Origin of the sequence: Amycolatopsis minnesotensis, from assembly GCF_039529815.1 — a bacterium.
In the GTDB taxonomy this organism is placed as follows: domain Bacteria; phylum Actinomycetota; class Actinomycetes; order Mycobacteriales; family Pseudonocardiaceae; genus Amycolatopsis; species Amycolatopsis minnesotensis.
On sequence record NZ_BAAANN010000021.1, the window covers coordinates 57,672 to 170,349 of the forward strand.

A 112,678-nucleotide genomic window follows, 5' to 3' on the forward strand; every position below is an offset into this window, starting at 1 on the left:
GCGCCTGCTCGCCGACGGCGCGACCATCGCCGACATCAGCGCGCGGATGACGGTCGCGCGGAACACCGCGCGCAACCACGTCCAGCGGATCCTCACGAAGCTGGGCGCGCATTCCCAGCTCGAAGCGGTGGCGATCGCCCGCCGCGAGGGACTCGTCGACTGATGCAACTGCACCAGTCGAAGTCGGGGCCGTTGCGTCTCGAACGGAGATCGCGTTACGGGAACGATGGGATGGGCCATGACTACGCCTTCATCCCGCTTGTCCTCCTCCGGTGTCGCGTCCTTCGAGGTGCCCGCCACCGTTACCGGTGCGAGTGACGCACGCCGGTTCACCAGCGCCGCACTGGCCGCATGGGGCTGTCACGGCCATTCCGTCGACGACGTGCAGCTCGCGGTCTACGAGCTGGTGGCGAACGCCCTGCTGCACACCGACAGCGCCCCGGAACTCACCTTGCGGCTCACCGGCTCTCGGTTGCGCATCGAGGTTTCCGACGAGAGCGCGGAGCCGCCGTCGAAGCGGGACGGCGGTCGTGACGGTGGCTGGGGGCTGAGACTCGTGGAATCCCTCGCGGTGAGCTGGGGGACCGAACGCGACGGTGCGGGCAAGCGGGTGTGGTGCGAGCTCGAGCTGGGCAGAACGGACGAGAGTGCACGGGCCGTGGCAGGCTGACCTCCCTCCCCAGGCCGGTGGGCGCGAACGCGGCCACGCGGCCCTTGCCCTGGATGCCGACGGCGTGGTGACCTCGTGCAACGCCGGTGCCGAACGGGTGACCGGCTACCGGCGGGCCGATCTGCTCGGCAAGTCCGTGAGCTTCCTGGACACCGGCGAGGGGCTGCTCGACTCGGCCGCCGCGGACGGTGCGGTCGAAGGCCAGTGCCTGCTCCGGCGCGGCGACGGCAGTTCGGTGCGCGCGGGCGTGCTGATCACCGCGGTGCGGGACGGGCTCGCGCTGCGCGGGTTCGGCATGGTGCTGCGGACCCTTTCCGGCGGCGGGGCGGCCGCGATCGTCGGCGCCTACGAACGGGACCGCGCCCGGCTGGCCGCCGAGGTGCACGACGACTCCATCCAGGCCATGGTCGCGGCCGGGATGCGGCTGCAACTGCTCGAAGGCAGGCTCGACGGCCGTGACCAGGCACTCGTCGTCGGCCTGCACGGCGCGGTGGATGCCGCGATCTCCCGGCTGCGCGACCTCCTGCGGTGGCTTCGCCCGCCGGAGCTGCGCCACGGCCTGGCCGGGGCGCTGGCCGACTGGGCGGAGCGCAGCGGGTACCTGCTCGTCGTGGAGCTCGACGAGGAACCGGCCGTGGCCGTGGCGACGGTCGTCTACCGCACGCTGCAGGACCTGCCGCGCGGCAACGGCGGAACGGTCCGCGTCCGCTCCGCCGAGGACGGGCTGCTGGTCGACTGCGGTGGTGGACCGGTGGACGACGCGGGCAGGGTGGCGGCGATCGGCGGCCGGTGGGCCGAGGACGGGTCCCGGTTCTGGGTCCCCGGCACCCTCGGCTGAGTTCCCGGCGAGGCGACCAGTCCGTCCACAGTGGTCAGTTGACGCAGTGCGGTGGTGCGTTCTTCGTTGCGGTGGCGAGGGTTCAGCTCTTGGTTGCCCGCAGCAGCGGAACCTCGGGGGAGTCCGTGTCGAGTGGTACCGCGCCCGACCTGACCAGTCCCAGCTGGACGGTCTGGCGCGAGGTGACGGCTTCCAGCGCCCAGTCGGCCGCCGTGCGGAGCCGGTTCCCCGGCATCGCCGCGAGGTGGTACCCGCGCGTGACGGCCTTCGCCGCCCGCCCCGACAGCGGAACGTGCAACGGGTTCGCCGCGGCCCTGCCCGCGCCGAGATCGACGACGAACCCGAGATCGTGGTGCTTGTAGCTGCGCTGCCTGCCGTGCCTGAGCGAGGCGATCACGTTGTGCCCGGCGAGTTTTCCTTGCCGCGTCGCGTGTTGCGCGGTCATCGCGGTCAGCTCGCCCGGGCGGGTCAGGTCGGGGACCGCCGCCGCGTCGCCGCACGCGAACACGTCCGGCTGACCGGGCACGCCGAGCCGCGCGTCGACGACGAGCCTGCCCTTCGCGGTCTCCAGCCCGATGGCGTCGACGAGCGGATCCGGCCGCACCCCGACGCACCACACCAGCGAACGCGTCGGCACCGCTTCGCCGGAGGTGAGCCGGACACCGTCGGCGTCCGCCTCGTCGACCGAGGTCTTCATCAGGACCTCGACGTCGCGCTCGCGCAGCACTTGGCCGGCGGTACGGGAAAGCCGTTGGTCCAGCTCGGGAAGCACGCGGTCCGCGACGTCGAGCAGCATCCAGCGGATGCGCTGCCCCCGCAGCTCCGGGTGGCGCGCCGCGAGCGCGTCGGTGAAGTCCGGCCCCTGCGCGGCGATCTCGGTACCGGTGTACCCCGCGCCGACCACCACGAAGGTGCACCGCGCGTCCCGTTCGGCGGGGTCGGCCGACGCCGCCGCCAGCTCGATCTGCCGGGTGATGTGATCGCGCAGGTAGAGCGCCTCCGGGATGCCGCGGAAACCGTGCGCGTGCTCGGCCACGCCCGGGATCGGCAGCAGCTTGTTGACGCTGCCGGTGGCGAGCACGAGCCGGTCGTAGTCCAGCCGGTGCTCGGTGTCCTCGGGATCGGTGTAGGTCACGTGCTTGCGGGTGAGGTCGACCGCGGTCACCTCGCCGAGTGCGAGCCTGACCTCGGGCAGGGTGCCCGGCAGCGACACCGAAATCCGGCGCGGGTCGAGGATCCCGGCGGCGACTTCGGGCAGCAGGGGCAGGTACAGGAAGTAGTCGGTCGGGTTGACGAGGACGATCTCCGCCTCGTCGCGGGAAAGGCGGTCGGCGACGGTCTTCGCGGCCTGGTACCCGGCGAACCCGCCGCCGACGATCACGACTCGCTTGCGCTGCATTGCTCGACCTCCGGACGGCGGACATAGGGGCGCTGCCCGTGGCCTACCCGGCCGGGGCCTCCCGGAAACGGTCCGGTTTCACCGCGCGCGGTGGCGGCCGGGCCGCTGGTCACCGCGCACCGCAGCCGGGATCACCCGGACTTCGTGCCCGCGGGCTCACTTCGGCTGCGGGGCGCGTACTCCCGACCTACCCGTTTGGACGGTTGGTGAAACGGGCGCTAACCGGCGACGGCGAGGCTCCGGCCGAGCACGCGCGCCCCGTCGGGGAAGGCGCCGGGGCGCGGACCCGCGTAGTTGAGCCGGATGAACTGACCGGTCGGCTCCGCGGGAAACCACTCGTCACCGGAGCCGATGACCACGCCCGCCGCCGCGCATTCCCGGACGACCCGCCCGAGGTCGATCGCGTCGGGCAGCCGCGCCCAGAGGTTCAGCCCGCCCTGCGGCACGGCTTCCACCCGTGCGCCGGGTGCGTGTTCGCGAAGGCTTTCGACGAGGAGGTCCCGGCGGGTCCTGAGCTGGTGGCGGAGCCTGCGCAGGTAGGCCCGCCAGCCGGGGTGCGTGACGACGTCGAGCGCGACCGCCTGCAGGACACCGCTGACGTACATCGATTCCGCCTGCGTGTCGGCGAGGATCCGGTTGCGCGCGGGGCCGCGCGCGATCAGCCCGGCGACGCGGACCGCGGGCGAGACGCTCTTGCTCAACGACCGGACGTAGACGACGTGCCCGCCGTCGTCGTGGGCGGCGACCGGGCGCGGGTCCGCGGTGATGCCGAAGTCGTGCGCCGAGTCGTCCTCGATGAGGAACGCCCCGTGGCGCCGGACCGTGTCCAGTACCCGCTCGGCCAGCGCCGGTGTCCACAGTGCTCCGGTCGGGCTGGCGAAGGTCGGCTGTGCGTAGAAGGCGCGCGCCCCGGTCTGTTCGAACGCGCGTGAGAGCGCCTCGGGGTCGGGACCGGCAGATCCACTGGGCACCGGGACGATCTCCACGCCGACCTGGGCCGCCGCCAGGATCGCGCCCCAGTAGGTCGGCGATTCCACCAGCAACGGCCTGCCCGCGCCGACGAGGGACCGGAACGCGGTGAGCAGCCCACCCTGGCTCCCCGGGATGATCACGACGTCACTGGGCGCGGCAGGCGTGATCCCGGCCGGGGTCGCCGATGCCAGCTCGGCCGCGAACCAGGACTGCAGATCGGGTAGTCCCGCGGTCGGGGGCCGGTCGATCAGGGCGTCGGTCCTGGCCGCTCGGGTGAACGCCGCGCGGACGAGGCGCTCCGGCAGCAGCTCTCGCTCCGGGTAGCCCGAGTGCAGCGCGACCACGTCGTTCGGGACGGACTGCAACGCCGCGGGCAGCTGCGGGATCCGCTGGTTGGGCGAGCCGAGCGCCCCGGTCTGCCATCCGTAGTCGTTCGGGCGGGCGGCGCGGACCGCGCGGACGAACGTCCCCACGCCGGGGCGGCTCTCCACCACTCCTTGGATGGCGAGGCCCCGCAACGCCTTCTGCACGGTGACCGGGCTCGCCCCGTGCTCGGCGACCAGGGAACGCGTCGAAGGCAGCTTCGCTCCCGGCGGTGCGGTGGCGATCCACCGCTTCAGCGCCGCGGCGATCCGCGTCGGACTGCTATCCTCGGACATGAGAAATGACAGTAGCGCTACTCTCGATGCGGTGCCAGTGCTATCCCCGTCGCGTGCCGGTCTCGGATGGGGTCTGCTCGGGGTCGCGGCGTTTTCCTTCACGGTCCCGTTCACCCGCGTCGCCGTCGAAAGCGGTGGTATTTCGCCACTGTTCATCGGGTCCGCTCGCGCTGTCGTCGCGGCACTGCTCGCCGCCGCGGCACTGGCGGTCACGAAGCAACGCCTTCCCGTCGGCGTCCAGTGGGCTCGTCTCGCGGTCGTCGCCGGTGGCGTGGTCGTGGGTTTCCCCGTGCTGACTTCGTTCGCGCTCACGACGGCACCGGCGAGCCACGGCGCGGTCGTGATCGCCGTCCTGCCCGCCGCGACCGCGGTGACGGCCGTGCTCCGCGGGCACGAACGGCCGCCGAAGTCGTTCTGGCTCATGGCGGCCGTCGGCGCGGTCGCCGCGATCGTGTTCGCCGCGTTGCAGGGCGGCGGGCTGAGCGGGCTGAACTGGGCCGATCTGCTCCTGTTCGGCGCCGTCGCCGCGGCGGCGATCGGCTACGCGGAGGGCGGCCTGCTCGCCCGCGAACTCGGCGCGTGGCAGACCGTGTCGTGGGCGCTCGTGCTCGCCGTGCCCCTGATGATCGTGCTCACCGTGGTTTCCCTGGTGCGGCACGCCCCGAGCGGTACCCCGGTCGAATGGGCCGCGTTCGCGTACCTGGCCGTGGTGAGCATGTTCCTCGGCTTCTTCGCCTGGTACCGCGGGCTCGCGATCGGCCCGATGGCGCGGGTCAGCCAGGTCCAGCTCGTCCAGCCGGTGCTGAGCATCTGCTGGGCGGCGCTGTTCCTCCACGAACGGCTGACCTGGCCGACTGTCCTCGGTGGCGTCGCGGTGATCGCCTGCGCCACCATCGCCGTTCGCGCCAGGCTCGGCCAGGCGGCCGGTGGTCCGGGCCGGGGGTGACCAACGGGGGGAGCGTCGTCCACGGACTCGCCATGGCACGCGGTGGTGTCCTGGCCGACTGTGGCGGTCTGGACCTGCGGGAGGTGGTTCAGGAAGACGCGGAATTGGACGAGCGCCCGCCGCGGGATCGGGGGAAGGGAGATCGGGATCGGCGAACAGGCGGGCGTCCCCCGCGGTGCAGGTTCAGGCTCGACTCGTGCGCCGATTCCAGAATGGACGGTGCGTTTTCGCGCGCGAACCGCGGATCGTCGCGCACCTAGAAACCGGTGTAGCGGCGCAAGTCCCGTCTGGACAGTCCGGCGTCGAGGTCTTCGAACACCTCGCCGTCGTGGTAGCCGGGCGTTTCGACGGTGTGGCCGTGTTCGGCCGGATGGAACAGGACGACGTGGGTCACCCGGCGAGTCCGCTATGCCGGTCAGGCCGCGGTGCGCTGCCTGCCGACCGCCGAAGCCGCGAGTGACCACGCCTGGTCGAGAGTCAGGCAGGGGATCTGGAGGTCCCTCGCCCGTTGCAGCAGAGCCCGCTGGCTCCCCGTGCCGTGCCCGTCGAGCACGTCGGAATCGGCCACCGCGCACAACAGTCCGGAATCCCCGTCGCCTGGCGGTCCGGTGGCGGCGGTGATGCCGTGGCTGGTCGCCCAGTGCTCGAGGCAGGCGAGATCGGGCGACTGTCCGATGTAGAGGACGCTGAATGCAGCCCCGGGTGGCGAAGGCTCCGATGTAGACATGCTGCGACTCCCTTCCCCACCTGGGGTAGCCGGTCTGATCGCGTTCGAAACCTCACCCTGGTCAGCGGCGGGCCCCGAGCAGCGCCCCGGCCCGGTCCCCGCGCACCACGCGGGGACCGGGCCGGTTGAAGCAGGACGGCCCGTCGAGGACCACGACAAGTCGCGACCCGAACCAGGGCAGGCCGGTGCCGAGGTGGAGTTCCCGTTCGGTGCGGGCCCGCTCGGGTCACTTGACGGTGATGGTGAGCTTTCCGGCCGGGTGCCCGGATTCGCTTTCCCGGTGCGCCTCGGCCGCGTCGGCCAACGGGTAGCTGGTGCCGGTCGCCAGCACCAGGCTGCCGTCGACGAGCTGCGCGGCGAGCCGATCGAGCAGCTCGCCGGTCTGGTCGCCGCTGCCGGTGAACGGGATGCCGAGATCGGCGGCGCCCGCGTCCGCGATCGTGACGATCCGCTCGGTGCCTCCGCGCAGGGTGATCGAGTCCGGCAGCACGCCGTAGCCGGTGGTGTCGAAGACGGCGTCGATCCCCTCGGGAGCGATCTCGCGCACCCGCTCGACGAGCCCTTCGCCGTAGGTCACGGCACGCGCGCCGAGCGAACGGATGTCCGCCAGCTTGGCCTGGCCGCCGGTGCCGACCACGGTGGCGCCCGCGGCGAGCGCGAGCTGCACCGCGATCCGCCCGACGCCGCCGCTCGCGCCGTGGATCAGCACCACGTCACCGGCTTCGGCACCGATCACCCGCAGGCCGCGCACCGCGGTCTCGGCGACGGTCGGTATCCCGGCCGCGATCTCCCACGACACCTCCGCCGGCTTGCGAGCGATCCTGGTGGCGAGTGCGTACTCGGCGTAGGAACCGGTGTCGGACCAGCCGAAGACCTCGTCGCCGACGGAGAACGCGGCGCCCTCGCCGACGGCGTCGACGACACCGGCGACGTCGAAGCCGGGTACGTGCGGCGGCTCGACGCCCATCATGGCGGCCATGGCACCGCTGCGCAGCTTCGTGTCGAGCGGGTTGAGGCCCGCCGCGCGCACCGCGACGCGGACCTGGCCGGGACCGGGCTCCGGGATGGGCACGTCCGCGACCTTCAGCACTTCGGGACCGCCGAACTCGGTGAACTGGATGGCTCGCATGGTGGGCATCGCTCCTGTGGTCCTGCTCGTCCGGCGGTGTGCCGGGCGACTGACCACAGTCAACGCGCGGAGGGCCGCGATCCGTACCGCTCGGACGAGTAGTGTTCGCTAGCCGGACGGACAGGGCCCCGCCGGGAATCCGTCCCTGACCGCATTGACCCGGTAGCGGCGCTGGGGCATGCTCTGCAACGAGCTAGTTCCGAACCGGCGTTCGTATGTGGGGCGCGCATGACCGTGGTGATCGGGGTCGTCGTCCACGCCGGGCGGCGGGCGGTGTTCGAGGAAGCGGCGCGGACGCTGCGCGGCGCGAGCCCGGAATGGGTCGTCTACCGGCACGAACGCGAGATCCACGAACTCGTCCGCGCGCTGCTCGCGAGCAAGCGCGTCGATGGCCTGCTGATGGGGCCGGTCCCGTTCGACGAGTGCCACGATCTCATCCCGGACACGCTGCCGGTGACGCTGGTGCGACCGGGACCGCTCGACCTCGCGCTCGCCCTGTCCAGGGCGCAGCGCGACGGGCTGCCGGTGGACACGGTCAGCGTCGACACCTTCGACACCGACGTGGTGAACGAGGTGACCGGCGCGCTCGGCCTCACCCGCGCGCAGGTGCGGACCCAGCCCTACCAGCCGGGGGAGCGCACCGCCGACATCGCCGACCGGCACCTGCGCGCCGCCGGGCGCGACGGGCTGGTGATCACCGCGCGCGTGGAGGTTTCGCAGCGGCTTCGCGGCGCGGTCGCGGTGATCGACAGCCTGCCGGTGCCGTCCACCGTCCGGTCGGACCTGCACGCGCTCGCGCTGCGGGTGCAGTCCCAGCGCGCCAACGAGTTCCGGTTCGCCGCCGGGGTGTTCCTGGTCGCCGACCGTCCACAGGCGACGGACATGGACCGCGCGCGGATCGGGCTGATGAACCTGCTCGTGAACACACCGGAGCTGGCGGACGCCTGGGTGGAGAACCGGGGCCGCCGCGGACTGGTGGTGTTCGCGCACAAGGCCCTGTTCGAACGGGTCACCCACAACTGGCTGACCGTGCCCGCGCTGGGGCGGGCGGAGCGGGCGCTCGGCCTGCGGGTCGCCGCCGGCTTCGGCATCGGTGACTCCGCACGGACCTGCATCGCGCTCGCGGAGCGCGCCGCGGCGAGGGCGGAGGCGGAGCGGCAGCCCTCGGGTTACCTCATCGAGGACAGCGGTGTGATCATCGGCCCGATGGGGCGCGAGGGGCGTCCCGTCGAATTCACCTACCGCGACCACGACACCCACATCGAAGAGCTGGCAAGGGAAGTCGGGCTGAGCCCGGCGACGCTGTCGCGCCTCGCCGGGATCGAGCGCGGGCTGGCCGGTGCCGCGATCTCCCCGAGGGACCTGGCGAACGCGCTCGGCATCACCGACCCGAGCGGGCGGCGGCTGATCCGCAAGCTCGGCGAGCGCGGGCTGGTGACCGCGCAGGGATCGGCGCAGACCCACCACAAGGGCCGCCCGTCGCGGCTCTACCAGCTCGGAATCGATCAGGCGCTACGCCGCCTTTCCGGGCCGGGAAGTCCATAGAGGACGGACCGGGCGGCGCGAATTGTCGCGCGCTGTCAACGAACCTGGATACATAAATGCGACAGCGCGGAATTGCCCGCCGGACGGCATTGACCGCGGCGCCCGCGCTGGGGCATGCTCTCCCGAACGACAAACGAACCAATTTCGAACCTCGGTCGTTTTCGCTGGGAGGTGTTCGTGGACCGCCGCCAGTTCCTTCGCGCCGCGACGATCGGCACCGCCTTCGCCGCCGCGACGCCGCTGCTGTCGGCCTGCGGCGCGAAGGCGCGCGGCGACGTCGTCACCCTCGAAGGCTGGGACTACGAAGCGCAGCTCGTGCAGCAGAACGTGGACCGGTTCACCCGGCTCAACCCCGACGTCGCGGTGGACTACACGCCGATCACCAGCGCCCAGTTCATCCAGAAGCTCACCGCGGAGTTCCTCGGCGGTGGCGGGCCCGACGTGCTCTACATGTACGACGATTCGCTCGCGGGCTCCGTCGAAGCCGAGTACCTGCGCCCGCTCGACGGGATCGAGGGGGTGGACGCGATCTACGACGCGGTCTACCCCTCCAACGCGGCATCGATGACCTACCAGGGCAAGCGCTACGGGCTGCCGTACTACACCGATTCGCAGGCGCTGGTGTACAACGCGGCGCTGCTGGAGAAGGCCGGCATCACCACGCCCCCGAAAACGCTCGACGAGCTGGAACAGCAGGCGCTGCGGGTGAAGAAGGCGGGCGTGCTCGAATACCCGATCGGGCTTCCCGCGCAGCTCGCGGACACGGCGGCGCAGTGGTTGTGGGCGCTGGTCTACGCCAATGACGCCGACCTGTTCGACGACCGCTTCCAGCCCGTGATGAGCGCGTCCGGCTCGGCGGCGACCGCGGTGTTCGAGTGGCTCCGGCACGCCGCGCTCGACACCCGCGTGCTCGACCCGGCCGCGGTGCAGACGCTCCCGGTGCCGCTGGACAACGCGGTGATGGCGGGCCGGTACGCGTTCGTGCTCGCGCCGCGGTACGCCTTGCGCAGCTACAACAACCCGTCGAAGTCGAAGGTCGCGGGCGCGGTCAAGCTCGCGCCGGTGCCCAGCCTCGACGGACGGACCGAGGGCACGGTCAGCAACAGCAGGATGTACTGCCTCGGGCAGCACGCCGCCGACGTCGAAAAGTCCGTGCGGCTGCTCAAGTACCTCGGCGGCTTCGACGCGCACGGGGTGCCCTACACCGCGAAGTTCTGGTTCCTGCAACGCGGCCTCGGTTACCCGTTTTCCGCGCTGGCGAAGGATCCCGAGGTGGTCCGCACCATTCGCACGTTCGCGGACCCGATCGTCTACGGCAGGCTCGCCGAGGTGGCCAGGGCGCGCCGGATCATTTCGGTGCCGTGGTACGCGGAGTTCGAAGCGGCGCTTCAGCGCGTGGCGCAGCAGGTGCTCGTCGGCGGGACGAGCCCGGCCGACGCCGTCCAGGATCTCGACCGCCAGGCCCGCACCCTCGCCCAGCGGTACGCGTGAGGGGACGGGCATGCTCAGGCTGACCGACACCCGGCGCGCGTACCTGATGAACGGGCCCGCGATGATCGTGCTGTTCGCGCTCGTCGCCTACCCGATCGGCTACTCGTTCTGGGTGAGCCTGCACCGCCAGAACCTCAAGCGCCCCAAGGCGACCAAGTTCATCGGGCTCGACAACTACTTCGCGCTGTGGAACGATCCCGCGTTCCTCGGTTCGTTGCGGACCACGGGGTTGTTCGTGCTCGTCGTGGTCACCATGACGGTGCTGCTGGCCACCGCGCTCGCGCTCGTGCTGAACGAGTCGTTCCCCGGCCGGGGTGTGCTGCGCAGCCTGGCCCTGCTGCCGTGGGCGATGCCCGGCGTGGTCAACGGGCTCATGTGGCGCACCATCTTCGACGCCAAGACCGGCGCGCTCAACGGGCTGCTCACCAGCCTCGGGCTGATCGACACCTACCAGGCATGGCTGTCGTCGCCGGCGGGCGCGTTCTTCCTGACCGCGTTCGCGCAGGTGTGGAACACGCTCCCGTTCGCGGTGATCCTGCTGCTCGCCGGGCTGTCCACGATCCCGCCCGATCTCTACGACGCGGCGAAGGTCGACCGCGCCGGGGTGTTCCAGCGGTTCCGGCAGATCACGCTGCCGTGGCTGCTGCACCCGCTGCTGATCGTGCTGATCCTCGAAACCATGAACTCGTTCCGCGCGTTCGACACGATCTACGTGCTGACCGGCGGCGGGCCGGGCGACGCGACCTCGGTGATCGCGGTGCTCAACGTGAAGACCGCGCTGACCTACACCGATTTCGGCCTCGGCAGCGCCTACGCGTGGGTGATCACCCTGCTGACGCTGGTGGTTTCCGTCGGCTACGTCGCCGCGCTGTACCGGAAGGGGAGCTTCGAACTATGACGGCCGTCCCCCTGCGGTACCGCGTGCCGTGGAAGCGGATCGTGGTGTACCTCGTCGCCGCCGCGTTCGCGCTGTACCTGGTGCTGCCGTTCTACTGGATCTTCGCGATGAGCTTCATGCGCGAGGTCGACGCGGTTTCGGTGCCACCGGAATGGATCCCGTCGCATCCGACGCTGGACAACTACCTCAGCTTCTTCCGGCCGGACAGCGCGCAGGCCCTCGTCGGCGGCAGGGCGATCAAGGAAACCCCGTACGCGCTGGGAAACAGCCTCATCGTGGCTTCGGCGACGGCGCTGCTGAACCTCGTGCTCGCGGTTCCGGCCGCCTACTCGTTCTCGCGGCTGAAGTTCCGCGGCGGCAAGGGCCTGCTGATGCTGTACCTGGTCACCAGGATGGTGCCGACCATCGCGATCCTCATCCCGTTCTACCTGATGATGCGGTCGCTCGGCCTGCTCGACAACTACGGCTCGCTGATCCTGTCCTACCTGACCTTCTCGCTGCCGGTGACGATCTGGGTGCTGAAGGACTTCTTCCGCGCGGTGCCACGGGAACTCGAGGACGCCGCGAGGGTCGACCGGTGCGGCTGGTTCCGGACCATGTGGTCGGTGTTCCTGCCGGTCGCCGCGCCGGGTCTGGTCGCGGCGGCGGTGTTCGCCTTCATGACGGCCTGGAACGAGTTCATGTTCGCGCTGTTCATGACCTCGACGGAGGCGGCGAAGACGATGCCGGTGGTGGCGGCGAACTTCGCCACCGACATGAACACCCAGTTCACCCTGATGGCGGCCGCCGGGGTGGTGGCGGTGCTGCCGCCGCTGGTGCTGGTGCTGATCTTCCAGCGGCTGATCGTGCGCGGGATGGCCGCGGGCTCGGTGAAGGGGTAAAGGAGGATCCGTGGCAGAAGTACGGCTGGAGAACGTGTCCAAGGCGTTCGGCGACGCGGTGGCCGTCGACGCGCTGAACCTGACCATCGCCGACCGCGAGTTCCTCACCATGGTCGGCCCGTCCGGTTGCGGCAAGTCGACGACGCTGCGGATGATCTGCGGACTCGAAAAGGCCACTGGCGGCGAGGTCTACTTCGACGACCAGCCGGTCGGCTACCTGCCCGCGAACAAGCGCGACGTGGCGATGGTCTTCCAGAGCTACGCGCTCTACCCGCACAAGACGGTGGCGCAGAACATCGGGTTCGCGCTGAAGATGATGCGGGTGCCGCGCACCGAGATCGACGAGCGGGTGGCCGCGACCGCACGCTCGCTCGGTATCGAGAAGCTGCTGGACCGCAGGCCGAAGGAACTGTCCGGCGGGCAGCGCCAGCGGGTCGCGCTCGGCAGGGCCGTCATCCGCGACGCCGGCGCGTTCCTCCTGGACGAGCCACTGTCCAATTTGGACGCCCAGTTGCGGGTGGACATGCGCGCCGAGTTGAAGCGGCTGCACGCCGACCTGAAGCGCACCTTCATCTACGTGACGCACGACCAGGTCGAGGCGATGACCATGTCCGACCGGATCGCCGTGCTCTCCGAAGGCGTGTTGCAGCAGTGCGCGCCACCGGAGGAGATCTACTCCCGCCCGGCCAACATGTTCGTCGCGGCGTTCATGGGCAGTCCGGCGATGAACTTCCTCCGCGGCGGCATCGTGGACGAAGGCGGTGTGCGGCGGTTCCGGAGCGCGTCGTGGACCCAGGACCTGCCACCGTCGGCGGTGCGGGCGACCGAGGCGCTCGGCGACCGCGAGGTGGTGCTCGGCATCCGGCCGGAGGACGTGACGCTCGACGGGCCGGAGAACCACGGCTCGGTGTTCGTCTCGGAGCCGCTCGGCGCGGATGCCCTGGTGACCGTGGACCTCGGCGGGGACAGGGTGAAGGCGCGCGTGCCGGCGCCGTTCCGGTCCGCCGTGGACAGTGCGGTGCCGGTGACCTTCCGAGCGGACCGGCTGCACCTGTTCGACGCCGAGAGCGGCTCGGCGATCCATGCCCCAGCCAGTGACGGAGAAAGGTGATCATGGCGAGAGATCCCGAATCGGCGACCGTCGAAGTCGACCTCCCCGCCGATTTCGACGAGTTCTGGGCCGAAACGCTGCGCCTGACCGACGAGGTCCCGCCGGACCCGGAGCTGGTCTCGGTGCCGAGGATGTCGACGCCTGCCGTCGATGTCTTCGAACTGCGCTACACCAGCTACGACCAGATGCGCATCGCCGCCTGGCTCACGATGCCCGCGGGCCACCCGCCCGGCACCGCGTTCCCGGCGGTGCTGCACGTTCCCGGCTACATCTCCGAGCCGTCGGTGCTCAAGTCGTGGTCGGAGCGCGGATACGTCACGGTCGGCCTCGCGCCGCGCGGGAAGCTGCGCTCCAACGGGCGGTTCAACCCCGGCTATCCGGGGCTGCTCACGCACAACATGGTGGACCGGTTCACCTACGGCTATCGCGGGTTCTACGCGGACGTGGTGCGCGCCGTCGACGTGCTCGCGACGCTGCCGGGCGTCGACCCGGACCGGGTCGGGATCTGGGGGTCGAGCCAGGGCGGCGGGCTCGGCATCGTCGCCGCCGCGCTGCGGCCCGAGGTGGTGCGCTGCGTCGCGGCGGGTGCGCCGTACCTGTGCGGGATCATGGCTTCGCCTGGCTGGACGCATTCTTACCCGTACGAGGAGATCAACGAGTACCTGCGCGTCCATCCCGAGCACGAGCGGCTGCTCACCGAGACGGCGTCCTATTTCGACGGTTTGAACTTCGCGCCGAAGGTGCGCGCGCCGATCTTCGTCTACCTCGGCATGGAGGACGACGTGTGCCCGCCGGAGACGGGGTTCGCGGTGTACCGCCTGCTGGAGTCCGAAAAGGAGCTGCACACCTATCCGCGCTGCGGGCACGACTCCGGCCTGCGCTGGGTGATCCCGCTGGTGGAGAAGTTCGTCGACAGCCATCTGCACCCGGAAGGAGTCGGCGCGTGACCGACGGCTTCGAGAAGTTCTGGTCCGATGTGGACGAGGAACTGGGAGGGTTCCCGGCACGCCCGGTGATCGAGCGCGTCCCCGCCAAGTCCACTTCGGACTTCACCGGCTACGAGGTGCGGCTGAGCGGGCTCGGGTCCTACCGCCTGTTCGGGTACTTCAGCGTGCCGACCGGGGACGGCCCGTTCCCCGGCCTGCTCGAACTGCCGCGCCACGGCAGCGTGAACCACGCGCCGCACTACAACGACCGGCTGCGGTACGTGGTGTTCACCGCGATGCACCGCGGCCAGCGGCTGGCCGACAGCCCGTTCTCGGCGGCCTATCCCGGCCTGTTCACCAGCGGCATCGAATCGCCCGAAACCTGGGTGTACCGCTCGGTCGTGGCGGACTGCCTGCGCGCGGCCGAGTTCCTCGCCGGGCGGGCGGAGTGCGATCCGGCGCGGATCGGGGTCACCGGTGACGATCTCGCGCTCGTGACCGCGGCGCGCCGGCCCGTCTTCAGCGCGGCACGGGTCACCTCGGCGCTGCTGCACGACGCGTTCCGCGGGCGCCTGCACACCGGGGAATACCCGTGGGAGGAGCTGAACGACCTGATCAGGGAGTTCCCGTCGGCCGAGTCCGGGGTGGAGCGGACCCTGCGGGTGTTCGATCCCGCCGGGTTCGCGGCGGACGTGCGCGCGGACGTCCTGCTCGCGCTGCCGCCGACCGGTTCGCGCTGGCGTGACGACCTGCTCGCCGGGCTGGGGAACCGCGCCCACGCGTACCGCATGACCGGCGAGGACGCGGCGGACGCGGCCGAACTGGACGGCTGGCTCGCCGGGCGGCTCGGTGTGCGGCCACTGCGGAAGTTCAGCCAGTGACGAGCTACCGCGCGCTCGGGATCCGGCCGGTGGTGAACGCCGCGGCCACCCTGACCAGGCTGGGCGGTTCACGGCTCGCCGCGCCCGCCGTCGAGGCGATGGCATGCGGGGCGAGCGAGTTCGTCGACCTGCTGGAACTGCGCGACCGGATCGGCGACCGGATCGCGGAGCTGACCGGGAACGCGGCCGCGTTCGTCACCTCAGGTGCCAGCGCGGGGATCACGTTGTCCGTCGCGGGGTGTCTCGCGGACGATCTGGAGGCATTCCCCGCGGACGGCACGGTCGTGATGGCTCGGGCGCAGCGCAACCACTACGACTACGCGGCTCGGCAGCTCGGCGCGCGCATCGCCGAGTTCTCCGATACGGCTTCGCTGGGTGCGGTGCTGGACGGTGCGGCGTGCGTGCTGTGGTTCGCCGGTGCGCACTACCCCGAAGGCCCGGTGCCGTTGGCGGAGATCGTGGCCGCCGCGCACGAACGGAACGTGCAGGTGCTCGTGGACGCCGCCGCGCAGGTGCCGCCGATCGCGTCGCTGTGGCGGTTCACCGTCGAACTCGGCGTCGACGCGGCGATCTTCAGCGGTGGCAAGGGGTTGCGCGGTCCACAAGCGACCGGACTGGTGCTGGGCACGGCGGCGATCGTGGCGGGCTGCCGCAGGCACGCGTCACCGGAACACGCCGTCGGCAGGGGCATGAAGGTGGGCAAGGAGGAGCTGCTCGGCCTGCTCGCCGCCGTGGAATGGTCGCTGGGCCAGGACGAGGCGGCGTTGATTCAGTCCTATGAGGACACCGTCGAACGCTGGGTGAAGGCGCTCGCGACCGTGCCGGGGGTGCGCGCCGAACGCGGGTACCCGAGCGAGGCCGGCCAGCCGCACGGACGGGCACTGCTGTGGCTGGACGAGAGCACCGGGTGGACGCACGAGTCGCTTGTGGACGCCTTGTGGGACCGTGACCCGCGTATCGCGGTCGGTTCCGCCGGCGATGCCATCGCGCTGAACCCGCAGACACTCGACCCGGGGGAGGACCGGCTCGTGCTCGACGCCATCCTGTCGCTGCTGGGCCGTGCATGGGGCGGGAAACACCCCGGCTCCGCGCCGAACCAGGATGGGAGTTCCACACCGAGGACGACGGGACCTTGACCGGCACCGCACCCAGCGGCCGCAGCTACCACGACTGACGCGCTACGGGACGGCGTACCTCGCCACGTGCAGGCATACCGCGCAGCTCGTCGCCAGCAGCGACAACAGGATGAGCGCGGCGCTGGTGCTGGTGAACGCGAGGAGCAACAGGGCGAAACAGAGAACGTCCGCGATCACCAGCAGGCCGGTGGAAATGCGCCTGAGCGGTCTCGTTCGGCCCGTTCGCAACGCGTCGACCAGCGCCGGTTCGGTGGATTCGAACCACTGCTCGATCTTCTGGAGCTCGTCCTTTTCGTGGTGACTGAGCATCGCCGCTCTCCCTCGGGCCGTGGCCAGGAAGGCACTCCTGCCCTATGGGTACCCGGAAACGCCGGAGGTGAAACACCAGTGCACCGGCCTTGCACGGCACCACCAGCGGAGCCGGCGACACGGTCGTGCTCGCCACCGTGATCACCGCCAGCCCGACGAGGGGATCATGGTGGGCCCGCCCACCGGACATCGCCGCGCAGTTGCGACGATCGGGTGACGTCGGCGCGGTAGCTGCTGACCTCGATGAGGTTCCCGTCCGGGGCGCGGAAGTAGACGCTGAGGATCGGGCCGGTGGCGCCGGTGCGTTCGACCGGCCGATCCTCGACCGGGACGCCGGCCGCGCCGAGTTCGTCCACTATGGACTCGATGGGATCTTCCGTGATCAGGCACAGGTCTGCGCTGCCCGGGGTCGGGCTGGCTGCCTTCGGGTCGAACTCGTGGCCCGCCCGGTGCAGGTTGATCTTGCTGGTGCCGAAGGACGGTCAGCACCAGGTGGTCGAGCCGGTCGATGCGCACCAGGTTTCTCCTTCAGTCTTCGTGGCCCGCGGCACGTGCGGTCAGATCGGCGAGCAGGACGCGGAGCAGTTCGCTCAGATCATCCCGCTGCCGGTCGGACAGCCCCGCCAGCAGGTCCTCTTCGTGGCGGAGCAACTGGTCGACGGTCCGCTCGATGAGGTCGTGGCCCCGTTCGGTCAGTTCGACGAACACGCCGCGGCCGTCGTCGGCGGAGCGGACGCGCTGGACGTACCCGGCCCGTTCGGCGCGGGCGACGCGTTGCGACACCGCACCGGCGCTGACCAGCATCCTGGCTGCGATCTCGCCCGCCGGGAGCCGGTACGGCGGCCCTGACCTGCGCAGCGTGCTGAGCAGATCCCTGGTCGCCGAGTCCATGTCGAGGGTGAGCATGGTGCGGCGGCGGTCCTCGTCGAGGAGCTTCCCGATCCGCCAGATCCGCGGGATCACCCCGATCGAGTCCACCGGGGTGCCCGGCCGCTCCCGCAGCCACGCGCGCTGGATGTCGTCGACCTCGTCGCTTGACGGAATTCGATCGTTTTCGTTAATGTCGGCCACGAAGGTACTTTAACAGTAAAGGATTTAATTCATGACGAAGTCGAGGGAAGTCGTGGTCACCGGCGGGGGCACCGGGATCGGGTATGCCGTTGCCGCGCACTTCCGTGCGCTCGGGGACAGCGTGACGATCACGGGCCGCCGCCGCGACGTGCTGCGCGAGGCCGCGGAACGGCTGGGAGCGCGGCAGGTCGCGTTCGACGCGGCCGATCCCGCCGCCGTGTCGGCCGCGCTCGCCGAACTTCCGGAATCGGTGGACGTGCTGGTCAACAACGCGGGCGGCAACACGGACCTGTCCGGAGAGCCTTCGGGGGACGGGCTGGCGGAAACCGCGAACGCGTGGCGGGCCAATTTCGACGCCAACGTGCTCACGGCGGTGCTGATGACGGAAGCACTGGCGGAACGCTTCGCCGACGGCGCGCGGATCGTCACCGTCGGCTCGATCGCGGCGCGCACCGGCGCCGCCTCGTACGGCGCGGCGAAGGCCGCGGTCGAAGCGTGGACCGCGGATGTGGCGCGGGAGCTCGGGCCGCGCGGGATCACCGCGAACATCGTTTCACCAGGACTGACCGAGAACACGGAGTTCTTCCACGGCAAGCTGTCCGCCGAGCGGGCGAAGGCGCTGGCCGAGGCCACCATGACCAAGCGCGCGGGCACGCCCGAGGACATCGCCGAAACGATCGGGTTCCTGGCGAGCGCCGGTTCGGGGCACGTCACCGGGCAGGTCGTGCACGTCAACGGTGGCGCGTTCCTCGGGCGGTAGGGTCGCGGCGAACGGAGGGAGCTCACATGGGCAGTCCGGCGGCGGCGTACCAGCGGGGCGCCGGCGGCGCGTTGGACGTCGACAGGGCGTTCTACCAGCGGCTCGCCGATGGGGATCGCCTGCTCGTGGAGTCCTTCGAGATCCCGATCCGCTCCGGGCGCGCGTGGACGGTGCCGAAGGGGCACCTCTGCCGCATCGTCACGGTCGAGGGGCCGCAGGTCGGTGACCTGAACATCTGGCACGCCCACGATCCGCGCGAGCGGTTGTGGGCGGCGCGGACGCGTCAGCTCCAGCGCGCGCACGTCAGCACGTTCGACCGGTTGTGGTCCACGTTGCCGTTCCTGCGGCCCCTGGTCACCGTCACCGCGGACAGCCTCGCGTCGTACGGCGTCGACGGCGAGGGCGGCCGGGTGCACGACCTGCTCGGCACCCGGTGCGACCCGTACGTCAACCGGATGCTCACCGGCGGCGACTACGACTTCCACTGCCACTCGAACCTGGTGCGCGCCGTCCTCCCGCACGGGCTCACCGAGTTCGACGTGCACGACGTGCTCAACGTGTTCCAGTGCACCGGCCTCAACGACGAGGACCGGTACTTCATGAAGGCGTGCCCGGCGAAACCCGGCGACCACTTCGAGTTCTTCGCGGAGCTGGACCTGCTGTGCGCGTTGTCGACCTGTCCCGGCGGCGACCTTTCGGCACCGATGTGGGGCCCGGACGTGCAAGACCCGGTCGAGCTGTGCCATCCGCTCGGTGTCGAGGTGTACCGGCCGTCGCCCGACCTGCTCGACGGCTGGAAGTCACCGGAACGCGCGGCCTACCGCAACCTCCACGGCATGTCGATGCCCTAGGAGGTGCTCTGACAGTGGTCGGGTTGCTTGGCGGTGCGGGTAACGGTGCGAGCTGACGGCCCACTCAAGCGGCTCCGCCGCTTTAAAACACTAGCGCCGGGCCGGTGGTGGCGGAACGGGTTTCGCCAGGACCACGTCGGCGAGCGGAACGGTCACCGCGCCGCGTTTGGTGTCGACCACGCATTCGTCGGTGCCGACTGAAGTCAACGGGCCGAGCGCGTCGGTGAAGCCGCTCTCGATCCGGTAGCGGACCACGACCCTGGTGCCTGCCGGGAGCGCGGTCAACAGGTCGGCCGGACTCATGCGCTCATCCTAGGGGTGACCCGTCGGGGTGGCTTCGACGGGCGGGACGGCGCCGCTGCCCGCAGAATCGGGGCACGGCGAACGGAAGGCGGCCGATGGCGAGCGGTAATCCGGTGAAGCGCGTGACCGTCGCGGTCGCGGGTGGCGTAGTGCTCGCTGTCGGCGTCGCGCTGCTGGTCCTGCCCGGGCCGGGGCTGCTGCTCGTGCTCGCCGGGCTGATCATGCTGGCCTCGGAGTTCCCCGCCGTGGAGAAGTACGTCGACCCGGTCCGCGACCGCGCGATGAAGGCGGCGGAGGACAGCGTGTCGTCCCCGCTGCGGATCTGCGGTTCGGTGCTCGCCGGCCTGGCGCTGATCACCGCGGGCGTCGTCTGGGGCGTGGTTCCGGGGCTGCCGCTCGCGGGCTGGAGCACCGGGTCGAGCCTGATCCTGTCCGGCCTGGTGCTGCTCGGCCTCCTGCTGTGGAGCTACCGGAGGGTCCGCGCCCGTCGCGCGGGGTGAGCCGGAACTCCGGCTGCGGGGCGGCCGTCGACGGTGGCATGCACACCGCTGTCGCGAAGCTGGATGTGCCCAAGCGGCGCCCGAATTGAGGGTCATCTGACCGGCAGCCCCCGTGGCCGTAGTGGCCTAGCATTCGGTACCTGGGGGTCGGCCGGTGCTCTGCCCGAGAGGGCGGGGAAGAGCACCGGTCGTGCACGCCGTGCGACCCATGGGAGTGCCACCTTCGGCACGGCGGAAGCGGGCGCCCGGCCCGACGGGAGGTCAGGCCGGGAGCCGGTGGGTCGGTCGCGGGTAACCGGGTTTGAACGCGGCGGCCGCACCGGAGTCCCGCACCACCGCCGAGATCCGTTCCGCCGCCTCACGCACGGCCGCATCCACCGAGTCGTCGAGTTCTTCCGGATCGCAGGCCACGCGCGCGTTCACCGTGACAGCCGCCTCCGCGACAGCCGCGACGGGCGACGTCGCGGCAACCGGTGCGGCGCCCGCCGCGGTCAGGCTCAGCTTCGTCAACCCGGCGGCGGAGTCCAGTGCGATCTTGACGTGCCCGACGAGCCAGCCGCGCCGGTGCGCCGACTCCGAAAGGGCACGCAGCACCGCGTCGGCCCACGCCGCCGGATCGAATCCGTCCGGTGCCGAGAGCGTGAGCGTGCGGTTGAGCCACGCGAGCCCTGCTTCGGCACTGGCGTACCGCGTGTAGTCGACATCGAGATCGCGGGCGGGGTATGCGCCGCCGCCGGTCCAGTGGCGCACGAGCTCCGCCATGCCGTGGCCGGTCATGGCGGAGCACGCGAGCACGGTCGCGGACGGATGGCTCGCCCGCAGCGCTGCCAGCACCGCGGTGGTTTCCGCGCGGTCGAGCAGATCGGTCTTGTTGACCGCGATCACGTCGGCTTCCTCGAGCTGCTTGGCGAACAGGTACGAGAGGTCGGAGCCGGTGTCGCGCATCGGCAGCGAGGCGCTCAGCGCGGTGAGCCGGTCCGGTTCGACGACCGTGGTCAGCACCGGCGCGGTGAACCGGTCGCCGTAGTACGCCCGGAGCGGGCGGACCACGGTGGCCTGCAGGTCCGTGCAGCTGCCGACGGCCTCGGCGAGCACGGTGTCGACCCCTTCGCCGTCGACGAGCGTCCTCGTCACGTCCAGGAGATCCTCGAACCGGCAGCAGAAGCAGCCGCCGGTGACCTCGCCGACCACGCTCGCGTCCGAGCGCGCCAGCCGGGTGTCGACGAGATCGGCGCCTTGGTCGTTCGTCACGATCGCGACGCGGCGGCCGCGCGCCTCCAGCAGTTTCGCGGCCGCGATCAGGGTGGTGGTCTTCCCCGCGCCGAGGAACCCGCTCACCGGCAGGAACAACGTGCTCATCCGACCCCCAGTCGCCGGCTCGAAACCCGAGGCTAGCCGTCCGCCTTCGCCGGGTTCAAGATCTGGACCGGACCAGTTGCCGGTGCGCTCTTCCGCCGGAGCGCGGCGGTGGCCAGCAGGATCACCGCGGCCACGCAGCACCACGCGAACACGTCACCGATCGCGCTGTAGACGGTCCACGCCTTCGGCACCAGCGGCAGGTCGGCGACCAGGGTCTGCTGGTCGGCGCGGTAGTAGTCGGCGTGCCCCAGCACCCGCCCCTGCGCGTCGACCGCGGTCGACAGCCCGTTGACCGAGTGCCGGAACATCGCGTAGCCGTTCTCCACCGCGCGGAACGCCGCGTTCTCCGCGTGCAGCGTGCCGAAGCCCGGCCAGTCGTTCGCGGGGACGAGCATCAGGTCGGCGTCGCGGCGCATCAGGCCGCGGTAGTCGGCGTCGTAGCAGATCACCGTGGACAGCCGTCCGAACGGGGTGGTGGCGGCGGGCACGTCGCCGGTGCCGGGTGCCATCGGCTCCATCGGGGTGGGATGGGTCTTGTCGTAGGTCCAGACCGTCTCGCCACCAGGGCCGACGAGGATCGCGACGTTGCGCACGAACGGCGCCGCGTCCGTGTACAGCGCGAGTCCTATTTGGACGTACGCGTGCCGTGCGCGGGTGATCGAGGCGACGCGTTCGAGCAAGCTCGCTTCGTCTCGTTGGAGCACGCTCGCGTCCGTTTCCGGCCACACCACGAGCTTCGCGCCCGCGCCGAGCTGGACGTCGGTGCTCGCGAGCAGGTCTTCGGTGATCGGCGCGAACGCGGCGCCCGCGCCGGGGGAGTGGGTGACCTGCTCCGGCTTCCAGTACTCGATCCCGAGCCCCTTCAAGGCCGTCTTGCTCGCGTCATGCGCCTGTCGCGACGCGCTCACCCCGGCCACCCGCACCGCGTGGTCCCCGGTGTCGGCGAAGACGAGGCGGAGGGCGCCGCCGGCGAACACCGCCACGAGCACGCACGCGTACACGACCGCCGTGCGCCGTGCGGGCCGGAAACCCCGTGCCCACACCGTGTTCACCACCGACGCGAACCAGGCGAGCGCGAAGCTGATGCCGTACACCCCGGTCACCGAAGCGACCTGCAGGAGCGGGAGGGTGCCCGACTGGGTGCCGGCGAGCGTGCCGTAGTCACCGAAGTCGAAGAACGAGAACGCGTACTCCGCCATCACCAGGGTCACCGGGAACACCAGGCTGCCCAGCAGCGGCCCGAACCGCGGCGCGAACACCCGGTCGGCGAGGTACGGGATGGTGAGCAGCACGGTCAACGCGAGGAAGAGCCCGGTCACGGCAGGCACGAACAGCAGGCCGGTGACCGCGAGCCAGCACACCGTGCCGGTCAGCAGGGCAAGCCAGACGAACACGGCGGCGCGGCGCGGCGGCACCTGCCGTGCGTAGCCCAGCAACGGGATCGGGAACAGCCACGCGGCAAGGGGTATGCCCCAGTCGGTGTGCTGGGCCAGTACGACAAGGGCGGCGGCGAGCCACCACAGAACGCGGGTCTTATTCACGCGGGAAACGTTAGGCAGGCCGTACTTCGCGCGTAGTGGGCGAAGGACACCGCCCGCACCCGACTTTCGTCAGGTCATCCGCATTCCGGTACCTCGTAGCCCGGATACAACATGGCATCGATCGCGGCCACGTAACCGCAGGTCGTCACGGCGACGATCAGCACGGCCGCGGCGAACCAGCGCCACCTTTTCTCACCACGCCGCCACACTCCGAACACGATGAGTGCGACGACGGCGAAGCTGGCGAGAAGCAGCACGAACTTCAGGCCGAGCCTGCGAAAGGTCAGGAACGGATCGCCGATGACGCCGCCGTTCTCGATCCGGCACAGCCAGAGGTCGTACGGCGCCCGGTACGCCACCGAATCGGCGAGATACAGCCAAAGCACCCACAATCCGACTGCCCCCGCCACACCGGCGACGACGGCGCCGGTCACCACCCACAACCTGGTACTCGTCATCCCAGTCCTCCCCAGTCCATGACTGGAAGGACGCGCGAGCGACGCGACGGTTGCGAGAACCGCCGACGACGACGAAAGAGATCAGAACCGGTAGCGGAGAATGCGCGCGCCCTGGCGCGACAACGCGGTGCTGTGCGCGAAGAGCCGGGTGACGGTCCGCGTGGGCTCGTCGAAGAGGGCGGCCTCGGGAGCGCGGGTGAGGAACTGCTCTTCGGCCAGGACGAGCCCGGCGCCCCAGCGTTCGGGCTCGTGCGGGTCGTCGAACCCGTGTGCGGCCGCGATCCCGAGCGCCTTGATCGTCGGGTGGTACTTCATCGCCCGTGCGGCGAATCGCGTGTACCCGTTGAGCGCGAGTTCGCCGCTGACGAAGTGCGTGGTGAGCGCACGGATGACCGAGGCGAAGGACTCGCCAGGCAGGAACGGCAGCACCCCTTCGGCGACGATCATCGCGGGCCGGTCGGCGGGAATCCCGGTGAACCAGCCCGGTTCGGTCAGATCGGTGCCGACCAGGTGGGACCGCGACGGCAGGAACCGTTGCCGCAGTTCGGCGACGGCGGGGTAGTCGACGTCGTACCAGTCGACGCCGGGCGGCGGGTCGCACCGGAACACCCTGGTGTCGAGTCCGCAGCCGAGGTCGAGCACGACCGCGTCCGGATGGCTCGCGACGAAGGCGCGGACGGTTTCGTCCAGCCGCTTGGCGCGCAGTGCGGTACTGCGCGCGAGTGTCGCGGACGCCTTGAGCTTCGCGAAGTCGTAGCCGGTTTCGCGCGCGATTTCACCGGCGAGCTCGGCGGAACGGGTGTCGCCGAGCACCGGCCGGGGGAGGGCGCTGTCCTTCGCCCGCGCGTACAGGGTCAGCAGCAACGTCTCTTGGACGCGGTCGAGTTCGAGCTGCGCGGGCATGGGTGCCTCTTCCCGGTGGACTGTATTTCAGTAGTTTCAATGATGACTGAAATAGCAAGCCGTGTCAAAGCTGGCCGCCGAAGGTTGTGCGCGGCGAAAACGCGCAAGGATCTCGAACCGGTGATCGTGGATCTACCCGGTGTGACCACGACGCTGGGCGGGGCGATCCGGCACGCCCAGTCGCAGGCGGTCGCCGGTCCGACAGCCGCATCGCGGGCTCTCGGATGTCGTTCGCGTTCCGGCGGATCGAAGGGTAAGTCGATCCGCTAGATGAACCCGGTCGGTTTTTCGGTGTAGGTGCGGCCGTCGGGGGTGGTGACGGTGATGGTGCCGTCGTCGTCGGTGTGGAATTCCCAGCCGGGTTCATCGCACAGGCCGTGATGCACGCGGCAGAAGGGTCGGAAGTTGATCTTGTCGGTGCCGCCGCCTTCGCGCCAGGGCTGGATGTGGTCGAGGTCGCTGTACTGCGCGGGCCGGAAACACCCCGGCAGGTAGCAGGTGCGGTGCAAGACCTGGACATACCTGCGCATCTTTTTCGACGGCCGGTAGCTTTTCCGCCCCATGTCGATCGGTAGCCCGGTCATTGGCTCGGACACGATCCGGTTCCACACCGAGTTCGGTTCGAAGGCGATCTCGCGGGCCATCTCGGGTGAGATCTCGCCGCATCCGGCCAGTTCGGCGGGGTTGTTCCGCAGGCCCGTCAGGGTCGGCAGGTCGATGTAGACGAAGACCTGCGCCGTCGGCTTACCGCCGCACGCCCCACCCAGGCACAGTTCCACGAGGCCATCGGCTCTGAGCTGGTCCATGGTGCGCACGTCGCCTTGGCGCTTCTTGTCCAACGCGTACCGGTCACACAGGGCATAGATCGCCTGTGCCCGATCCGAGGGCAACTCCGCGAACAACGTCGAGGACCCGTGATCCCCGTGCCGGATCTCCACCATCCGCGCCGCCGTCTTCGCCCGCCGCCGCGCCTCATGCCCCTCGGGATCGACCCGCATCAGCAGCGAGTTGGCCATCCGTCGTAACGAGCCCGGATTCTTGTTCTCGAACGTCAACCGCGAGTCCACCTCAGCCGCGACCTCCCGGGACGCACACGCGGTAGCCTCAAAAACCTTCGACGCCATCCCCTCATCAATCAGCCCGTTCTCCAACGCCTCCAACGTGCACGGCAAGTAGGAGGTCAACGCGTCAGCGAGCGCCGCTTTCTTCTCCGCCCCGGCTTGGGTGCAGTTGCACGACAACGCCACCCACGCCAGCACCGATCTTCGCGACCACACCCCACTCATCTGCGCGATTTGCCGCAACAACATCGCCTGCCCATACCGGAACCACCTCTTCCAATGCTCCGCAGAATCAGCAACAACCCGCTCTTCAGACTTCTCCAGTACATCCACAAAACAATTCTATCAATCAACCCGCCACCCGATCGGGTATAGAAATGATCACAACCTGCCACAACGCGCCCACAACGAAACCGCAAGCCAAACAACATACGGGATCAACAATGCGTCGGGGACGGCACACCAAGGCGGCCAAGGGTTTTCGTTCCGTTGGCAATCGCCGCGCCCCCCAAAAAACGCGAGCAAACTCGAAAAAGCGGCCCCCAATTTCAAGCCTATGCACGACAATCCGGGATGAGCAGCCCAGAGCGGTCTTAGAACTGGCCCAACTGTGCCTGGCCAGGCAGTCCGCGTGCGGGCAGACCCGGTCCCTTGCGAGGCCCGATCTTGCAGCCGATGATGACGAGCACACCCCCGGCGACCACCAACCACGGCCCGACGGTGGCCGCTTCGGGCGTCTTGTAGAACAGTGCCGTGATCCCGGTGGCCTGAAGGACGAGCATCAGTACGGCGCGCCAGGTGAAGTACTGCTGGAACTTCGGGAACGTTTCGTGGGTCAGCGACTTCTTCCGGTGCCCGAAGTAACGGACCGCGCCTTCGGTGCGGATACCACCGAGCGTCCAGGTCAGCGAGACCAGCATGGTGACGGCCAGGATCAGATACCCGAGGAACAGCACGTAGACCGCGGCGTACCCGTTGCCGTTGTTGTTGTGCAGGCTGACCGCGCCGGTGAGATCGAGGAACGAGACGTGCTCGGCCCACGGCACCCCGAGGAACGCGGCGAGCTGGATGGCCAAGCCGATCCCGACCGGGATCGCGCCGATTCCCGGCAGCGTGAGGGGCCCGGGCCCCGTCCGCGGCGGCATTCCGTAGCCCGGCGGGTACTGCTGCTGCGGGGCAGGAGCTTGCTGCGGATATCCCTGCTGCGGATAGCCGTAACCCTGCTGCGGATAACTCTGCTGCTGTGGATATCCCTGTTGCGGGAACCCCGGCTGCTGCGGGTAGCCCTGGTTCGGCTGGTGCGGCTGGCCCTGCGGCGGCCCCGGGTACGTCATGGCGCAGATCCTAAAGGCGACTGCTCTCCGCGCGCTGGCGGTCCACGGATCCCGCGAAGATCCCGCGAGGATCCGGAGAGGGGCTGGCGGAGGTCGGCCGACGACCCCGTGCCTTCCGACGCCGGATGTGGTGCGTAGCTGGTCACGATCGCGTCGCCGGAAGTAACCAACCAGTAAGATGGTTGTCATGAGCGCCCCCGTGTCCAGCGAAAACCGTCCTCCTGCTGCCCCGCCTCGCGGTCGGCGCCGGACGCTGTTCGCGGTCGTACTCGTCGTGGTGCTGGTCGTCCTGTTCGGCGTGCCGTGGTGGACGCTGTTCCGGTCCGGCACCGGCTGGCCCGCCGCGGTCGTGATCGTGGGCACGGTCGTGTTCGCGATGGCCTTCGTGGCGTTCCCGGTGGCGATGTTCCTCGGTCATTCCCGGCGCGGGCTCGACTGGGCGGCGAGGATCGGCGACACGCTGCTCGGCATCGTCTGGGTGCTGTTCGTGTGGAGCCTCCTCGGCGACGTGCTGCGCCTCGTGCTGATGGTGTTCGGGGTGGAGAACCCGTTGCGGGGCCGGGTGGTCGCGATCGCCGTCGTGGTGGTCGCCGCGGCACTGCTCGCCTGGGGGCACCGAGAGGCGACGCGCCTGCCGAGGATCAAGCGGGTGGACGTGCCCATCGCGCGGCTCGGGCGCGCGCTCGACGGCCTCACCGTCGCGGTGATCACCGATACCCATCTCGGCCCGATCGAACGCTCCGGCTGGTCGGCGAAGGTGGCCGCGGCGGTCAACGCGCTCGACGCCGACGTGGTGGTGCACGCCGGCGACATCGCGGACGGCTCCGTCGAGAAGCGCAGGGCGCAGGCCGCCCCGCTCGGCACCGTACGGGCCAGACTGTCCAAAGTGTACATAACGGGTAACCACGAGTACTTCGGCGAGGCGCAGGCCTGGCTCGACCACATGGCGGAGCTGGGCTGGGAACCACTGCACAACCGGCACGTCCTCGTCGAACGAGGTGGCGAGTCGCTGGTGGTGGCCGGTGTCGACGACGCCACCGCCGAGGCGTCACGCGTGCCGGGGCACGGCGCGAACCTGGCGAAGGCGCTCGACGGGGCCGACCCCGCACTGCCGGTCGTGCTCGCCGCGCACCAGCCGAAGCAGCTCGCGCAGGCCGTCGAAGCGGGGGTGGACCTGCAGATTTCGGGGCACACCCACGGCGGCCAGATCTGGCCGTTCCACTACCTCGTGCGCGCGGACCAGCCCTCGGTGCACGGACTGACCAGGCACGGCGAGCGGACCCAGTTGTACACCAGCAGGGGCACCGGGTTCTGGGGCCCGCCGTTCCGGATCTTCGCACCGAGCGAGATCACCCTGCTCACCCTGCGGGCGAGCGGGGCCTGACGGCGGGCCCGGGCCCATGCGAGTCCCGCCGCCAGGCCCTTCGTCAGCCGACCGACGGCCCGAGCCCCAACGACTGCGGTGTGCTCGAATCCGGTGACGGCTGGTGCAGGCCCTCGTCGAGAGGGCCGAACTCGGTCATCAGCGCGCGGCTGCCGCCCCACGCGGTCTGCTCCTCGGCGATCAGGGTGTTCGTGGTCAGCAGCATGCCCGCCACCGACGCGCCGTTCTGCAGCGCGGACCTCGCCACCCGCAGCGGGTCGACGATGCCGAGTTCGATCATGTTGCCGTAGCGGCCTTCCAAGGCGTCGAACCCGTCGTCGGCACCCATCTCGCTGACCTTGGCGACGACCTCCTCGGCCGGGTACCCGGCGTTCTCGGCGATCAGATGCGCTGGCTGGTGCAGCGTGTGCCGCACGATGTCGACCCCGATCGCGTAGTCGTCCTTGACGGTCAGCTCGTCGAGCGCCGAGCCCGAGTGCAGCAGCGCCGCGCCGCCACCGGCCACGATGCCTTCGGCCATCGCCGCCCTGGTCGCGGACAGCGCGTCCTCGACCCGGTGCTGCAGTTCCTTCAGCTCGGCGTCGGTCGGCGCGCCGACCTTGATCACCGCGACCTTGCCCGACAGCGAGCCGATGCGCTCGGTCAGCACGTCCTCGTCGATGCCGAACGCGGCCCGGTCCAGCTCCGCCCGGAGCTGGGTGAGCCGGAATTCGACCTGGTCCGCCGTCGCACCGCCGAGGATCGCGGTGCGGTCCGCGTTGACGCGCACCTGCTTCGCCCTGCCGAGGTGCTCGACGCCCATGGTCTCCAGCGTCAGTCCTGAATGGCGGCTGAACACCGCGCCACCGGTGATCGCCGCGATGTCCTCCAGCTTGTGCAGCCTCCGGTCGCCGAAACCGGGCGCCTTCACCGCCACGCACTGGAAGATCCCGTTCACGTGGTTGTGCACGAGCATGCTCAGCGCGGTGCCTTCGAGGTTCTCCGCGATGATCACCAGTGGCTTCGGCGCCCGCATGATCTTGTCCAGCAACGGCATGAGCTGCTGCACCTTGGTGATCTTCTCGCTGCACAGCAGGAGGTACGGATCGTCCACCACGGCTTCGAGGCTGGCCGGGTTCGTGACCATGTACGGCGAGAGGTAGCCGTTGTCGAACTCGAACCCTTCGACGAACTCGACCGCCATGCCGTGCCCCGGTTGCTCCTCGACGGTGACGATCCCGTTCTCGCCGACGGTGTGCAGCGCCTTCGCGATCACCTCGCCGACCACGTCGTCGTCGTTCGCGGAGATCGCCGCCACCCTGGCGAAATCGGCCTCGCTGATGATCGGGTGCGCCACGGTGTGCAGCCGCTCCACCAGTTTCGCCACCGCCAGGTCGATCCCGCGCTTGACGAGCACCGGGTTCCCGCCGTCGGCGATGTGCCGCATCCCCTCGCGCACGATGCCCTGCGCGATCACGGTGGCCGTGGTGGTGCCGTCGCCGACGATGTCGTTCGTCTTGATCGCGGCTTCCTTCACCAGCTGCGCGCCCATGTTCTCGAACTGGTCCTTGAGGTGGATTTCGCGCGCGATCGTCACACCGTCGTTCGTGATCACCGGCGACCCGGTGATCTTTTCGAGGATGACGTTGCGTCCCTTCGGGCCCAGCGTGGACTTCACGGCCTCGGCAAGCTGGTCGACGCCGGACAGCAGCAGATCCCGCGCGGTGTGGCCGAAACGGAGTTCCTTGGACATTGAACGCTCCTCCTTGGGGTCGGTCGGCGGGGGCCGGATCAGGGGACGAGCACGGCGCGGCCCCGCACCCGTCCGTGGTCGAGGTCGTCGAGCGCTTCGACCGCGGCGGTCAGCGGGTAGGTCTTCGTGTGCAGGGTGACCAGGCCGTCTTGCGCGAGCCGCATCAGCTCGGCCAGGTCGTTGTAGGTGCCGACGATGTTGCCGACGATGCTGCGTTCGGTGGAGATGATGTCGAGCGTCGGGATGTGCACGGTGCCGCCGTAGCCGATGACGTAGTACGACCCGGCCCGCGCCGTCATCGCGAACCCGTCCTGCTCGGCACCGGCCTCGGCGACGAAGTCGAACACCACCTCGGCACCGGTGCCGCCGGTGCGGTCGAGCACCGAGGACACCTGGTTCCCGTCCGCCACCACGGTTTCGTGCGCGCCCAGTTCCGCGGCCAGCTTCAGCGCGTCGGCGTTGCGGTCCACGACGACGATCTTCGACGCGGTGAGCGCGGCGAGGCACTGGATCCCGATGTGCCCGAGGCCGCCGGCGCCGAGCACGACGCAGGTGGTGCCGGGGTAGAGCAGGGGGAGCGCCTTGCGCACCGCGTGGTAGGCGGTGATCCCGGCGTCCGCGAGCGCCGCGACGTCCCGCGGCTTCGTCTCCGGCGCGAGCTTCACGCACGCGCGCGCCGACGTGAGCAGGTACTCGGCCATCCCGCCGTCGCCGTCGAGGCCGGGGAACGAACTCGCGGCGCAGTGCATGTCGTTGCCTGCCCGGCAGGCGTGGCACAGCCCGCAGGTCGGTGTGGGGTGCAGGATGACGGTGTCGCCGACCGCGACCGAGGTCACCGCGGACCCGATCTCGTGCACCCACCCCGCGTTCTCGTGCCCGATCGTGTAGGGCAGCGCGGGGTCCATCGCCCCGGCCCACTGCCCTTCGATGATGTGCAGGTCCGTGCGGCACACGCCGGCCCCGCCGATCCGCACCACGACGTCGAGCGGTCCCTTGCACACCGGCTCTGGCACCTCTTCGACCACGGGCCGCTGGTGATATCCGTGGAGCCGCACCGCTTTCATCGCTTCACTCCGTCCTTTCCGATCCCGTTCCGCTCTTCGCCCGGCGCGTACCGGTGCGCCAGCATTCCCCGGCAGATCCCCGTGTTCGCTTCGATCCCGACCCGGGTGAGCCGGGCCTTCCGCAGGTGCAGCGGCAGTCCGGCGACACCGACGCCGGCACCGGTCACCGGGTCGAGCACGAGCGGCGCGTCCCGCCCCGACGGCAGTCCGAGATCGGCCCTGCGCGCCCGGAGCCGGTCCAGTTCCGGTGACGGAGGCACATCGCCGAGCGTCATCGCGGTCAGCTCATCGGGTGTCCGTCCGGCTGCCAGCAGCGGACGGCACACCTGGTCGGTCCCGGCGAGCACGGCCTTGCGGAGGAAGTCGGCGCGCAGCCGGTCCAGCTCGCCCGCCGCTTCGCCGTCGAACGACTTCGCGAACCCCGCCTGCGCGGCGACGCCTTCGTTGATCGCCGCCGAGGCGAAGTGGTCGAGCAGTTCGATCTCGGTGCTCCGCACCCCTTCGACCGCCGACACCGCGTCGTAGGCGTCGGCGACCATCAGGAAAGCGAAGTTGGGCGCGCAGAAGTAGGTGGGCAGCCGCAGCCGCACCACCACCTCCCCGGCACCGGACGCGGTGCACGACTCGACGAACCCGAGTTCGGTGATCGGCTCGTCGAGTTCGGGATCGCGCACCGCGCCCAGTGCGGTGAGCACGCGCGACCGGTCGAGGGCGGTGACCGGTGCGCTCGTCACCGCGTGACCAGCTGCGAGTCGTCCTGTGCGGCGGGCGTGCCCTGGCCGTCGTCCAGCGCGCATTCCGCGGGAACCTCGATGCCGTACAGCTTCGCGGCGTTCAGGCCGAGGATCTTCTTCTTCGTCGCGGTGGTCACCGCCGGGTAGTCGGAGTAGTCGTCGTTCGGGTAGTCCCAGTCGACGAATCCTTCGATCTGCCAGCGCGGCTCCCAGATCCCGTAGTCGCTGCCGAAGGTCATCTTGTCCTCACCGACCCAGAACAGCAGCTCGCCCATCACCTTGGCGAAGAACTTCGGCCTCGCGTGCATGAGCCCGCCGATCACCACCGAGAGACCGGCGTAGACGTTGGGCTCCTGCGTCGCCATGAAGCAGAAGTCCTCGATCCGGGGCAGGCCGACGTGCTCGACGATGAAGTTGAGCTCGGGGAAATCGGTCGCCGCGTGGTCCACATCGGACACGTCGAAAGCGTCCTTGTCCAGCGGCCAGATCGTTGGTCCCTTGTGGACGTGGATGTTCCTGACGCCGAGTTCCTGTGCCAGTTCGAAGAACCGGTACGCCTCCGGATCGCTCAACTTCCAGCCGCGCGACCCTTCGCGCCACTCGGCGGTGTACAGCTTCGCGCCGGTCGAGCCGTGGCGTGCTACGTCCTCGCGGAGCTGTTTCATCCCGGCTTCGCCTTCACGCGGGTCGAACCGCGTGTTGGCGACGAACTTCCCGGGGTGCTTCGACCCGAGCGCGGCGTTGCGCTCGGTCGTGTTGAACCCCTCCTTGTACCACTCCTTCAGGTAAGTCGGCTGGAACACCGCGACATCGACGTGCCCGTCCTCGAAGACGTCCTTCATGAGGTCGTCTTCGGTGTAGGACTGGAACTTCTCGATCGCCCAGTGCGTTTCCGCTGGCCCGAGGCTCTGGTACGCGTGGAAGCATTCGATCCAGCCCTTGGCGTACTGTTCCGCGCCAGGCACCCAGTTGCCGGGGCTCGCGTCCCAGTAGTGCAGGTGGCTGTCGACCACGAAGTACTTTTCACCGTCCTTTTCGTACATCCCTCACCTCGCGGTCAGGTCGAAGTCGAGGAACTCGGCGGCGTCCTCGGGATTGGCGAACATGATGGTGCGGTCGTCCTCGTGGATCATCCGCCCGTAGTGGGTGGACATGTTCTCCTCGAACTCCGCCGCGTCGAAGTAGCCCTCTTCCTCGCCGAGCGCCTCGGAGATCTCGTTGTAGTCGAACTCCATGCGGCGGTTCGCGTCGACCCTGATCATCGAGGGGAGCTCGGTGACGGTGACGTTCTCCTTGCCCCGCATCACCTCGGCGACCACCGCGCCGACCTGGTTGTTCATCAGCGTCACGCCGCACATGTTCGACGCGGTGTTGTTCGACTTGTACGGGCTCTCTGCGGTCTTGAACACGGTCACTGCGCCAACTCCTTCGGGGAGGGCAGGCCCAGGCCCGCCAGTATGCCGCTGAAACGGCTCTTCGAACGGTCCAGCGCGTCCTCGAACCGAGGCGGTTTCGCGTCCGGCTGCGACCACAACGGGGAAAGCGCCCTCGCGGCGGCGATACAGCGGGGAACCCAGGTTTCGAGCCAGCCGTGCAGGATCGCCTGGTTGTGCTCGGCGTACTCGCGGTCGTTCACGAGCAGGTCGAACATCGCCTTGGTGTAGCGCAGATCCCGCTCGGCGAAGTCGTACTCCTCGGCGCCGACGACGGTCGGGGTGATGAAGTCCCCGTTGCCCGGCGCGGCCTGCTGCACCAGGTTGCTGCGGAACAGTTCACCGACCAGCGGCTCGAAGACCACATTGGACGCGAAGACCGCTTCGGCCCAGTCGTCGATGCCGGTGAGCTGTTCGGCGGTCTTGCGGACGCCCTGCCACGCCGGGTCGGAGTTCCAGGTTTCCAGGTGCGCGCCGCCGTCGAACCCTTCGATCTCCTCGGACAGCGTCAGGTTGTACAGCGCCAGGTCCTGCGCCGCGCGGATCCGGTGCATGCTGTTCACCGCGATCGCGTTGTTGTGCATGTTCGTCGGCGCCCTGCGGTTCGCGTTGGCGTACAGGTAGAGGCCGAGCCCGTGGTCGACGTGCATCCACGCGCCGACGTGCTGCGCCACGAACGCCGTCCAGTTAGGGTTCCACTGCTCGAAGGCCTTCGCCTGCCGCGCCGAGTCGATGTTCTGGTTCACCTGCCGCACCACGTTGGAGTTGTAGCGGTACATGGTGAGTTCCCACTCCTCGTTGGGATCACGGAACTCGTGCCAGCCGTGCGCCGGCCACTCGTAGCCCTTGCCGCCCGATCCGGCGAACCGCTTGGGCTCCGGCCGGTCCGAGCCCCACGCCTTGAGCGCCGTCCACTCGAGCGGGTAGCCGCCGCGGCCGTCGGAGAACCCGTAGAGCCAGCCCTGCGCGAGGTAGTGCCGCGGGTCTGGCTGGACCTCGACGGTCACGTCCTCGTAGTGGCTCTGCTTGCGCTTGGCCGGGTTGAAGTAGTTGTACCGGCGTGACAGGGAGTCCGGGAACACCTTGGCGCCCGCTTCGGCGTCGGTGAAGACCGGTTTCGGCACGCTTCGTTCTGGTGCGGTGGTCATCTGTTCTTCCCTCACCCTTCGGTTTGGTCGTCCCCGGTGGTGGTGAACTTGTCGTAGAAGACGTGCTTGTCCTCGACACCGAGCGCGGGCAGCAGTTCGATGGCCGCTTCGACCATCGGCGGCGGGCCGCAGACGTAGGCGTCGGCTCCGGCCGCCTTCGTTGCCAGCCGTCGCACGACATCGGTGATCAGTCCGGTCTCGCCGTCCCAGACGTCGTCATCGGCCGGTTCGGAAAGCGCTGGCACGTAACGGAAATCGGGAAGCCGATCTTCGAGTGCGCGCAGTTCCTCCTCGAAGCACAGGTCCTTTTTGGACCGTGCGCCGTAGTAGAAGGTGGCACTGCGGTCGATGCCCCGGTCCGCCATCGACCGCAGCAGGCTCAGGATGGGCGCCATGCCCGCCCCGCCACCGAGGAAGATCAGGTCGGCGTCCGGCGCGTCCCGCAGCGTGAACACGCCGAACGGCCCGGTGAGCTCCAGCCGGTCGCCGGTCTCGACCTTCTCGGCGAGGAACTCCGAGAACACCCCGCCCGGGTAGACCTTGATCACGAATTCGAGCCGGCCGTCGATCCGGCTGGAGGTGTTGGCCATCGAGAACGACCTGGTGTGCTCGGTGCCGGGGACCGCGATGTCGACGTACTGGCCGGGGAAGAAGTTGAGCTCCGTCGGCTCGACCAGCTTCAGCACCAGGCGCCGCAGGTCGTGCGTGACCGGGTCGTTGGACACCACCACCGCGGTCGCCTCCTGGATCGGCAGACCGGAGCGGATCATCTCCTCGTCGTAGTTGAGGAGTTCGATGGTCAGGTCCTCGTAGGCGTGCGCACGGCACAGCAGCGTGAAGCCTTCCTCCTTTTCGTAGTCGGGCAGCGCGAAGGTGGAGTACCGATCGTGCTCGACGTCGTCCCCGTCCAGCAGGAAGGACTTGCAGGAGGCGCACTGCCCTTCCTTGCAGCCGTGCATCAGCATGATGCCCTGCTCCGCGGCGGCACGGAGAATCGTCTTGTCCTCGTCGACCTCGATCTCGATGCCGACCGGTTCGAAGCGCACAACGTGCTTGTCAGCCATGGCTCCCTCGCGCTGGGGGATCGGCGGGGCCCGGATGCCCGGGCCCCGCTCGCGGTCGTCTGGCTCCGGTCAGGCGGCGGGTGCCGGCCGTCCCGCGGGGCCACCGCGCACGTAGTCGGCGTGGAACGCTTCCCGCTCTTCGGCGGACATCTCGTTCAGCAGCACGTTCGGGCTCTGCAAGGGGCCCATCCGGCGCAGGTGGTCGAGCGTCCACATCTTCTTCGGGTCCAGGTTCAGGTGCGGCTGCGCGACCAGCGTCTTGCCGTCGTCGCGCACGAAGCCCATGTCGGACACGACATCGGCCCAGTTCCAGCCGTGGTACAGGGTTTCCCATTCACGGGCGCCGATCAGCTTGCCCATGTTCGGGGTCTCGCGGCCCTGGTAGGTCGGCCGGAACGCGGTCTCGTCGGTCCACCGGCACATCTCGTGGCAGTAGGTGCGCCACTGGCCGTCGACCTCGGCCATCACCATGTCCTCGCGGACCAGGCACGGCACCATGCAGGTCCAGCAGCGGTGCGGGTACTGGTAGTCGACCTCTTCGGCGACGATCGGGTGGTGCCCGTTCGGGGTCGCGAGGCGCGAGTAGTTCTCCCACCACTTGCCGTACTTGTCGTACCAGCCGGGGTACTTGTACTCGAACCACTCGAAGTCCTCGTCCGTCATGGCGTCGATCCGCCAGTAGTTGGCGAGCCAGCCGGTGGCGAAGAACTGCGCGACCTCGTGCACGTAGCCCTTGTTCCAGATCTGGTTCCAGGACTCCTCGATGAGGTCGTGCGGGATCACCAGCCCGTACTTCTCGAGCGGGACGAGGTAGCTGCGGTAGTAGTCGTCGTAGATCCAGCGGCGCCACATTTCCGCGTAGCTGTCCCGGTCCTTGCGGCGGTCCTTCGTGCCGTATTCGATGAAGGTGCCGATCGCGGCGTCGACGACCCGGTGGTTGTTCCACCACGCGTAGCGCAGGTCGCGTTCGAGGAGCTGGTGGTTGCTTTCGTCGGACAGCGCCATCAGCAGCGTCGCGTAGCCGTTGCTGATGTGCCTCGACTCGTCGGACTGCACCGAGTGGAACACCGTCGGCAGCAGGTAGTCCCCGTTCGCGGCGGCCTCGGCGGGCATCGCGACGAACAGGGTGTTGGTGAACGCGGTCTCGGCCACGATCGTCAGGTAGATGCTCGCCGCGGTGATCGCGTCACCGGTGATGAACCCCTCGGCGAACTGGCGGCCGATGGTGCCGCAGTAGTCGTTCTGGAAGTTGCGCAGGCTCGAGTTGAACCCGGCCGGGTCGATGTAGTTGTTCATGTACAGGCGCTTGAGGTTCTGCTGGATCGTCGAGTGCCGTACCTCGTCGATCATCTGGATCGCCTGTCCGTTGTGCAGTTCCGGGTTCGGCACCGTGCGGAACAGCAGCGGCATCGCCCGCGCGGCCGAGATCTCGGGCAGCGGGATGATGCTGAGGAACAGCTTCTGCCATTCCAGCCAGCGCTCCTGTACCTGGCGGAACATGTTGCCGCGGATGGCGCCGTCGGACGCGCCGTACACGCGGTGGTCCTTTTCCTCCTGCATCGGGAAGTAGGACCGCAGGACCTGCTTGAGCGGGTCCTTCTTCTTGGCCTTCCGGAAGGTGTAGTCCGTCCCGTACTGCGACACCGGCTCGTGGTACGCCGGATCCCAGGACAGTTCCTGGATCTTCTGGTGCGCTTTCGCCACGCTCTGACGACTCATTGAATCTCCTCTGCTTCCGCGAGCGCGATCGCGATCGAGTCGACGCAGACCACCGGCGCCTGCGGCCGGCACGGCGGGATTTCCGCGAACGGGGGACCGCTTGCCGGCATGGGCATTACACCGCCGGTCAGGGCATCCTCCGGTCTCATCATGAGACGGGGGTCACAGCTCCGGTTCGCCGAGCATCGTGGTCCTGAGCTGGGCGAGCTCGTCGCGCACCTCCCGCGTGACGTACCGGTTCCCTTCTGGCGCCGGGGTGACGCCGAGCGCGCGGAGCAGGTCGGCGGCGGCGTCACCCGGATGCCCGGCGCCGCCGAGGACGGGATGCAGGCCCTGCTCGGCCAGATGGGCGAAGACCAGGTTCACCACGGTCCACGGGTTGTAGGTTTTCTCGCCTGCGTCGGGCATTCGAACCTCCTGGGACGGATGTCCCGCGATGACACGGCCCCCGCCGGAGCGCGGCGGTCTCAATTTGAGACAGGACGTGCCACCGCGGGGGGCCTACCCTCGATACCTGGGCTGCGACAGCCCGTAAGCCCGCACGCCTGCCGGAATGGACCAGGAGGCATTCGGTGGACCACACGTCAAGGACGGCGGACCCCGACGGGCGGCTGGCGGATGCGCGCGTGCGGTTCCTGACCGCGGAATCGGTGGACCCGCGCACCGTCCGGCACACGATTCTGGCTTCGTGGTGGCGATCGCACGAATGGAACGTGGCCGCCGACCACATCTCGTTGCCCTACGTCCGCGACCCCGACACGGACCAGCCGCTGACCCGGAGCGCGAAGCCGGTGCTGCGCCGGTTGAGCGAACAGCTCGACGGTCAGCCGATCAGCCTGATCCTGACCGACCAGTCCGGGGTGGTGCTCAGCAGGCTCACCGGGGACGTCGACCTGCGCAACCACCTCGACGGCATCCGCCTCGCGCCGGGGTTCAGCTACGCGGAGGAGTTCGTCGGCACCAACGGGATCGGCACCGCGCTGGAGGGCGGCAGGCCGATGCACGTCTTCGGCCACGAGCACTACGCCGAGTACCTGGAGGACCTGGCGTGCGCGGGCGCGCCGGTCCAGCACCCGATCACCGGCAAGACCGTCGGCGCGGTGGACCTGACGTGCTGGCGCAAGGACGCCGGGCCGTTGCTGGTGGCGCTGGCGAAGACGACCGCGGACCAGGTGGCGCAGGCGTTGCTGACCCAGAGCGGGCTCCGCGAGCTCGAACTGTTCCAGGCCTATCTGCAGGCCCGCCGCCGCACCACCGGGATGGTGATGGCGGTGGCCAGCGACGTGGTGATCATGAACGACCCGGCGCGGAAGCTGCTCGACCCCGCCGACCAGCAGGTGCTGCTCAGCCACGCGGTGGACGCGCTCGCGGGGCGCCGCCGCGCACCGGTGCTCGTCCACCTGCCGACCGGGAACACGGTGCGGCTGTCCTGCCGCCCGGTGGGGGACAAGAGCGGGCGCTCCGGGGGCATCGTGCACATTTCCCTGATCGAACCGGAGCCCGACGAGGCGAGCGGCAGTTCGCCCGCGTTGCCGATGTTCCTGCCGGGGCTCGTCGGCACCCGGCCGCTGTGGCTGCGGTGCTGCCACGAAGTGGATCGTGCCTACCGCGCCAAGGAATGGCTGCTGCTCACCGGCGAACCGGGCGTCGGCAAGCTCGCGCTGGCGAGGGCGGTGCACCAGCGCCGCACCATCGCGGGCAGGCTCCACGTCGTCGACGCGGCCGGCGTGGCCGACCGCACCGCGCCGGACTGGATGGCGGGCGTCCGCGCGGAGCTGACCGAGGGCACCGGGCACGGGCTGGTGATCCGGCACGTCGACCGGCTCGGCGCCGAGCAGCTCGCGTCCTTGGCCGCCGACGTGCAGGAGGCGCGCGCGGAGGGCATGGACCTGCCATGGGTCGCCGCGACCACGCGGAACGGCGCGAGCTCGCCCGCGCTGCGCGAGCTGTTCCCGACCACCGTCGAGGTGCCTCCGCTGCGGCACCACATCGACGACCTGCGCGAACTGGTGCCGTTGTTCCTGGCGAAGCTTTCGCACAAGGGCGATCTCACGTGCTCGCACGAAGCGATGCAGCTGCTCATGCGGTCGACCTGGCCCGGCAACACCGAGCAGCTCTACCAGATGCTCAACCACGTCGTGCGGCATCGGCGCCGCCGCGGCGCGATCCAGCCGGACGACCTGCCGCCGGACCACCGCACGGTGTCCAGGCGGCAGCTGACCCAGCTCGAGTCCATCCAGCGCGACGCGATCGTGCGGAGCCTGCGCGACGCCGGCGGCAACAAGGCGAAGGCCGCGGAGGCGCTCGGCATGTCACGGGCGACGATCTACCGCAAGATCCACGAATACGGAATTGTCACTCCGTGCAGCTGAGTTGCCCGTTCTCACCCTGGCCCGCCGACTTTCGTGGGAAAGTTTATGACAAAATCGGTCAGGATGTTGGTTGCTCGTTGACCGTCTTCCGGTGCCTTGGCTAGCTTTCCGGCACCCGAAATTCCGGCCTTGGGAGGCGTTCTTCTTGATTTCCCGGCGAGCTTTTCTCGGTGCTTCCGCGGCGGCGGCGGTGTCCTATCCGGTGTGGGGGACGAATTCGGCATGGGCCCGCGGCCTCGTACCCGCGGCGACACCGGACACCGTCAAGGTCAAGTTCGACAACAAGTCCGGTGCGGGCACGGCGTTCGCGTACATCACCGGTATCGCGCCGGGGAACAAGCTGGTCGTCATGAAGGCGGACGGCACGCCGTACTACCCGCCGTCGCCGTCGGGTGAGAAGACGCCGCTCGGCGAGGACTGCGCGATCCCGATCGGTTCGGGCGCCGAGCTTTCGGTGCCGAAGATGTCGGGCGCGCGCATCTACGTGGTGCTCGACTCGAAGCTCGACTTCTTCATCAATCCGGGTCCTGCCATGGTGCATCCGAGCTTCGTGAACGCCGACGACCCGAACTACGGGCGCGACTGGTCGTTCAGCGAGTTCACCTTCAACGACGACCAGTTGTTCGCGAACATCAGCTACGTCGATTTCGTGGCCATTCCGCTCGGGCTGCACCTGACCACGTCGGGATCGGGGGAGCAGAACGTGCCGGGTCTTCCGGCGAAGGCGCTCGACGGCATCTGCGACGAATTGAAGAAGCAGGGCGGCGCCTGGGGCGAGCTGGTGGAATCCGGCGGCGACGGCAAGGCGCTCCGCGTGCTGTCCGCGCACTACCGCGCGGACAAGTTCAACGGCTACCTCGACGGCTACCTCGACAAGGTGTGGCAGAAGTACGCGGGGGAGGAGCTGACGATCGATTCGCAGCGCTCCGATCTCGGCAAGTTCACCGGCAAGGTCGGTGGTGACGGCAAGCTGACGTTCAACAACGGTGAAGCGTTCGCGAAGCCGTCGACCGCGGACGTGTGGAGCTGCGACAGCGGCCCGTTCGCGCTCGACGGTGCGAGCGAAGCGCGCAAGGCCATCATTCCCCGGCTCGCCGCGCCGCTGAACCGGACCACCCTGCTGGACAACCCGAACCAGCCGATGGGGGAGGACCCCGCGAAGTTCTACCAGGGCGCGGAGACCAACCACTACGCCCGCATCGTGCACAGCAAGCTCCCCGACAACCGCGGCTACGCGTTCCCGTACGACGACGTTTCGCCCGGCCCGGACTTCAGCGGCGCCGTGCAGGCCGGTGACCCCGACACGCTCACGATCACCGTCAACGCCCTTCGGTGATTTCGCGGAGCACGCTTTCGATGAACGAGGTCTTCGCGTCGGTGTAACCGGCCCGATCGGTGTGAAACCGTCGCGCCAGCTCGCGTTTCAGCGTCGCGTACGCCCGCGCCTTCTCCGGCGAGGCGCGTAACGCGTCGCGGAACGCGAGCTGGCGGGCCAACTGCTCGCCGTCGGCCGCGCTCGCGTAGAGGTGGTGCGCGGGAAGGCCGTCCGGCCTGCTGAACGCCTCGCGTCCCGGCACGCCCGAATCGCCTCTCCGTTCGTATCCCAGCGGCCGGATCCGCGCGGCCGCTTCGTCGAGGTCGACCGCGGAGTCCAGCACGATCACCATGTCGATGATCGGTTTCGCGGCCAGCCCCGGCACCGAAGTGCTGCCGACGTGCTCGACCCGCGACGTAAGCGTTCCGAGCGCCGCCGCCAGCGGCTGCCGCAACTCGTCGAACAAGGCGGGCCACCCGTCGTCGTAGTCGACGATCACCACCGGCTCGCTTTCTCGAACGTGCCGAAGCACGGCCTCGACGGTGTGGTCGAGGGCCGCGGTCGTGTCCAGTTCGAGGTCGGCGCCGTCCCGGAGCAACGGCTCGATGGTCTCCTGCAATTCGAGCGTCCGCGCCAGCTCACCAGGATCTTTCCCGAACGAGTTCGTGGTCCGCGTCGTCAGCCGCTCGACGATGACCCGCGCGGGCGCCGACAGCAGCACCACGTGGTCGAACGAGAACTCCCCCTGATTCGGCGAACACCCGCCGACGAACAGCACGTCGGTGTCCTCAGTGGACAGCAACTCGGCGATGGCGTCCTCGCGCCACACCCAGTCCTGCCCCGACCCCACCCCGGTCAGCTCCCCGTCGGGAACACCCACCAACTCCGAGTACCCGTCGTGGTCCGCGTCGATCGCCTTGTACCCACGCGCGGCCAGTTCCGCGACCACCGTGGATTTTCCGGTCCCCGACATTCCCGTCAGCAGCACGCGTTTCACGAGGGCACCCTAGTTCCGGTCGTGGTAGGTCCGGCCGCTTGGTGTGGTGAGGGTGCCGTCGGCTTCGGTGTGGAATGTCCGGCCGGGTTCGTCGCGGAGCATGTGGTGGAGGCGGCATGGTGGCCGGAGATTGATCTTGTCGGTGCGGCCGCCGTCGGCCCAGGCTGTGGCGTGGTCGAGGTCGGTGCACTGGGCGGGTCTGCAGCATCCCCGCATGCTGCAGACCCGATGCCTGACGTGAACGAACCGGCGAAGAGGTTTCGGCGCCCGATAGCTCTTACGCCCCACGTCGATTGGCTCCCCGAGGACAGGTTCGGTGACAACCCGGGTCCAGGTGGAGTTCTTGTCGAAAGTTCGGCGGGATTGTCCTGCATCTCCACAGCAGGGCCGGTAGGTCGATGTAGACGAAGATCTGTGCCCGAGGTGTCCCGCACGCCTCCCCGCCGAGGCAGCGCGCGGCGAAGGAGTCCACCCGGAGCTGATCCGTGGTGCGCTGGTCGCCTTGTTGTTCGAGTCGCCGGGCGTCTTGGTCGCAGAGGGTGTAGATCGCCTGCGCCCGGTCCGGGGGTAGTTCCGCGAACAGGGTCGAGGACCCGTGGTCTCCGTGCCGGATCTCCAACACCCGCGCCGCCACCTTCGCTCGCCGCCGCTGTTCGTATCCGCCCGGATCGGCGCGCATGACCAGCGAGTTCACCATGCGCCGCAACGCCGAGGGGTTGCCGGCACCGAACCGACCCGCCAACTGGGAGTCAACCTCCCCCACCACCGATCTTCGCGACACCTCAGCACTCCGGGCCGCGATATCCCGCAGAATCATCGCAAGCCAGCAAACAACCGGGACCGTCGATGCGTGGGGAACGGCACCCCAGGGCGACCAGGGGTTTTCGTTCCGCGGGGATCTTCCGCTGGTGACCAACAACGCGACTCGCACCGTGGAGCGGAAGATTCCCGCGGCGCGCCGCAGGCGTGCCTGAAACTGTCACCGCGCCACCCAAACACACGAACAAAGACATAAATTTCACCAGCCGAAAATTGATTCGCGATCTGGAGATGCACCGACTACCCTGCCCAAGAACTGGAGGGACATCAAGTGGAAATCGGCATCTTCTCGGTCGGCGACATCAAGCCAGACCCGCACACTGGCATCTCACCGACCGAGTACCAGCGCATCCACGCGATCACCAGGATCGGGAAGCACGCCGAGGAAGCGGGATTCGACGTCGTGGCCACGGGTGAGCACCACTGCCCGCCGTTCGTGCCGAGCTCGCCGGTCGCTCTGCTCGCGTATCTGGCGGCGAGCACCGAGCGCGTGATCCTCTCGACCGCGACGACGTTGATCACCACCAACGACCCGGTCCGGCTCGCGGAGGATTACGCGACCATTCAGCACCTCGCGCACGGCAGGCACGACGTCATGCTCGGACGGGGCAAGGACGAACGCGTGTACTCGTGGTTCGGGAAGAACAACGCGGACGGGATGGAACTCGCGGCGGAGAACTACGCATTGTTGAGGAGGTTGTGGCGAGAGGACACAGTGGACTGGGTGGGCGAATTCCGCGCGCCGTTGCGGGATTTCACGTCGGTGCCGCGGCCGCTCGACGGAGTCCCGCCATTCGTCTGGCATGGTGCGGAGCGAAGCGTCGGAACCGCTGAGCTGGCGGCACGGTACGGCGACGGTCTGTTCGTCAACAACCTGTTCCGGCGGGTGGCCGACTTCAGGCCGCTGGTCGACCGCTATCGCGAACGAAGTGCACATCACGGCCACCGGCCCGTCGTGGGAGTCGGTGGTCAGGCTTTCGTGTGTGCTCGGTCGCAGGATGCCGTGGACGAATTCCGCCCGTACTTCAACGCCACGCCGAGTGCGGCGAACGGCTCGCTCGAGGACTTGGTGGCGGGCACCGCGTTGACCGTAGGAAGCCCGCAGCAGGTCATCGACAAGACGCTGTCCTTTCGCGAGCACTTCGGTGACTACCAGCGCCAGCTCTTCCTGATCGACCACGCGGGGCTGCCGCTCAAGACGGTCCTCGGCCAGCTCGACCTGCTCGGCGCGGAAGTCCTTCCCGCACTGCGCAAGGAGCCGAGCGCCGTCTGACCGACTGGAGGCGGTCTCGTGACATGTATCCGAATCATTTTCGTATCTCCTTCCAGTGAGAGATGAAGTCGAAGGGCCGACGCAGAAACGTCAGCCAGCGTCACCAACGGCGACCAAGTCGCCGGAAATCATGATGTCTTCGCCTGTCTTGTCCTTCCGGGATCACCGCCCGGTGATCAACCCGGCCGACGGATTTCGCCAAGCCGGGTCCTGACAGCGACACTGGCGCCGTGACGATCCCGGTTGGCTCAAGTCGTGAAGCAGTACTTCTGCCGTGGAGGCTCGCCGTCGTGTCGCCTGCGGGCTGGGGTGGACTTGCCGGGCCGTGGTCGACGTCGCGTTCACCGCGGCGGGCGCCTCGCCGGACTCGACAACGGACCACGTAATGCTGGTGGGCACTGTGGTGGTCCTCGTCGTTGGCCGACGGGACCAAGTGAGGTGTCCGAAAGTTTCCGATTCGGGAGGTTTGTGAATTTGTCGAGGTAGTGTCGCACTTGGTATCGATGTCGAAACCCCGCAATTCTCTGTCCGGTTTTCGTTCGAAAGGTGCGTCACCCGACCATCATGGATACTTTCGCGAAACCTGCTTTCGTCGGGCCGGTCACGACTTCGCCGGTGTTCATCCTGTCGCCACCGCGTACCGGGTCGACCCTGCTGCGGTGCGTGCTCGACAGCCATTCTCAGATCTATGCCCCGCACGAGCTTCATTTGGGCGATCTGTGCGTCGAGCCCACGCACCGGCTGACTCTGCGTTCGCTCGAAGAACTCGGGGTGACCCCGCGGGACCTGGAGAACCTCCTGTGGGATTCGGTGATGCAGCGGCTGCTGGCCCAGAGCGGGAAGTCGGTGTTCGTGGACAAGACCCCGTCCCACTTGTTCCACTGGCGGCGGATCGTCGAGATGTGGCCGAAAGCGAAATTCATTCTACTCGTCCGGCATCCTCAGCGGATACTGCGATCGTACCGGGAGCACCTGGGAGCCGACGGTCATCTCGAACGGTTTATGCAATACCTGGAGGTAATGCAGGAGGCTCGCGAGACGCTCACCGGATTCCATCTCCGCTACGAGGAGTTGACCACGGACCCGGCCCGCGTAGTGCACGACCTGTGCGACTTCCTTGGTGTGGCATGGGAGCCGGAGATGCTCGACTACGGACACCGGGACCACGGCTCGATGTCAGTGGATGTCGGCGATGCGACCGAAGCGTTCAAATCGGGCGTGATCCAGCGGAACGAGCGACCTCTTCCGGTGGACGGCCTCGCCCCGGTTTTGGCACCGTTCTGCCGTTCGTGGGGCTATTCCCTGGACGGATGAGGTCTGCGGTACGCGAAAGGTGCCATGGCAGTGCTCCGCTTCGGGCGTCGGGTAAGTCTGGATGGGGACCCGCGACGGCGTACGGTGATCGGGTGGCGGAGCAGGTGACACGACCCCCGTTGAGTCGAGAGGTGATTCTCCGCGCAGCGTTGCGGCTCGGCGACGAAAAAGGGCTCGACGCGGTCTCGATGCGCGGAGTGGCGAAAGTGCTCGGTGTAGAAGCCGATGTCGCTAGCGGACGAGACCGCGGGCCGGGCGGTCGCCGGCCTGGTCGAATGTTCCGGCGGAACGTGACCGCCGAGCGGTTCCCGAACCTGCACCGGGCGCTGCGGGCGGGTGCGCCGGACCCGGCCTGCCGATTTCGAACACCAGGTGGACTTGGTGATCGAGGGCCCGCGCGCCCGGCGATGATGTGACCCAGCTCACGCATCCCCGGCCGGGTCCGGTGTCGTCGACGGGGTAGGCGAGGGGAGGCGGCCTGGTGCGTGCGGCCGAGGAGCGGCGGTATACGGAGTACGTGACCGAGCGGTTGCCGGTCCTGCGCAGGACGGCGTTGTTGCTGTGCGGCGATCCGCATCGCGCCGACGACATCGTGCAGGCCGCGATCACTCGCCTGTACCTGCATTGGAACCGGGCTTCGGCGGCCAGGAACAGGGACGCCTACGTGCGCACGATCGTGGTCAGGGCGTTCCTCAACGAGCAGCGGCGGGGCTGGTTCCAGCGCGTTTCCCTGGTCGGCGGGCCGGACGAGACACCGGTGCCGCCCGCGCCGAGCGGACCGGATGTCGAGTTGCGCACCGTCGTGCACGCGGCATTGGCGCGCGTGCCGGCGCGGCAGCGCGCGGCGCTGGTGCTGAGGTTCCTGTGCGATCTGTCCGTCGCCGAGGTCGCCGAGCACCTCGGCTGTTCCGTCGGCAACGTCAAGAGTCTGACGACGCACGGCTTGCGCGCGCTTCGCCGCCAGCTCGGCGAGCACCCGATGACGACGCTGGGGATGGAGTAGATGGGCATGCGATCCAGCGAAGAGGAAGACGCGCGGCTGCTCACCCCGTTGCGGGAGGTGGCGCCGGGCGAGGACACGACGGTCAGCGTCGAGCGGGCGATCACCGCCGGGCGGCGGAAGCAGCGGGGCCGGCGGCTCGGAGGAGCCTGTGCGGTCGCGGTCGTCGTTGCGCTCGTGGCGGCGGTGCTGCCCGGAATCGTCCGATCCTGGAACGATCCCGGCGAGCTGACCGTGACCTCGGCACCCGCCGAGTTCGACGTGCTCCACCAGCGGTTCACCGCGGGCTCGGCGGGCGGATTCGCGCCCTACGCTTACGAAACCGGTCGTTACCGGCAGCGGATGGACCTCAAGCTCGCCGGTACCGCGGATCCGAGTGCGCCCGTCGCGGCGATCGCGCTGTACGCACGCGGCCAGGTGCCGGATGTGGGCGGCCGCCAGTGGGACCCTGGCACGGGGACGCCCGCGCCCGCGGTCGGCGACCACCGCGCGGTCTACCTCGGCGCGCCGGTGCTCGGCGCGGACCGGACGGAGCTCGCGTGGGAATGGGCCGACGGCGCGTGGGCGTTCGCGAGCGTGCCGTCGGCCGAACCCGACGCGAAGGCGAAAGCGCACCACGTGGCCGAAAGCGTCGCGGTCGACACGAACCCCCCCGTGCGGGTGCCCTTCACGATCATCGCACCGGAGAACGAGCGACTGCTCGGCGTGGTGACCCCGGCCTCGGCGGCGACGGACCAGACGGCGGCGCGGCTCGTGCTCGGCACCGCCGCTGAACCGCGGGCCACGATGGAAGTCGGCCTCAGCGCGCCGGTGGCGTATCCGGCCAACAGCGTTGTCGACGGCCGTCCCGCGATCGTGGACGGCACGAGCGCCACGATCCTGGACGTCGGTGGGCACCGCTCGGCGAAGGCGTCCACAAACGACAGTCGCAAGTATGCGGTGGAGCAGGTGAAGGCACTGGTCGCCTCGCTCCGCTTGACCGGGTCGATCGCGGATTCGCGGACCTGGGCCGAAAACCCGCTTCGGTGAGCACCGTCATGCATCCTTTCGGCGCGCTGCCGGTGTCGAACGGGTATGACCGGAACATTTTTCCTTCGCTACAAAGCTTTCCTGCTCGCCATTGGCGCCGTGATCGGGGTGGTGGCCGTCGTGGTCGTCGCCCGCAGCCAGTTCATCGACCTCCAGGTGTACCGGTTCGGTGCGCAGGCGCTGTGGCGCGGCGACGACCCGTACGGCACGCTGCCGCCCACCTCGGCCGGTGTCACGCTGCCGTTCATCTACCCGCCGTTCGCTGCGATCGCGCTGACCCCGCTGGTGACCGCGCCGTGGTGGTGCGCGGCGGTGGGGATGTTCGCGTTGTCGGTGGCGGCGCTGGGACTCGCGCTCGTCGTGACCGTCCGCCTCGCGCTGCCGTGGCGCCGGGTGGTGGTCGGGCTGGCACTGTTGCCCGCCGCGCTGCTGCTCGAACCCGTTCGCGCGACGCTCGGGTTCGGACAGGTCAACCTGGTCCTGATGGGCATGGTGCTCGCGGACTGCCTGCTGCCGAAAACGCGCTGGCCGCGCGGTACGCTCGTCGGGCTGGCCGCCGCGGTCAAGATCACCCCCGCCGCGTTCGTGCTGTTCTTCCTGCTGCGCAAGGACTTCCGATCGGCGACCACCGCCGCGGCGACGGCGCTGGCGGCGAGCGCCGCCGGGTTCGTGGTCGCGCCGGTGGCATCGGCGCACTACTGGCTGGTCGAGCTGACCGGGGCGTCCGGGCTCAGCGGTTCGCCGTTCGCGACGAACCAGACCATCGAGGCCGAGCTGACCCGGCTCGGCCTGCCGCCGGGGTGGCACGCGGTCCTCGGCGCGGTGCTGGTGGCCGCGGTACTGGTCGCGGCGGTGATCGTCATGCGGCGCGTGGAGCCGCCGGTGGCGGTGCTGGTCAACGCGGTCGCCGCGCTCGTGGTGTCCCCGATCTCGTGGTCACACCACTGGGTGTGGCTGGCTCCCGCGCTGGTCGTCCTCTGTGGACATGCCTGCCGCACCGGCGCGCCGCGCTGGTGGGTGGCGGCGGGTGCGCTCGCGGTGGTGTTCTTCGTCGGGCCGCACCACTTCGCGCCGTCCGGTGAGGACAAGGAACGGCATTGGACGCTCGCGGAGCACCTGTACGGCAACACCTACCTCCTGCTGGCGTTGTGCGTGCTGGCCGGTTGGGCGTGGTGGCTGAAGGTCCGGTGCCACCGGGTGGGGAAGGAGTTGCTCCGCGCGCTCCCCAGCCGCGCGGAGCAACTCTTCTCGACCGCGTCAGGCCGCGACCGGGAGGGCCGCGGCGGTCTTCGGTGCGCGACGCAGGACGCTGACCTCGCGGGTGAGCACCATCGCGAGCGCCATCAGGAGGAAGAACAACGCCACCCCGTCCCGACCGAACCCGGTTTCCGCCATGAACTCGCCGAAGGACACCGCGAACGAGTGGACGTTCTCGAGCAGCCAGACGAACACGATCCTGGCGACGAGGACGACGAGCCAGATGGCGAGGTAGGGGAACGCGGCGCGGGTGTAGAGCTTTGCCGTGCCGGGATCCCGGTACACGGCCATGGTCTTCGACAGCCCGATTCCGACACCGGCGCCGATCGCCGTGCCGATGGCGGCGCACACGAAGTCGGCGGGGCGGTAGTCGTGCTCGCCGGTGAAGATCACCAGCCCGCCGATCACGGCGGAGGACACGAACGGCATCACGGCGAGCAGCGTCGAATGCCGTCGCCGCCCGATCTGCGTGGTGAGCACCAGCACGAGGAAGATCCCGCTGAACACAAGAGCATCGGTCATGGTCGGCGAAACTAACCGCGATCCGGCGGCACGGGATCCTCGCCAGGGTGGAGATCGGGGTGGAGAACCGCGCCCGCTCGAGGTCCGGGTGCCATTGGAGCACCGCCGCCCCGAGGGGGTGAACATCGGCATCACCGTTTCGCGATTGTCCACAGGGGACTCTCATCCCGCGCTGCGGGAGGAAGCGCCTGTGGCGGACGCACGATTCTCCGTCGACGACTATCGCCACGGAGACGCCACGCCGGGACCTTGCCTGCTGACGGCGCGCGAAGGCGGGCGGGTATGTTGCCCGGCATGACTGTGCAGGGGGAGGACCAGGTCGTCGAGATCTACACCGACGGCGCGTGCAGCGGCAACCCCGGCCCCGGCGGCTGGGGCGCGCTACTGCGCTACGGCACGCACGAGAAGGAGCTTTACGGCGGGCAGGCCACCGAGACCACGAACAACCGGATGGAGCTCACCGCGCCCATCCAGGCGTTGGAGGGCCTCAAGCGGCAGGCGGTGGTGCGGATCTACACCGACAGCACCTACGTCCGCAACGGCATCACGCAGTGGGTGCCGCGCTGGAAGCGCAACGGCTGGCAGACCAGCGCGAAGCAGCCGGTGAAGAACGTCGACCTGTGGCAGCGCCTCGACGACGCGGTCAACCGGCACGACGTCGAATGGCACTGGGTCAAGGGCCACGCGGGACACCCCGAGAACGAGCGGGCGGACCGGCTCGCGGTGCGCGGCATGCAGGAAGCGGTCGGCCGCCCGGTTACGCAGGCGGGGTAGTCCGCCCCCGCATGTCCTGAAGGTGACCTTCACGGCAGCTACGTCCCTCAAGGCGTCCTTCAGGGCATCAGCGCTGCCGTGGCGCCCGCCGCGAAGGCGGAGATCGCGGCGTCTGATTCCCCGAAGGTGACCTTCGGGGAATCAGACGGCCTCGCCCCGGGCCTGGAGGTCAGCCGTGCACGGTGTCCCGCTGGTCCGGGATGACGGTGCCGTCGGCGCGGCGCACCGGCGCGTGCGAGCCGTCGGCGTTTTCGTAGGCCGCGGTCGAGCACGGGTAGGTCCGTGCCAGCGCGGGCAGCGGCTGGATGAACATCGGGTTGACCGCCCACTTGCCGTCCGCGTTGTCGTAGGCGCGGCACATCAGCTCGTCCTTGTTGCGGTTCAACGCGATCCGCACTCCGGTGGCGTCACCGAGCATGGTGATGTCCGTGGTGGCGTCGCCACCGGCGAGCGCCTGCCGCCGGGCTTCGGGCGCCTGGTCGAGCTGCGCCGCGCCTTCGATGCCGAGCACGGTCTTGTTGATGAAGCACCGCTTGCCGTCGATGTAGGGCATGATCGCGTCCTCGCCGTCGGCGATCCCGCCGCAGCCCGCGAGGTGGCCGTTGAAACGGCCGTTGGTGGTCAGCGAGGTGATCCCGATCGTCCGGCTGGGCGGGACGCCGACCCCGGCCGCCCACACCTCGGCGGTTTCCCGCGGCGATGCCGAAACGACCCAGGTCTCGAAGCCGGCCTTGCCGAGCGTGCGGATGAGGTCCTTGATCTGCGGGTAGTACCGGATCCACGCGGTCTCGGTGTGGGAGCCGACGCGCTGGGTGGCGCCGATCGGCGCGCGCAACGCGTCGAGCCGCGCCGCGGCGGCGATCGCACGGACCTCCGACGGCCGGTAGCCCGCGTTGAGCTGGGCGACCCACGCGTAGCTCGCTTCCATATACCGGTGGTTGTGCGTGCCGTCGAACACCTCGGCGCCGGCGGTGGTCTTGGCGTTCTTGCGCACCGAGAGCAGTTCGTCGGCGCAGCGCACGTTCCGGCTGGTCGGCAGGGGAGCACCCGGTTTCACGTCCGTGCCGCAGGCGTCGTGGAGCGCGTTCGCGCCCGCGTCGGTCATGTAGCGGCTCGTCGTGCGCCAGTCGGCGCCGCGCGGCTGGAGCACCTTGTCGTGGCGCAGCATCCAGAAGATCGTCTGGTCCGAGGTGTCGTTCTTGACCACCGTGTTGTCCCAGTCGAACACCGCGACCGGCCGTGCGCCGCGGTGGCCGCCGCACCGGCCGCGTTCGTCGATCACCCGCTGGATCTTCCCGGCGTTGCCGCCGTACCAGCCGGCGGACAGCCGAAGCTGCGGGCAGGGCCGCGCGACGGTGTCCGCGGCCGTCGCGGGCGCGGTCACGAGCGCGCTCGAAAACAGTACGGTCGCGGCGATCACCCAGGTTTTCTTCAGCACGGACCGCACCCTATCCCGGCTGTCGAGGACCGGGGTCAGCGCGCGTCGAGGCCGAGGTGGTCGCGCAGCGTGGTGCCGGTGTACTCGGTGCGGAAGGCGCCGCGTTCCTGCAGCAGCGGGACCACCTTGTCGGCGAACTCGTCGAGCCCGCCGGGGGTGACGTGCGGGACGAGGACGAACCCGTCGCTCGCGTCGGCCTGCACCAGCTCGTTCATCGTGCGCGCGACCGTCTCCGGTGAGCCGATGAACGTCTGCCGCGAACCCGTCTCGATCACCAGGTCGCGGATCGAGAGGTTCTTGGCCCTGGCCAGCTCCCGCCACTCGCGCGCGGTCGCCACCGGATCGCGGAACTGGCGCACGCTCGCCCTGCCCTTGGCGATCGTGTGCTCGCCGGGGTCGGGGTCGATCTCCGGCAGCGGGCCGTCCGGGTCGTACGCGGACAGGTCCCGGTTCCACACCTGTTCGAGCGTCCTGATCGCGGTCTGCCCGCTGACCTGCTGGCGCCGGACCAGGTCCGCCCGCTCGTGCGCGTCCGCGTCGGTGTCGCCGAGCACGAACGTCGCCGCGGGCAGCACCACGAGCTGCTCCGGGGTGCGCCCGTACCGCGCGAGCCTGCCCTTGACGTCGCGGTAGAACGCCTGCCCCGCTTCGAGGGTGCCGTGCCGGGTGAAGATCGCGTCCGCCGACGCGGCCGCGAACTCGCGGCCGCTTTCCGAGTCGCCCGCCTGCAGGATGACGGGCCGCCCCTGCGGGCTCCGCGGCACCGTGAACCGGCCCGAGATGTCGAAGTGGCTGTCGTGATGGGAGAACGCGCCCGTGTTCGCATCGCGTACGAACACCCCGGTTTCCTTGTCCGCCACGACATCGCCTGCACGCCACGAGTCGAACAGCTCGCCTGCCGTGCGCAGGAACGTCTCGGCGCGCTCGTAGCGCTGGTCCTCCGGGAGGAACCCGCCGCGACGGAAGTTCTCGCCGGTGAAGGCGTCCCACGAGGTCACCACGTTCCAGGCGGCCCGGCCCGCGGAGAGGTGGTCGAGCGACGCGAACTGGCGGGCCACCTCGTACGGTTCGTTGAACGTCGAGTTGATCGTGCCGGCCAGGCCGAGCCGCTCGGTCACCGCCGCGAGCGCGGCGAGCACGGTGAAGGTGTCGGGCCTGCCGACCACGTCCAGGTCGTAGATCCGGCCGCCCTGCTCCCGCAGCCGCAACCCTTCGGCGAGGAAGAAGAAGTCGAACTTCGCGCGCTCGGCCGTGCGCGCGAGGTGGGCGAACGAGCTGAACTCGATGTGGCTGCCCGCCGCCGGATCGCTCCACACGGTCGTGTTGTTCACGCCGGGGAAGTGCGCGGCGAGGTGGATCTGCTTCATCTTCGGCCCCTCCTCAGGCGGCGTAGCGGTTCGCGGGCCGGTCGAGTCCGAGCAGCCCCCGCAGGGTGCTCGCCTCGTAGGTGTCGCGGAAGGCGTCGCGGGCACGGAGTTCGGGCACCAGCCCGGTGGTGACCGCGGTGAGGTCGTGCGGGAGTGCGCCGGGCCACAGCCGGAAACCCGGCAGTCCGGCGCGGTGCCAGGCGACGAGGTGCTCGGCCAGCGCGGCCGGGGTGCCGGTGAAGACCGCGGTATCGCTGGTGAGCGGGGCCAGGTCGTCGAGGCGCGCCTTCCGGTCGGCCGCGGCCGAGGCCGTCTCGTCGAGGAAGACGATCAGGTCGGCGATCGGGAGCACGATCCGCCCCGCCGCTTCCGTGCGCACGCGGTCGACGATCGCCGGGATCTCGTCGATACCGCGCGGGGTCACGAAGGCGAGGTCCGCCGAACGCCCGGCGAGCCGGAACGACTCGTCGTCGACGGCCGCCGTCGCGACCACCGGCTGGCCCTGCGGCGGGCGCGGGGTGATCGACGGACCCTTGACGCTGAACCACTTTCCCTCGAAGTCGGCGTAGTGCAGCTTGTCCCGGTCAACGAACCGGCCGGTCGGCACGTCCCTGATCTCGGCGTCGTCTTCCCAGCTGTCCCACAGGCGGCGCAGGACTTCGACGTAGTCGGCGGCCTCGTCGTGCAGGCCCGTGGCCTCGGCAGGGAACCGGCGGCGCCCGAACTGGGCCGCCTCGGTGGGGGCGGCGGAAACCTGGATCTGCACGCCCGCCCTGCCTTCGCTGACGTAGTCGACCGTCGCGATCGCCTTCGACAGGTGGAACGGCTCGGTGTGCGTGGCCGTCGCGGACGGCACCAGCCCGACGCGCGAAGTCAGCGGCGCGACCCGTGCCGCGACCAGCACGGCGTCGAGGGCGGTGTGGACGCGGCCGGTGTCCTGCGGCGGCGGCCCGAGCGAGTCGGCCAGTGTGACGAAGTCCAGCAGCCCGGATTCCGCCTCGGCGACCAGGCCCGCCCAGTAGCGCGCGGTGACCAGTTCGGCCGGCCTCGCGTCCGGTTCGCGCCATGCCGCGGGATGGGCGCCTGCCCCCTCCAACGCGACGGCGAGGTGCGGGTGCGGTACGGCTGCCATGACGCTCCTTTCCCGGTGCGGTAACCGCATTGTGCGCCGGAAACGGGTGTGCCGCGGCAGGCGGCCACGTACTGGGAAAGGTGGGACGACCTTCCCCGGACGGGAATAAACCGGTCACCGGCCGCAGTCGGCATTGCCACGGTCGGCGCAGTCCGCCGCCTTGTCCACATCGGACTTCGATGGCGCCGGAGGCGGCCGCCGTGGAACTGGGTGTGACGTTCCGGGCACGGTCCGGGCTTTTTCCGGCCAAACCGGCGGGTATGTGAGCAGACTGGCGCGGTAAGGGGCTATTGTCTTGGCAACTCGTCCGCGAGTGTCCAAACCGAACTTTCGAAGGAACCCGTTACCGATGGCACAGCAGGTACGTGTGGAGATGGTCGACGACATCGATGGCAGTGAAGCCAGCCAGACGGTGCCGTTCAGTCTCGACGGTGTGAGCTACGAAATCGACCTTTCCGAGGACAACGCGGCGAACCTGCGTGACGAGCTGGCACCCTACGTGGCTTCGGCGCGGCGCATCGGCGGCCGCAAGTCCGGCCCGTCCGCTTCGCGGTCGGCCGACCCCGCCCGCCGGGAGCGCAACCGCGAGATCCGCGCCTGGGCGCAGGAGAACGGATACGACCTCGCCGAGCGCGGCAGGCTCGCCGCCGACGTGATCACCGCCTTCGACGCCGCGCAGCAGGAGGCCGCCGAAGAGACGGCGAAGCCCGCCCGCAAGCGCGCGCCGCGGAAGCGGGCCAAGAAGGACACCGCCGCCTGAAACAATTGACGATACGGCCCTGCCGGATGTCCCAGGGGACATCCGGCAGGGCCGTATCGGCGGCAATTCGCCACCGCCGTCCCGGTCAGATCTTCGCCGTGCTCACCGTGAAGCCGGAGAAGTAGGCGTGCACTTCGTGCTTCGGGCCCCAGCTCGTTTCATGGCCGCCGAAGAAGGTCGAGAAGAACACGCCGTTGAACGGGATGCCGGAGATTCCCGGCGCCGCGCTCTCCGACAGGACCTGTTTGCCGTCGTACCACACGGTGATCTGCCCGCTTGAGCGGTTCACCGACTGCTGGATGGTGTGCGTCCTGCCGTCGGGGGAGAAGCTCCACGAGCCGAGGCCGACGTCCTTGCCGTACCCGTCACCGGCGGGCGTGTAGACGTACACCTCGCCCTTGCTCCCGTTGCGGAACATGAACCGCGTCGACCAGCCGGGGCCGTGGTTGCCGCCGCTGGCGTTGCCGGGATCGCCACCGTAGAGCCCGGGGAGCTTGCCGCCCTTGCCGTAGTCGAAGTCGGCGGGGAAGCGGATGTCGTACTTGAGGTACAGCGTGGTCGCGTTTTCGAGATCGCCGCGGCCGATCTTGCCGAGGTCCTGGTAGAACTGGCCGCCACCGCTGGTGGGGCAGTTCGTGCACGAGGGCGCCGAGGATCCCTTGCCGTACTTGACGTCCAGCGTTCCGCCGCTGGTGCTGAGGTTGTCGAACCCGAACTGGCCCCTGCCGTCGATGCCCCAGCTGTTCTTCCACGACGACGAGGGAAATCCGGAGAATGTTCCCGTCCACGGGGCCGCGGCCGCCGTCGCGGCGCTGGGGGCGAAGGTGAGACCTGCGGCGACTCCGGCGGTCGTCCCGAGGACGAGCAGACTCTTGCGCAGCCGAGAAACCAGCGGTGACATGGGGTTCCTTCCTGGACCGGGCGGCGGTGCCCGAGGCGGAGGCGGCGTAGGAAAAACGGTAAGGGCACCGTGAATCAAATTCAAGAGCGCGGATGAAGTTCATGTACATGAATGATTGGGATATGCTCTCCGCTTTTCCGTGCTTTACGGGGTCTTCGTGATCATCGCCGTACGTCGAGGAGAACTGGGGATTCAACGGCGACAGCGCCCGGCCTCGAGCACCGCGGCGCGAGCGAAGCGGACGTCGTCCCACCCCGGCTCAGCCGCTTCCTCGACCGGCACCTGTCAGGTCGCTGAGCGCGGCCCTGATCGCGCTGACGGCGGCGCGGGGTTCGTCGGCGTGGAACCGGATGACGCTCGCCGTGCCCTCGGTCCCCGGCACCACGACCGGGGTGGACAGCTCGACGGTGACGTCGGTCCGGTCGCCGACGGGCAGCGCGAGTTCAGTGCCGGTCAGCTCGGCCGACCGTCCACTGTGGTCCTTCCGGTCGGCGCGGACGGCGATCACCGTGTGCAGCGGCAGCCGCAGCTCGACGAGCGGGCCTGACCTCAACACCAGCTCGCCGGGGCGCAGCACGTGCGGGCGGGTCACCCCGGTGGCGACGATGGCGAGCACCTGCAGCAGCGCGAGCGCGTCCAGCACGTGCACGACCGGCCACGGGACGAGCAGGCCGACGGCCGCGGTTTCGACGCACAGCAGCCCGGCGAGCGCCAGCAGCATCGGGGCACGGTCACGGCTGTGCCCCAGCGCCAGATCCCCGGCGCCGACCCCGTGCCTGCGGCCGCGCACCCACCACCACAGATCGGCGAACGAGCGGGCCTGGTACCTCAGCGCGGCCATGACAGCAGCCGGATCGCCTGGCGGAGGACCTCGGCCTGCGCTGGGGAAACGGAGTCCAGCATCGCGCCGGCGAACGGGGTGTCGAGGCTGTCCGGGAGCTGATCGGCGATCAGCGCGACCACCTCCGGTGGCACGCTCGCGGCGAGTTCGGCGGCGAGCGGGGCCACGCGCGGGTCGCCGACGGGCGCCTCGGACAGCTCGTCGAGCCGCCGGTGCAGAGCCAGCGCTTCGGCCGCGGCTTCGCCATCCCCGGCGAGCGCGGTCATCGTCGCGAGCACGCCCTGCTGGTCCGGTGCGGTGTCCAGCAGGGCGACCAGGTCCCGTTCCAGTCGCGCCATCGGTGAGGACGCCGTGCCGGGCCGGCCGAGCACGCCGAGCAGTGCCGCCGTTTCCGGGGAAACCGGATCGTCGGCGTGCAGGGCTCCCGCTTCGGCGCGCTCGATCAAACCCGCGAGCCGTGCCCGCCGGTCGCGGATCGCGGTTTCCTGCCTGGCCAGGTCGTGGTCGAGGCCGACCAGGATCTCGTGCAGGTCGCGGCCTTGTTCGTCGGCGAGGACGTCGCGCACTTCGTCGAGGGTCAGGCCCAGTTCGGTCAGCCGCCGGATCCGCGCGAGCAGGATGACCTCGCGCAGCCCGTAGTGGCGGTACCCGTTCGCGCGGCGAGGGGGTTCCGGGAGCAGCCCGCGCTGGTGGTAGTGGCGGACCGCCCTGGTGCTGACGCCCGCGATCGAGGCGAGTTCACCGATCTGCATACGCCCAGTAGAAACCCTGACGTCGCGACAAGGTCAAGCGTCACAGCTGGAGACTCGTGTCGGTCAAGGGATAACTGACGCACGAGTGCGTGTAGCCGAACCATTCGTCGGACATGCGCAGCCTGGCTTCGTCGGCGTTGTAGACCTGCCCGCCGACGACGCGGATGCGGCACTGGCCGCACTCTCCCGAGCGGCAGGAAGCGGTCGGCCGGATGCCCTCGTCTTCGAGCGCGTCGAGCAGCGGGCGGTTGCGCGGCGTGCGGAACTCGTGCGATCCGACGCTGACGGTGACCCGACCCGACGGGTCGACGCCGTCCGGCCAGCGGGCCTGCGCGGTCACGTCGGCAGGCGCGCCGTTCGCTTCGAAGCGGATCCGGTTCCGCGGATGCCCGGCACCGGTCAGCTGGTCCAGTGCGTACGGGTAGAGGGCTTGCGGACCGCAGACGTAGACCATGCGCCCGTTCAGCGGCCCGGTGAGCGATTCCACCGTCGCCGCGGAGAGCAGGCCACGCGCGCCGCGCCAGTCCGGGCCCGGTTCCGTGATGACGTAGTCGACTTCGATGTTCGGCCATCGCTGCGCCAGTTCGTCGAGCTCGCCGCGAAAGATCACGTCGGTGTCCGAGCGGCAGCCGTAGACCAGGTGGAACCGGCGGTCGGCCCGCCGGTCGGCGATCTCCCTGAGCATGCTCATCGCGGGCGCGACACCGGACCCGCCCGCCAGGAAGACGACGTCGGAACCGTGGAAGAGCGGGTTGTGGTGGAACGTGCCGCTGGGGCCCGTCATGGTCAGGACGTCGTCGACCTCGACGTAGTCGAGCAGGTGGTTGCTGACCCTGCCGCCGGGAACCCGCCGGACGGTGATGTCGTACCAGGCGCGCTGGGCGGGGCTGGACGAGATCGCGAACGGCCGGGTGGTCCCTTGGAAGTGCAGCGAAACGTACTGCCCGGCGAGGAAGGGCGGCAGCAACCGCACCCGGCCGCGGTGTTCGAGCCGGAAGGTCTTGCTGGACGCGGTTTCGGCGACGACATCGGTCACCGTGACCCGGAACTCGCCCGGATTGATCATGTCTGCCGGCCGGGGGCGCGACCGGGACGGGCCGCCCGCGGCGCGCTCGTCGATCTCCGCCTGGATTCCCTCGACGTGGTCGAACCTCGCGAACAGGGAGTTCTTCATCGTCAGTTCCTCACTCGTGCGGCGTTTTCGCGGAGCATGCGGTTGGCCACCCTGGCACCTGCTTCGAACGTCGGCTGGAATCCGCCGAGGCCGGACCACGAACCCGCGACGTGCAGGCCGGGGACGGCCGAACCGTGCTCGTCGTCGCGGAACACCCAGCCTTCGGTGCGGTCCTGCGCGTAGCCGTAGATGGCCCCGCCCGGGTGGCCGAGATAGCGTTCCAGCGTGACCGGCGTGGCGACGTCGACCTCTTCGATCGCGGCGCGGACATCCGGTACGAGCACCTCGATCCGGTCGAGCAGGGTCTCGGCGTAGGCGAACTTCGTGCTCGCGTACTGCGCGGGAGGCACCGTTTCCCACGGCTTGGCGTACTGCAGGGTCATCAGGCTCGCGTGCGTCGATCCTGGTGGCGCGAACCCGATCGGGGTGACGTCGTACGAGCTCACGCAGATGGTGCGCGCCGGTTCGAGCGTGCGCATGGTCGCGTGGGCGCGGTCGTTGTCGAGATCCGCGCCGATGAAGCTCGTACTGGTGGTGAACCCCAGTTCGGCGGGCGGTGCGGCCAGTCCCATGTGCAGCACGAAAGCGGACACCCCGACCCGTCGCGTGGCCAGATCCGCTCGGACCGCGGCCGGTGTCTTCCCGTCGAGCAGGTCGTAGGTGAGCGGCAGCGCGGCGTTCGAAACGACGTCACGCGTGGAGAACTCCTGGCCGTCGGAGAGGCGGACCCCGGTCACCGCACCGCCGCCGGTGGTGATCCGGTCGACCGCGGTGTTCAGCAGCGCGGTGCCACCCGCCTCGGCATAGGATTCGAACAGCGCCGAGGACATGGCCTGCGACCCGCCTTTCACGTGCCACGGTTTGAATTCGAGGTACGCGAACAGGGTGGCCGCCATGTCCTGGAAACTGAGCTTCGACGGCGGTTGCCCGAGATAGAACCAGTATGCGGAAAGCGCGTGCTTGATCCGGGCATCGCCGAAGTGCTCGTCCAGCACGTCCTGGAGCGTGCGCAATGCGTTCCGGAAGAAGACCTGGTCGATCTTGCCCGCGGGTATCCCGCGCATGGCCGCGGTTTTCCAGAAGGTGACTTCGCGGACCAGGCCGAAGAACCGCTTGAGGTTTTCGCGGTTCCCGGGAAAAGCGAATTCGAGTGCTTCGACGGCCTGGTCCCAGTCGGCCGGGATGGTCACGTCGTAGCAGCCGGGGACCACCGCGCGGTAGAGGTCGTCCTCCTGGACGAAGTCGATTTTGCCGAGCACGCCGAGCTTGCCGAACAAGCCGCGGAGCGTGCGCCGCTCCTGTCCTTCCGCGCCGACGCCCGAAAGCTGGTGTAGTGCGACTTCGAATTCGAACCGGCCGCGCCGGAACGAGGTCCCGCAGCCTCCGGGAACGCTGTGCCGTTCGACCAGCAGGGTGCGCAGCCCGCCGCGTTGCAAGGTCGTCGCGGCGGTGAGCCCCGCGTTTCCGGCACCGATGACCACTGCGTCGAAATCAGTCATGCCCCACTCGCCCTGTTCGACTCGTACTGCACGGGAGTACCGACGGGAATGCGAATTGCTGATATCGAAAAGCATAGGGAATGGATCGGGTACCGTCTTCGCCCCGTGAGGGTAAGTTCGGCTACCCCTCTGGTGGTAGCGGCCGGACTGGCCGGATGCCAGCCCCGGCGCCGCTACGGTGCGTTCATGGGCGCGAGCATGCGGACGGTGCGGACGGACGTCCTGCTCGCGCTGATCCTGCTGGCGCTGGCCTTCGCGACCCAGATCAGCCTGGCCGAGATCGCGCCGGGGCCGCTCGACTACCTGCTCCTCGTGCTGGTCGCCGCGCCCGTCGCGGTACGGCAGTTCGCGCCGGTCGCGACCTTCCTCACGATGGGGTGCGCGGCGGGGATGTACCTGCTGGTGGGCAATCTGACCCAGGCGGACAACTGGCTCGGTGCCGTGCTGGGGATGTTCACCGTGGCCAGCCTCCGGCGCCTCAGGACGGCGGCCGTCCTGTACTTCGCCGGCGTCGCCGTGGTGCTGGCGTCCGGGCTCGCCACCGCGGAGAAGACATCGTGGGCGGAAGCCGCGCTCGCCTGCGTCACGCTCCTCATCGCGTTGATGCTCGGGGTGAGCGTCAAACGCAAGGGGGAGTACACGGAGTACCTCGCCAAGGAAGCCGTGCAGGCGGTTGCCAGGGAACGGGTCCGGATCGCCAGGGAGATCCACGACATCGTCGCGCACCACATGTCCGTCGTCGCGCTGCAGGCCGGACTCGCCGGGCGCGTGATCGACACCGACCGGTCATCGACCCGTACCGCGATCTCGACCATCGCCGACTCCAGCAGGGCCGCGCTGTCGGAACTCCGGCGCCTGCTGGACATCCTGCGCGTCGACGACCCCTCCGGGGCCGATTCCGAAGACCGCCGCGAGATGGGCCTGGCGTCGCTGCACGAACTGGTCGAGCACACGCGGCGCGCCGGTCTCCCGGTGGACCTGCTGATCGAGGGCACCCCGCGCGAGCTCCCGGCGGGCCAGGACCTGTGCGCCTACCGGGTCGTGCAGGAGTCGCTGACCAACGTCCTCAAGCACGTGGAACGCGCGACCGCGACGGTGGAGCTGGAGTACGACACCGACACGCTCTTCCTCACCGTCACCAACGACGGCAGGACGCACGCCCGCACCACACCCGGATCGCACGGCATCCGCGGAATGCGGGAGCGCGCCGCGCTCTACGACGGCGTGCTCACCGCGGGCCCGGTGGAATCCGGTGGTTTCCAGGTCGTCCTGTGCATGCCGATCACCGGAGACGGGTCATGACGATCCGCGTACTGGTGGCCGACGACCAGGTCCTGATCCGGACCGGGCTCGTCGCACTGCTGAAGACCGCGCCGGGCCTGGAAGTGGTCGGCGAGGCCGTCGACGGCACGCGTGCGGTCGCCATGGTCGCGAAGCTCGACCCCGATGTGGTCCTGATGGACATGAAGATGCCCAAACTGGACGGAATCGGCGCCCTGCGCGAGATCCTGGCTGCCAGTCCCGGGACGCGGGTGGTGATGCTGACGGCGTTCGACCTGCCCGAATACGTGTACACCGCGCTGGGGGACGGCGCATCCGGCTTTCTGCTGAAGGACACGCCGCCGGACGGGATCATCGCCGCGGTGTTCTCGGTCGTCGCCGGTGACACGCTCATTTCCCCGAGCGTCACTCAGCGGCTCGTCGAGGCGTACGCGCAAAGCCACGTGGCGAACGCGTGCGCGCGAAGGCACCTGCGCGACCTGACCCCTCGGGAGACCGAGGTCCTCCGGCTGGTCGCCGCGGGGTACACCAACGGCGAGATAGCGGAGCGGCTGCTGCTCAGCGAAGCCACCGTCAAGACGCACGTCAAGCACACGCTGGCGAAGCTCGGCCTGAACAGCCGCGCGCAGGCCGTGGTCGCCGCCTACGAAAGCGGCCTCGTGGTACCGGCGAACGGCGCCGGTGGTGTCATCCCGCAGAGCGAGCGCGAAGCGCCGAGGTCGCTGTCGCTGCGTTCGTGATCAGGCCGCGGGGGAGAAACCGGCCCACGCGCCGATCCGGAAGCGGGCGCCGTCGCGGCGGACCTCGGCGGCGCCGTGCCCGCCGAAATGGGCCGGTACCACCAGCTCGCCGAGATCGGCTGCGCGCGCCAGCACCCGGTGCCGGGTGGCTGCGGCCTCGGCGGGGTTCTCGCAGAAGCAGCTGTTGTGCTCGGGGTGCAGGATCTGCACGGGGCTGTGCAGCAGATCGCCGACGAACACCGCGCGGTCGGTGCCGGACGACAGCCGCAGCACGGACGAGCCGGGCGTGTGCCCCGGTGCCGCTTCGAGGACCAGGTTCCGGTCGATCCGGTGCGCCCCCTCCCACAGCACGGCCCGACCCTCGCGGTGGATCGGCGCGATGCTGTCCTCGAAGACGATTTCGCCGCCCTCCCTGCGGAGCCGCTCGTGCTCGTCGCGTGGCGGGCGCCGCCGGTGTGCGTTGCGGGGATCGAAGAACTCGTTGTCCGCACGGGGGATCAGGTAGGTCGCGTTCGGGAACGTCGGCACCCAGCCGCCGTCGCGGGCGCGGGTGTTCCAGCCGACGTGGTCGTAGTGGATGTGGGTGTTGACCACGACGTCGACGTCCGCCGGGGCGACTCCCGCGCGGGCGAGCCGGTCGAGGAAGTCGGTGCGCAGGTGATCGAACACCGGGATCTGCGGCCGGTGCCGGTCGTTGCCGACGCCGGTGTCCACCAGGACGGTCCGTCCTCCGCTGCGCAGGACCCAGGTCTGCACGGCGCCGACGCAGGCGTCTTCGACGGGGTTCCAGAACTCCGGCGCGAGCCAGGATTCGTTGGCGCGCCACAGTTCTGCGGGGCTTTCCGGGACGAGGGTGGCCGGGGTGAGGATCCGGCCGTGCCATTCGACGATCCGCACGACTTCGACCTCGCCCAAGGTGATGCTCTCCATGAACGAAACCGTAGGTCGCGTCGATGAGCGGATCCATGCGCGAGAACGGCACAGTGATGCGCGTGCGTCTCATGGACTACGTTCCGGGGGTGGACGTGGTCAGTGATGCCATCGCCGTGATGCGCACCGGGCAGCCGTCTTCGACGCGCGCCGCGATCGGTTCGTCGTGGAGCCTGGGGTTCGCGCCCTATGCCGGGATCGGGTTCCACGTCGCGCTCCGCGGTGGCTGCCGGGTGTTCCCCGAGCGCGGCGAACCGGTGACCCTCGGCGCGGGTGACGTGGTGCTGTTCCCCCGCGGCGGCGGGCACGTGCTGACCGACACCGCCGCCGACGGGCCGCGGAACACCGTGCCGTTCGAGCGGTGGCGGCCGGAGGAGCCGGTCGGCGGGACGGGCACGACGGAACTGCTGTGCGGCAAGTACCGCCTCGACCGCAGCAGGGCGCACCCGCTGCTGGCCGAGCTGCCGGACCTGATCGCGGTGGCGGCGGGGGCCGGGCGCCATCCCGAACTCGGCTCCGCCGTCGGCCTGCTCGGCGCGGAAGTGCGGCGAGCGCGGTCGGGCACGGGCGCGGTCGTCACCGCCCTGCTCGACGTGCTGCTCGTCTACCTGCTCCGCGCCTGGTTCGACGAGCAGGCCGAAACCGGCCGGAGGTGCGGCTGGACGGCGGCACTGACCGATCCGGTGGTGGCAGCGGCGCTGCACGCACTGCACGAAGAGCCGGGAAAGCCGTGGAGCGTCGAGGCGCTCGCCGGGCTCGCGGGGACGTCGCGGGCGACGCTCGCGCGCCGTTTCACCGCGCTCGTCGGCCGTCCTCCGATGGCGTACCTGACGTGGTGGCGGATGACCAGCGCGGCGCGCCTGCTGCGCGAATCCGACCTGCCGCTCGGCGGGATCGCGACGCGCGTCGGCTACGAATCCCCGTACGCCTTCGCGCACGCGTTCAAGCGCGCCTTCGATGTCGCGCCGGGACGGTACCGGCAGGCCGGCAGCCCTCAGCGGTAGACGCGGAAGTAGTCGAACAGCGCGGTGGCGGGCGGGGTGGCGCCGCCGTGCGAGACGAGCCCGATCATGGGGTCTTCGCCCGCGCCGAACGTCCAGGTGCCGCCCCATCGCCAGGCGTGGCCGTCCGTGCTGGAAGCCGCGCGGAAGCGGTGCTCGCCGGTAGTGCGATCTACGGTGTGCGCCAGCCGGAGCCAGGTCACCGGACCCGGTGCGGTCAAGGCCATGCCGCCGTAGGAAAGCCTGGCCGCGTAAGGGATTTCCCTGCCGAACTCGAGCTGGCGGGTCGGACCGATGGCGACTTCGCACAGGCGCGCGAAATCGTCGTCGTTCCGGTAGGCGACGAGCCCGGCCTGCTCGAAATCACGCGAGGTGTCGGTACCGAGATCGAGGCGCAGCCTGGTTTCCACGACGTAGTCGCCCCGCGGCGCGTCCCGCAGGAGCACGCTCGCGTCGTTGTGGTCGCCGACCAGGTCCGCCGCCTGCGTCGGCCATCGCAGTGCGCCGCCGGTGGCCGTCGCGACGGGATCCGGCCTGACCCAGTGCCACACCGGGCCGAGCGGTGCGTCGAACTCGTCGGAATGCCAGGCGTCGAACCAGCCGATGCGCGGTGGCGCCTCGGTTTCGCGCACGGGACGTGCCGCGGGGGCCGCGGTGACGTTGTCGAACTCGGCCCCGCCCCGGGCGGTCAACGCGAACCGGCCCGGCAGCGTCCGGCTCTCCCCGCGCTCCTGCGTGACGATCGGGTCTCCGAGCGCGGCCTCGCTCACCGCGACGGTCATCCGGCCGTCGGCGATCTCGACGGAGAGCACGTGCCACGTGTCGTACCGGAACCCTTTCGGCAGCGGTGAAACGCGGACGTCGTGCCGTGCGCCGGAAGCCACGTCCACCACCAGCGCGCCCGCGGCGCGGTCGAGCGTCGCGGTCACCCCGCGCGCCAGTGCGAAACCCGCCGACTCCCCGGTGAGCCGGATGTCGACGCCGAGGTGCACGGCGCCGGGAAGTGCCCGAACGGCATCGATCCGGTCCGCGCTCGGCGCACCGTCGCGGTGCCGCAGCAGGCCGCCGGAGTCGTGCTCGGCTCCCGGTGCGACGGACCAGCCCGCGGCAGGCCGCCAGTTCGCGGCGCCGGAATCGAACCGGTCGGCCAGCACGCCACCGGTCACCGGCGCGCGCCGCGGCCCCGTCGACGCGCCCGCGCCCGCCCTCGCCGTCGGCCAGCCGTCCACCCAGTCGAGCCGGTCGATCAGCATCGGCCTGCGGTTCACCCCGTACGGCTGGTCGAGGTAGGGTTTCGCGCGGTCGATGGCGTGGTAGACGATCCAGTCCTGGCCCGCGTCGTCGGTGACGACCGCGTTGTGCCCGGTGCCGACCCAGGTGTTGCCGTTCGGCTGGATGACGGGTGTCCCGCCCGCCCTGGACGCGAGCAGCGGCACGCCGTCGCGGTCGGTGAACGGCCCGGCCGGCAGGCGCGATCGCCCGGCGAAGACGCTGTACCCGGTGGTGGGGCCCGCGCAGCAGTTCGACGCGGAGCCGAAGAGGTAGTACCAGCCGCCGCGGTGCACCACGTAGGCGCCCTCGTACCGTCCCTCGATGGCGACCTTCGTGGCGGGTCCCGCCGTGCGCAAGCCGCCGGGGGAGAGCGGCACGACGGACAGCCCGCCCTCGTACGAGCCGTAGTAGAGCCAGCGGGTGCCGTCGTCCCCGGTGGCCATCGCGGGGTCGAACGTCCACAGGTAGCCGCCGGTCCCGTTGGGACGGGGCGAGACCACGGGGGCGCCGTTGTCCGTCCACGGGCCGACCGGCGTCGGAGCCGTCGCCACCCCGATGGCCGAGTCGCCGCCGGGGTTCAGGACGGTGTCGGTCACGGTGAAGTAGAGGAGGTACTTCCCGTCGGCGTAACGGATGTCGGGCGCCCAGAGCCCGGCACCCGGCGCCGCCCACGCGGGCCTGTTCGCGGCCGTGAAGGTGTCACCGGCGTAGGACCAGTGGGTGAGGTCGGGCGACTTCAGGATCGGCACGAGGTGCCGGGTGCGCTCGCCCTGCCGCAGCGGGTCGCTCGTGCCGAAGGCGTACCACGAGCCGTCCTTGCCGCGGATGACCGCCGGGTCGGCGAAGGTGTCCGCGACCGGAGCGACGACCGGGTTCGTATAGCTGCCAACGGTTTCGGCCGCCGCCGCGACCGGGGTGCCGCCCAGCGGGAGCGCGGCGGGGACCAGTGCGGCGGCGAGGAGTCTTCGAGGCAGGACGGTCATGGCGCGGACCCCCGGTGTCGACGGCACGTCGTCGTGCGTGTACTCAGCGTGCCAGCGCTGGCGATCTTCGTGGACCGCCAACTGCAGCAACCCGGCGCGCGATCCCGTGCCGTGCCCGGGAAACGGGCGAGCGGGTGCCGAGTCGCCGATCGCGCCGCGGACGAGGATCCTCGATGGCATGGTTCTTTCGAAGCGGGTCGCCCGGTTCAACCGGGTCGTGACGAATCGGGTCGGCAACCGCGTCGCGGGCAGCCTGCCGGGATTCGGGATCGTGGCGCACCGGGGCAGGCGCTCCGGCAAGGAGTACCGGACGCCGGTGAACGTCTTCCGCCGTGACGGCGCGTACGTCGTCGCGCTGACCTACGGCCCGGATGCCGACTGGGTGAAGAACGTGCTCGCGGACGGCGGGTGCGTGCTCCACTCGCGGGGGCACGCGGTGCGGCTCTGCTCGCCGGAGGTCGTCCGCGACGAGACGCGTGCCGCGATGCCGCCGGGAGTCCGGCAGGTCCTCGGGGTGATCTCGGTGCGGGACTTCCTCTGGCTGGCCGAGCATCCACCCGCCGACTGAGCCTCCAGTATGCTCGTCACAACCAGTCAGCACGGAACTTCGGGGGGCGTTGATGGGGCCGACACCGGGAGCGGGCCCGGTCGGCAGGATCCTGGCCGGACACGGTGTGCTGCTGGGCACCGCGGTGGTCACCGTGCTGGTCTTCCTGTTGTCCCTGCCGTCCTCGCCGCAGCTCGTCGAGGCGGCCGTCCCCGCGCTGATGGCGGTGATCCCCGGGCTGTGCGTCGGCTACCTGGTCAAGCGCGCCGCGCTCGGCTGGGCGGCGACCGCGCCGGGGCAGGACGGCCAGTTGCTTGGCGCAGGACTCTGGCACGAGCGGTACGACGGCTGCGCACGAGCGAAGGCGCAGTTCGACGCCGAGGTGGCGGCGATGCCGTCGGGCCAGGCCCGCGACCGCGCGGCGGGGGCGGCCGAAGCGCTTTCGGCTGATCTCGCGGAACTGCGCGGGCTCGCCGCCACCGGGTATTCAGTGGACCCCCGTGCCGTACGCCATCCGACGAAACCGGAGTCGCGGGAAGTCAGTGCGCGCCTCACCCACGCCGAGTGGACGTTCCGCCAGTCCGTCGAGCAGGCGAGGGGAGCGGCACGGTGAACGCGAGGCAGCGGGTTCGCGGGATGATCGCCCTGTCCGGCTGGGCCGTTGGCGGCCTGGCCGGGATCGTGTTCGTGCTCGTCGTGCTCGGGCTCGGCGGTTTCTTCGCCGGCCCGGACGCCGGTATCACCGCGCTGGCGGGGCTGGTCGTCGGCGGCGGGATCGGGATCGCGGGCGGTGGGGTGGTCCAGGTGTTCGCGCGGGCGGCGATGCCCCGTCCCGCGTTGCCCACGCCCCTTGGGCCTGCCGTGCTCCCGGCCGCGCCGGTACCCGTGGAGCGGCGGATCCCGTTGCGGGAAGGCGGTTTGTGGGCCGGCTACCACGAGCGGTGCGCCGGTTCCGTGCGCCGGTTCCACGATCTCGTCGCGGTGCTCGATCCCGGTCCCGTTCGCGACTGGCTGGTCGACCTCGGTGTCAAGATGGACGCCGAACTGGAGGAGGTCCTGCGTCTCGCCCGGTACGGCGAAGCGCTCGCGCCCGGCGGGGACGGGCACGAGACGAGTGAGACGGCGCAACGGATCTCGGCCCGCCTGGAAGAAGCCGCGCGTGCTTTCGCCGCCACGCTCGACCGCGCCGGCGGAGTCGCACTCGACGTCTCGGCGGCCTCGGACTTCGAAGCGATCAGAGCGCAGCTCGAACTGCTCGAGGCGCAGGCGCCGCACCTGCGCGGCGAGCCGGAGGCGTAACCACGCGGCATTCGACGCCCGACGTCGTGCTGGTGGCGGTGTCGCTGGCGGTGGTGCCGTTCCTGTCCGCCGCGCGAAGCCGCGGGCCGTGCACCGGTCTCTCAGGGGTTCTCCTGATGGGGCTCGCGCTCGCCTCCCCGTTCGGCCCGGCTGGGCTGATCCCGTGGCCGCGCTGGTCATCGCGGTCGCGGCGGTCCGGGAAGGTCACTCTGCGTGGCGTCGGGAGACGTGCTGCTGGCGTTCGGGTTAGACCAAAGGCGTGACCTACGTTCGCTGAGAGTCCCTCTCAGGTTCGATGCCGGGTCAGACCTGTGACCGACGCGCACTGAGTCCGCATGGCGGAAGTATCGGCACCATGCTGCTGGTCCGCCGGGTACCGTTCACCGCCGCCGTCACGTTCGCGATGCTCGTCGTGGCGGTGGTGAGCGGCGCGCTCTGGAGCGACGCGCAGGACGCTTCGTGGTTCTCGCACTTCGGCTACGGCCTCCCACCATTGGAGGAGGGCCGCTGGTGGACGTTGTTCACCGGGCCGATGTTCGCCGTGATCCCGGTCTTCTACCTGCCCATGGCCGGTGGGTTCGCCCTGCTGGTCGGCTTCACCGAGTGGCGGCTCGGCACCAGGCGGACGATGGCGGTCACCATCGTGGGCCAGCTCGTCAGCGTGCTGGGCGCGGCGTTGTTCCTCGCGGTCTTCCAGGGCTTCGGCTGGGACTGGGCGGACGCCGCCGGCGTGCGCGTCGACGCCGGGTTCTCCGGCGGCGCGCTCGTCGCGATCGCGGTGGTGTCCGCCGCCGTCCGGTCGCCGTGGCGGCTGCGCATCAGGGCGGCGCTGTGCGTCTACGTCGCGGTGTCGATCATCTACATCGGCACGCTCGCCGATCTCGTGCACTTCATCGCGGTCGCGCTGGCGCTGCCGCTGTCCGGTGTGCTGGTCGGCAAGCGGCGCGCCCGCCGCACCGGCGCGCCGAACAAGCGGGAATGGCGGCTGCTCGCGATCTCCGGGCTGGTGCTGGTGACCATCGCGCAGGCGGTGATGGGGCTGGTGCCGAGGACCGGCCCGTTCGGTCCGTCCGACGTGGCGTCCATGTCGTTCGTCGAGGTCGCGATTCTGGCCGTCGGCGTCGCGCTGATCGTGAACTGGATGCGCCGGGGGAGCAGGGTGGCGTGGCGCTGGGCGATCGCGGTGACCGTGGCCTCGGTGCTGGCCGGTGTCGTGGCCGCCTCGCTGATCGTGCTCGACGCGCTTGGCGGGAATCCGGACTGGACGGTCGGCGTGCCCCTGTTCGTCGCGGACAGTCTGCTGTGGACGGCCGAGCTGGTCGTGCTGGTCGCGGCGCGGCGCGCGTTCCGCGTCCACTCGCGGCGGCACCCGTTGCGGCCAGGCAGGCAGCACGGCACGACGGATCCCGCCGTGGCCACGCGGCTGCTCGGCGAGCACGGCGGCGGATCGCTGTCGTGGATGACGACCTGGCCGGAGAACTCGCACTTCGGCACCGCGGACGGGCGGTCCTATGTGGCCTACCGCAAGCACGCCAGGGTGGCGATCGGCGTCGGGGACCCGGTGGCCCCGCACGGTGACAAGGCCCGCGCGGTGCACGAGTTCGTCGACATGTGCGACGACACCGGCATGGTGCCGTGCCTGTTCTCGGTTTCCGCCGAGACCGCGGTGATCGCGCGCCAGCTCGGCTGGCAGCTCGCCCAGGTCGCCGAGGACACCTTGCTCGACCTGGACACGCTGGAGTTCCGCGGCAAGAAGTGGCAGGACGTGCGGTCGTCGATCAACCGCGCGCGCAAGGAGGACATCGAGTTCCGGCTCGTCACGCTGGCCGAGCAGCCGAGGAGCCTGATCGCGCAGGTGCGCCGGATCTCGGACGAGTGGGTCGGCGACAAGGGCATGCCGGAGATGGGCTTCACCCTCGGCGGCGTCGAAGAGGCGCTCGACCCGCGCACGCGCGTCGGGATCGCGATCGACGCGGACGGCGAGGTGCACGGTGTCACCTCGTGGATGCCGGTGTACACCGGTGACGGGAAGATCGAGGGCTGGACGCTCGACGTGATGCGCCGCCGCGCCGACGGCTTCCGGCCGGTGATGGAGTTCCTCATCGCCTCCAGCTGCCTTGCGTTCCAGTCCGAAGGCGCGCGGTTCGTGTCGCTTTCCGGTGCGCCGCTGGCGAAGTCGCACCGCGAGGCGCGGACCCCCGCGGTCGAGCAGGTGATGGACTCGCTCGGCGCGATGCTCGAGCCGTACTACGGTTTCCGTTCCCTGCACGCGTTCAAGGCGAAGTTCATGCCGCGGTACGAGCCGCTTTACCTGGCGTTCCGGGACGAAGCGGATCTGCCGAGGATCGGCATCGCGCTCGGCAAGGCGTACCTGCCCGACACCGGGCTGCTCGACCTCGCCCGGTGCATGAAGTCGCGCCGGCACCCTCCGCGCACACCGGCGCCGGTGGCCGTGCCCCAGCCACGTGGGCTGGACCTCACCCCGGACGCTTCGGCGGTTCCGGCGCCCGATCGGCCCCTCTCGCCTGCCAAACTGGTCGCGACCAGCGAAAAGCGTCGGCGTCGCCTCGAATTCGACCGCCGGAAGCATTCGCGGAGCGCGGTTGCTTAACCACTAAATGTAGGCACTCCGCGACGATTATGTTGCAAATTCACCCAAACGGTGGCGCAATCGGTCACACCGAGTAAGGTCCGGTTCGGGAACAAGCCCGGGTGGACACGAGGAGACCATTGCCAACTGTTCGTGCGGAAAAGCTGTACAAGGTGTTCGGGCGTCGCGCGGAGGACGCGGTGCGCAGGCTGGAAGGTGGTGTCACCCGGTCGGAACTGGGCGTGCCGGGGGTCACGCCCGCGGTGATCGACGCGTCGTTCGAGGTCGAGCAGGGCGAGATCTTCGTCGTGATGGGGCTTTCCGGCTCCGGCAAGTCGACGCTGATCAGGATGCTCAACGGATTGCTGCCCGCGACCTCGGGACGGGTCTATGTGGACGGTGCCGACATCACGGCGATGTCGGGGCGGGAAATCAGGGAAATGCGGCAGCAGACCATGAGCATGGTCTTCCAGCACTTCGCCCTCTTCCCGCACCGCACGGTGCTGGAGAACGCCGCGTACGGCCTGCAAGTGCGGGGCATGAGCCAGCAGGAGCGCGAAGCGAAGGCGCGCGAGTCGCTCGACCTCGTCGGGCTGAACGGCTGGGAAGACCACCTGCCGGACCAGCTCTCCGGCGGGATGCGCCAGCGCGTCGGGCTGGCGAGGGCGCTGGCCGCGGACACCGACGTGCTCCTGATGGACGAGGCGTTCAGCGCGCTGGACCCGTTGATCCGCAAGGAGATGCAGGATCAGCTCCTGTCGTTGCAGGCGAAGCTGGGCAAGACCATCATCTTCATCACGCACGACCTCAACGAGGCGATGCGCCTCGGGGACCGGGTCGCGATGATGCGGGAAGGCCGGATCGTGCAGATCGGCACCGCGGAGGACATCCTCAACGACCCGGCGAACGACTACGTGGCCAAGTTCGTGCAGGACGTCGACCGGACGCGCGTGCTCACCGCCGAGTCGGTGATGTCCAACCCGGTCGCCACGATCGGCTCCGGCGCCGGGCCGAGGGCCGCGCTGCACACCATGCGCGAGCACCAGTACTCCGCGCTGTTCGTGGTCGAACGCGACGGCCGCCTGGTCGGTGTCGTGACCGATGAAGCGGTCGCGCAGGCGGCGGCGCGCGGGCAGGACACGGTGCGCGACCTGATCGGCAGCGACATCGCCTCGGTCGGCCCGGACACGCCGGTGTACGAACTCTTCGCGCCCGCGGCGGAAAGCCGTCTCCCGCTGGCAGTGGTCGACGACGACGGCAAACTGCTCGGCGTGATACCGAGGGCGACCCTGCTCGCGGCGCTCGGGCAGACGGTGAAGGCGGCGGAACGCGTGATCGAAGAAGGCGGCGCACACGGCGCCGAGGAGGTGGCCGCCGATGCGTGAGGCGATTCTGGCGGACGGCTGGCACGTGCCCGCCATTCCGCTCGGCGAGTGGTTCAACGACCTGGTGCACTGGCTCGACGGAAACATCGGGCCGCTGTTCGACGCGATCGAGACCGCGGTACAGGGCTCGCTCGACGGCATCACGAGCGTGCTGCAGTGGCCGCCGAGCCTGGTCATGCTGATCATCTTCGCCCTGCTCGGCTGGTGGCTGCGCGGCTGGAAGTTCGCCATCGGCGCGGCGGTCGGGTTCGGGCTCGTCGACAGCCTCGGCAAGTTCGACTCGGCGATGCAGACGCTGGCGCAGGTGATCATCGCCGGGATCGTGGCGGTGCTCATCGCGGTGCCGGTCGGGATCCTGGCCGCGCGCAACGAAACCGCGAGCAAGGTCATCAAGCCGGTGATGGACTTCATGCAGACGCTGCCCGCGTTCGTCTACCTGATCCCGGTGATCTTCTTCTTCACCATCGGGCCGGTGCCGGGGATCGTGGCGACCGTGGTGTTCTCCCTGCCGCCTGGCGTCCGGCTGACCGAGCTCGGCATCCGGCAGGTCGACAAGGAGATGGTCGAAGCGGGCGAGGCGTTCGGCTCCACGCGGGCCAAGATCCTCACCCAGATCCAGATCCCGCTCGCGATGCCGTCGATCATGGCCGGTATCAACCAGATCATCATGCTGTCGCTGTCCATGGTGGTCATCTCCGGCATGGTCGGCGCGCCCGGCCTCGGCGCGGAGGTCTACGCGGCGGTCACGAGCGTCCAGGTCGGCGCCGGGTTCGAAGCGGGCGTGGCGGTCGTCGTGCTCGCGATCTACCTCGACCGGCTGACCGCGTCGTTCGGGGCACGCTCGGCCGTCGGGCGCGCGAAGCGGCTGGCCAAGAAGGCTTGAGACCCCATCAGGAAAGGACAGGTGTGTCTAAAGTGAACCGCTTCCGCAAGGTCGTGGCCATCGGTGCCGCGCTGGTCTCGCTCGCCGCGCTCACCGCGGCGTGCGGCGGCCGTGCGGCCGACAGCAGCAGCGGGCAGGGCAAGAAGGCCGTCAAGATCGCCTACATCAACTGGGACGAGGACGTCGCACTGTCCAATCTGTACAAGACGGTGCTGGAGTCCAAGGGCTACAAGGTGGATCTCCAGCTCCTCGACGCGGGCCCGATCTACGCCGGGCTGGCCAAGGGCGACGCCGACCTGTTCCTCGACGCCTGGCTGCCCGCCACGCACGAGAAGTACTGGAAGGAGTTCGGCGCCCAGCTCGAAGACCTCGGTGTCTGGTACGACAACGCGACGCTGAACCTCGCCGTGCCGACCTACGTCAAGGACGTCAACACCATCGCCGACCTCAAGGCGAAGGCGGCCGACTTCGGCGGCAAGATCACCGGTATCGAGGCGAGCGCCGGCGAGACCGGCATCGTGCAGAACAACGTGATCCCGAAGTACGGTCTCGACGGCTCGATGTCGCTGCTGAACTCCTCGACGACGGCGATGCTCGCCGGGCTCGAGGGCGCGATCAAGGACCAGAAGCCGATCGTGGTCACCCTGTGGCACCCGCACTGGGCCTACTCCCGGTACCAGCTCAAGGACCTGCAGGACCCGCAGGGCGCGATGGGCAAGGGCGAGCAGATCCACGCGGTGGGGCGCAAGGGCTTCGGCGCGGACTTCCCGGCGCTGGCCAACATCGCGAAGAACCTGAAGATGACCGACCAGCAGCTCGCCTCGCTCGAGGACGCCGTGCAGAAGGCGCCGAAGGGCCAGGAAGCCGCTGCGGCCAAGCAGTGGGCCGACCAGAACAAGGCGTGGGTCGACCAGGTCTTCACCGGGCTGTGAGTGGCGGCGGTTCACCCCACCGGTGGCCCTCGCGGCCGGTAGGGTGAACCGCATGCTGCTCGCCCACGACCTCCTGCTCCTGTTGCTCGACGACGAGTCCGGCAAGCTGAGTGCGTCGATGCACGCACCGGACAAGGCACTCGCCGGCGCGGTGCTGATCGAGCTCGCGCTCAACGGCGCGATCGACGTCGGCGGTGCGCAGGACACCGTCAAGCCGGGCCGGGTCAAGGCACTCGACGGCAAGGTGCCCGCGCACCCGGTGCTGCGGTCCGCGGCCGAGATCGTACGGGCGAACGAGGGCCGCAAGCCGGATCACGTCCTCGGCCCGATCGCGAAAGGTCTCCGCGAGGAGCTGGCCGACGAACTGGTGCGCGAGGGAATCCTGCGCAGGCAGGAAAAGCGCGTGCTCGGGCTGTTCCCGGTCGAACGGCTGCCCGCCGCGGACAGCGCGCACGAAGACGCGCTGCGGACCGAGATCACCGCGGTACTGGCCGGGCAGCGCCGTCCCGATGAGCGCACCGGCCCGCTGATTTCGCTGCTGTCCGCCATGAACGTGGTGACCAGGGTCTTCGACGTGCCGGACGCGCGTGCCGCCAAGCAGCTGGCCAAGGAGATCGCGAAGAGCGATTGGGCCGCGGCCGCGGTGCGGCGCGCCGTGGAAGCCGTGCAGTCGGCGGCCGTCGTGGCGGTCGTGGCCGCGACGTCGGCGTCCGCGGCGGGCAGCGGCTGACGTCCCGACCGCTTCGCGGCACCGGATCGCGAACCGAATAGTGTGGCGGCATGGCTGAGCCGGAACCGTCCTCACCCGCCACCACGCCGTCGCCACGGCGGTGGGGCGTCGCCGTCGCCGTCGCGGTGCTGATCCTCGCGGCCGACCAGCTGACGAAGCTGTGGGCGGAGTCCGCGCTCACCGATCGCGCCCCGATCCCGGTACTCGGCGAGTTCCTGCGGTTCCGGCTGCTCTACAACTCGGGTGCCGCGTTCTCCATCGGCGCCGGGTCCACCTGGATCTTCACCGTGCTGGCCGCGGTGGCGGTGGTGGCCGTCGCGTGGTTCGCCGCGAAGGTGGTCTCGCCGGGGTGGGCGGTCGCGCTCGGCCTCCTGCTCGGCGGCGCGCTCACGCACCTGCTCGACCGGCTGTTCCGCGCACCGGGCTTCGGCAGGGGGCACGTCGTGGACTTCATCGACTACAACGGCTGGTTCGTCGGGAACGTCGCCGATATCGCGTTGACCGTCGGCGCCGTGTGCATCGTGGTGCTGACGATGCGCGGCACCGAGATGGACGGCCGTCGCCGTCCCGCGGCGTCGCGGAACGACGACCCGCCCGCCGGGCGCTGAGAGTCCGAAGAGGACGGTCCAGCGCAGCGAGGTGGCGACGGCCTTCGCGGCGTCGGCGATCAGCGCTTCCTCTTTTCAGCCGGTCCCGTTCCGGCGCCGCCAGCACGAACGCGCGGTAGGCGTTCGCGTATGCGGCAGGCGTCGTGGTGTCGCGCTCGTCGCCGGGGATCGCGGTGTTGAGATCGGGTTCCCAGCGGTCGAGCCGGGTCACCGATCGAGCGCGCGAACTTCGTCAGCGCGCCGGGGTCGCCGAGCAGCTTCAGGATCTGGTTGCCCGCCGTGTCGTCGCTCCTGGTGATGGCGGCGTCGCACAGTTCGGCGACGGTCATGCCGGTGGCGCCCCTGGTCGAGGTCACCGGAGAGTCGGGCAGGATGTCCGCCTGGCCGAACTTGATCACCTCGTCGAAGTAGCCGGTGCTGAGCGGGTGTTCGTGCAGGAGGGCCGCCGCGGCGTAGGCCTTCGACGTGGACAGCATCGGGAACCGCTCGTCCTGCCGGTGGACCAGCGACTTGCCGGTGGCGGTGTTGATCGCGACCAGCCCGAGCCGTGCGCTGAGCACACTGCGTGACCGGATGCGGGGTGGCTGGGAAAGGTCGCACCAGATCACCCGGCGAACCCGGCCGTGATGTCGATGCCCTGAAGGAGGCCGTCGGGGCATACGCGACCGGCCCCGCCTTGACTCCGATAGGAGCGTCTTTCGGGGCATCGCGGCGCCAGGAGACTCGTCACCGGCGGCCGGTGCGGAGGTCGGTGACGGCGATGCGCGCGCATTCCGCGATCGCGGCGTCCACCTTCGGCACCGCGGGGTCGGTGCGCGCGGCGAAGGTGAACACCGCGACCGCGACCGGTGCCTCGCCCTCGAACTGCACGACCGCTGCCTCGTTGCGCACCGCGCCGATGGTGCCGGTCTTCCCGCCGACGACGACGTTGCCGTAGGGGAACCCGGCCCGGATGCGGTGGAACCACGCCTGGTGGTTCAGCACGTGCCGGATGAACGCGCACTGCTCCGCCGAAGCGGCCGCGTCGGTCCAGATCAGCTCCATGAGCCTGGTCATGTCGCGGGGCGTGGTGGCGCTGGCGTAGGACGGGTCGTACGCGCTGACCGTCTTCGCCGCGTCGTTGTCCGCGAGTACCGCGAAGGCTTCGGCGGCGTCCGACGCGCCGGTGTCGCGGACCAGGTCGTCGTAGGAGTCCGCGGTGCCGCCGACGACCCTGGTGCTGGTCAGCCCGAGATCCTGGAGCGTCCGGCCGAGGGCTTCGAGCCCGACCTCGCCGAGCACCACGTCGGCGGCGGCGTTGTCCGACACCGTCATCATCGAAGTGGCCAGGTCGCGCCACGAGAGCGTGACGGGATCGCGGAACACCGAAAGGCCGGTCGGCCCCGGTGTGCACGCCGACGGGACGATCTTGACCGTCCCTTGTGGATCGACGAGCCCGGCGTCGAACCGGCGGCACAGGGCGACGAACAGCGGAAGCTTGTACACCGAGGCGGTGACCACGAGTTCGTCGGCGCCGAGGCAGACTTCGCGCGACCCGGTCGGCGTGATCGACTTCGCGTGCACCCAGCCGTGCGCGCCCGCGTCGGACAGGACGCCACGTACGCGGTCTTCGACCGAGGTCATGATCCGAGCGCCGATTCGACCGCGTCGCGGACGTCGGAGGGCGGGCCGGGTGCCCGCCACACGAGCCGCAGCCGCAACGCGAAATCGTCACCGGGCATCGTCACGACCGCGACACCCGGTGCGTCGAGCCGGGGATCGGTGGTGAGCCCGGCGGCGCGCCCCGCGGCGACGGCGGCCACCGTGTCGCGCTCGGTCGGGGCGGGCAGGAACTCGGGATCGAGCCCCTTGGCGTGCACGGTGTCGACGAAGAGGTCGAACGCGGCGGTGCCGTGCGAGCGGGGGACGGTCGCGATCGGCAGCCCGCGCAGCGACCGCACCGCGGGCGCCGCCGCGGTCGCGCTGGGATGGTCTTCGGGCACCAGGAACCACCGGGGCACCTTCAGCACTTCGCCGCAGTCGAGCGCGGTGATCAGCGCCGGGTGGTGCACGAGCGCGCAGTCGAGCTGGCCCGCGGTGACCGCGTCCACGAGCTCGCCGGTGGGCGCGGTGCTCGCGATGACCACCCGTGAGCCGCCGCTGCCGCGCGCCGCCGCCACGATCGCGGCGACCTGCCGGTCGCAGAGCTGCGGCACCACCCCGATCCGCAGCGCGCCGCGGTTTTCCCGGTGGCGTTCGGCGTCGTCGGAGAACCGTTGCGCGTCCTCGAGCAGCGCGCGGGCCCTCGGCAGCAGCTCGGTGCCTGCCGGGGTGAGGTGCACACCGCCGGCGCCCCTGCTGAGCAGCACCACGCCGAGCCGCTGTTCGAGTCGCTGGACGCCCTGCGACACCGGCGGCTGCGTCATGCCGAGCCGGTCGGCGGCGCGCCCGAAATGCGCTTCCTCGGCGACGGTCACGAACAGCCGGAGATGTCGGAGCAGGTCCACAGTGGTCATTGAACCGTACGTCGGGTTACGTATCCCGGGAAGCCGCCTCCAGCACGTTGTCCGGCCCGTCGCGCCAGCCGAGAATTCGGGGCATGACGAACAAGCTCCAGCCGGTAGGCGACGCGCTGTGCCGCAGCTGGACCGAGGGCAGGCCGATCGAACGCCTCGCCCACGCGGTGGGCGCGGCGTTGATGCTCAGCGGCATGGCGCACGTCGTCGTGCTGGTCGCGACCGGCGGGTCATGGCAGGGACCGGTTTCCCTGCGCAAGGCGGCCACCTTCGGGTTGTCCTTCGGCCTGACACTGGCGTCCGTGGCGTGGGCGACCTCGTTCGTCCAGGTCCGCGCCGGGGTGCGGAAGGTGCTGCTCGGCGTGTTCGCGCTGGCCTGCGTGGCGGAGACCGCGCTGGTCAGCGTGCAGGCGTGGCGGGGCGTGCCGTCGCACTTCAACTTCGAGACCCCGTTCGACACCACGGTCTCGATGACGCTGGCAGGCGGCGGTGGGGTCATCATCGTCACCGCGCTGAGCTTCACCGGCGCCGCGCTGCGCGCCAGTGCCGCGCCGCGGAGCATGCGCATCGCACTCCGGTTCGGGTTCGCCGTCCTCCTCGTCGCGCTGGGAGCCGGTGCCGCCATGATCGCCACCGGCGTGGTCGAGGCCCGTGGCGGCGACCCGCAACTCGCCTACACCACGGCGGGTGCGCTGAAACCCGTGCACGCGGTCGCGATGCACGCGATCCTCGTCCTGCCGGGACTGGCCTGGCTGCTGCGGTTCACCGGCTGGGACGAGGCGAAGCGCGTCCGTCTCGTGTGGACCGCCGTCGCCGCCGACATCGTGCTGACAGCCGTGATCGGCGTCGAATCGCTGACCGGTGTTTCGCCGTTCGCCGCGTCCTGGTGGGAAACCGTGCTCTCCGCCGCCGCGCTCGCCGTGCTGGCGGCGACCGGCGCGCTGGCCATCGCCGGGGTGTTCCGGCGGGACGCCGTCCGATCCGGACCAGCCCGCGACCTAGGAGTGCGACCATGACCGACCGTCCCTTCCGCTTCGGCGTCGTCGCGGGCCACGCGGCTGATCTCGCCGCACTGACCGGGATCGCCAAGCAGGCCGAGGAGTTCGGGTTCGACACGCTGGTCACCCCCGACCCGGTGTCCGGCCACGACCCGCTGACCGCGCTCGCGGCGGTCGCCGCGACGACCGAACGGCTCCGGTTCGGCACGTTCGTGCTCGCCGAGCCGTTCCGGGACCACCGCCAGCTCGCCTGGCAGGCGCGGACGTTGCACCGGCTCTCCGGCGGCAGGTTCGAACTCGGCCTCGGCACCGGCAGGCCGCACGCCGCCGGGCACACGGCATCCCTCGGCAGGGAATTCGGGAGTGCGGGGAGCCGGCTGGCGGGGCTGGCGGAACTGATCGAGGAGATCAAACAGGACGCCGACCGGCCGCGGCTGCTGCTCGCCGCGTCGGGCCCGAAGATGATCGAGCTCGCCGCGCGGGAGGCCGATGTGGTCACGCTCGCCTGGGGACCGAAGACCACGAAGGTCGAAGCACTGTCCGTTGTGGACCGGTTCGGTGCCGCGGCCGGTCGGCGCGCCGACGAGGTCGAGCTGGCGATGAACCTGATCGCGGTGGGGGACGCGCCCGCACCGCAGGTCGAGCGGTACACCGGGGTGAGCGTCGACGAACTCGCCGCGACGGGCGCGGTGACCGTGCTGCGGGGCACTCCTGCCGAAGCGGCGCACCGGATCCGGCGCTGGCGCGAGGAGCTCGGGGTCTCCTACTTCTCGGTCAACGGCGAATTCCTGACGGAATTCGCGCCGGTGGTCGCGGAGTTGCGCGGCACCTGAGGACGCCTCGGTCCCGAATGCTGAACGCGGTTGACGGACGCCGAATTCTGGGGCAAGCTGAACGGCGTCCGGCGATTAACGGAAAAGACAGTTCGGAAAGGCACCGATGATGACGATGGCCAGCAGGGACCGCGTGCGCGGGGCTTCCTGTTGTCGTTGTCGCCACGGTGGCTCGCCGTGACCGCGCACTGACCGTGCCGCGTTCGAGCCGCCCGACGGAGTTGCCTCCGGCAGGGCGGTTTTCTTTTTGTCGCCGTCACTGTCTTTCCCATGTCATTTTCGCGTGCGATTCAGTAATTCACGGCCAAGTGCCCGAGTGGTGAGGGACCCGCCTGCAAAGCGGTATACGCCGGTTCGATTCCGGTCTTGGCCTCGTCGGTGCGCCGGAAGGGCGCGCTCCGGTGCGGAGCGTGCCCTTCCGGCGCGGTGGGCGCTCAGGCCGCGACGGGTTCCGGCGCGGTCCGGCGTTCCCGGTGCAGCGTGCTCACCAGTACCGCGCCCACCGCGAACACCGACGCCGCGACCACCGCACCCGCGGTGAGCCCGCTGGTCAACGCGCCCTTCGCGGCGGTCACCAGTTCCGCCCCGCGCGTTCCGGGCAACGATGCCGCCACGTGGACGGCCCCGGCGAGGGTTTCCCGCGCCGCCCCGGCCGCCCCGCCCATCCGCCCGCGGTAGATCCCGGCCGCGACGGCACCGAGCACCGCCACGCCCAGCGCGCCGCCGAAGAAGTTCGCGGTTTCCGACATCGAAGCCGCGGATCCGGCGCGGTCGACCGGCGCGGAGCCGATGACGAGCCCGGTCCCGAGCGCGAACAGCGGCCCGGTGCCCAGCGCGAGGACCGCGATGCCCGCGATCACGAACGACAGGCCGCGGTCCGCCTGGGTGAGCAGCACACCGCCGAGTGCGGACACGACGAGGCCCGAGGCGATCGCGGTGCCGGGGCGGACCCGGTTCGTGAGCGCGGGGGCGATCATGGTGCCGATCGCGACGGCGAGGCCCATCGGGGCGAACACGATCGCCGACTCGGTCGGCGAGAACCCGAGCACGCTCTGCAGGTACTGGGTGACGAGGAACCCGACACCGGCCATCGCGATCCCGGCGAGCAGCAGCGTCCCGAGCACGGCGGTGAGCCGGCGGTCGCGGAGCAGCCGCAGGTCGATCAGCGGGTCGGCGAGCGAGAGCTGGCGGCGGGCGAACACGATCCCGAACGCGACGCCGACGACGATCGACAGCACGGCGAACAGCGTGTCACCGCCGTCCGCGGCGAGCCGCTTGATGCCGTAGACCGCGGGGAGCACGGCGGCGAGTGACAGCGCGACGCTGACGATGTCGATCCGGCGCGCGGCCGGGTCGCGGTGCTCCGGCAGCAGGAACGGGCCCGTCACCAGCAGCAGCACCATGACCGGCACCGCGATCAGGAACACCGAGCCCCACCAGAAGTGCTGGAGCAGGAAGCCGCCGAAGACCGGGCTGAACGCGGCACCGGCGAACTGGCAGGTCGCCCAGACCGAGATCGCCTTGCCGCGCTCCCGGTCGTCGCGGAACAGGGTGCTGATCAGCGCGAGCGTCGAAGGCATCAGGGTCGCGCCCGCGACCCCCATCAGCACGCGCGCGGCGATCAGCATCTCCGGCGTGCCCGCGTAGGCCGCGACGACCGAGGTGGCGATGAACGCCGCGCTCCCGGTGAGCAGCAGCTTCCGCCTGCCGATCCGGTCGCCGAGCGTACCCATCGTGATCACGAACCCGGCCATCAGGAAGCCGTAGCTGTCGCTGATCCAGAGCTGCTCGGTACCGCCGGCGCCGAGGTCGGCGCTGAGTTTCGGCAGTGCGAGGAACAGCGCGTTCATGTCGAGCGCCACGACCAGCGTGGGCAGTACGAGCACGGCGAGCCCCAGCCAGGCCCGGCGCCCTGCGGTCTTGTCGGCCATCGGATCTCCTCGTTCGGTGGGTGTTCGCGAAGAGGTCGGAGTCGGCAAGGGGTTCTCTACATCGCGCCGGGAGACGTTTTTCCGAACCAGGTTTCCAGTGCGCGGCGCAGGGTCTCCCGGTCCGAGCCGGACCAGGCGACCACACCGTCCGGGCGGAGCAGCAGTGCGCCCGCGTCGTCCCGGCTGGTCTTCGCGACCGGCAGGACGTCGACCAGGCCGGGGGCGAGTGCGGCCAGGTCGCGGACCGGTGGCGGCAGCAGGAGCAGCCCGCGGCCGGTGCGCGTGTGCTCGCTCAGCCGCGAAGCGCGCCCGTCGTCGCCGACCAGTTCGAGATCGGGGCAGTGGCGTCCGGTCAGCTCGCCCTCGGCGGGGTAGGGCAAGTCGTAGCGCAGGTTCACCGCGGAGAGCAGTTCGGAGAAGTACCGGTTCGCCTCGGGGAGGTCCATCAGCTCAGCGACGATTTCGCGCAGTGCGTCGACGTGCGGGCCCGGTGCCAGCAGCGCGGACTGGGCCCTGGTGTTGCGCAGCACCGCCTCGCCCGCGGGGTGCCGTTCGGTGGTGTAGGTGTCGAGCAGTGCTTCCGGCCGCTCTCCCTTGACCACGGCCGCGAGCTTCCAGCCGAGGTTCGCCGCGTCCATCAGCCCGAGGTTGAGGCCCTGCCCGCCGCTGGGAGAGTGGATGTGCGCGGCGTCCCCGGCCAGCAGCACCCTGCCGATGCGGTAGGTGGACGCCTGGCGCGCGCGGTCGGCGAACACGCGGACGTCGTGCAGCTCGGTGATCGACACGTCGGCGCCGGTGACGCGCCGGACGCTCGCCGCCATGTCGTCGGCGGTCACCGGGCCGTCGAGGGCGGGGGCGGCGGCGTCCAGCTCGCCGGTGCCGACCATGCCGACGGCCGTGCCGCCGCCGTGCATGAAGGTGCCCGTGTCGTACCGCCCGGTCGCGGGTACTTCCCCGTCGAGCCGGGCGCGCCCGGCGACGGTGCGCAGCAGCGCGGGGGTGCCGGGGAAGTCGAACCCGGCCAGCTTGCGCACCGAGCTGCGGCCACCGTCGCAGCCGACCAGGTACCCGGCGCGGAACCGGCGCGCACCCGCGTGCACCGTCACTCCGTCCACATCGGACTCGAACCGGGTGACCTCGTGTCCGGTGTGGACGGAGACGCCCAGCTCCGCCGCGTGCGCGGCGAGCACGCTGGTCAGCTCCGGCTGCCAGATGTAGGTGTAGCGCCGGTCCGGTTCCGCCGTCAGCCCTGGATCGAGCTTGTGGATCGCGGCGAAGTGCCCGAGCGGGCTCCCGTGATCACGCGCGAAGTCCTCGAGCCCGCGCGCGTGCGCCTCGGCGATCCGCGCGCCGAGGCCGCGGCGGGTGAGCATCTCGCCGGCGAGTACGCCGATCCCGCGTGCCTTGGTCTCCCCGGCCGGGTTGCTGAGCCGTTCGAGCACGATCGTGCGCGCCCCCGTCAGCTCCAGTTCGGCCGCGAGGAACAGCCCGACCGGGCCCGCGCCGACAACGATGACATCCGTGTCCATACACTCTCCTTAACTAGTTAAGGACAAGGATGCGCTTAACGCGTTAAGGTGTCAATCGCGGAACGGAGGGATCATGCCGATCGAGGTGGCCGACGCGGTGCGCGTCGCGTTGCGGCTCTTGGACGAGGAAGGGCTCGACAAGCTCACCGTGCGCAGGCTCGCGTCGGAGCTCGGGGTGAAGGCCCCCGCGTTGTACTGGCACTTCACCGGCAAGCGGGCACTGCTCGATCACATGACGAACGTGATCGTCGCCCCGGTGACCGCGGCGCTGCCCCCGGCGGGGCGGGTGCCGTGGGTGCGCTGGCTCGAGGACGCGGCGTCCGCGTTGCACGCCGTGCTGCTCGGCCACCGGGACGGCGCGCGCGTGGCGCTCGGCGCCGACCTCCGCGTCGCGCGGTCACTGGGAGACCTTGCCGAACGCGCGGTCGAGGTGCTGCACGCCGATGCCGGGTTCTCGCTCGCCTACGCCACCCGGGCCGCCGGGGTGCTGGTGCACTTCGTGCTCGGCAGGGCCGTCGAAGCCCAGACGAGACCGGACGAAACGGCCGAGCGGGCACTGTTCTCGCAGGACGGCTTCCCGTTCCCGCTGATGGCGCGCGGTATGCGGGAGCGGCTCGCGGCGGGGGCGACTCCCGCCGGCGACTTCGCCTGCGCACTGGAAGTCCTGCTCACCGGATTGCGCACCATTCAGGCGGACGGCAGGCGGTGACGCCGCCGGTCGCTGTCCCGGGTGTCCACTGAGGAGGTAAGAATGGTCCCCGTGCCGGACGAGGAGGACAAAGCCCCCCATCGCACCCGCAACCGCTGGGGCGAGGGCGATCGCCTGCGCGGGGAGATCCTCGACGCGGCGAGCAGGCTGCTGTCCGAGCTCGGTGGCGAGGACGGGCTCACGATCCGCGGCGTGGCACGGGCCGTCGGGATCGCGCCCGCGAGCATCTACCAGCACTTCACCGACCGGAACGCGCTGGTGACCGGTTTGATGAGGCACGAGTTCGCGCGGCTCCGGGAGCTGATGGCCGAAGCCGACGCGCGGATGGACCCCGAAGACGTCGTCGGCAGGGTGCGCGCACAGCTGTACGCGTACTGCGCGTTCGCGGTCGACAATCCTGGCCACTATCGCATCATGCTCAGCAGCGCCGCCGCGCGGCCGAGCTCCGAGGCGCGGCCGGAAGGCCCGATGGTGGACGTGATCGACACGGTGGCCGAAGGGCTGGCGCGGTGCGACGAAGCGGGTCACAAGCTTCGGGTGCCGAGTGATCGGGCGGCCGTGGTGGTCTTCGTCGGGGTGCACGGGCGGGTGGCGCTGTTGCACAGCAGTCCGAGCGAGATGGGGCGCAGGCGGCTGATCCCGTTCGTCGACGAGCTCGTGTCACTCGTCTTCGACTGAGGATTTTTCCCTTTTGTCCCAATGGGACTAGGCCGACGGGGTGAGCTTGGCCTCGCCGGGACGACAAGCGTCAACAGACTTGCCTAACATATGTTCAGTAAGTATCCGAACAGTCGTTTGGTAACTCTCCGTAGAGGAGGCTCCGATGACGGAAACCCTGCCGGGCGTTCCCGCCTTCCCCATGACCCGCGGCCGCTGCCCGTTCGACCCGCCGCCAGAGCTGGCGAGGATCCAGCACGACGAACCCGTGACCAGGGTCGAGCTGTGGGACGGCAGCACGCCGTGGGTGGTGACCCGGTACGACGACGTGCGCGCGCTGCTGGCGGACCCCAGGTTCAGCGCGGACAGCGACCTGCCCGGCTACCCGCACGTGACCGAGGGCCGTGCCGCGCGCAGCGGCGTGACCAAGTCGTTCATCACCATGGACGGCGCTGCCCACGCCGCCCAGCGCAGGCTGCTGACCCCGGACTTCATGGTCAAGAAGATGGAGGCGCTGCGCCCGAAGATCCAGGGCATCGTCGACGGCCTCATCGACGAGATGCTGGCGGGGCCGAAACCGGCCGACTTGGTCCAGGCGTTCGCGCTCCCGCTGCCGTCGTTGGTGATCTGCGAGCTGCTCGGCGTGCCCTACGCCGATCGCGCGTTGTTCCACCGGATCAGCAAGACGCTCATCTCGCGCACCTCAACCGCCGCCGAATCCCTCGCTGCGACCAAGGAACTGCTCGACTACTTCGGCGAGCTGACCGAGCGGAAGCTGACCGAGCCGGGGGACGACGTGCTGAGCAAGCTCGCCGCCGAGCAACTCGCGACCGGGCGGATGACTCGGCACGAGATCGCGGGAATGGGGCAGGTCCTGCTCGTCGCCGGGCACGAGACCACCGCCAACATGATCGCGCTCGGTACCGTCGCGCTGCTCGAAAACCCGTCCCAGCTGGCCGAAATGCGCGCGGCAGGCGAACGCGGTGACGCGAAGCTGCTGGCGAACGCGGTCGAAGAGCTGTTGCGGTACTTGAACATCGCGCATTCCGGACGGCGCAGGGTCGCACTGGAAGACGTCGAGGTCGGCGGGCAGCTCATCCGCAGGGGCGAGGGGGTCATCGCCGCCAACGACATGGCGAACCGCGACGATTCAGCGTTCCCCGACGCGGACGTGCTCGACATCCACCGGAAGGCGCGCCACCACGTCGCGTTCGGCTACGGCGTGCACCAGTGCCTCGGCCAGCCGCTGGCGCGGGTCGAGCTGCAGGTCGCCTACGGCACGCTGTACCACCGGATCCCGACGCTCGCGCTCGCGAAACCGCTGGGGGAGCTGAGGTTCAAGGACGACATGGCCGTGTACGGGGTGCACGAGCTGCCGGTCACGTGGTGAAGGGAGGACGGCGATGAAGGTCATCGTGGATCAGGACAGGTGTGTCGGAGCGGGCCAGTGCGTGCTGGCCGCGCCGGAGGTGTTCGACCAGCGCGACTCCGACGGGATCGTGGTGCTGCTGACCGAGGACGTGCCGGCGGGGTCCGAAGAGGACGTCCGCGAGGCAGCGAGGATCTGCCCCGCGCTCGCGATCGAGCTGTCGGAGCCGTGAACGCCGGGATAGTGGTCGTCGGCGCCTCCGCGGCGGGTCTCACCGCCGCGGAGACGCTGCGCCACGAAGGCCACAGTGGACCGATCACGGTCGTCGGCGACGAACCGCACGCGCCGTACGACCGGCCGCCACTGTCCAAACAGGTGCTCCAGGGCACCTGGGAACCCGGCAAAACCGCCTTGCGACAGCCCGATGCGCTGAGCGGGCTCGGGATCGATTGGCTGCTCGGGACCTCCGCGACGGGGCTCGACGCCGGTACCAGGAAGCTGACCCTCTCCGACGGCCGCGTACTCGGCTGCGACGGTGTCGTGCTCGCCACCGGGGTGACCCCGCGCCGTCTGCGGGACGGGCACGAGCTGGCCGGTGTCCACGTCCTGCGCACCCTCGACGACGCGATGGCGTTGCGGGCGGCGCTGCTGGCCGCGACGTCCGTGGTGGTCGTCGGAGCCGGATTCCTCGGTGCCGAGGTCGCGGCCGTGGCGCGCGGGCTCGGCAGGGAGGTGACCGTGGTGGATCCGTTGGCCGCGCCCATGATCCGCCAGTTCGGCGCCGAGATCGGCGGGCTGCTGGCGGACCTGCACACCGGGCACGGGGTGCGGGTCCGCTGCGGGACCGGCGTCTCGGGGCTGACGGGTGCGCACGGGCGCGTCACCCACGTCGAGCTGGACGACGGCTCGCGGATCCCCGCCGACGTCGTGCTGGTGGCGATCGGGTCCGTCCCCGCGGTGGGCTGGCTCGACGGCAGCGGCCTCGCCCTCGGTGATGGGATCGAGTGCGACGAGTTCTGCGTGGCGGCCGACGGCGTGGTCGCGGCGGGCGATGTGGCCTCGTGGCGCGACCCGGAACTGGGCAGGGTGCGCGTCGAGCACCGGATGAACGCCACCGAACAGGGCAGGGCCGCGGCGAAGAGCCTGCTCGGCGACCGGACCCCGTACCGCCCGCTGGCGTACTTCTGGACCGACCAGTACGACGTCAAGGTCCAGGCCTACGGCGTCACCGGTGCGGAACTGGATTTCGCGGTCGTGGCGGGAGAACCGGCGGCGGGACGGTTCGCGGCGCTCTACGGCGCGGACGGCCGCGTCGTCGGCGCGGTGACCTGGAACCTGCCCCGCGAGGCGCGCACGCTGCGCCGCTTCGTGGCCGAACGGACGGCGTGGCGCACGGCGCTCAGCGCGGCCTGAGGTCCTAGAGCAGTCCGGCTTTTTCGGACGGCACCAGCACGACGTCGCGGCTGCCGAACCGGGGGAGCGGTGCTTCGCTGTCCAGGTCCCGTTTCTCCAGCAGGTGCAGCGACCGCTCGCCGATCGCGAACGCCAGGTATCCGAGGCCGTGCAGGTCCCGGATCACCTGGCGCAGCCGTGGGACGCGTTTGAGCACCTCGACGACGAGGACGGGACGGGCGGCCGTGATCGACGGCCACGCGGCGGTGAGCACCTCGGACTCCATGCCCTCGATGTCGAGCTTGACGAGATCGGCGTCCGCCAGCAGCGCCGAGGCGGACACCGTGGGCACCGTGACCGTGCGGGCGGCAGGGCGCCCGGCGATGCCCTCGGTGCCCGCGGCGAGGTAGGCGCCGGTGGGCGCGGCGTAGCGCTCCTGGTCCGGCAGTGCGAGTTCGGTGGTGCCGCCGGCGTCGTCGTCACCGACCGCGGCCGCGTTCACGACGGTCACGTGGGAAAGGCCGTTCAGCGCGAGGTTGTCCCGCAGGATCGCGGCCGACTCCGGGTTCGCTTCCACCGCGAGGTAGCGGGCGTTCGGCGCCGCGTGTGCGCCGATCACCGTGTAGAAGCCGATGTTGGCGCCGAGTTCGACCACGCGTTCCGCCTGCCCGCACAGGCGTCGCCACCACCGGGTTTCGCCCGGCTCGTATCCGGATTCGCCGTACCAGTAGAGCAGCCGGGTCAAGCGCGATTCGACGGCGACGAAGCGCAGTTCGGGATCGCCGGGGACGGTGATGTCGGCACGCGGCGCGAGTGAACGATGCCGCAGCACCGCCGCCGCGGGCGCCAGCGCGCGGCGTGACGGCCCGTCCGAGTCGGCGTAGCGCTGGCGGACTCGGTGCACCGCTTCCTGCGGGATCTGGTCGAGCGCGCGGGTGAGCGCCTGCCTGGCGGCCATCCGCAGCCTGGTGCCGGTGGACAGGGGCATCGAGGTCCGTTTCGCTGGTGTGGCCGGGTATCCGCGGAGAAGCCTAGCCAGTGCCGGTCAGGCGGCGAGCGCGGTACCGGCACGGAGCCGGGCCTGCTCGGCGAACCGTCTCCTGGCCGCGGTCACGGTGAGCCATCGCGCGCTGCGGCGGGTGTCGAGTTCTTCGGTGGCGTGCGCGAGCACCTCGGCGGCGTGCGCGGCCGAATCGATTTCGCGTGCCGCGGCGAGGTAGTCGCCGCGGTCGATCAGGGCGTAGGCGCGCCGCATCTCCGCCTGCGCGGTGGCGTAGATGGCGTACGCGGTCAGGTTGTGGGCCAGCGGGCCGAGCGGGTGCGACATGACCTTCTCCCTTCCTGCTACTGACACGTCGAACCTGGGAGCCCCGGATCGACATCGTGGTAAAAGGAGTTCGAAGCAGAGTCGCGAGATTCAAGTGCGGTAGCGCAATGTGATGGATTCACCCGATGGGTTCACGGCGCGGTCCGCAGGGCGTATCCTCCCCCGAGGTCCGGTGGTCTTCTCGCCGGCGAAGGCGGCAGACTCTACGGAGGTGGCGGATGGCGCGCCGGGCACGGCACGCGGCACCCGAAGAGGCAGCCCCCGGAGTGGTGACACCCGAAGAAGCCGTGCTCGAGACCCGTCCGCTGTTCCTCGGCGCCCTCGACGTGGCCACTGGCGCGGGGGGCGTCCCGGGGCAGGGGAGCGCGGCGGAGACCACTTCCGCGATGGATGCGCTCAGCGGCAGCTTGGGGAACGCGGACGGCGCCGGGGAATCGGCACCACCCGAACGGACCAACGGAAAGCGCGCGGCGGCCTTCGCGGCGGTCGGTGGCGCGGTCGCGCTCGGCTTGATCGGCACGCTCGTGGTGCTCCTGCCCACCGACGCCGCCGAGAAACCCGCGGCCGAGATCGGCCCCGCTGCCCCGGTCGTGCCGTCGAGCACGTCGTCGACTTCGCCTTCGACGTCGTACCCGACATGGACACCGCCGCCACCGCCACCACCACCACCGTCGGCGCCGGTTCAGCCGCCCCCGGAACCGGCGAAGCCGAAGCCGTCGACGCCCAAACCGCCGCCCAAGAAGCAGACGCCGGTCACCACGGCGAAGCCGCCGGCGCCGAAACCGGCGCCGCGCGACCCCGCCGAGGACTGGCAGAAGGCCATCGAGTCGGCGATCAACCAGTGGCAGGACTGGTACCAGCACCACTCGCGCCACTGAATCCACTGTGGACAGCGAATTTCCCGCTGTCACAACCACTCTCGAAGGTCGGCGAGATCGACGAGCGGCATGCCCCAGCGAACCGCGGCCACCTCGGCGTCGGCGGCGCCCGCCATCGTCCCGTCGTGGTTCATCAGTTCGCAGCACACGCCGACCGGAGGCAGCACCGCCGCGACGCACAGCGCGACGGTCGCTTCGGTATGCCCCTGGCGTTCGGCGAGCAGCCCGGCCCGCGCCCGCAGCGGTGAGATGTGGCCGGGGCGCAGGAAGTCACCGGGAACCGCGGCGGGGTCGGCCATCCGGCGCACGGTCGCCGCGCGTTCGGCCGCCGACACCCCGGTGCCCTCCGCGGACGCCAGGTCGACGGGGACGCAGAACGCGGTGCCGTGCCGGTCGCCGTCCCCGGGGATCGGGTCGATGCCGAGCCGGTCGAGCACCTCCGGCGCGCACGGAACCGCGGGCAGGCCGCACACCGCGGTGAGCAGGAACCGGAACGCGTCCGGTTTGAGCCTCGCGCCCGCGAACACCACGTCCGCCTCGCCTTCGGTCGCCGGGTCCCAGACGACGACCCCGCCGCCAGCCGCGAGCTGGCGCACCGCCTTGCCGACGCCCGCCCTGCCCGACACGTGCCCGGCCCAGTGCAGCCCGGTGACCACCGCTTCCACGTCGCGGCCCCCGGCGGCGCCCCGGCGCGCCACCAGCCTGGCGACGAGATCGGCTTCGAGGTTCACGCGATCACCCGGCGCGAGCGTGCCGAGCGCCGTCGCGGCGGCGGTCACGGGCAGCACCACGATCGAGAACCGGTCGCGCAGCACTTCGGCGACGGTGACGCTCACGCCGTCGACGGCGATCGGCGCCTTGCCGACGAGGTGGCCCAGTATCCGTTCCGGCGGCCGGATCCACACGCGGAGGCCGCTGCCTTCGGCGTCCACCCTGACCACCTTGCCGACGGCGTCCACGTAACCCTGGACGAGATGACCGTCGAGCACGTCACCGAGCCGGAGCGGGGTTTCGAGGTTGACGCGGACCCCGCCATCGACGGTGTCGAAAGTGGATCGCCGCCGCGTTTCGGCGGTGACGGTGGCGCGGAACGAGCGGTCATCGAGGTCCCGCACGGTGAGCCGCACGCCGTTGACGCACACCGACCCGCCTGGTTCCAGCGAGCCCGCGCTCTTCGGCGCGATGATCCGCACGGACTCGCCCGCGGCCTCTTCGACGACGCCCGTTTCCCTGATCCGACCGGTGAACATGCTTCTCCCAACCCAGCGGTGACGACGGCCCGAAACGGCCCGGGTCGTCCGGGCCTTCGGGCGGGGTCTGACCGCATGGTCCCGGAATCGCACCGGGTCGTTCCGCCACTGCGGCGGAACCGGCCGACTGTACGGCCGCACCGTGGAGATGCACCGACCGAATTCCTACCACACCCGGTTACTCGCCGGTAGTACCTGACCGCCGGGCCGGAATAGCCCGGCCCTCCGTGTAGTTGAACGCTCAAGTAAGCTGCATGGGCAGAACTGACCAGGGCGGGAGGCCGAGATGCAGTTCGGGATCTTCACGGTCGGGGACGTCACGCCCGACCCCACGACGGGTGCGACGCCGTCCGAGCACGAGCGCATCAAGGCGATGGTGACGATCGCGCGCAAGGCCGAGGAAGTCGGCCTCGACGTGTTCGCGAGCGGGGAGCACCACAACCCGCCGTTCGTGCCGTCGTCGCCGACGACGATGCTCGGATACGTCGCGGCCCGGACGGAGAAGCTCATCCTGTCCACCTCGACGACGCTGATCACCACGAACGACCCGGTGAAGATCGCCGAGGACTTCGCGATGCTCCAGCACCTCGCCGACGGCAGGGTGGACCTGATGATGGGCAGGGGCAACACGGCGCCGGTGTACCCGTGGTTCGGCCAGGACATCCGGCAGGGCATCCCGCTGGCGATCGAGAACTACCACCTGCTGCACCGGTTGTGGCGCGAGGACGTGGTCGACTGGGAAGGCCGCTTCCGCACGCCGCTGCAGGGGTTCACCTCGACCCCGCGTCCGCTCGACGGGGTGCCGCCGTTCGTCTGGCACGGTTCGATCCGCAGTCCCGAGATCGCCGAGCAGGCCGCCTACTACGGCGACGGGTTCTTCGCGAACCACATCTTCTGGCCGAAGGAGCACTTCATCGCGCTCGTGGACCTCTACCGCGAGCGGTTCGAGCACTACGGGCACGGCACGGCGGACCAGGCGATCGTCGGCCTCGGCGGGCAGGTGTTCCTGCGCCGCAACTCGCAGGACGCGCTGCGGGAGTTCCGGCCGTACTTCGACAACGCGCCGGTGTACGGGCACGGGCCCTCGTTGGAGTCGTTCACCGAGCAGACCCCGCTTTCGGTCGGCAGCCCGCAGGAGGTCGTCGACAAGACGCTGACCTTCCGCGAGCACTTCGGCGACTACCAGCGCCAGCTGTTCCTCGTCGACCACGCCGGCCTGCCGCTCAAGACCGTGCTGGAGCAGCTCGACCTGCTCGGCGAAGAGGTCGTTCCGGTGCTGCGCGAGGAACTCGACGCGAAACGCCCGGTGCACGTGCCCGATGGCCCGACGCACGCGTCGCTCAAGGCGGCGAAAACGGATGCCGTGACCTCGCGCTGATCCGGGAGCGGCGGGTATCGCGCCCGCCGCTCCCTGCGGTCAGGCCTGGTTCGCGCGCCGGACGTACTCGATCATCTCCGGCGACGGTCCGCCCGCCCGTGCGATCTCTTCCGCGTTTTCGGCGCGCATGCGGAAGTTCGCCTCGCGCAGGCCGCTGTCGCCGTTGTCGAACGCCGCCAACAGTTCCATCCAGCGCTTCGCGAGCGCGCGCACCTCCGGCGCCGCCGGCTCGGTCCCGGCGTCCATTTCGGACTGGACCCGCGGGATCAGCGCACCCCATTCGGCTCGCACGTTGTCGAAGTAGTCCGCGCCGAGCCGGTCACGCCGCTGTTCGAGCGCGGCGACCTGCTCCGGGGAGAAGTAGTCCTGGAAGGTTTCACTCATCTTCGACACCTCGTCGACCAGTTCCAGCAGATCCGAAGTCGTCGGGGGAGCACCGGTGCCCACCCTGGCCAGCAGCGCGGTGACCGAGCTGTGAAGCGCGCGCAACCCGGTCATCCGCGCCTCGATCCTGGCCAGGTGCCCGGCGAGGATGTCGCCGAGCGAATCCGGTTCGCCGTCGAGGATCGCGCCGATCTGCTCCAGGGGCAGGCCGAGGCCGCGCAGTGCGACGACCTGGTACAGCCGCCGGACGTCCGCGTCGCCGTAGAGCCGGTGCCCGGCCGACGTCCTCGACGATGGGCTGAGCAGCCCGATCGTGTCCCAGTGGTGCAGCGTCCGCACCGTCAGGCCCGCGGACTTCGCCAGCTCGCCGACCTTGAACCCCTCGTTCACCCGTGCCCCTCCGACCCTTCGGGCCGCCGCGGGTGCGACGGCGGAACCGAGGCTATGAACTGACGTCGCGTCAGGTGCAAGCCCTTTCGGCGAGCGTAACGCGCACGACTGTCACGAACCGGCGAGCTGTGCTGTCCCAAGGGGGTGACCACGAAAACGAACACCGCCGTGCTGGCGGGACTCAGCTTCCTGACCGCCACCCAAGCCGTGCTGGGCGGCTGGATCCTGTTCGCCCCGCGATCCTTCTTCGCACTGGCGTGGGTGCACATGCACCTGCCCTACAACGAACACCTCCTCCTCGACTTCGGCGCGATGAACCTCGCGCTCGCGGTACTGCTGGCCACCGCGGCGGTGTGCGGGGAACCCGGGCTGGTACGTGCCGCGTTGGTGACCTATCTGGTGTTTTCGGTTGCGCACGTACTCATCCACACCCGCTACCTCGACCACCTGCCGCCCGCGCAGTCGGCCTTGCTGATCACCCTGCTGACGCTCGCCGCGGTGATCCCGGCCGTGCTGCTGCTCATCGTGGCCCGAGGTACATGCCGCCGCTGACGTCGAGCACCTGGCCGGTGATCCAGCGCGCGTCATCGGAGGAGAGGAACGCGACCGCGTCCGCGATGTCGTCCGCCGCGCCGACCCGGCCGAGCGCCGTCATCGAGGCGATCTGTTCCGTGACACCGGGGGTGGCGAGCAGTGCTGAGTTGACTTCGGTGTCGGTGGCGCCCGGCAGCACCGTGTTGATGGTGATCCCGCGCGCTCCCACCGCATTGGCGAGCGTCATGCCCAGCACCTCGATCGCGGCCTTCGACATCGCGAACGAGGTCTGGTGCGGGGTCGCGATCCGCGTGCACGCCGAGGACAGGGTGATCACGCGGCCACCGTCGCGCAGCAGGGGCAGGGCCCGGCGGGTGACGAAGAAAGGCGCCTTCACGTTGATCGCGAAGAGCCGGTCGAACTGTGCCGGGGTGGTGTCCTCCATCGAGCCGTCGGGACCCGCGGCGGCGTTGTTCACCAGGATGTCGAGCGGCTTCCCGGCGAGGTGTTCTTCCAGTGCGCCGAAAAGCTCGTCGACCGCGCTGTCGGGGCCGAACTCGGCCCCGATCGCGAACGCGCCGCCGCCCGCCAGTTCGACGGTCTCCTTCGCCGCGGCCTCGTCGTGCCCGTAGTGCACCGCCACGCGGGCGCCGTCGGCGGCGAGCCGGACGGCGATCGCGCGCCCGATCCCGCGTGACGCCCCGGTCACCAGTGCGGTCCTGCCGGTCAGGTTCCCCATGCTGAAACTCCGTTCGCTGTCGGTACGGCCAGCATCGGCGAGCCCGGTCACGGGCCGCGCACGGATCACGCACGGAGCGACCGCGTGCTGCTTACCCCGCAGGATTGGCCTCGGTGAGCAGCGACAGCCCCGCTTTCGCTCGCGCGCGCGTGTCGTCCGAGCCGCCGAGCGCCAATTCGAACAGGTGGCGGGCGGCGAGGACGTCGCCGCGCAGGCGGGCGATTTCGCCGAGCCCGCACTGCGCCCGCGCGACGGTGTCCGAGCCGCCGCTCGTCCGCGCGAGTTCGACGGCGCGTTCGTAGTCGGCGTGCGCGGCGGCGAGATCGCCACCGGCGCAGATGACCCCGTAGGCGCGACGGCACAGCAGGTCCGCGGTGTCGCGCACGGCGCCGAGTTCGGCGAGCACGGCCAGTGCTTCGCCGGTCAGTTCGGCCGCTTCTTCGTGCGCGCCCCACCAGCGCGCGAGTTCGGCGAGCCGGTCCAGCGCGTTGGCGGCACCCCAGCGGTCGCCGATCGACCGGAAGCCGTCGAGCGCGCGCCGGAACGCCGTTTCCGCCGCGCGCGCCCGGCCGCGGAACAGCGCGCGGTGACCCGTGCCGAGCTCGCGGAGCGCGGACGGCCACGCGTCGTCGCCGAGCAGGCCGGACGGCACTTCGTCGCCGGGGTTCCCCGCCATCCGGAACAGGAACAGCGCCTGCGGCCGCCGGAGCCGCAGCCCCGGCTCGGTGAGGATCGACTCGGCGAGCCGGAACGCGGCGGGATCATCCGAATCGGCGTTCACCACGCAGAGGAGGTACTCCTCGGCGAGCCCCGGCAACGGTCCTTCACCGAGCAGCCGCGCGGTGAGGTGCCTGCCTTCGTCGCGCCTGCCGGAGAGCCACCAGTACCAGGAAAGCGCGCCGGCGAAACGGAAACCCGTCGCGATGTCGGCACCGGTCACGGCGTGCCGGAACGCCGCGTGCAGGTTGCCGTGTTCGGCCTTCAGCCGCGCCAGCCAGATGAGCTGGTCCGACGCGCGCAAGCGGGGGTCGGCCGTTTCGGCGAGTTCGAGGAAGTACCGTGCGTGCGCTTCGCGAAGCCGATCTCGTTCGCCCGCTTCGACGAGCCGTTCGGCGGCGAACGCGCGGATGGTCTCCAACATGCGGTAGCGCCCGTCGCGAAGCTCCACAAAGGACTTCATGACCAGCGAGGGCAGTACGTCGGCCGTCCCGCAGACTGCGGCCGCGGCGCCGAGGGTGGCGCCGTCGGTGAACACCGTCAGCCGCCGTGCGAGGCTCCGCTCCTCGTCGGTGAGCAACCGCCAGCTCCACTCGACGACCGCGTGCAGGGTCCGGTGGCGTGGGGTCGCCGTGCGATCGCCTTGGGACAGCAGCCGGAAGCGGTCGCCGATCCGGTCGGCGACCTCGTCGAGGGGCAGTGCGCGCAGCCGCGCGGCGGCCAGTTCGATCGCCAGCGGAAGGCCGTCGAGCAGGAGGCAGATCCGGGCGACCAATTCGATCGCGCGCTCGCCGGGGTCGAATCCCGGTCGCACGGCGGCGGCGCGGTCGACGAACAGGCGCACGGCGGGGCTCGCGAGCGCCTCGGCGCGCTCGGCACCGGGGGAGGGCACCGGGAGGGGAGGGAGGACGTGCAGCGATTCCCCGGTGATGCCGAGCGCTTCCCTGCTCGTGGTGAGCAGCCGCGCGCGCGGGCAGCGGGTCAGGATCAGTTTCGCCAGCCTCGCCGTCGCGTCGACGACGTGCTCGCAGTTGTCCAGCACGAGCAACGGGCCGCCGTCCGCGAGTGCCGAGACGAGTGCCGTCTCCGCCTCCGGCGCGCCCCTGCCCGGCAGCAGCCCGGAGTCCCTCGCCCCGACCGCGGCGAGCACCGCGTGCACCACCCCTGATTCGTCCACTGTGGACAAATCGGCGAAGCAGCTGTCCCGCTGGCGTGCGACTTCGACCGCCAGCCGGGTCTTCCCGCTGCCACCCGGTCCGGTCACGGTGACCAGCCGCGATTCGCCGAGCAGCTTGCCGACGCGTTGGACGTCGTCGTCCCGGCCGACGAAGCTCGTGAACGGCGCCGGTGGCGCGGTCGCCGACGGCGCCGCCCGCAGGATCGCGAGGTGCACGTCGGTGAGTTCTGGGGAGGGGTCGGTGCCGAGTTCGACGGCAAGGCGCCGCCGGATCCGGTCGAACACCGCGAGCGCGTCGGCCTGCCTGCCGGAGCCGTGCAGCGCGCGCATGAGCAGTGCGTGGGACCGCTCCCGCAGCGGATGGCCTTCGACGAGCGGGTCGAGCGCGTCGACGACACCGCGGGTTTCGCCCGCCATCAGACGGGCTTCCGCGAGATCCTCCATCGCGCCGAGCCGCAGGTCGGCGAACCGCGCGGCCGCATCGGCGGCGAACGGCGCGTCGAGGACGTCGGACAGCGCGTCGCCCCGCCAGAGGCCGAGCGCTTCGGCCAGCAGGCGAGCGGCGAGTGCCGGGTCGCTCGCGAGCGCGCGGTTCCCGTCGTTCGCGAGCCGGGTGAAGCGGTGTGCGTCGACGTCGTCCGGATCGGCCGCGATGCGGTATCCGGCGGGGTGGTACTCGACGAGCCCTGGCACGATCCGGCGCAGCCGCGACACCTGCGACTGCAGCGCGTTCGCCTGCCCCGGCTCGCGGTAGAGGCCGTCGAGGATCCGTTCGTGCCCGACGACGCGGCCCGCGTCGAGCAGGAGCAGGGCCAGCAGGGCGCGCAGGCCAGGCCCACCTGGCGGCACCGGCTCGCCCGTGGTGGACCGGATCTCCGTCGGGCCGAGGATGCCGAACCGCACGCCGCGAGTATCCGGCCACGGCCCGGGCCGGGCCGTCGTGGGTGCCGCCGCTAGCGCAACCGGACCGGCAGCGCGGTCAGCCGCCAGACGGTCGGGATGTCGGGCCGCTCCACGTCCTCCGGCGCCACGGCCAACCGGAGACCGGGGTAGCGGCGGGTGAGCGCCGCGAACGCGACTTCCCCTTCCTGGCGGGCCAGCGCGGCGCCGAGGCAGTAGTGGATGCCGTGCGAGAAGGCGACATGCGTTTCCCTCGGCCCGTCGCTCTCCCTGGTGATGTCGAGCTTGCCGGGTTCCGGGAACCGCCGCGGGTCGTGGTTGGCGCCCGCGGGCACGGCCATCACTGCCTCGCCCTTGCGGATCAGCTCGCCCGCCAGTTCGACGTCCTCGGTGGCGTAGCGCATCTTGGTGCCGAGGATCGGGCTGCAGTACCGGAGCAGTTCCTGGGTCGCCCGCGGCGCCAGCTCGGGGTTCTCCCGCAGCAGTGCGAACTGGTCAGGGTGCGTGAGCAGGGCGAAGGTGCCGTTCGCGATGAGGTTCGCCGTCGTTTCGTGCCCGGCCAGTACCAGCGCGAGGATGAACGTGATCAGTTCGTCCTCGCTGAGCTGGTCGTTGCCCTGGGCTTCGACGAGTGCCGAGGTGAGGTCGTCGGCGGGTTCGCCGCGGCGGCGTTCGATGAGGTCCTTGCAGTAGCCGACGATCTCACGCATGGCTTCACCGGCGCCCTCGCCCGTCGGGGACGCCATCGCGGAGGACCAGTCACGCCAGTGCGAGCGGTCCGCTTCCGGGATGCCGACCAGTTCGCAGATCACCGTGATCGGCAGCGGGTAGGCGAACTCGGCCAGGAGATCGGCCTCGCCGCCGTCCGCCGCGGCTTCCATCCGGTCCAGGAGCTGCTCGGTCAGTTCCGCCACCCGTGGCCGGAGGTCCGCGATCCGGCGCACGGTGAACGCGCGGGAGACCAGCCGCCGCAGGCGGGTGTGGTCCGCGCCGTCGGCGTCGAGGATGCTGGCCAGGAGGTAGCGGTCGTACTCCGGCGGGAAGTTGCGGGCGCGCAGGCTCTGCGTGGTGAGGTCCTCCACCTCGCCGCCCGGCACGTTGGCCACGTTGACCACGAACCGGGTGTCGCTGAGTACCGACTTGACGTCTTCGTAGCGGGTGACGAGCCGGACCGTGCCGACGCCGGGCAGTTCGGCGTCGACGAGCGGGCCGAGTTCGCGGATGCGCGAGAACTCCGCGAACGGGTCCGCGATCATCGACGGGCTCGCGAGGTCGACCGGTGCGCTGGACATGGGATCCCCTCCGTGGTGGTGCCCGGCTCGTGGCCGGATCTTCACACACTACAAACGATTCACACATTTGTGAATACGATGAACGAGCGATCTCCGCGATCCTGCTCGGGCACGGGGGTCAGAGCACCGCGCGGATGGCGGTTTCGAAGTCCTTGACGTGGCTCGCGGCGGTACGCCTCGCCGCGTCCTCGTCGCCGTCGAGCACGGCCTGGAGCAGGAAGCGGTGTTCGGCGATATGCCCGGCCATGGCCTTCAGCCGCGGCAGGAACACGCACCAGATCCGGGTGGCGAGGTTGTCGTAGCGGATCAGGGTGTCTTCGAGGAACGGGTTGCCGGTGCTGCGGTAGATCGCGCGGTGCACGTCGAGGTCGAGCCGCATGAGGGCGTCGGACGGCGTGCGTTCGACGTCGCCGCCGAGCTTTTCGAGCAGTGCGGCCAGCAGTTCGCGCTCGACGGCGGTCGCGCGCTCGGCTGCCATTGCCGCCGCCATCGGTTCGAGGGTGTGCCGCACTTCGAAGATGTGGCCGAGATCGGCGATGTTGACGTCGGTGGCGAACGTGCCCCGGCGGGGGAAGACCGCGACGAGGCGCTCGCTCTCCAGGCGTTTGAGCGCCTCGCGGACAGGTGTGCGGCCGACTTCGAGGCCGCGGGCGAGCGCGTCCTCGTTGAGGGGTTCGCCCGGTGCGATGTCGAGCATCACGAGCTGATCGCGGATCGCGAGGTAGGCGCGCTCGGCGAGCGAGCGGGGCGCCGGGGTCTTGACCGGGTCACTCATGGGACGTAGCGTAGCCCAACAACTGATATATCAGTCGTCTGCTAGCTGGTGACCAGATTGGGGCCCCGGTATGCGCTCACCTGATCTCCCCGACCACCCGGACCGGCTCTGGCGCGACCCGGAGCCGCGGCGGTCCTACGACGTGGTGATCGTCGGTGGGGGTGGTCACGGGCTGGCGACCGCCTACCACCTCGCGCGCCACCACGGCATCACGAACGTGGCGGTGCTGGAGAAGGGCTGGCTCGCCGGCGGGAACATGGCCCGCAACACCTGCATCATCCGCTCGAACTACCTTTGGGACGAGAGTTCGGGCATCTACGAGCACGCACTGAAGCTGTGGGAGGGTCTCGAAGAGGAGCTCGGGTACCCGATCCTGTTCAGCCAGCGCGGCGTGCTGAACCTCGCGCACAGCCTGCAGGACGTGCGCGACAGCGTCCGCCGGGTCAACGCGAACCGGCTCAACGGCATCGACGCCGAGTGGCTCGACCCGGCGCAGGTGGCCGAGGTCTGCCCGATCGTCAACACCTCGCCCGAGGTCAGGTACCCGGTGCTCGGCGCCACCTACCAGCCGAGGGCCGGTATCGCCAAGCACGACTACGTGGCGTGGGGGTACGCGCGCGCCGCGAGCGATCTCGGCGTCGACCTGATCCAGAACTGCGAGGTGACCGGCTTCGACGTCAGCGACGGGAAGGTCACCGGTGTGCGGACCTCCCGTGGCCGCATCGCCGCGGGACGCGTCGCCCTGTGCGCGGCAGGCCACACCTCCGCGCTCGCCGAGCGGGCCGGGTTCCGGTTGCCGCTGCAGTCGCACCCGTTGCAGGCGCTGGTGTCCGAGCTGCTCGAACCGGTGCACCCGACGGTGGTGATGTCGAACGCCGTGCACGTCTACGTTTCCCAGGCGCACAAGGGAGAACTGGTGATGGGGGCCGGTGTCGACGGGTACACCGGCTACGGCAGGCGCGGCGCGTTCCACATCATCGAACGCCAGATGTCGGCGGCGCTGGAGCTGTTCCCGATCTTCGCCCGCGCGCACCTGCTGCGCACCTGGGCCGGGATCGTCGACGTCAGCCCGGACGCGTCACCCATCATGGGACTGTCCCCTGTGGACGGTCTGTACCTCAACTGCGGCTGGGGAACCGGCGGGTTCAAGGCAACGCCGGGGGTCGGCAGCTGCTTCGCCCACACGATCGCCAACGACCGCCCCCACCCGTACAACGCTCCGTTCACCCTTGAACGGTTCACCACCGGTGCCCTCGTGGACGAACACGGCGCCGCCGCCGTGGCCCACTAGGAAGTGTTGTGAAAGCGGTCTGCGTGGCGGTGCGGGTGGCGGTGCAAGCCGACGGCCCACTGCAAGCGGCTCCGCCACTTACTGGAACAGAACCCGGGAGCTTCCCATGCAACTCGTTCCGTGCCCCTGGTGCGGCCCGCGCGAGGAAACCGAATTCCACTACGGCGGGCAGGCGCACGTCGCCTACCCCGACGACCCGGCCGCACTGTCCGATGAGGACTGGGCCGAGTTCGTGTTCTACCGGGACAACCCGGTCGGCCCGTTCGCGGAGCGCTGGGCGCACACCGCCGGCTGCCGCCGCTGGTTCAACGCGGTGCGCGACACCGTGACCTACGAGTTCCGTTCCGTCTACCGGATCGGGGAGGCGGCGTCATGAGGATCCCGGCCCGTGGCCTCGTCGACCGGAGCGCCGCACTGCGGTTCACCTTCGACGGCACCGACTACACCGGTCATCCCGGTGACACGCTCGCCTCCGCCCTGCTGGCCAACGGCGTGCACTGCGTGGCCACGAGCATCGCGCACGGCAGGCCCCGCGGCATCATGTCGGCGGGTGTCGAGGAGGCCAGCGCGCTGGTCGGCGTGCGGCGGCCGTACCAGGAGCCGATGCGCCAGGCGACCGCCGTCGAACTGTGCGACGGGCTCGTCGCGAACGGGCTCGCGGGCCGCGGCGCGCTGCCGCCCTCGCCCGATCTCGCGCGCTACGACGCCAAGCACGCGCACTGCGACCTGCTGGTGATCGGGGCGGGCCCGGCAGGCCTGCTCGCCGCGCAGGCAGCCACCCTCTCCGGCGCCCGCGTGATCCTGGTCGACGACCAGGCGGTGCCCGGTGGTTCCCTGCTCGGTTCGCCGGAGAGCGTGGACGGGCGCACCGGCGCGGACTGGGCACGATCCGTTGTGGACGATCTGGCCGGGCCGGGCACGACGGTGCTCACCAGGACGACCGCGTTCGGGTGCTACGACGACGGGTTCACGCTCGCGGTGCAGCGCAGGACCGATCACCTCACCGACCCGCCGCCGTCGGTGGCGCGGCACCGGGTCTGGCGGATCAGGGCCAGCACCACGATCGTCGCCACCGGCGCCCACGAACGGCCGCTCGTGTTCACCGGGAACGACCGGCCGGGCGTGCTGCTGGCCGGTGCCGCGCGCACCTACCTGCACCGGTACGGCGTCCGCGCGGGCGATCGCGCGGTGGTGTTCACCATCGACGACAGCGCATACGCGGCGGCGCTGGAACTCGCCGACGCGGGCATGCGGATATCGGTCATTGTGGACGGTCGTCCGGCCGTGCCCCGATCGCTCGCACTCGCCTGCGCGGCAAGGGGAATCGACGTACGGGCGGAGCACGTCGTCACCGAGACCCTCGGTGCGGACCGGGTCACCGGTGTCCGGATCGCGCCCGGTGCCGGTGGCGGCGCGACCGAGCAGGACTGCGACCTCGTACTGGTCTCCGGCGGCTGGACGCCGGTGGTGAACCTGTTCAGCCAGGCCCGCGGCCCGCTCGCGTACTCCGACGAGCTGGGCGCGTTCGTGCCGGGCGGGACGGTGCCGGGCATGCGGGTGGCCGGCTCGGCCGCCGGGGTGCTGGAAACGGGGGAGTGCCTGCTCGCCGGCCGTGACGCGGCCGTCGATCTCGGGTTCTGCTCGGCGGCCGACGCCGCGTTGCCCGATTCGGCACCGATCCGCCGCGAACTGCCGACGGGCGAGCTGTGGTCCGTCCCCGCTGCCGATCCCGCCGGGCCGGACACCCGGTACGTCGACCTGCAGCGCGACGCCACCGTGTCCGACATCCTGCGCGCGACCGGCGCCGGCCTGCGGTCGGTCGAGCACGTCAAGCGGTACACCACCATCGGCACCGCGCACGACCAGGGCCGCACCTCGGGTGTGCCCGCGTCGGGGGTGATCGCGGAGGCGCTCGGCGGCCACCTCGCGGACACCGGGACCACCACGTTCCGGCCCCCGTACGTGCCGGTGTCCTTCGCCGCGCTCGCCGGGCGCGACCGAGGGGAACTGCACGACCCGGTCCGGGTGACCGCGCTGCACTCGTGGCACGTCGCGGCGGGTGCGGAGTTCGAGGACGTCGGCCAGTGGAAGCGGCCGTGGTACTACCCGGCCGACGGCGAGGACATGGCCGCCGCGGTGCGCCGCGAATGCGTGGCGGCGCGTACCGGCGTCGCGCTCATGGACGGCTCCACGCTGGGCAAGATCGACGTCGTCGGTCCCGACGCGGCCGCGTTCCTCAACCTCGTCTACACCAACATGATGGCCACGCTCAAGGTCGGGTTCGTGCGCTACGGCGTGATGTGCGGGATCGACGGCATGGTGCTCGACGACGGGACGGTCGCGAGGATCGCCGAGGACCGGTTCCTGATCACCACGACCACCGGTAACGCGGCGATGGTGCTCGAATGGCTCGAAGAGTGGTTGCAGACCGAGTGGCCGCACCTGCGGGTGACGCTGACCTCGGTCACCGAGCAGTGGGTCACGATCCCGTTGGCAGGGCCGAAGTCGCGTGACGTGCTCGGTGCCGTCGCACCCGGTCTCGACGTGTCGAACGAAGCCTTCGGGTTCATGACCTGGCGTGACACCACGATCGCCGGTGTGGCCGCGCGGGTGTGCCGGATCAGCTTCTCCGGTGAACTGGCCTACGAGGTGAACGTGTGCGCGTGGGACGGCCCGGTGGTGTGGGAGGCGCTGCTCGCCGCGGGTGAACCGTACGGGATCACCCCGTACGGCACGGAAACCATGCACGTCCTTCGCGCGGAGAAGGGGTACCCGATCATCGGGCAGGACACCGACGGCACCGTTACCCCGCACGATCTCGGCATGGCGTGGGCGGTGTCGAAGAAGAAGCCCGACTTCATCGGCAAGCGATCGTTCTCCCGCGCGGAAAACGTTCGTCCCGACCGGAAACAGCTCGTGGGGCTGTTGCCCTCGGATCCGTCCGCCGAGCTGCCGGAGGGCGCGCACCTCGTCGCCGTCGAACAGCTTCCAGAACCGCCGGTGCCGATGCTCGGCCACATCACGTCGAGCTACCACAGCGCCGCGCTCGGGACGACGTTCGCGCTGGCGCTCGTCCGCGGCGGCCGTGACCGCGTCGGCGAGACGCTCCGGGTGCCCGTCGGCGATCGCCTGGTCGCGGTGACGGTGACCGAACCCGTGCTGTACGACAAGGAAGGAGCCCGCCGTGACGGTTAGCACGCTGGTGCGGCACAGCCCGCTGGAGGACTGGGCGCCGCGGTTCGCCGCGCTGGAGCCCGCGGTGGTGCTGGCGGAGCGGCCGTTCCTGGCCCAGCTCACGCTCCGCGTCGCCCCCGGACAGCACTCGGCGGTCTCGACCGCGCTCGGGTGCCCGTTACCGGAGCGCCCGTGCACCGCGACCGCGGGCGCTGGTCTCGACGTGCTGTGGCTCGGCCCGGACGAGTACCTGGTGCTCGGCGCACCGGGAACCGAATCGGCCCTGTTGTCGCTTGTGGACGGTCTGTGCCGGTCCGCCGTGGACACTTCCGCGCAGCGGACCACGGTGGACCTGTCCGGCCCGCACGCCCGCGACGTGCTGGCGCACGGGTGCGCCGTCGACCTGCATCCGCTCAGCTCACCGCCGGGCACCTGCGTCCAAACGCTGCTGGCGAGGGCGGGCGTGGTGCTCGTGGCACGCGGTGGTGACGCCTTCACGGTGCTGGTGCGATCGTCCTTCGCGGGCTACCTCGCGGCGTGGCTGGTCGATGCCGCCACCGAATACGTGGGGGAGTCGTGAGCGATCCGTTCGTGCTCACCCTGGCCTGCCCGGAGCGCCCCGGCATCGTGCACTCGGTCAGCTCGGTGCTGGTGGAGCTGGGCTGCGACATCACCGAGCACCAGCAGTTCGACGACCCCCTGTCCGGCAGGGTCTTCCTGCGCACGAGCTTCCAGCCGCTCGCGCCGCTCACCGAGGAAGGGTTCGCCGAGCACTTCGGCGCGACGGCGCGGGCGTTCGGGATGAGCTGGCGCCTGCACGACATGTCGGTGCGGCCGAGGCTGCTGGTGATGGTGTCCAAGTTCGACCACTGCCTGTCGGACCTGTTGTACCGCTGGCGAAGCGGCAGCCTCGGGGCCGACATCGCGCTCGTGGTGTCCAATCACGACACGCTCCGGCCGATGGCGGACGCCGCGGGTGTCCGGTTCGAACACGTGCCGGTCACCAAGGACACCAAGCCCGCCGCCGAAGCCCGCCTGCTCGACCTCGTGGACGAACACCGGATCGATCTCGTCGTGCTCGCGAGGTACATGCAGGTGCTCTCGGACGGCCTGTGCAAGCGGCTCGAAGGCAGGGCGATCAACATCCACCACTCGTTCCTGCCGAGTTTCGCCGGTGCTCGCCCGTACCACCAGGCCTACGAACGCGGGGTGAAACTCGTCGGCGCCACCGCGCACTACGTGACACCCGATCTCGACGAGGGGCCGATCATCGAACAGGAGGTGATCCGCGTCGACCACCGGCGCTCGCCGGAGGACCTGGTGGCCGTCGGCAGGGACGCCGAACGGCTCGCGCTCGCCCGCGCGGTCACCTGGCACTGCCAGAACCGCGTGCTGCTCAACGGGAACCGCACGGTCATCTTCAACTGACCGCGTGCCCCGAAAGGGGATCCGCATAGACGTGAATGCCGCGGACGTGGCCTTCTTGGGCGTGCTCTGGCCCAGGGTGCATGTCCTGGAGGCGCCCCTCACGGCATTCAACGCCACGAAGGTCGCCTCCAGGGCATGAGCGCCGTCATGCCGCATGCCCGCGACGGTCGAGAATGCGGCGTCAGAGTCCCGGACGACGGCCTTCAGGGACCGCGCACATGCCTCCGCACCCGGCCGACGCGGGGCGACCCGGTCATCTCGATACGCCGAGATCCCCGGTCTGCGCGGAAAACGCGGGATCGGCGAGTACGGCGGCGAGGTAGCCGACCGTCGTCTTGACCCCGTCACCGGAAATGCGGAACTCGTCCAAGGCGAACATGGCCCGCTTCAACGCGGTTTCGCGGTCCGCGCCCCAGACGATGAGCTTCGCGATCAGCGAGTCGTACGCCGCCGGGATGCGGTAGCCGGGGTAGACGTGGGTGTCGAGCCGGACGAACGGTCCGGTCGGCGGGCTGAACTCCCTCAGCACGCCCGGCGCGGGCGCGAAGTCGCGGTCGGGGTCCTCGGCGTTGATGCGGCATTCGATGGCGGCGCCACGCGGCCGGATGTCCCGCTGGGTGAAGGGGAGCTTGCCGCCCGCGGCGATGTGCAGCTGCTGCCGGACGAGGTCGATGCCGGTGACCATCTCGGTGACCGGGTGCTCCACCTGGATCCGGCAGTTCACTTCGAGGAAGTGGAATTCGTGCGCGGAATCGACGAGGAACTCGACGGTGCCGGCGCCCTCGTACCCGACCGCGAGCACCCCGCGCACGGCGGCTTCGCTCATCCGGTCGAGCAGTTCGCGGGGCAGGCCGGGTGCCGGGGTTTCTTCGATCAGCTTCTGGTGCCTGCGCTGCGTGGTGCAGTCGCGTTCGCCGAGGTGCACCGCGTTGCCGTAACGGTCGCACAGCACCTGCACCTCGACGTGCCGCGCGTCCGGCAGGTACCGCTCGACGTACACGCGCCCGTCGCCGAAGAGGATCTGCGCCTCGGTCGTGGTGGCGCGGAACGCTTCGGCGAACTCGGCCGCCGTGCGCACCACCGTGATGCCGCGCCCGCCGCCGCCCGCGACCGCCTTGATCACCGCGGGGTACCCGATGTCGTCGGCGATCCGCTTCGCGTCCACGAGATCGCGTGCGGGCTCGATGGAACCGGGCAGCAACGGCACCCCGGCCGCCGCCATCGCGGTGCGCGCGAGCGCCTTGTCGCCGAGCCGGTGGAGCACGTCCGGTCGCGGGCCGATGAAGACCAGCCCGCTTTCCGCGCACGCGGCGGCGAAGTCGGCGTCCTCGGAGAGGAACCCGTACCCGGGGTGGATGGCTTCCGCCCCGGTCATCAGCGCGGCCTGGATGACGGCGGAACCGTTGAGGTAGCTTCGCTTGGGCGCGGCGGGCCCGATGTGCACGACGCGGTCCGCGAGCCTGGCGACGGCGGGCTCGGGATCCGCGCTGGAGCGCACGCCGATCACCCTGATGCCCATTTCCCGGCAGGCTCGCGCGACGCGGACGGCGATCTCGCCTCGGTTCGCGACGAGGACCGTGGAGAAGCCGTCCGTCATGACGTGATCGGGGCCAGTTCGAACAGGGGCTCGTCGAACTCCACCTGTTCACCGTCGGTCCGTAGCACCGCCACGATGGTGCCGCCTTGGCCGGCTTCCACCGGGACCATCAGCTTCATCACTTCGAGCACACCCACCTGCTGGCCGGCCTTGACCGTGTCACCGACCGCGACGAACGGTTCGGCACCCGGTGCGGGCGCGCGGTAGAACACGCCGACGGTGGGCGCGCCGATGTGGTGCTTCACCGGCGCGGCAACCGGCTCCGCGGTCGCGACGGGCCGTTCCGCGATGGTCTGCGGGCCGTCCCAGGCCAGTTCGATGGCGATCCCGCCCGCGCGCACGGTCATCGAGGACGGCGGCCTGCCGTGCGTGGCCAGCAGTTCCCGGACGGTGTGCGTGGCCTCGACGAGCAGATCGCGCACGGTGGGTTCGGTGCTGGGGGCGATCAGCCAGGCGTCGCCGAGCTCGTCCACCAGCGCGCGGTCACTCCGCACCGCATTGTGGTTGTCCATTGTGGAGCGTCCTTTCCTGGTGGGATGGGGCGCCGAAGCGGCGGAACCGCGCGTGCCGCCGGTCGGCCAGTTCGGCGGCGGTGAGCCGGGTCAGCGGTGCCAACGCCGCCGACACGGCGGCACGCAGCCGGTCGGCGGCAGCACGGTGGTCGGCGTGCGCGCCGCCTTCGGGTTCCGGGATCACACCGTCGACGACGCCGAGCCGCAGCAGGCGCTTCGCGTGGAGGCCGAGTGCCGCCGCGGCACCGGGCGCGGCGGCCTTGTCGCGCCACAGGATCGCGGCACAGCCTTCGGGGCTGATCACCGAATACACGGCGTCGGCGCACATCAGCACGCGGTCCGCGAGCGCGAGGGCGAGCGCGCCGCCGCTGCCGCCCTCGCCGGTCACCACGGCAACGACCGGGACCGGGAGCTTCGCCAGCAGGCGCAGGTTGTCGGAGATGGCCTGCGCCTGCCCGTTCTCTTCGGCTTCGAGACCGGGATGTGCGCCGGGGGTGTCGATCAGGGTCACCACGGGCAGGCCCAGCTTCGCGGCCAGGCGCATCAGGCGCGCGGACTTGCGGTAGCCCGCGGGCGAGGCCGAGCCGAAGTTCGCTGCCGCGAGCTCGGCGGCGGTGTGCCCCTTCTGGGTACCCAGCGCCACGACCGGTGTGCCGCCGAGCCTGGCCAAGCCGCCGAGCAGCGCCGGGCAGTCCTTCGACAGCCGGTCGCCGCGCAGGGCGACGAACTCGTCGAAGGCCGTGGCCAGGTAGTCGGCGGTGGTGGGGCGCCGGATGTCGCGTGCCCGGAGCACGGCGTCCCACGGATCGCGGTCGGGCAGCTCGCCGGGATCGGTCACGAGCGCGGCGGGGGAGCCGTCCTCCGGCGCCACGGTGCCGGTGGCCAGCCCGAGCAGCCGTCCGAGCGTGCCGCGCAGCTCGGCCCGCGGGCAGATCAGGTCGACGAGGCCGCGCCCGGCGAGGAACTCCGCGGTCTGGAAACCCGACGGCAGGGCACGGCCGATGGTCTGCTCGATCACCCTCGGGCCCGCGAAGCCGAGCCTGGCGCCGGGTTCGGCGATCACGATGTCGGTGCCGGTGGCGTAGGACGCGGCGACACCGCCGAACGTCGGGTCGGCGATCACCGACACCGTGAGGAGCCCGGCTTCGTCGAGCCGGTGCAGCATCTGGCTGGTCTTCGCCATCTGCATGAGGGACAGCACGCCCTCCTGCATCCGCGCGCCGCCGGACGCGGTCACGATCACCAGCGGCGTACTGGCCGCCAGCGCCCGTTCGCCCGCGACGGTGACCAGTTCGCCCGCCGCGGCGCCGAGACTGCCGCCGAGGAACCGGAAGTCCATCGCCGCGCAGGTCACCGGCGTACCCGTGACGGTGCCGGTGGCGACGACGACGGCTTCGTGCAGGCCGGTTCGCTCACGTGCGCGTTCCCGGCGCTCCCGGTAGGGGACGACGTCGACGAACTCCAGCGGGTCGGTGTCCGGTACCCGGTGTTCGACCACGGTGACCGAGCCGTCGTCGAACAGGGTGCGCACCCATTCCACCGCGGTCATCGGCAGGTGGGCGCCGCAGTCGGGGCAGGTCCGCCACGACCGGGCGAGCCGCCGGTGGTGCAGCACCGCCCGGCAGCGCGGGCACAGCTCCCACCGCGCCACTGGCGCGTCCTCGAGATCCACGGTGCTCGACATCCACCCGCCCTCCGTCGGTGCGGCCCGATCTTCACCGAGCCCGGTCGCCGCGGCTTCGAGCGGTTTTCGAGTCGTGGCGCGGTCGAATCGTGGCCGAACCCGGCTCGACGGGCGCGGCGCAGCATTTCACCCCGTGACAGCCTCAGCGCAGAACGGAGCCCGCCGGGTCGCGGTGACCGGGATCGGTGTCGTCGCACCCGGCGGCATCGGCACGAAGCCGTATTGGGAACTGCTCACCGCGGGGCGCACCGCCACCAGGGCGATTTCGTTCTTCGACGCGAGCCAGTTCCGGTCGAGGGTCGCCGCCGAATGCGATTTCGACCCGGCCGCGGCCGGGCTCACCCAGCGGCAGATCCGCCAGTGGGACCGGACGACCCAGTTCGCCGTCGTCGCGGCGCGGGAGGCGTTCGGCGACAGCGGTGTGCTCGACGGCGCCGACCCGGAACGCACCGGGGTGATGCTCGGCTCCGCGTGCGGGATGACGCAGAGCCTCGACCGCGAGTACGCCGTGGTTAGCGATGAAGGCCGCGCGTGGCTCGTCGACGAGGCGCACGCGCTGCCCTACCTGTACGACTACTTCCTGCCCTCGTCGATGGCCGTCGAGATCGCTTGGCTCGCCGGGGCGGAGGGACCGGTCGGCATCGTGTCGACCGGCTGCACCTCCGGGATCGACGTCGTCGCGCACGCCACCGATCTGATCGCGGACGGTTCCGCCGATGTGATGATCGCGGGCGCTTCGGACGCCGCGATCTCACCGATCACGGTCGCCTGCTTCGACGCGATCAAGGCGACGACGCCGCGCAATGACGAACCGGACACCGCGTCACGCCCGTTCGACCGCAGCCGCAACGGTTTCGCGCTCGGGGAGGGGGCCGCGGTGTTCGTGCTCGAGGAGGTCGAGCGCGCCCGTCGCCGTGGCGCGCACGTCTACGCCGAGATCGCGGGGCACGCGTCCAGGTGCAACGCGTACAGCATGACCGGGCTGCGTTCGGACGGGCTGGAGATGGCGGACGCGATCAGCACGGCACTGGACCGGGCCAGGGTGGCGCCGCAGGACGTCGGCTACGTCAACGCGCACGGCTCGGCGACGAAGCAGAACGACCGGCACGAAACGGTGGCGTACAAGCGGAGCCTCGGCGACCACGCGTACCGGGTGCCGGTCAGCTCGATCAAGTCGATGATCGGGCATTCGCTCGGCGCGATCTGCTCGCTCGAAGTCGCGGCGAGCGCGCTGACGATCGAGCATTCGGTGATCCCGCCGACCGCGAACCTGCACGAGCGTGACCCCGAGTGCGATCTCGACTACGTGCCCGTCACCGCGAGGGAGCACCCGGTCGACGTGGTGCTCTCGGTCGCCAGCGGGTTCGGCGGCTTCCAGAGCGCGATCGTGCTGACGAAGCCGGGACGCCTGGCATGACGGCGCCGGTAGTGACCGGGATCGGCGTGGTGGCGCCCAACGGCGTCGGCGTCGCGGACTACTGGGCGGCGACCCTGCGCGGGGAGAGCGGGATCGCGCGGATCACCCGGTTCGATCCGGCGGGTTACTCGGCGCAGCTCGCCGGACAGGTCGACGTGGACGCGGCGGCCGCGTTGCCGAGCAGGCTCCTGCCGCAGACGGACCACATGACGCGCCTGGCGTTGCTCGCTGCCGACGAGGCGCTCGCCGACGCCGGCGCGGAACTCGGTGACGGATTCCGGGCGGGTGTGGTCACGGCGGCGTCGGGTGGCGGGTTCGAGTTCGGGCAGCGCGAGCTGGAGAACCTGTGGCGCCGGGGCGGCGCGTACGTCAGCGCCTACCAGTCGTTCGCCTGGTTCTACCCGGTGAACACCGGGCAGATCTCGATCCGGCACAACCTGCGCGGTCCCGGCGCGACGGTGGTCGCCGAGCAGGCGGGCGGTCTCGACGCGCTGGCGAAGGCGCGCGGACAGCTCGCGGGCGGCGCCGAACTGATGCTGGCGGGCGGTGTCGACGGATCGCTGTGCCCGTGGGGCTGGCTGTGCCAGATCTCGTCGGGCCGGATCAGCACCGCCAGCGAACCGGGCAGGGCGTACCTGCCGTTCGACGAGGACGCCACGGGGTTCGTCCCCGGCGAAGGCGGTGCGCTGCTGGCGCTGGAAGACGCGGAGGTGGCGCGACGTCGTGGCGTCGGCGACGGCTACGGCCGGATCACCGGCTACGCCGCCACCTTCGACCCGCGTCCAGGGTCGGGGCGGGAGCCGGGGTTGCGCCGCGCCGTCGAGCTGGCGCTGGCGAGGGCCGGGACCCGACCGTCCGAAGTGGACGTGGTGTTCGCGGACGCGAGCGGGAACCCCGCCGCCGACCGGGTGGAGGCGCACATGCTGGCGGAGGCGTTCGGTCCCCGCGGGGTGCCGGTCGCCGCGCCCAAGACGATGACCGGCAGGCTGCTCGGCGGCGGCGCCGCGCTCGATGTGGCCGCCGCGCTGCTTTCGCTGCGGCATTCGGTGGTGCCGCCCGCTGTCCACATCGGACGTCCGAAGTACTCCGACGAGATCGACCTCGTCGTCGGTGAGCCGCGCGAACGGCCGCTGAGTACCGCGCTCGTGGTCGCCCGCGGCCACGGTGGTTTCAACTCCGCTCTGGTGGTAACGAAATAGGGAGGTGCTCCGGTCGTGGAGTACACGATGTTCACAGTGGACGATCTGCGCCTGCTGCTCCGCGAGTGCGCGGGGGAGGACGAGGCGGCCGATCTCGACGGCCAGATACTGGACACCGAGTTCGAGGAGCTCGGCTACGACTCGCTGGCGCTGTTCAACACCGTCAGCCGGATCGAGCGGGACAGGGCGATCACGCTGCCCGACGACGTGGTCAGCGAGGCGAAGACGCCGCGCAGGCTGCTCGACGAGATCAACGCCGCCGCGGGACGGCCGGCGTAGTGTGCGGCATCGCGGGCAAGGTCTCCTACGAGCGCGACCTCAGACGGGAACTGGCCACGGCGCGCGCGATGGTGGACACGATGTCGTGCCGCGGCCCGGACGCCGAAGGGCTGTGGGCCCGGCAGCGGGTGGTGCTCGGGCACCGCAGGCTGGCGGTGATCGACCCGGCCGGCGGCGCCCAGCCGATGACCGTCCAGGAGGACGGGCGCGTCGTCGCCGCGATCAGCTTCTGCGGCGAGATCTACAACTTCCGCGAGCTTCGCGCGTCGCTCGTCGCGAGCGGGCACCGGTTCCGGACGCGCAGTGATACCGAGGTCGCGCTGCGGGCCTACGTCGAATGGGGCGCGGCCGCGGTCGAGCGGTTCGACGGGATGTTCGCGCTGGCCGTCTGGGACGAGCGCACCAGCGAGCTGCTGCTGGCGAGGGACCGGATGGGTGTGAAGCCGCTGTTCTACGCCCGCACCGGGGACGGGGTGGTGTTCGGCTCCGAGCCGAAGGCGGTGCTGGCCGATCCGGTGGTGCAGGCCAGGGTGGACGCCGACGGCCTCGCCGAGGTGCTGGACATGGTGAAGACCCCGGAGCGCTCGGTCTTCCGCGGGATTTCCGAGGTGCGGCCGGGCCATCTTGTCACGGTTCGCGAGACCGGTCTCGTGAAGCGTCCCTATTGGACACTCCGGGCGCTTCCGCACACCGATGACCTGCCGACCACTGTGGACACTGTGCGCGGGGTGCTCGAGGAGGTGGTGACCGGTCAGCTCGTCTCCGACGTGCCGGTGTGCACGCTGCTGTCCGGCGGTCTCGACTCGTCGACGGTCACCGCGCTGGCCGCGCGGTCGCTCGCCGAACCGGTGCGGTCGTTCTCCGTGGACTTCACGCACACCTCGTTCGAACCGGATGCCGTGCGCGCCGATCCGGACGCGCCGTTCGCCAGGGACCTGGCGACCCACGTCGGGGCCGAGCACACCGAAATCGTGCTGGAGGCCGCCGAACTGGCCGACGAGGGCGTGCGCGCCGCGGTGCTCCGGGCGACCGACGCGCCCCCGGCGTTCTGGGGTGACATGTGGCCCTCGCTCTACCTGTTGTTCCGGGCGATCCGGCAGCGCGCGACGGTCGCGCTGTCGGGCGAAGCGGCCGACGAACTGTTCGGCGGGTACCGCTGGTTCCGGAACCCCGGCGCGCTCAACGCGGCCACGTTCCCATGGCTGACCTCGGGGTCCGCGCGGTACTTCGGCGGGCTCCGGCTGCTGGACCAGGGCCTGGTGCAGAAGCTCGACCTCACCGGCCGCCGCGCGGCGCGGTACCGCGAAGGACTCGCCGAGGTGCCGGTGCTGGCCGGGGAAGGTGAAGCCGACCGGCGGATGCGGGAGGTCACCTACCTGAACCTGACCCGGTTCGTGCAGACCCTGCTGGACCGCAAGGACCGGATGAGCATGGCGGTCGGCCTCGAGGTGCGCGTGCCGTTCTGCGACCACCGGCTGGTGGAGTACGTCTTCAACGCGCCGTGGTCGATGAAGTCGTTCGACGGCAGGGAAAAGAGCCTGCTGCGCGCCGCCGCGCGGGATCTGCTGCCGAAGTCCGTCGTGGACAGGGTGAAGACGCCGTACCCCGCGACCCAGGACCCCGGGTACGAGCAGGCGCTGCGCCGCGAACTGGCCGGCGTCCTCGCCGACTCCGACGCCCCGGTGCTGCCGCTGCTGGACGGCGAGCGGGCGCGGAAGATGGTGGCGGGCTCGGTGGGCGCGGTCTCGCGGCCCTACGACCGCGGCAGCCTCGAAATGGCGCTCTGGCT

109 protein-coding genes and 1 tRNA gene (2 of these 110 only partly in view) are annotated in these 112,678 nt (G+C 70.3%); 58 read left to right on the forward strand and 52 right to left on the reverse strand.

Features of this window, described 5'->3' with window-relative positions; all coding sequences use genetic code 11:
- The 3 genes from ABD256_RS25245 to ABD256_RS25255 form a co-directional block, all read left to right on the forward strand.
- On the forward strand, positions 1-163 hold the 3' end of the coding sequence (locus ABD256_RS25245; RefSeq protein WP_344423714.1) for a response regulator. The gene continues 497 nt to the left of window position 1, outside the view; only the last 163 of its 660 coding nucleotides appear in the window; its start codon lies beyond the left edge, outside the window; it ends in the stop codon at positions 161-163.
- Positions 164-238: 75 nt separating this feature from the next.
- Positions 239-670, forward strand: a complete 432-nt coding sequence (locus ABD256_RS25250) for an ATP-binding protein (RefSeq protein WP_344423717.1) — start codon at positions 239-241, stop codon at positions 668-670.
- Positions 648-1,508: a histidine kinase gene (locus ABD256_RS25255; protein ID WP_344423720.1), complete on the forward strand. Its 861-nt coding sequence runs from the start codon at positions 648-650 to the stop codon at positions 1,506-1,508. The genes ABD256_RS25250 and ABD256_RS25255 overlap by 23 nt, the downstream gene beginning before the upstream one ends.
- A gap of 82 nt (positions 1,509-1,590) precedes the next feature.
- Here the strand turns inward: ABD256_RS25255 and ABD256_RS25260 are convergent, their stop codons facing one another.
- Both ABD256_RS25260 and ABD256_RS25265 read right to left on the reverse strand, forming a co-directional pair.
- Positions 1,591-2,907, reverse strand: a complete 1,317-nt coding sequence (locus tag ABD256_RS25260; protein WP_344423723.1) for an NAD(P)/FAD-dependent oxidoreductase — start codon at positions 2,905-2,907, stop codon at positions 1,591-1,593.
- Between the two features lie 218 nt (positions 2,908-3,125).
- The gene (locus ABD256_RS25265) at positions 3,126-4,538 is read right to left on the reverse strand and encodes an aminotransferase-like domain-containing protein (RefSeq protein WP_344423726.1); all 1,413 of its coding nucleotides are present in this window, start codon (positions 4,536-4,538) and stop codon (positions 3,126-3,128) included.
- Positions 4,539-4,569: 31 nt separating this feature from the next.
- On the opposite strand from ABD256_RS25265, the gene ABD256_RS25270 reads away from it, so the two are divergent.
- Entirely contained in the window at positions 4,570-5,484 is a 915-nt protein-coding gene (locus ABD256_RS25270) for a DMT family transporter (RefSeq protein WP_344423729.1), read from the forward strand.
- Positions 5,485-5,740: 256 nt separating this feature from the next.
- On the opposite strand, the gene ABD256_RS25275 is transcribed toward ABD256_RS25270, so the two are convergent.
- The 3 genes from ABD256_RS25275 to ABD256_RS25285 form a co-directional block, all read right to left on the reverse strand.
- On the reverse strand, positions 5,741-5,878 hold the full coding sequence (locus ABD256_RS25275) for a hypothetical protein (RefSeq protein WP_344423732.1): 138 nt from the start codon (positions 5,876-5,878) through the stop codon (positions 5,741-5,743).
- A gap of 21 nt (positions 5,879-5,899) precedes the next feature.
- Entirely contained in the window at positions 5,900-6,211 is a 312-nt protein-coding gene (locus ABD256_RS25280; protein WP_344423735.1) for a hypothetical protein, read from the reverse strand.
- Positions 6,212-6,437: 226 nt separating this feature from the next.
- Entirely contained in the window at positions 6,438-7,340 is a 903-nt protein-coding gene (locus tag ABD256_RS25285; RefSeq protein ID WP_344424025.1) for an NADP-dependent oxidoreductase, read from the reverse strand.
- Between the two features lie 228 nt (positions 7,341-7,568).
- On the opposite strand from ABD256_RS25285, the gene ABD256_RS25290 reads away from it, so the two are divergent.
- The 8 genes from ABD256_RS25290 to ABD256_RS25325 all read left to right on the forward strand — a co-directional run bounded on the left by ABD256_RS25290 (position 7,569) and on the right by ABD256_RS25325 (position 16,209).
- Entirely contained in the window at positions 7,569-8,885 is a 1,317-nt protein-coding gene (locus tag ABD256_RS25290) for a hypothetical protein (protein ID WP_344423738.1), read from the forward strand.
- Between the two features lie 177 nt (positions 8,886-9,062).
- Complete coding sequence (locus tag ABD256_RS25295) at positions 9,063-10,376, forward strand: extracellular solute-binding protein (RefSeq protein ID WP_344423741.1); 1,314 nt, start codon at positions 9,063-9,065, stop codon at positions 10,374-10,376.
- Positions 10,377-10,386: 10 nt separating this feature from the next.
- The gene (locus tag ABD256_RS25300) at positions 10,387-11,274 is read left to right on the forward strand and encodes a carbohydrate ABC transporter permease (protein ID WP_344423744.1); all 888 of its coding nucleotides are present in this window, start codon (positions 10,387-10,389) and stop codon (positions 11,272-11,274) included.
- Positions 11,271-12,155, forward strand: coding sequence for a carbohydrate ABC transporter permease (locus tag ABD256_RS25305; protein WP_344423747.1), 885 nt, complete (start codon positions 11,271-11,273; stop codon positions 12,153-12,155). The genes ABD256_RS25300 and ABD256_RS25305 overlap by 4 nt, the downstream gene beginning before the upstream one ends.
- Positions 12,156-12,165: 10 nt before the next feature.
- Positions 12,166-13,266 (forward strand): ABC transporter ATP-binding protein, encoded by a 1,101-nt coding sequence (locus ABD256_RS25310; RefSeq protein WP_344423750.1) that lies wholly within the window; start codon positions 12,166-12,168, stop codon positions 13,264-13,266.
- Positions 13,267-13,268: 2 nt separating this feature from the next.
- On the forward strand, positions 13,269-14,213 hold the full coding sequence (locus tag ABD256_RS25315) for an acetylxylan esterase (protein ID WP_344423753.1): 945 nt from the start codon (positions 13,269-13,271) through the stop codon (positions 14,211-14,213).
- Complete coding sequence (locus ABD256_RS25320; protein ID WP_344423756.1) at positions 14,210-15,073, forward strand: acetylxylan esterase; 864 nt, start codon at positions 14,210-14,212, stop codon at positions 15,071-15,073. Before ABD256_RS25315 ends, ABD256_RS25320 begins: the two co-directional genes overlap by 4 nt.
- Entirely contained in the window at positions 15,070-16,209 is a 1,140-nt protein-coding gene (locus ABD256_RS25325) for an aminotransferase class V-fold PLP-dependent enzyme (RefSeq protein WP_344423759.1), read from the forward strand. Before ABD256_RS25320 ends, ABD256_RS25325 begins: the two co-directional genes overlap by 4 nt.
- Positions 16,210-16,251: 42 nt before the next feature.
- On the opposite strand, the gene ABD256_RS25330 is transcribed toward ABD256_RS25325, so the two are convergent.
- The 3 genes from ABD256_RS25330 to ABD256_RS25340 all read right to left on the reverse strand — a co-directional run bounded on the left by ABD256_RS25330 (position 16,252) and on the right by ABD256_RS25340 (position 17,589).
- On the reverse strand, positions 16,252-16,518 hold the full coding sequence (locus ABD256_RS25330) for a DUF3040 domain-containing protein (protein ID WP_344423762.1): 267 nt from the start codon (positions 16,516-16,518) through the stop codon (positions 16,252-16,254).
- A gap of 164 nt (positions 16,519-16,682) precedes the next feature.
- Complete coding sequence (locus ABD256_RS25335) at positions 16,683-16,874, reverse strand: VOC family protein (protein WP_344423765.1); 192 nt, start codon at positions 16,872-16,874, stop codon at positions 16,683-16,685.
- Between the two features lie 172 nt (positions 16,875-17,046).
- On the reverse strand, positions 17,047-17,589 hold the full coding sequence (locus ABD256_RS25340) for a MarR family winged helix-turn-helix transcriptional regulator (RefSeq protein WP_425546519.1): 543 nt from the start codon (positions 17,587-17,589) through the stop codon (positions 17,047-17,049).
- Positions 17,590-17,620: 31 nt separating this feature from the next.
- Here ABD256_RS25340 and ABD256_RS25345 point away from each other — a divergent pair, with 31 nt between their 5' ends.
- Positions 17,621-18,349, forward strand: a complete 729-nt coding sequence (locus tag ABD256_RS25345) for an SDR family NAD(P)-dependent oxidoreductase (protein WP_344423767.1) — start codon at positions 17,621-17,623, stop codon at positions 18,347-18,349.
- Between the two features lie 26 nt (positions 18,350-18,375).
- Entirely contained in the window at positions 18,376-19,200 is an 825-nt protein-coding gene (locus tag ABD256_RS25350) for an urea carboxylase-associated family protein (RefSeq protein WP_344423769.1), read from the forward strand.
- 90 nt (positions 19,201-19,290) lie between these two features.
- On the opposite strand, the gene ABD256_RS25355 is transcribed toward ABD256_RS25350, so the two are convergent.
- Positions 19,291-19,503: a putative acetyltransferase gene (locus ABD256_RS25355; RefSeq protein ID WP_344423771.1), complete on the reverse strand. Its 213-nt coding sequence runs from the start codon at positions 19,501-19,503 to the stop codon at positions 19,291-19,293.
- A 95-nt stretch (positions 19,504-19,598) separates the two neighbouring features.
- Here ABD256_RS25355 and ABD256_RS25360 point away from each other — a divergent pair, with 95 nt between their 5' ends.
- Entirely contained in the window at positions 19,599-20,003 is a 405-nt protein-coding gene (locus tag ABD256_RS25360) for a PGPGW domain-containing protein (RefSeq protein ID WP_344423774.1), read from the forward strand.
- 261 nt (positions 20,004-20,264) lie between these two features.
- On the opposite strand, the gene ABD256_RS25365 is transcribed toward ABD256_RS25360, so the two are convergent.
- The 6 genes from ABD256_RS25365 to ABD256_RS25390 all read right to left on the reverse strand — a co-directional run bounded on the left by ABD256_RS25365 (position 20,265) and on the right by ABD256_RS25390 (position 26,659).
- Positions 20,265-21,362 (reverse strand): GTP-binding protein, encoded by a 1,098-nt coding sequence (locus tag ABD256_RS25365; protein WP_344423777.1) that lies wholly within the window; start codon positions 21,360-21,362, stop codon positions 20,265-20,267.
- Between the two features lie 32 nt (positions 21,363-21,394).
- Complete coding sequence (locus tag ABD256_RS25370) at positions 21,395-22,903, reverse strand: apolipoprotein N-acyltransferase (RefSeq protein ID WP_344423780.1); 1,509 nt, start codon at positions 22,901-22,903, stop codon at positions 21,395-21,397.
- A 74-nt stretch (positions 22,904-22,977) separates the two neighbouring features.
- On the reverse strand, positions 22,978-23,337 hold the full coding sequence (locus ABD256_RS25375; RefSeq protein WP_344423783.1) for a hypothetical protein: 360 nt from the start codon (positions 23,335-23,337) through the stop codon (positions 22,978-22,980).
- A gap of 105 nt (positions 23,338-23,442) precedes the next feature.
- Positions 23,443-24,264 carry a class I SAM-dependent methyltransferase gene (locus ABD256_RS25380; protein ID WP_344423786.1) on the reverse strand — a complete coding sequence of 274 codons (822 nt, stop codon included), beginning with the start codon at positions 24,262-24,264 and terminating at the stop codon, positions 23,443-23,445.
- Positions 24,265-24,530: 266 nt separating this feature from the next.
- A complete protein-coding gene (locus ABD256_RS25385; RefSeq protein ID WP_344423789.1) occupies positions 24,531-25,658 on the reverse strand; it encodes an HNH endonuclease signature motif containing protein in 1,128 nt (375 codons plus the stop codon).
- Between the two features lie 260 nt (positions 25,659-25,918).
- On the reverse strand, positions 25,919-26,659 hold the full coding sequence (locus ABD256_RS25390; protein WP_344423791.1) for a hypothetical protein: 741 nt from the start codon (positions 26,657-26,659) through the stop codon (positions 25,919-25,921).
- A gap of 187 nt (positions 26,660-26,846) precedes the next feature.
- Here ABD256_RS25390 and ABD256_RS25395 point away from each other — a divergent pair, with 187 nt between their 5' ends.
- Positions 26,847-28,043 (forward strand): metallophosphoesterase, encoded by a 1,197-nt coding sequence (locus tag ABD256_RS25395; RefSeq protein WP_344423793.1) that lies wholly within the window; start codon positions 26,847-26,849, stop codon positions 28,041-28,043.
- A 43-nt stretch (positions 28,044-28,086) separates the two neighbouring features.
- Here the strand turns inward: ABD256_RS25395 and groL are convergent, their stop codons facing one another.
- The 9 genes from groL to ABD256_RS25440 all read right to left on the reverse strand — a co-directional run bounded on the left by groL (position 28,087) and on the right by ABD256_RS25440 (position 37,345).
- A complete protein-coding gene (gene groL, locus ABD256_RS25400; protein WP_344423795.1) occupies positions 28,087-29,775 on the reverse strand; it encodes a chaperonin GroEL in 1,689 nt (562 codons plus the stop codon).
- A gap of 38 nt (positions 29,776-29,813) precedes the next feature.
- Positions 29,814-30,839: an NAD(P)-dependent alcohol dehydrogenase gene (locus ABD256_RS25405; RefSeq protein ID WP_344423797.1), complete on the reverse strand. Its 1,026-nt coding sequence runs from the start codon at positions 30,837-30,839 to the stop codon at positions 29,814-29,816.
- Positions 30,836-31,573: an iron-sulfur cluster assembly protein gene (locus ABD256_RS25410; protein ID WP_344423800.1), complete on the reverse strand. Its 738-nt coding sequence runs from the start codon at positions 31,571-31,573 to the stop codon at positions 30,836-30,838. The genes ABD256_RS25405 and ABD256_RS25410 overlap by 4 nt, the downstream gene beginning before the upstream one ends.
- On the reverse strand, positions 31,570-32,616 hold the full coding sequence (locus tag ABD256_RS25415; protein WP_344423803.1) for an amidohydrolase family protein: 1,047 nt from the start codon (positions 32,614-32,616) through the stop codon (positions 31,570-31,572). The genes ABD256_RS25410 and ABD256_RS25415 overlap by 4 nt, the downstream gene beginning before the upstream one ends.
- 3 nt (positions 32,617-32,619) lie before the next feature.
- Entirely contained in the window at positions 32,620-32,988 is a 369-nt protein-coding gene (gene mimD, locus ABD256_RS25420) for a propane 2-monooxygenase effector subunit MimD (protein WP_344423806.1), read from the reverse strand.
- Positions 32,985-34,154: a ferritin family protein gene (locus ABD256_RS25425; protein ID WP_344423811.1), complete on the reverse strand. Its 1,170-nt coding sequence runs from the start codon at positions 34,152-34,154 to the stop codon at positions 32,985-32,987. The genes mimD and ABD256_RS25425 overlap by 4 nt, the downstream gene beginning before the upstream one ends.
- 11 nt (positions 34,155-34,165) lie before the next feature.
- Complete coding sequence (locus ABD256_RS25430) at positions 34,166-35,218, reverse strand: NADH:ubiquinone reductase (Na(+)-transporting) subunit F (protein WP_344423814.1); 1,053 nt, start codon at positions 35,216-35,218, stop codon at positions 34,166-34,168.
- 69 nt (positions 35,219-35,287) lie between these two features.
- Positions 35,288-36,937 carry a ferritin family protein gene (locus tag ABD256_RS25435; RefSeq protein WP_344423817.1) on the reverse strand — a complete coding sequence of 550 codons (1,650 nt, stop codon included), beginning with the start codon at positions 36,935-36,937 and terminating at the stop codon, positions 35,288-35,290.
- 162 nt (positions 36,938-37,099) lie between these two features.
- The gene (locus ABD256_RS25440; protein WP_344423820.1) at positions 37,100-37,345 is read right to left on the reverse strand and encodes a hypothetical protein; all 246 of its coding nucleotides are present in this window, start codon (positions 37,343-37,345) and stop codon (positions 37,100-37,102) included.
- Positions 37,346-37,509: 164 nt separating this feature from the next.
- Here ABD256_RS25440 and ABD256_RS25445 point away from each other — a divergent pair, with 164 nt between their 5' ends.
- Positions 37,510-39,309 (forward strand): sigma-54-dependent Fis family transcriptional regulator, encoded by a 1,800-nt coding sequence (locus ABD256_RS25445; RefSeq protein ID WP_344423822.1) that lies wholly within the window; start codon positions 37,510-37,512, stop codon positions 39,307-39,309.
- Between the two features lie 145 nt (positions 39,310-39,454).
- Positions 39,455-40,645: a glycoside hydrolase family 64 protein gene (locus tag ABD256_RS25450; protein WP_344423825.1), complete on the forward strand. Its 1,191-nt coding sequence runs from the start codon at positions 39,455-39,457 to the stop codon at positions 40,643-40,645.
- On the opposite strand, the gene ABD256_RS25455 is transcribed toward ABD256_RS25450, so the two are convergent.
- Both ABD256_RS25455 and ABD256_RS44480 read right to left on the reverse strand, forming a co-directional pair.
- The gene (locus ABD256_RS25455; RefSeq protein ID WP_344423828.1) at positions 40,629-41,621 is read right to left on the reverse strand and encodes a GrpB family protein; all 993 of its coding nucleotides are present in this window, start codon (positions 41,619-41,621) and stop codon (positions 40,629-40,631) included. The two genes, ABD256_RS25450 and ABD256_RS25455, sit on opposite strands and share 17 nt — an antisense overlap.
- Positions 41,622-41,898: 277 nt before the next feature.
- Positions 41,899-42,402: a DUF222 domain-containing protein gene (locus tag ABD256_RS44480; protein ID WP_425546520.1), complete on the reverse strand. Its 504-nt coding sequence runs from the start codon at positions 42,400-42,402 to the stop codon at positions 41,899-41,901.
- On the opposite strand from ABD256_RS44480, the gene ABD256_RS25460 reads away from it, so the two are divergent.
- From ABD256_RS25460 to rnhA, 7 genes are all read left to right on the forward strand, one after another.
- Positions 42,299-42,595, forward strand: coding sequence for a hypothetical protein (locus ABD256_RS25460; RefSeq protein ID WP_344423832.1), 297 nt, complete (start codon positions 42,299-42,301; stop codon positions 42,593-42,595). The two genes, ABD256_RS44480 and ABD256_RS25460, sit on opposite strands and share 104 nt — an antisense overlap.
- Positions 42,596-42,711: 116 nt before the next feature.
- On the forward strand, positions 42,712-43,713 hold the full coding sequence (locus tag ABD256_RS25465; protein ID WP_344423834.1) for a CE1758 family FMN-dependent luciferase-like monooxygenase: 1,002 nt from the start codon (positions 42,712-42,714) through the stop codon (positions 43,711-43,713).
- Positions 43,714-44,277: 564 nt separating this feature from the next.
- Positions 44,278-45,027 carry a sulfotransferase family protein gene (locus tag ABD256_RS25470; RefSeq protein ID WP_344423837.1) on the forward strand — a complete coding sequence of 250 codons (750 nt, stop codon included), beginning with the start codon at positions 44,278-44,280 and terminating at the stop codon, positions 45,025-45,027.
- Positions 45,028-45,508: 481 nt separating this feature from the next.
- A complete protein-coding gene (locus ABD256_RS25480; protein WP_344423840.1) occupies positions 45,509-46,030 on the forward strand; it encodes a SigE family RNA polymerase sigma factor in 522 nt (173 codons plus the stop codon).
- A gap of 6 nt (positions 46,031-46,036) precedes the next feature.
- Complete coding sequence (locus ABD256_RS25485; protein ID WP_344423842.1) at positions 46,037-47,056, forward strand: hypothetical protein; 1,020 nt, start codon at positions 46,037-46,039, stop codon at positions 47,054-47,056.
- Positions 47,057-47,101: 45 nt separating this feature from the next.
- Positions 47,102-48,850, forward strand: a complete 1,749-nt coding sequence (locus ABD256_RS25490; protein WP_344423845.1) for a glycosyltransferase family 87 protein — start codon at positions 47,102-47,104, stop codon at positions 48,848-48,850.
- Positions 48,851-49,129: 279 nt separating this feature from the next.
- Entirely contained in the window at positions 49,130-49,609 is a 480-nt protein-coding gene (gene rnhA, locus ABD256_RS25495) for a ribonuclease HI (protein ID WP_344423848.1), read from the forward strand.
- Between the two features lie 169 nt (positions 49,610-49,778).
- On the opposite strand, the gene ABD256_RS25500 is transcribed toward rnhA, so the two are convergent.
- From ABD256_RS25500 to ABD256_RS25510, 3 genes are read right to left on the reverse strand one after another with little or no spacing between them, the layout of a single operon-like run.
- The gene (locus tag ABD256_RS25500) at positions 49,779-51,047 is read right to left on the reverse strand and encodes a haloacid dehalogenase-like hydrolase (RefSeq protein ID WP_344423851.1); all 1,269 of its coding nucleotides are present in this window, start codon (positions 51,045-51,047) and stop codon (positions 49,779-49,781) included.
- 35 nt (positions 51,048-51,082) lie between these two features.
- Positions 51,083-52,414 (reverse strand): NtaA/DmoA family FMN-dependent monooxygenase, encoded by a 1,332-nt coding sequence (locus ABD256_RS25505; RefSeq protein ID WP_344423854.1) that lies wholly within the window; start codon positions 52,412-52,414, stop codon positions 51,083-51,085.
- Positions 52,415-52,427: 13 nt separating this feature from the next.
- The gene (locus tag ABD256_RS25510; protein ID WP_344423857.1) at positions 52,428-53,546 is read right to left on the reverse strand and encodes an LLM class flavin-dependent oxidoreductase; all 1,119 of its coding nucleotides are present in this window, start codon (positions 53,544-53,546) and stop codon (positions 52,428-52,430) included.
- 349 nt (positions 53,547-53,895) lie between these two features.
- On the opposite strand from ABD256_RS25510, the gene ABD256_RS25515 reads away from it, so the two are divergent.
- Complete coding sequence (locus ABD256_RS25515; RefSeq protein WP_344423860.1) at positions 53,896-54,306, forward strand: histone-like nucleoid-structuring protein Lsr2; 411 nt, start codon at positions 53,896-53,898, stop codon at positions 54,304-54,306.
- A gap of 85 nt (positions 54,307-54,391) precedes the next feature.
- On the opposite strand, the gene ABD256_RS25520 is transcribed toward ABD256_RS25515, so the two are convergent.
- The 5 genes from ABD256_RS25520 to ABD256_RS25540 form a co-directional block, all read right to left on the reverse strand.
- Positions 54,392-55,207 carry a polysaccharide lyase gene (locus ABD256_RS25520; protein ID WP_344423863.1) on the reverse strand — a complete coding sequence of 272 codons (816 nt, stop codon included), beginning with the start codon at positions 55,205-55,207 and terminating at the stop codon, positions 54,392-54,394.
- Positions 55,208-55,466: 259 nt separating this feature from the next.
- On the reverse strand, positions 55,467-56,048 hold the full coding sequence (locus tag ABD256_RS25525) for a hypothetical protein (protein WP_344423866.1): 582 nt from the start codon (positions 56,046-56,048) through the stop codon (positions 55,467-55,469).
- Complete coding sequence (locus ABD256_RS25530; protein WP_344423869.1) at positions 56,036-56,800, reverse strand: MerR family transcriptional regulator; 765 nt, start codon at positions 56,798-56,800, stop codon at positions 56,036-56,038. The genes ABD256_RS25525 and ABD256_RS25530 overlap by 13 nt, the downstream gene beginning before the upstream one ends.
- A 40-nt stretch (positions 56,801-56,840) precedes the next feature.
- The gene (locus tag ABD256_RS25535) at positions 56,841-57,974 is read right to left on the reverse strand and encodes a 2Fe-2S iron-sulfur cluster-binding protein (RefSeq protein WP_344423872.1); all 1,134 of its coding nucleotides are present in this window, start codon (positions 57,972-57,974) and stop codon (positions 56,841-56,843) included.
- Between the two features lie 2 nt (positions 57,975-57,976).
- The gene (locus ABD256_RS25540) at positions 57,977-59,473 is read right to left on the reverse strand and encodes a phytoene desaturase family protein (RefSeq protein WP_344423875.1); all 1,497 of its coding nucleotides are present in this window, start codon (positions 59,471-59,473) and stop codon (positions 57,977-57,979) included.
- 186 nt (positions 59,474-59,659) lie between these two features.
- Between ABD256_RS25540 and ABD256_RS25545 the strand changes: the two genes are divergently transcribed.
- A complete protein-coding gene (locus ABD256_RS25545) occupies positions 59,660-60,775 on the forward strand; it encodes a histidine kinase (protein ID WP_344423878.1) in 1,116 nt (371 codons plus the stop codon).
- Positions 60,772-61,494: a response regulator gene (locus tag ABD256_RS25550; RefSeq protein WP_344423881.1), complete on the forward strand. Its 723-nt coding sequence runs from the start codon at positions 60,772-60,774 to the stop codon at positions 61,492-61,494. Before ABD256_RS25545 ends, ABD256_RS25550 begins: the two co-directional genes overlap by 4 nt.
- Here ABD256_RS25550 and ABD256_RS25555 read toward each other — a convergent pair whose 3' ends face one another.
- Complete coding sequence (locus ABD256_RS25555; protein ID WP_344423883.1) at positions 61,495-62,424, reverse strand: MBL fold metallo-hydrolase; 930 nt, start codon at positions 62,422-62,424, stop codon at positions 61,495-61,497.
- A gap of 89 nt (positions 62,425-62,513) precedes the next feature.
- Here ABD256_RS25555 and ABD256_RS25560 point away from each other — a divergent pair, with 89 nt between their 5' ends.
- Entirely contained in the window at positions 62,514-63,428 is a 915-nt protein-coding gene (locus ABD256_RS25560) for an AraC family transcriptional regulator (protein ID WP_425546521.1), read from the forward strand.
- Here the strand turns inward: ABD256_RS25560 and ABD256_RS25565 are convergent.
- Positions 63,419-65,860, reverse strand: coding sequence for a family 43 glycosylhydrolase (locus ABD256_RS25565; RefSeq protein WP_344423887.1), 2,442 nt, complete (start codon positions 65,858-65,860; stop codon positions 63,419-63,421). The genes ABD256_RS25560 and ABD256_RS25565 overlap by 10 nt on opposite strands.
- On the opposite strand from ABD256_RS25565, the gene ABD256_RS25570 reads away from it, so the two are divergent.
- From ABD256_RS25570 to lspA, 9 genes are all read left to right on the forward strand, one after another.
- A complete protein-coding gene (locus tag ABD256_RS25570; protein ID WP_344423889.1) occupies positions 65,859-66,248 on the forward strand; it encodes a nitroreductase family deazaflavin-dependent oxidoreductase in 390 nt (129 codons plus the stop codon). The two genes, ABD256_RS25565 and ABD256_RS25570, sit on opposite strands and share 2 nt — an antisense overlap.
- A gap of 52 nt (positions 66,249-66,300) precedes the next feature.
- Positions 66,301-66,840, forward strand: coding sequence for a hypothetical protein (locus ABD256_RS25575; RefSeq protein ID WP_344423892.1), 540 nt, complete (start codon positions 66,301-66,303; stop codon positions 66,838-66,840).
- On the forward strand, positions 66,837-67,526 hold the full coding sequence (locus ABD256_RS25580) for a hypothetical protein (protein WP_344423895.1): 690 nt from the start codon (positions 66,837-66,839) through the stop codon (positions 67,524-67,526). Before ABD256_RS25575 ends, ABD256_RS25580 begins: the two co-directional genes overlap by 4 nt.
- A gap of 355 nt (positions 67,527-67,881) precedes the next feature.
- Positions 67,882-70,137 (forward strand): bifunctional lysylphosphatidylglycerol flippase/synthetase MprF, encoded by a 2,256-nt coding sequence (locus ABD256_RS25590; RefSeq protein WP_344423898.1) that lies wholly within the window; start codon positions 67,882-67,884, stop codon positions 70,135-70,137.
- Between the two features lie 119 nt (positions 70,138-70,256).
- Positions 70,257-71,501 carry a quaternary amine ABC transporter ATP-binding protein gene (locus ABD256_RS25595; protein WP_344423900.1) on the forward strand — a complete coding sequence of 415 codons (1,245 nt, stop codon included), beginning with the start codon at positions 70,257-70,259 and terminating at the stop codon, positions 71,499-71,501.
- Positions 71,494-72,384 carry an ABC transporter permease gene (locus tag ABD256_RS25600; protein ID WP_344423903.1) on the forward strand — a complete coding sequence of 297 codons (891 nt, stop codon included), beginning with the start codon at positions 71,494-71,496 and terminating at the stop codon, positions 72,382-72,384. Before ABD256_RS25595 ends, ABD256_RS25600 begins: the two co-directional genes overlap by 8 nt.
- A gap of 23 nt (positions 72,385-72,407) precedes the next feature.
- Positions 72,408-73,316, forward strand: coding sequence for a glycine betaine ABC transporter substrate-binding protein (locus tag ABD256_RS25605; RefSeq protein WP_344423906.1), 909 nt, complete (start codon positions 72,408-72,410; stop codon positions 73,314-73,316).
- A 52-nt stretch (positions 73,317-73,368) separates the two neighbouring features.
- On the forward strand, positions 73,369-74,046 hold the full coding sequence (locus ABD256_RS25610) for a GOLPH3/VPS74 family protein (protein ID WP_344423909.1): 678 nt from the start codon (positions 73,369-73,371) through the stop codon (positions 74,044-74,046).
- 50 nt (positions 74,047-74,096) lie between these two features.
- Positions 74,097-74,654, forward strand: coding sequence for a signal peptidase II (lspA, locus tag ABD256_RS25615; RefSeq protein ID WP_344423912.1), 558 nt, complete (start codon positions 74,097-74,099; stop codon positions 74,652-74,654).
- 59 nt (positions 74,655-74,713) lie between these two features.
- Here lspA and ABD256_RS25620 read toward each other — a convergent pair whose 3' ends face one another.
- The 3 genes from ABD256_RS25620 to ABD256_RS25630 form a co-directional block, all read right to left on the reverse strand.
- A complete protein-coding gene (locus ABD256_RS25620) occupies positions 74,714-75,214 on the reverse strand; it encodes a serine hydrolase (protein ID WP_344423915.1) in 501 nt (166 codons plus the stop codon).
- A 166-nt stretch (positions 75,215-75,380) separates the two neighbouring features.
- Complete coding sequence (locus ABD256_RS25625) at positions 75,381-76,277, reverse strand: serine hydrolase (protein ID WP_344423918.1); 897 nt, start codon at positions 76,275-76,277, stop codon at positions 75,381-75,383.
- Positions 76,274-77,140 (reverse strand): LysR family transcriptional regulator, encoded by an 867-nt coding sequence (locus ABD256_RS25630; protein ID WP_344423921.1) that lies wholly within the window; start codon positions 77,138-77,140, stop codon positions 76,274-76,276. The genes ABD256_RS25625 and ABD256_RS25630 overlap by 4 nt, the downstream gene beginning before the upstream one ends.
- A 92-nt stretch (positions 77,141-77,232) precedes the next feature.
- Here ABD256_RS25630 and ABD256_RS25635 point away from each other — a divergent pair, with 92 nt between their 5' ends.
- The 3 genes from ABD256_RS25635 to ABD256_RS25645 all read left to right on the forward strand — a co-directional run bounded on the left by ABD256_RS25635 (position 77,233) and on the right by ABD256_RS25645 (position 79,353).
- Entirely contained in the window at positions 77,233-78,165 is a 933-nt protein-coding gene (locus ABD256_RS25635) for a hypothetical protein (RefSeq protein WP_344423924.1), read from the forward strand.
- On the forward strand, positions 78,162-78,980 hold the full coding sequence (locus ABD256_RS25640) for an LLM class flavin-dependent oxidoreductase (RefSeq protein WP_344423926.1): 819 nt from the start codon (positions 78,162-78,164) through the stop codon (positions 78,978-78,980). Before ABD256_RS25635 ends, ABD256_RS25640 begins: the two co-directional genes overlap by 4 nt.
- 302 nt (positions 78,981-79,282) lie before the next feature.
- Positions 79,283-79,353, forward strand: a tRNA-Cys gene (locus ABD256_RS25645).
- Positions 79,354-79,414: 61 nt separating this feature from the next.
- Here the strand turns inward: ABD256_RS25645 and ABD256_RS25650 are convergent.
- Positions 79,415-80,911 carry an MFS transporter gene (locus ABD256_RS25650; RefSeq protein WP_344423929.1) on the reverse strand — a complete coding sequence of 499 codons (1,497 nt, stop codon included), beginning with the start codon at positions 80,909-80,911 and terminating at the stop codon, positions 79,415-79,417.
- A 56-nt stretch (positions 80,912-80,967) separates the two neighbouring features.
- On the reverse strand, positions 80,968-82,440 hold the full coding sequence (locus ABD256_RS25655; RefSeq protein WP_344423932.1) for an FAD-dependent oxidoreductase: 1,473 nt from the start codon (positions 82,438-82,440) through the stop codon (positions 80,968-80,970).
- Between the two features lie 73 nt (positions 82,441-82,513).
- On the opposite strand from ABD256_RS25655, the gene ABD256_RS25660 reads away from it, so the two are divergent.
- From ABD256_RS25660 to ABD256_RS25680, 5 genes are all read left to right on the forward strand, one after another.
- Positions 82,514-83,149 (forward strand): TetR family transcriptional regulator, encoded by a 636-nt coding sequence (locus tag ABD256_RS25660; protein ID WP_344423935.1) that lies wholly within the window; start codon positions 82,514-82,516, stop codon positions 83,147-83,149.
- A gap of 42 nt (positions 83,150-83,191) precedes the next feature.
- Positions 83,192-83,827 (forward strand): TetR/AcrR family transcriptional regulator, encoded by a 636-nt coding sequence (locus tag ABD256_RS25665; RefSeq protein WP_344423938.1) that lies wholly within the window; start codon positions 83,192-83,194, stop codon positions 83,825-83,827.
- 145 nt (positions 83,828-83,972) lie between these two features.
- The gene (locus ABD256_RS25670) at positions 83,973-85,196 is read left to right on the forward strand and encodes a cytochrome P450 (protein WP_344423941.1); all 1,224 of its coding nucleotides are present in this window, start codon (positions 83,973-83,975) and stop codon (positions 85,194-85,196) included.
- A gap of 13 nt (positions 85,197-85,209) precedes the next feature.
- Positions 85,210-85,407 (forward strand): ferredoxin, encoded by a 198-nt coding sequence (locus ABD256_RS25675; protein ID WP_344423944.1) that lies wholly within the window; start codon positions 85,210-85,212, stop codon positions 85,405-85,407.
- Positions 85,404-86,588 (forward strand): NAD(P)/FAD-dependent oxidoreductase, encoded by a 1,185-nt coding sequence (locus ABD256_RS25680; protein ID WP_344423947.1) that lies wholly within the window; start codon positions 85,404-85,406, stop codon positions 86,586-86,588. Before ABD256_RS25675 ends, ABD256_RS25680 begins: the two co-directional genes overlap by 4 nt.
- A 4-nt stretch (positions 86,589-86,592) precedes the next feature.
- Here ABD256_RS25680 and ABD256_RS25685 read toward each other — a convergent pair whose 3' ends face one another.
- Together ABD256_RS25685 and ABD256_RS25690 are read right to left on the reverse strand one after the other, a co-directional pair.
- Positions 86,593-87,555 (reverse strand): FkbM family methyltransferase, encoded by a 963-nt coding sequence (locus ABD256_RS25685; protein ID WP_344423950.1) that lies wholly within the window; start codon positions 87,553-87,555, stop codon positions 86,593-86,595.
- A 57-nt stretch (positions 87,556-87,612) separates the two neighbouring features.
- The gene (locus tag ABD256_RS25690; protein ID WP_344423953.1) at positions 87,613-87,894 is read right to left on the reverse strand and encodes a hypothetical protein; all 282 of its coding nucleotides are present in this window, start codon (positions 87,892-87,894) and stop codon (positions 87,613-87,615) included.
- Between the two features lie 218 nt (positions 87,895-88,112).
- On the opposite strand from ABD256_RS25690, the gene ABD256_RS25695 reads away from it, so the two are divergent.
- Positions 88,113-88,772, forward strand: a complete 660-nt coding sequence (locus ABD256_RS25695) for a hypothetical protein (protein ID WP_344423956.1) — start codon at positions 88,113-88,115, stop codon at positions 88,770-88,772.
- Between the two features lie 29 nt (positions 88,773-88,801).
- Here ABD256_RS25695 and ABD256_RS25700 read toward each other — a convergent pair whose 3' ends face one another.
- Positions 88,802-90,022, reverse strand: coding sequence for a riboflavin synthase (locus ABD256_RS25700; protein ID WP_344423959.1), 1,221 nt, complete (start codon positions 90,020-90,022; stop codon positions 88,802-88,804).
- A gap of 286 nt (positions 90,023-90,308) precedes the next feature.
- On the opposite strand from ABD256_RS25700, the gene ABD256_RS25705 reads away from it, so the two are divergent.
- Complete coding sequence (locus ABD256_RS25705; RefSeq protein ID WP_344423962.1) at positions 90,309-91,400, forward strand: LLM class flavin-dependent oxidoreductase; 1,092 nt, start codon at positions 90,309-90,311, stop codon at positions 91,398-91,400.
- Positions 91,401-91,439: 39 nt separating this feature from the next.
- Here the strand turns inward: ABD256_RS25705 and ABD256_RS25710 are convergent, their stop codons facing one another.
- Complete coding sequence (locus ABD256_RS25710) at positions 91,440-92,174, reverse strand: MerR family transcriptional regulator (RefSeq protein WP_344423965.1); 735 nt, start codon at positions 92,172-92,174, stop codon at positions 91,440-91,442.
- A gap of 144 nt (positions 92,175-92,318) precedes the next feature.
- Between ABD256_RS25710 and ABD256_RS25715 the strand changes: the two genes are divergently transcribed.
- Positions 92,319-92,726, forward strand: a complete 408-nt coding sequence (locus ABD256_RS25715) for a hypothetical protein (protein ID WP_344423968.1) — start codon at positions 92,319-92,321, stop codon at positions 92,724-92,726.
- On the opposite strand, the gene ABD256_RS25720 is transcribed toward ABD256_RS25715, so the two are convergent.
- The 4 genes from ABD256_RS25720 to ABD256_RS25735 all read right to left on the reverse strand — a co-directional run bounded on the left by ABD256_RS25720 (position 92,695) and on the right by ABD256_RS25735 (position 98,308).
- A complete protein-coding gene (locus ABD256_RS25720) occupies positions 92,695-93,447 on the reverse strand; it encodes an SDR family NAD(P)-dependent oxidoreductase (protein ID WP_344423971.1) in 753 nt (250 codons plus the stop codon). The two genes, ABD256_RS25715 and ABD256_RS25720, sit on opposite strands and share 32 nt — an antisense overlap.
- Positions 93,448-93,538: 91 nt before the next feature.
- Positions 93,539-96,244: an ATP-binding protein gene (locus ABD256_RS25725; protein WP_344423974.1), complete on the reverse strand. Its 2,706-nt coding sequence runs from the start codon at positions 96,242-96,244 to the stop codon at positions 93,539-93,541.
- A gap of 50 nt (positions 96,245-96,294) precedes the next feature.
- A complete protein-coding gene (locus ABD256_RS25730; protein ID WP_344423977.1) occupies positions 96,295-97,533 on the reverse strand; it encodes a cytochrome P450 family protein in 1,239 nt (412 codons plus the stop codon).
- Positions 97,534-97,651: 118 nt separating this feature from the next.
- The gene (locus ABD256_RS25735; RefSeq protein ID WP_344423980.1) at positions 97,652-98,308 is read right to left on the reverse strand and encodes a GntR family transcriptional regulator; all 657 of its coding nucleotides are present in this window, start codon (positions 98,306-98,308) and stop codon (positions 97,652-97,654) included.
- Between the two features lie 70 nt (positions 98,309-98,378).
- Between ABD256_RS25735 and ABD256_RS25740 the strand changes: the two genes are divergently transcribed.
- The 5 genes from ABD256_RS25740 to purU all read left to right on the forward strand — a co-directional run bounded on the left by ABD256_RS25740 (position 98,379) and on the right by purU (position 104,201).
- The gene (locus ABD256_RS25740; RefSeq protein ID WP_344423983.1) at positions 98,379-99,599 is read left to right on the forward strand and encodes a sarcosine oxidase subunit beta family protein; all 1,221 of its coding nucleotides are present in this window, start codon (positions 98,379-98,381) and stop codon (positions 99,597-99,599) included.
- Between the two features lie 106 nt (positions 99,600-99,705).
- Positions 99,706-99,975 (forward strand): sarcosine oxidase subunit delta, encoded by a 270-nt coding sequence (locus ABD256_RS25745; RefSeq protein WP_344423986.1) that lies wholly within the window; start codon positions 99,706-99,708, stop codon positions 99,973-99,975.
- Positions 99,972-102,794 carry a 2Fe-2S iron-sulfur cluster-binding protein gene (locus ABD256_RS25750; protein ID WP_344423989.1) on the forward strand — a complete coding sequence of 941 codons (2,823 nt, stop codon included), beginning with the start codon at positions 99,972-99,974 and terminating at the stop codon, positions 102,792-102,794. The genes ABD256_RS25745 and ABD256_RS25750 overlap by 4 nt, the downstream gene beginning before the upstream one ends.
- The gene (locus ABD256_RS25755; RefSeq protein WP_344423992.1) at positions 102,784-103,353 is read left to right on the forward strand and encodes a sarcosine oxidase subunit gamma; all 570 of its coding nucleotides are present in this window, start codon (positions 102,784-102,786) and stop codon (positions 103,351-103,353) included. Before ABD256_RS25750 ends, ABD256_RS25755 begins: the two co-directional genes overlap by 11 nt.
- Complete coding sequence (purU, locus tag ABD256_RS25760) at positions 103,350-104,201, forward strand: formyltetrahydrofolate deformylase (RefSeq protein ID WP_344423995.1); 852 nt, start codon at positions 103,350-103,352, stop codon at positions 104,199-104,201. The genes ABD256_RS25755 and purU overlap by 4 nt, the downstream gene beginning before the upstream one ends.
- 253 nt (positions 104,202-104,454) lie before the next feature.
- Here purU and ABD256_RS25765 read toward each other — a convergent pair whose 3' ends face one another.
- Genes ABD256_RS25765 through accA form a run of 3 tightly spaced genes read right to left on the reverse strand, consistent with a single transcriptional unit; the run spans position 104,455 to position 107,994 of the window.
- Positions 104,455-105,798 (reverse strand): acetyl-CoA carboxylase biotin carboxylase subunit, encoded by a 1,344-nt coding sequence (locus ABD256_RS25765; RefSeq protein ID WP_344423998.1) that lies wholly within the window; start codon positions 105,796-105,798, stop codon positions 104,455-104,457.
- Positions 105,795-106,310 carry an acetyl-CoA carboxylase biotin carboxyl carrier protein gene (locus tag ABD256_RS25770; RefSeq protein WP_344424001.1) on the reverse strand — a complete coding sequence of 172 codons (516 nt, stop codon included), beginning with the start codon at positions 106,308-106,310 and terminating at the stop codon, positions 105,795-105,797. The genes ABD256_RS25765 and ABD256_RS25770 overlap by 4 nt, the downstream gene beginning before the upstream one ends.
- Positions 106,282-107,994 carry a carboxyltransferase subunit alpha gene (gene accA / locus ABD256_RS25775; protein WP_344424003.1) on the reverse strand — a complete coding sequence of 571 codons (1,713 nt, stop codon included), beginning with the start codon at positions 107,992-107,994 and terminating at the stop codon, positions 106,282-106,284. The genes ABD256_RS25770 and accA overlap by 29 nt, the downstream gene beginning before the upstream one ends.
- Before the next feature lie 133 nt (positions 107,995-108,127).
- Between accA and ABD256_RS25780 the strand changes: the two genes are divergently transcribed.
- The 4 genes in view from ABD256_RS25780 to asnB are tightly spaced (at most 15 nt apart) and all read left to right on the forward strand, a layout consistent with a single transcriptional unit that may run on beyond the window.
- A complete protein-coding gene (locus ABD256_RS25780) occupies positions 108,128-109,411 on the forward strand; it encodes a beta-ketoacyl-[acyl-carrier-protein] synthase family protein (protein WP_344424006.1) in 1,284 nt (427 codons plus the stop codon).
- A complete protein-coding gene (locus tag ABD256_RS25785) occupies positions 109,408-110,610 on the forward strand; it encodes a ketosynthase chain-length factor (protein WP_344424010.1) in 1,203 nt (400 codons plus the stop codon). Before ABD256_RS25780 ends, ABD256_RS25785 begins: the two co-directional genes overlap by 4 nt.
- Positions 110,611-110,625: 15 nt before the next feature.
- Positions 110,626-110,889, forward strand: coding sequence for an acyl carrier protein (locus ABD256_RS25790; protein ID WP_344424013.1), 264 nt, complete (start codon positions 110,626-110,628; stop codon positions 110,887-110,889).
- Positions 110,889-112,678: the 5' portion of an asparagine synthase (glutamine-hydrolyzing) gene (asnB, locus tag ABD256_RS25795; RefSeq protein ID WP_344424016.1), read on the forward strand. The gene runs 43 nt beyond the window's last position; 1,790 of the gene's 1,833 nt are visible here — the first part of the coding sequence; the start codon lies at positions 110,889-110,891; its stop codon lies off the right edge, out of view. The genes ABD256_RS25790 and asnB overlap by 1 nt, the downstream gene beginning before the upstream one ends.

Excerpts from the sequence above, each read along its gene's own strand:
- ABD256_RS25265 (WP_344423726.1), bottom strand. The coding sequence starts at position 4,538 with ATGTCCGAGGATAGCAGTCCGACGCGGATCGCCGCGGCGCTGAAGCGG.
- ABD256_RS25485 (WP_344423842.1), top strand. The coding sequence starts at position 46,037 with ATGCGATCCAGCGAAGAGGAAGACGCGCGGCTGCTCACCCCGTTGCGG.
- ABD256_RS25305 (WP_344423747.1), top strand. The coding sequence starts at position 11,271 with ATGACGGCCGTCCCCCTGCGGTACCGCGTGCCGTGGAAGCGGATCGTG.
- ABD256_RS25540 (WP_344423875.1), bottom strand. The coding sequence starts at position 59,473 with ATGACTGATTTCGACGCAGTGGTCATCGGTGCCGGAAACGCGGGGCTC.
- ABD256_RS25390 (WP_344423791.1), bottom strand. The coding sequence starts at position 26,659 with ATGACGTACCCGGGGCCGCCGCAGGGCCAGCCGCACCAGCCGAACCAG.
- ABD256_RS25555 (WP_344423883.1), bottom strand. The coding sequence starts at position 62,424 with ATGGAGAGCATCACCTTGGGCGAGGTCGAAGTCGTGCGGATCGTCGAA.
- ABD256_RS25530 (WP_344423869.1), bottom strand. The coding sequence starts at position 56,800 with ATGCAGATCGGTGAACTCGCCTCGATCGCGGGCGTCAGCACCAGGGCG.
- ABD256_RS25260 (WP_344423723.1), bottom strand. The coding sequence starts at position 2,907 with ATGCAGCGCAAGCGAGTCGTGATCGTCGGCGGCGGGTTCGCCGGGTAC.
- ABD256_RS25675 (WP_344423944.1), top strand. The coding sequence starts at position 85,210 with ATGAAGGTCATCGTGGATCAGGACAGGTGTGTCGGAGCGGGCCAGTGC.
- ABD256_RS25770 (WP_344424001.1), bottom strand. The coding sequence starts at position 106,310 with ATGGACAACCACAATGCGGTGCGGAGTGACCGCGCGCTGGTGGACGAG.
- ABD256_RS25435 (WP_344423817.1), bottom strand. The coding sequence starts at position 36,937 with ATGAGTCGTCAGAGCGTGGCGAAAGCGCACCAGAAGATCCAGGAACTG.
- ABD256_RS25625 (WP_344423918.1), bottom strand. The coding sequence starts at position 76,277 with ATGACCTCGGTCGAAGACCGCGTACGTGGCGTCCTGTCCGACGCGGGC.
- ABD256_RS25730 (WP_344423977.1), bottom strand. The coding sequence starts at position 97,533 with ATGTCCAGCGCACCGGTCGACCTCGCGAGCCCGTCGATGATCGCGGAC.
- ABD256_RS25670 (WP_344423941.1), top strand. The coding sequence starts at position 83,973 with ATGACGGAAACCCTGCCGGGCGTTCCCGCCTTCCCCATGACCCGCGGC.
- ABD256_RS25635 (WP_344423924.1), top strand. The coding sequence starts at position 77,233 with ATGACGAACAAGCTCCAGCCGGTAGGCGACGCGCTGTGCCGCAGCTGG.
- ABD256_RS25700 (WP_344423959.1), bottom strand. The coding sequence starts at position 90,022 with ATGTTCACCGGTCGGATCAGGGAAACGGGCGTCGTCGAAGAGGCCGCG.
- ABD256_RS25785 (WP_344424010.1), top strand. The coding sequence starts at position 109,408 with ATGACGGCGCCGGTAGTGACCGGGATCGGCGTGGTGGCGCCCAACGGC.
- ABD256_RS25745 (WP_344423986.1), top strand. The coding sequence starts at position 99,706 with ATGCAACTCGTTCCGTGCCCCTGGTGCGGCCCGCGCGAGGAAACCGAA.
- ABD256_RS25355 (WP_344423771.1), bottom strand. The coding sequence starts at position 19,503 with ATGAGTCCGGCCGACCTGTTGACCGCGCTCCCGGCAGGCACCAGGGTC.
- ABD256_RS25395 (WP_344423793.1), top strand. The coding sequence starts at position 26,847 with ATGAGCGCCCCCGTGTCCAGCGAAAACCGTCCTCCTGCTGCCCCGCCT.
- ABD256_RS25360 (WP_344423774.1), top strand. The coding sequence starts at position 19,599 with ATGGCGAGCGGTAATCCGGTGAAGCGCGTGACCGTCGCGGTCGCGGGT.
- ABD256_RS25290 (WP_344423738.1), top strand. The coding sequence starts at position 7,569 with ATGACCGTGGTGATCGGGGTCGTCGTCCACGCCGGGCGGCGGGCGGTG.
- ABD256_RS25575 (WP_344423892.1), top strand. The coding sequence starts at position 66,301 with ATGGGGCCGACACCGGGAGCGGGCCCGGTCGGCAGGATCCTGGCCGGA.
- ABD256_RS25535 (WP_344423872.1), bottom strand. The coding sequence starts at position 57,974 with ATGAAGAACTCCCTGTTCGCGAGGTTCGACCACGTCGAGGGAATCCAG.
- ABD256_RS25740 (WP_344423983.1), top strand. The coding sequence starts at position 98,379 with ATGCGCTCACCTGATCTCCCCGACCACCCGGACCGGCTCTGGCGCGAC.
- ABD256_RS25705 (WP_344423962.1), top strand. The coding sequence starts at position 90,309 with ATGCAGTTCGGGATCTTCACGGTCGGGGACGTCACGCCCGACCCCACG.
- ABD256_RS25735 (WP_344423980.1), bottom strand. The coding sequence starts at position 98,308 with ATGAGTGACCCGGTCAAGACCCCGGCGCCCCGCTCGCTCGCCGAGCGC.
- ABD256_RS25565 (WP_344423887.1), bottom strand. The coding sequence starts at position 65,860 with ATGCCATCGAGGATCCTCGTCCGCGGCGCGATCGGCGACTCGGCACCC.
- ABD256_RS25650 (WP_344423929.1), bottom strand. The coding sequence starts at position 80,911 with ATGGCCGACAAGACCGCAGGGCGCCGGGCCTGGCTGGGGCTCGCCGTG.
- ABD256_RS25660 (WP_344423935.1), top strand. The coding sequence starts at position 82,514 with ATGCCGATCGAGGTGGCCGACGCGGTGCGCGTCGCGTTGCGGCTCTTG.
- ABD256_RS25460 (WP_344423832.1), top strand. The coding sequence starts at position 42,299 with ATGACCAGCGAGTTCACCATGCGCCGCAACGCCGAGGGGTTGCCGGCA.
- ABD256_RS25350 (WP_344423769.1), top strand. The coding sequence starts at position 18,376 with ATGGGCAGTCCGGCGGCGGCGTACCAGCGGGGCGCCGGCGGCGCGTTG.
- ABD256_RS25330 (WP_344423762.1), bottom strand. The coding sequence starts at position 16,518 with ATGCTCAGTCACCACGAAAAGGACGAGCTCCAGAAGATCGAGCAGTGG.
- groL (WP_344423795.1), bottom strand. The coding sequence starts at position 29,775 with ATGTCCAAGGAACTCCGTTTCGGCCACACCGCGCGGGATCTGCTGCTG.
- ABD256_RS25590 (WP_344423898.1), top strand. The coding sequence starts at position 67,882 with ATGCTGCTGGTCCGCCGGGTACCGTTCACCGCCGCCGTCACGTTCGCG.
- ABD256_RS25470 (WP_344423837.1), top strand. The coding sequence starts at position 44,278 with ATGGATACTTTCGCGAAACCTGCTTTCGTCGGGCCGGTCACGACTTCG.
- ABD256_RS25570 (WP_344423889.1), top strand. The coding sequence starts at position 65,859 with ATGGTTCTTTCGAAGCGGGTCGCCCGGTTCAACCGGGTCGTGACGAAT.
- ABD256_RS25440 (WP_344423820.1), bottom strand. The coding sequence starts at position 37,345 with ATGCCCGACGCAGGCGAGAAAACCTACAACCCGTGGACCGTGGTGAAC.
- ABD256_RS25315 (WP_344423753.1), top strand. The coding sequence starts at position 13,269 with ATGGCGAGAGATCCCGAATCGGCGACCGTCGAAGTCGACCTCCCCGCC.
- ABD256_RS25430 (WP_344423814.1), bottom strand. The coding sequence starts at position 35,218 with ATGGCTGACAAGCACGTTGTGCGCTTCGAACCGGTCGGCATCGAGATC.
- ABD256_RS25345 (WP_344423767.1), top strand. The coding sequence starts at position 17,621 with ATGACGAAGTCGAGGGAAGTCGTGGTCACCGGCGGGGGCACCGGGATC.
- rnhA (WP_344423848.1), top strand. The coding sequence starts at position 49,130 with ATGACTGTGCAGGGGGAGGACCAGGTCGTCGAGATCTACACCGACGGC.
- ABD256_RS25300 (WP_344423744.1), top strand. The coding sequence starts at position 10,387 with ATGCTCAGGCTGACCGACACCCGGCGCGCGTACCTGATGAACGGGCCC.
- ABD256_RS25695 (WP_344423956.1), top strand. The coding sequence starts at position 88,113 with ATGGCGCGCCGGGCACGGCACGCGGCACCCGAAGAGGCAGCCCCCGGA.
- accA (WP_344424003.1), bottom strand. The coding sequence starts at position 107,994 with ATGTCGAGCACCGTGGATCTCGAGGACGCGCCAGTGGCGCGGTGGGAG.
- ABD256_RS25525 (WP_344423866.1), bottom strand. The coding sequence starts at position 56,048 with ATGGCCGCGCTGAGGTACCAGGCCCGCTCGTTCGCCGATCTGTGGTGG.
- ABD256_RS25380 (WP_344423786.1), bottom strand. The coding sequence starts at position 24,264 with ATGCCCGCGCAGCTCGAACTCGACCGCGTCCAAGAGACGTTGCTGCTG.
- ABD256_RS25685 (WP_344423950.1), bottom strand. The coding sequence starts at position 87,555 with ATGCCCCTGTCCACCGGCACCAGGCTGCGGATGGCCGCCAGGCAGGCG.
- ABD256_RS25490 (WP_344423845.1), top strand. The coding sequence starts at position 47,102 with ATGACCGGAACATTTTTCCTTCGCTACAAAGCTTTCCTGCTCGCCATT.
- ABD256_RS25545 (WP_344423878.1), top strand. The coding sequence starts at position 59,660 with ATGGGCGCGAGCATGCGGACGGTGCGGACGGACGTCCTGCTCGCGCTG.
- ABD256_RS25365 (WP_344423777.1), bottom strand. The coding sequence starts at position 21,362 with ATGAGCACGTTGTTCCTGCCGGTGAGCGGGTTCCTCGGCGCGGGGAAG.
- ABD256_RS25690 (WP_344423953.1), bottom strand. The coding sequence starts at position 87,894 with ATGTCGCACCCGCTCGGCCCGCTGGCCCACAACCTGACCGCGTACGCC.
- ABD256_RS25285 (WP_344424025.1), bottom strand. The coding sequence starts at position 7,340 with ATGCGAGCCATCCAGTTCACCGAGTTCGGCGGTCCCGAAGTGCTGAAG.
- lspA (WP_344423912.1), top strand. The coding sequence starts at position 74,097 with ATGGCTGAGCCGGAACCGTCCTCACCCGCCACCACGCCGTCGCCACGG.
- ABD256_RS25550 (WP_344423881.1), top strand. The coding sequence starts at position 60,772 with ATGACGATCCGCGTACTGGTGGCCGACGACCAGGTCCTGATCCGGACC.
- ABD256_RS25665 (WP_344423938.1), top strand. The coding sequence starts at position 83,192 with ATGGTCCCCGTGCCGGACGAGGAGGACAAAGCCCCCCATCGCACCCGC.
- ABD256_RS25520 (WP_344423863.1), bottom strand. The coding sequence starts at position 55,207 with ATGTCACCGCTGGTTTCTCGGCTGCGCAAGAGTCTGCTCGTCCTCGGG.
- ABD256_RS25250 (WP_344423717.1), top strand. The coding sequence starts at position 239 with ATGACTACGCCTTCATCCCGCTTGTCCTCCTCCGGTGTCGCGTCCTTC.
- ABD256_RS25610 (WP_344423909.1), top strand. The coding sequence starts at position 73,369 with ATGCTGCTCGCCCACGACCTCCTGCTCCTGTTGCTCGACGACGAGTCC.
- ABD256_RS25655 (WP_344423932.1), bottom strand. The coding sequence starts at position 82,440 with ATGGACACGGATGTCATCGTTGTCGGCGCGGGCCCGGTCGGGCTGTTC.
- ABD256_RS25280 (WP_344423735.1), bottom strand. The coding sequence starts at position 6,211 with ATGTCTACATCGGAGCCTTCGCCACCCGGGGCTGCATTCAGCGTCCTC.
- ABD256_RS25425 (WP_344423811.1), bottom strand. The coding sequence starts at position 34,154 with ATGACCACCGCACCAGAACGAAGCGTGCCGAAACCGGTCTTCACCGAC.
- ABD256_RS25510 (WP_344423857.1), bottom strand. The coding sequence starts at position 53,546 with ATGGCAGCCGTACCGCACCCGCACCTCGCCGTCGCGTTGGAGGGGGCA.
- ABD256_RS25750 (WP_344423989.1), top strand. The coding sequence starts at position 99,972 with ATGAGGATCCCGGCCCGTGGCCTCGTCGACCGGAGCGCCGCACTGCGG.
- ABD256_RS25720 (WP_344423971.1), bottom strand. The coding sequence starts at position 93,447 with ATGGGGAACCTGACCGGCAGGACCGCACTGGTGACCGGGGCGTCACGC.
- ABD256_RS25600 (WP_344423903.1), top strand. The coding sequence starts at position 71,494 with ATGCGTGAGGCGATTCTGGCGGACGGCTGGCACGTGCCCGCCATTCCG.
- ABD256_RS25765 (WP_344423998.1), bottom strand. The coding sequence starts at position 105,798 with ATGACGGACGGCTTCTCCACGGTCCTCGTCGCGAACCGAGGCGAGATC.
- ABD256_RS25505 (WP_344423854.1), bottom strand. The coding sequence starts at position 52,414 with ATGAAGCAGATCCACCTCGCCGCGCACTTCCCCGGCGTGAACAACACG.
- ABD256_RS25640 (WP_344423926.1), top strand. The coding sequence starts at position 78,162 with ATGACCGACCGTCCCTTCCGCTTCGGCGTCGTCGCGGGCCACGCGGCT.
- ABD256_RS25405 (WP_344423797.1), bottom strand. The coding sequence starts at position 30,839 with ATGAAAGCGGTGCGGCTCCACGGATATCACCAGCGGCCCGTGGTCGAA.
- ABD256_RS25515 (WP_344423860.1), top strand. The coding sequence starts at position 53,896 with ATGGCACAGCAGGTACGTGTGGAGATGGTCGACGACATCGATGGCAGT.
- ABD256_RS25415 (WP_344423803.1), bottom strand. The coding sequence starts at position 32,616 with ATGTACGAAAAGGACGGTGAAAAGTACTTCGTGGTCGACAGCCACCTG.